Annotated in this window: 94 protein-coding genes, 10 pseudogenes and 1 riboswitch (2 of these 105 only partly in view); of the genes and pseudogenes, 49 read left to right on the forward strand and 55 right to left on the reverse strand. The window is 59.9% G+C overall.

The window, feature by feature from the left end; all coding sequences use genetic code 11:
- The 6 genes from NKH30_RS09375 to NKH30_RS09400 all read right to left on the reverse strand — a co-directional run.
- Positions 1–764, reverse strand: partial view of an ABC transporter substrate-binding protein gene (locus NKH30_RS09375; RefSeq protein WP_352541712.1) — the 5' portion only. Its footprint begins 445 nt before the window's first position; 764 of the gene's 1209 nt are visible here — the first part of the coding sequence; it begins with the start codon at positions 762–764; its stop codon lies beyond the left edge, outside the window.
- Between the two features lie 312 nt (positions 765–1076).
- The gene (locus tag NKH30_RS09380; protein WP_352541713.1) at positions 1077–2069 is read right to left on the reverse strand and encodes an ABC transporter ATP-binding protein; all 993 of its coding nucleotides are present in this window, start codon (positions 2067–2069) and stop codon (positions 1077–1079) included.
- On the reverse strand, positions 2066–3091 hold the full coding sequence (locus tag NKH30_RS09385) for an ABC transporter ATP-binding protein (RefSeq protein WP_352472482.1): 1026 nt from the start codon (positions 3089–3091) through the stop codon (positions 2066–2068). Before NKH30_RS09385 ends, NKH30_RS09380 begins: the two co-directional genes overlap by 4 nt.
- Positions 3081–4055 carry an ABC transporter permease gene (locus NKH30_RS09390; RefSeq protein WP_352541714.1) on the reverse strand — a complete coding sequence of 325 codons (975 nt, stop codon included), beginning with the start codon at positions 4053–4055 and terminating at the stop codon, positions 3081–3083. Before NKH30_RS09390 ends, NKH30_RS09385 begins: the two co-directional genes overlap by 11 nt.
- Positions 4055–5083, reverse strand: coding sequence for an ABC transporter permease (locus NKH30_RS09395; protein ID WP_352449667.1), 1029 nt, complete (start codon positions 5081–5083; stop codon positions 4055–4057). Before NKH30_RS09395 ends, NKH30_RS09390 begins: the two co-directional genes overlap by 1 nt.
- A 107-nt stretch (positions 5084–5190) precedes the next feature.
- Complete coding sequence (locus tag NKH30_RS09400; RefSeq protein ID WP_352541715.1) at positions 5191–6864, reverse strand: ABC transporter substrate-binding protein; 1674 nt, start codon at positions 6862–6864, stop codon at positions 5191–5193.
- Between the two features lie 299 nt (positions 6865–7163).
- Here NKH30_RS09400 and NKH30_RS09405 point away from each other — a divergent pair, with 299 nt between their 5' ends.
- The 8 genes from NKH30_RS09405 (at position 7164) to NKH30_RS09440 (ending at position 17588) form a co-directional block, all read left to right on the forward strand.
- Entirely contained in the window at positions 7164–7889 is a 726-nt protein-coding gene (locus tag NKH30_RS09405; RefSeq protein WP_245274646.1) for a LuxR family transcriptional regulator, read from the forward strand.
- A gap of 173 nt (positions 7890–8062) precedes the next feature.
- On the forward strand, positions 8063–8962 hold the full coding sequence (locus NKH30_RS09410) for a proline iminopeptidase-family hydrolase (protein ID WP_352541716.1): 900 nt from the start codon (positions 8063–8065) through the stop codon (positions 8960–8962).
- A 504-nt stretch (positions 8963–9466) separates the two neighbouring features.
- Entirely contained in the window at positions 9467–9715 is a 249-nt protein-coding gene (locus NKH30_RS09415) for a hypothetical protein (RefSeq protein ID WP_352501378.1), read from the forward strand.
- A 252-nt stretch (positions 9716–9967) separates the two neighbouring features.
- Positions 9968–12706, forward strand: a complete 2739-nt coding sequence (locus NKH30_RS09420; protein WP_502904310.1) for an AMP-binding protein — start codon at positions 9968–9970, stop codon at positions 12704–12706.
- Positions 12703–13686, forward strand: coding sequence for an NAD(+) synthase (gene nadE / locus NKH30_RS09425; protein ID WP_352541734.1), 984 nt, complete (start codon positions 12703–12705; stop codon positions 13684–13686). The genes NKH30_RS09420 and nadE overlap by 4 nt, the downstream gene beginning before the upstream one ends.
- 4 nt (positions 13687–13690) lie before the next feature.
- Positions 13691–15712, forward strand: coding sequence for an asparagine synthase (glutamine-hydrolyzing) (gene asnB, locus NKH30_RS09430; protein ID WP_352541719.1), 2022 nt, complete (start codon positions 13691–13693; stop codon positions 15710–15712).
- Positions 15709–17265: a class I adenylate-forming enzyme family protein gene (locus NKH30_RS09435; protein ID WP_352541720.1), complete on the forward strand. Its 1557-nt coding sequence runs from the start codon at positions 15709–15711 to the stop codon at positions 17263–17265. Before asnB (NKH30_RS09430) ends, NKH30_RS09435 begins: the two co-directional genes overlap by 4 nt.
- Before the next feature lie 56 nt (positions 17266–17321).
- Positions 17322–17588 (forward strand): acyl carrier protein, encoded by a 267-nt coding sequence (locus NKH30_RS09440; RefSeq protein WP_023675628.1) that lies wholly within the window; start codon positions 17322–17324, stop codon positions 17586–17588.
- 99 nt (positions 17589–17687) lie between these two features.
- Here NKH30_RS09440 and NKH30_RS09445 read toward each other — a convergent pair whose 3' ends face one another.
- Entirely contained in the window at positions 17688–18380 is a 693-nt protein-coding gene (locus tag NKH30_RS09445; protein ID WP_352472474.1) for a N5-glutamine methyltransferase family protein, read from the reverse strand.
- Positions 18381–18779: 399 nt separating this feature from the next.
- Between NKH30_RS09445 and NKH30_RS09450 the strand changes: the two genes are divergently transcribed.
- Together NKH30_RS09450 and NKH30_RS09455 are read left to right on the forward strand one after the other, a co-directional pair.
- A complete protein-coding gene (locus tag NKH30_RS09450; protein WP_352472473.1) occupies positions 18780–20531 on the forward strand; it encodes a type I secretion system permease/ATPase in 1752 nt (583 codons plus the stop codon).
- A gap of 239 nt (positions 20532–20770) precedes the next feature.
- Positions 20771–22069 (forward strand): HlyD family type I secretion periplasmic adaptor subunit, encoded by a 1299-nt coding sequence (locus NKH30_RS09455; protein ID WP_352472472.1) that lies wholly within the window; start codon positions 20771–20773, stop codon positions 22067–22069.
- A 58-nt stretch (positions 22070–22127) separates the two neighbouring features.
- On the opposite strand, the gene NKH30_RS09460 is transcribed toward NKH30_RS09455, so the two are convergent.
- The 6 genes from NKH30_RS09460 to NKH30_RS09485 form a co-directional block, all read right to left on the reverse strand.
- Entirely contained in the window at positions 22128–23390 is a 1263-nt protein-coding gene (locus tag NKH30_RS09460; RefSeq protein ID WP_352541721.1) for a polysaccharide biosynthesis/export family protein, read from the reverse strand.
- Positions 23377–24648, reverse strand: a complete 1272-nt coding sequence (locus NKH30_RS09465; protein WP_352472470.1) for a hypothetical protein — start codon at positions 24646–24648, stop codon at positions 23377–23379. Before NKH30_RS09465 ends, NKH30_RS09460 begins: the two co-directional genes overlap by 14 nt.
- Positions 24645–25649: an SDR family NAD(P)-dependent oxidoreductase gene (locus NKH30_RS09470; protein ID WP_352472469.1), complete on the reverse strand. Its 1005-nt coding sequence runs from the start codon at positions 25647–25649 to the stop codon at positions 24645–24647. Before NKH30_RS09470 ends, NKH30_RS09465 begins: the two co-directional genes overlap by 4 nt.
- Before the next feature lie 74 nt (positions 25650–25723).
- Positions 25724–26398, reverse strand: coding sequence for a sugar transferase (locus tag NKH30_RS09475; protein ID WP_352541723.1), 675 nt, complete (start codon positions 26396–26398; stop codon positions 25724–25726).
- Positions 26395–27531, reverse strand: coding sequence for a DegT/DnrJ/EryC1/StrS family aminotransferase (locus tag NKH30_RS09480; protein ID WP_352472522.1), 1137 nt, complete (start codon positions 27529–27531; stop codon positions 26395–26397). Before NKH30_RS09480 ends, NKH30_RS09475 begins: the two co-directional genes overlap by 4 nt.
- 53 nt (positions 27532–27584) lie before the next feature.
- Positions 27585–28307, reverse strand: coding sequence for a nucleotidyltransferase family protein (locus tag NKH30_RS09485; RefSeq protein WP_023675619.1), 723 nt, complete (start codon positions 28305–28307; stop codon positions 27585–27587).
- A 511-nt stretch (positions 28308–28818) separates the two neighbouring features.
- Between NKH30_RS09485 and NKH30_RS09490 the strand changes: the two genes are divergently transcribed.
- On the forward strand, positions 28819–29496 hold the full coding sequence (locus NKH30_RS09490) for a LuxR C-terminal-related transcriptional regulator (RefSeq protein ID WP_023675618.1): 678 nt from the start codon (positions 28819–28821) through the stop codon (positions 29494–29496).
- A 183-nt stretch (positions 29497–29679) separates the two neighbouring features.
- Here NKH30_RS09490 and NKH30_RS09495 read toward each other — a convergent pair whose 3' ends face one another.
- Positions 29680–31419: a PAS domain S-box protein gene (locus NKH30_RS09495; RefSeq protein ID WP_352472467.1), complete on the reverse strand. Its 1740-nt coding sequence runs from the start codon at positions 31417–31419 to the stop codon at positions 29680–29682.
- A gap of 286 nt (positions 31420–31705) precedes the next feature.
- Here NKH30_RS09495 and NKH30_RS09500 point away from each other — a divergent pair, with 286 nt between their 5' ends.
- The 5 genes from NKH30_RS09500 to NKH30_RS09520 all read left to right on the forward strand — a co-directional run bounded on the left by NKH30_RS09500 (position 31706) and on the right by NKH30_RS09520 (position 37705).
- Positions 31706–32416, forward strand: coding sequence for a helix-turn-helix transcriptional regulator (locus NKH30_RS09500; protein WP_352472466.1), 711 nt, complete (start codon positions 31706–31708; stop codon positions 32414–32416).
- 279 nt (positions 32417–32695) lie between these two features.
- Positions 32696–33799, forward strand: a complete 1104-nt coding sequence (locus NKH30_RS09505) for an NAD-dependent epimerase (protein WP_352541735.1) — start codon at positions 32696–32698, stop codon at positions 33797–33799.
- Positions 33800–34259: 460 nt separating this feature from the next.
- Positions 34260–35510, forward strand: coding sequence for an oligosaccharide flippase family protein (locus NKH30_RS09510; RefSeq protein WP_352541724.1), 1251 nt, complete (start codon positions 34260–34262; stop codon positions 35508–35510).
- On the forward strand, positions 35507–36556 hold the full coding sequence (locus tag NKH30_RS09515) for a glycosyltransferase family 2 protein (RefSeq protein WP_352472464.1): 1050 nt from the start codon (positions 35507–35509) through the stop codon (positions 36554–36556). Before NKH30_RS09510 ends, NKH30_RS09515 begins: the two co-directional genes overlap by 4 nt.
- 99 nt (positions 36557–36655) lie before the next feature.
- The gene (locus NKH30_RS09520) at positions 36656–37705 is read left to right on the forward strand and encodes a class I SAM-dependent methyltransferase (RefSeq protein WP_352541725.1); all 1050 of its coding nucleotides are present in this window, start codon (positions 36656–36658) and stop codon (positions 37703–37705) included.
- A gap of 296 nt (positions 37706–38001) precedes the next feature.
- Here the strand turns inward: NKH30_RS09520 and NKH30_RS09525 are convergent, their stop codons facing one another.
- From NKH30_RS09525 to NKH30_RS09540, 4 genes are read right to left on the reverse strand one after another with little or no spacing between them, the layout of a single operon-like run.
- Positions 38002–40218, reverse strand: a complete 2217-nt coding sequence (locus NKH30_RS09525; protein WP_352994967.1) for a GumC family protein — start codon at positions 40216–40218, stop codon at positions 38002–38004.
- A gap of 1 nt (position 40219) precedes the next feature.
- Positions 40220–42214 (reverse strand): asparagine synthase (glutamine-hydrolyzing), encoded by a 1995-nt coding sequence (gene asnB, locus NKH30_RS09530; protein WP_352541727.1) that lies wholly within the window; start codon positions 42212–42214, stop codon positions 40220–40222.
- A 4-nt stretch (positions 42215–42218) separates the two neighbouring features.
- On the reverse strand, positions 42219–43475 hold the full coding sequence (locus tag NKH30_RS09535; protein ID WP_352541728.1) for an O-antigen ligase family protein: 1257 nt from the start codon (positions 43473–43475) through the stop codon (positions 42219–42221).
- Positions 43472–44692 (reverse strand): glycosyltransferase, encoded by a 1221-nt coding sequence (locus tag NKH30_RS09540; protein ID WP_352994970.1) that lies wholly within the window; start codon positions 44690–44692, stop codon positions 43472–43474. The genes NKH30_RS09535 and NKH30_RS09540 overlap by 4 nt, the downstream gene beginning before the upstream one ends.
- Before the next feature lie 941 nt (positions 44693–45633).
- On the opposite strand from NKH30_RS09540, the gene NKH30_RS09545 reads away from it, so the two are divergent.
- Positions 45634–47568 (forward strand): calcium-binding protein, encoded by a 1935-nt coding sequence (locus NKH30_RS09545; RefSeq protein ID WP_352994972.1) that lies wholly within the window; start codon positions 45634–45636, stop codon positions 47566–47568.
- 754 nt (positions 47569–48322) lie between these two features.
- Positions 48323–49936 carry a calcium-binding protein gene (locus tag NKH30_RS09550; RefSeq protein WP_352994975.1) on the forward strand — a complete coding sequence of 538 codons (1614 nt, stop codon included), beginning with the start codon at positions 48323–48325 and terminating at the stop codon, positions 49934–49936.
- A gap of 160 nt (positions 49937–50096) precedes the next feature.
- Here the strand turns inward: NKH30_RS09550 and NKH30_RS09555 are convergent, their stop codons facing one another.
- The gene (locus tag NKH30_RS09555; protein WP_352994977.1) at positions 50097–51080 is read right to left on the reverse strand and encodes an aldo/keto reductase; all 984 of its coding nucleotides are present in this window, start codon (positions 51078–51080) and stop codon (positions 50097–50099) included.
- Positions 51081–51090: 10 nt separating this feature from the next.
- Positions 51091–51246, reverse strand: a complete 156-nt coding sequence (locus tag NKH30_RS09560; RefSeq protein ID WP_156937304.1) for a YjiS-like domain-containing protein — start codon at positions 51244–51246, stop codon at positions 51091–51093.
- 235 nt (positions 51247–51481) lie between these two features.
- On the opposite strand from NKH30_RS09560, the gene NKH30_RS09565 reads away from it, so the two are divergent.
- Positions 51482–52351, forward strand: a complete 870-nt coding sequence (locus NKH30_RS09565) for a LysR family transcriptional regulator (protein ID WP_352542643.1) — start codon at positions 51482–51484, stop codon at positions 52349–52351.
- A 160-nt stretch (positions 52352–52511) separates the two neighbouring features.
- On the opposite strand, the gene NKH30_RS09570 is transcribed toward NKH30_RS09565, so the two are convergent.
- From NKH30_RS09570 to NKH30_RS09600, 7 genes are all read right to left on the reverse strand, one after another.
- Positions 52512–53321: an MBL fold metallo-hydrolase gene (locus NKH30_RS09570; protein WP_352994980.1), complete on the reverse strand. Its 810-nt coding sequence runs from the start codon at positions 53319–53321 to the stop codon at positions 52512–52514.
- Positions 53318–53695, reverse strand: coding sequence for a YdeI/OmpD-associated family protein (locus tag NKH30_RS09575; protein ID WP_352542669.1), 378 nt, complete (start codon positions 53693–53695; stop codon positions 53318–53320). Before NKH30_RS09575 ends, NKH30_RS09570 begins: the two co-directional genes overlap by 4 nt.
- Positions 53696–53765: 70 nt before the next feature.
- Positions 53766–54560: a helix-turn-helix domain-containing protein gene (locus tag NKH30_RS09580; RefSeq protein WP_352474471.1), complete on the reverse strand. Its 795-nt coding sequence runs from the start codon at positions 54558–54560 to the stop codon at positions 53766–53768.
- Positions 54561–54635: 75 nt separating this feature from the next.
- Positions 54636–54980, reverse strand: a complete 345-nt coding sequence (locus NKH30_RS09585; RefSeq protein ID WP_352542645.1) for a hypothetical protein — start codon at positions 54978–54980, stop codon at positions 54636–54638.
- A gap of 146 nt (positions 54981–55126) precedes the next feature.
- Positions 55127–55897, reverse strand: coding sequence for a type 1 glutamine amidotransferase domain-containing protein (locus tag NKH30_RS09590; RefSeq protein ID WP_352542646.1), 771 nt, complete (start codon positions 55895–55897; stop codon positions 55127–55129).
- On the reverse strand, positions 55894–57381 hold the full coding sequence (locus tag NKH30_RS09595; protein ID WP_352994982.1) for an aldehyde dehydrogenase family protein: 1488 nt from the start codon (positions 57379–57381) through the stop codon (positions 55894–55896). Before NKH30_RS09595 ends, NKH30_RS09590 begins: the two co-directional genes overlap by 4 nt.
- Positions 57378–58019 (reverse strand): NADPH-dependent F420 reductase, encoded by a 642-nt coding sequence (locus NKH30_RS09600; protein WP_352474465.1) that lies wholly within the window; start codon positions 58017–58019, stop codon positions 57378–57380. Before NKH30_RS09600 ends, NKH30_RS09595 begins: the two co-directional genes overlap by 4 nt.
- A 383-nt stretch (positions 58020–58402) precedes the next feature.
- Positions 58403–58518, forward strand: a riboswitch (guanidine-I (ykkC/yxkD leader).
- A gap of 102 nt (positions 58519–58620) precedes the next feature.
- Here NKH30_RS09600 and NKH30_RS09605 point away from each other — a divergent pair.
- The 6 genes from NKH30_RS09605 to NKH30_RS09630 are packed head-to-tail and all read left to right on the forward strand — an operon-like array spanning position 58621 to position 63810.
- Complete coding sequence (locus tag NKH30_RS09605) at positions 58621–59685, forward strand: putative urea ABC transporter substrate-binding protein (protein WP_352994985.1); 1065 nt, start codon at positions 58621–58623, stop codon at positions 59683–59685.
- A 38-nt stretch (positions 59686–59723) separates the two neighbouring features.
- On the forward strand, positions 59724–60602 hold the full coding sequence (locus NKH30_RS09610) for an ABC transporter permease (protein ID WP_352474480.1): 879 nt from the start codon (positions 59724–59726) through the stop codon (positions 60600–60602).
- Positions 60599–61408 (forward strand): ATP-binding cassette domain-containing protein, encoded by an 810-nt coding sequence (locus NKH30_RS09615; protein ID WP_352542648.1) that lies wholly within the window; start codon positions 60599–60601, stop codon positions 61406–61408. The genes NKH30_RS09610 and NKH30_RS09615 overlap by 4 nt, the downstream gene beginning before the upstream one ends.
- Before the next feature lie 10 nt (positions 61409–61418).
- Positions 61419–62627, forward strand: a complete 1209-nt coding sequence (locus NKH30_RS09620) for an agmatinase family protein (RefSeq protein WP_352542649.1) — start codon at positions 61419–61421, stop codon at positions 62625–62627.
- A 2-nt stretch (positions 62628–62629) separates the two neighbouring features.
- Positions 62630–63169 carry a hypothetical protein gene (locus NKH30_RS09625; RefSeq protein ID WP_352474461.1) on the forward strand — a complete coding sequence of 180 codons (540 nt, stop codon included), beginning with the start codon at positions 62630–62632 and terminating at the stop codon, positions 63167–63169.
- A gap of 47 nt (positions 63170–63216) precedes the next feature.
- Entirely contained in the window at positions 63217–63810 is a 594-nt protein-coding gene (locus tag NKH30_RS09630) for a HupE/UreJ family protein (protein ID WP_352542650.1), read from the forward strand.
- 1131 nt (positions 63811–64941) lie between these two features.
- Here the strand turns inward: NKH30_RS09630 and NKH30_RS09635 are convergent.
- Entirely contained in the window at positions 64942–65832 is an 891-nt protein-coding gene (locus tag NKH30_RS09635; RefSeq protein ID WP_352994988.1) for a LysR family transcriptional regulator, read from the reverse strand.
- Positions 65833–65985: 153 nt separating this feature from the next.
- Here NKH30_RS09635 and NKH30_RS09640 point away from each other — a divergent pair, with 153 nt between their 5' ends.
- The 3 genes and pseudogenes from NKH30_RS09640 to NKH30_RS09650 all read left to right on the forward strand — a co-directional run.
- Positions 65986–66369 (forward strand): DUF1330 domain-containing protein, encoded by a 384-nt coding sequence (locus NKH30_RS09640; RefSeq protein ID WP_352994990.1) that lies wholly within the window; start codon positions 65986–65988, stop codon positions 66367–66369.
- 102 nt (positions 66370–66471) lie between these two features.
- The gene (locus NKH30_RS09645) at positions 66472–67314 is read left to right on the forward strand and encodes an SDR family oxidoreductase (RefSeq protein WP_352548684.1); all 843 of its coding nucleotides are present in this window, start codon (positions 66472–66474) and stop codon (positions 67312–67314) included.
- Between the two features lie 240 nt (positions 67315–67554).
- Positions 67555–67988: pseudogene (locus tag NKH30_RS09650) on the forward strand (IS5 family transposase); the annotation flags it as partial.
- Here the strand turns inward: NKH30_RS09650 and NKH30_RS09655 are convergent.
- Positions 67962–69321: pseudogene (locus NKH30_RS09655) on the reverse strand (IS701 family transposase). The pseudogenes NKH30_RS09650 and NKH30_RS09655 overlap by 27 nt on opposite strands.
- A 137-nt stretch (positions 69322–69458) precedes the next feature.
- On the opposite strand from NKH30_RS09655, the gene NKH30_RS09660 reads away from it, so the two are divergent.
- Positions 69459–69779: an FAD-dependent oxidoreductase gene (locus NKH30_RS09660; RefSeq protein WP_352995115.1), complete on the forward strand. Its 321-nt coding sequence runs from the start codon at positions 69459–69461 to the stop codon at positions 69777–69779.
- 184 nt (positions 69780–69963) lie between these two features.
- On the opposite strand, the pseudogene NKH30_RS09670 reads toward NKH30_RS09660, so the two are convergent.
- Positions 69964–70195: pseudogene (locus tag NKH30_RS09670) on the reverse strand (manganese catalase family protein); the annotation flags it as partial.
- Between the two features lie 427 nt (positions 70196–70622).
- Between NKH30_RS09670 and NKH30_RS09675 the strand changes: the two are divergent.
- The 4 genes and pseudogenes from NKH30_RS09675 to NKH30_RS09690 all read left to right on the forward strand — a co-directional run bounded on the left by NKH30_RS09675 (position 70623) and on the right by NKH30_RS09690 (position 73133).
- Positions 70623–70778 (forward strand): hypothetical protein, encoded by a 156-nt coding sequence (locus tag NKH30_RS09675; protein WP_352594046.1) that lies wholly within the window; start codon positions 70623–70625, stop codon positions 70776–70778.
- 626 nt (positions 70779–71404) lie between these two features.
- Positions 71405–71540: pseudogene (locus tag NKH30_RS09680) on the forward strand (ABC transporter permease); the annotation flags it as partial.
- Between the two features lie 289 nt (positions 71541–71829).
- The gene (locus NKH30_RS09685; RefSeq protein ID WP_352994997.1) at positions 71830–72012 is read left to right on the forward strand and encodes a DUF982 domain-containing protein; all 183 of its coding nucleotides are present in this window, start codon (positions 71830–71832) and stop codon (positions 72010–72012) included.
- Between the two features lie 194 nt (positions 72013–72206).
- A complete protein-coding gene (locus NKH30_RS09690; RefSeq protein ID WP_352995000.1) occupies positions 72207–73133 on the forward strand; it encodes an ArsR/SmtB family transcription factor in 927 nt (308 codons plus the stop codon).
- Between the two features lie 433 nt (positions 73134–73566).
- Here NKH30_RS09690 and NKH30_RS09695 read toward each other — a convergent pair whose 3' ends face one another.
- On the reverse strand, positions 73567–74490 hold the full coding sequence (locus NKH30_RS09695; protein WP_352527430.1) for a glycoside hydrolase family protein: 924 nt from the start codon (positions 74488–74490) through the stop codon (positions 73567–73569).
- A 420-nt stretch (positions 74491–74910) separates the two neighbouring features.
- Between NKH30_RS09695 and NKH30_RS09700 the strand changes: the two genes are divergently transcribed.
- On the forward strand, positions 74911–76083 hold the full coding sequence (locus NKH30_RS09700; RefSeq protein WP_352995003.1) for a glycosyltransferase: 1173 nt from the start codon (positions 74911–74913) through the stop codon (positions 76081–76083).
- A 2-nt stretch (positions 76084–76085) separates the two neighbouring features.
- On the forward strand, positions 76086–77228 hold the full coding sequence (glf, locus tag NKH30_RS09705; protein WP_352995006.1) for a UDP-galactopyranose mutase: 1143 nt from the start codon (positions 76086–76088) through the stop codon (positions 77226–77228).
- A 209-nt stretch (positions 77229–77437) separates the two neighbouring features.
- Here glf and NKH30_RS09710 read toward each other — a convergent pair whose 3' ends face one another.
- The 7 genes and pseudogenes from NKH30_RS09710 to NKH30_RS09740 all read right to left on the reverse strand — a co-directional run bounded on the left by NKH30_RS09710 (position 77438) and on the right by NKH30_RS09740 (position 83762).
- Positions 77438–78604 (reverse strand): glycoside hydrolase family 1 protein, encoded by a 1167-nt coding sequence (locus NKH30_RS09710; RefSeq protein WP_352995008.1) that lies wholly within the window; start codon positions 78602–78604, stop codon positions 77438–77440.
- Positions 78605–78714: 110 nt separating this feature from the next.
- Positions 78715–78872: pseudogene (locus tag NKH30_RS33125) on the reverse strand (cell division topological specificity factor MinE); the annotation flags it as partial.
- Positions 78869–79042: pseudogene (locus NKH30_RS09720) on the reverse strand (septum site-determining protein MinD); the annotation flags it as partial. The pseudogenes NKH30_RS33125 and NKH30_RS09720, both read right to left, overlap by 4 nt.
- Before the next feature lie 131 nt (positions 79043–79173).
- Complete coding sequence (locus tag NKH30_RS09725; RefSeq protein WP_352995014.1) at positions 79174–79698, reverse strand: YciE/YciF ferroxidase family protein; 525 nt, start codon at positions 79696–79698, stop codon at positions 79174–79176.
- 1086 nt (positions 79699–80784) lie between these two features.
- On the reverse strand, positions 80785–81135 hold the full coding sequence (locus NKH30_RS09730; RefSeq protein ID WP_352995017.1) for a hypothetical protein: 351 nt from the start codon (positions 81133–81135) through the stop codon (positions 80785–80787).
- 571 nt (positions 81136–81706) lie between these two features.
- Complete coding sequence (locus NKH30_RS09735) at positions 81707–82309, reverse strand: DUF4142 domain-containing protein (RefSeq protein WP_352995019.1); 603 nt, start codon at positions 82307–82309, stop codon at positions 81707–81709.
- Between the two features lie 55 nt (positions 82310–82364).
- Positions 82365–83762 (reverse strand): cytochrome B6, encoded by a 1398-nt coding sequence (locus NKH30_RS09740; protein ID WP_352995021.1) that lies wholly within the window; start codon positions 83760–83762, stop codon positions 82365–82367.
- Between the two features lie 1231 nt (positions 83763–84993).
- Here NKH30_RS09740 and NKH30_RS09745 point away from each other — a divergent pair.
- From NKH30_RS09745 to NKH30_RS09760, 4 genes and pseudogenes are all read left to right on the forward strand, one after another.
- Positions 84994–85482, forward strand: a complete 489-nt coding sequence (locus NKH30_RS09745; RefSeq protein WP_352995023.1) for a hypothetical protein — start codon at positions 84994–84996, stop codon at positions 85480–85482.
- Positions 85483–86259: 777 nt separating this feature from the next.
- Positions 86260–86394 (forward strand): annotated as a pseudogene (locus NKH30_RS09750) (transposase); the annotation flags it as partial.
- Positions 86395–86466: 72 nt separating this feature from the next.
- Positions 86467–87636, forward strand: coding sequence for an IS110 family RNA-guided transposase (locus tag NKH30_RS09755; RefSeq protein WP_352995025.1), 1170 nt, complete (start codon positions 86467–86469; stop codon positions 87634–87636).
- Positions 87637–87945: 309 nt separating this feature from the next.
- Positions 87946–88290 (forward strand): annotated as a pseudogene (locus NKH30_RS09760) (transposase); the annotation flags it as partial.
- Between the two features lie 609 nt (positions 88291–88899).
- On the opposite strand, the gene NKH30_RS09765 reads toward NKH30_RS09760, so the two are convergent.
- From NKH30_RS09765 to NKH30_RS09785, 5 genes and pseudogenes are all read right to left on the reverse strand, one after another.
- A complete protein-coding gene (locus NKH30_RS09765) occupies positions 88900–91101 on the reverse strand; it encodes a xanthine dehydrogenase family protein molybdopterin-binding subunit (protein ID WP_352995028.1) in 2202 nt (733 codons plus the stop codon).
- A gap of 3 nt (positions 91102–91104) precedes the next feature.
- A complete protein-coding gene (locus NKH30_RS09770) occupies positions 91105–91563 on the reverse strand; it encodes a (2Fe-2S)-binding protein (RefSeq protein WP_352995030.1) in 459 nt (152 codons plus the stop codon).
- 237 nt (positions 91564–91800) lie between these two features.
- Positions 91801–92127 (reverse strand): annotated as a pseudogene (locus NKH30_RS09775) (DUF4917 family protein); the annotation flags it as partial.
- Positions 92128–92772: 645 nt separating this feature from the next.
- A complete protein-coding gene (locus tag NKH30_RS09780; RefSeq protein WP_352995032.1) occupies positions 92773–94188 on the reverse strand; it encodes a mannose-1-phosphate guanylyltransferase/mannose-6-phosphate isomerase in 1416 nt (471 codons plus the stop codon).
- 243 nt (positions 94189–94431) lie between these two features.
- The gene (locus NKH30_RS09785; protein ID WP_352995034.1) at positions 94432–95421 is read right to left on the reverse strand and encodes a nodulation protein NodZ; all 990 of its coding nucleotides are present in this window, start codon (positions 95419–95421) and stop codon (positions 94432–94434) included.
- A gap of 799 nt (positions 95422–96220) precedes the next feature.
- On the opposite strand from NKH30_RS09785, the gene NKH30_RS09790 reads away from it, so the two are divergent.
- The 3 genes and pseudogenes from NKH30_RS09790 (at position 96221) to gmd (ending at position 98542) form a co-directional block, all read left to right on the forward strand.
- Positions 96221–96595, forward strand: a complete 375-nt coding sequence (locus NKH30_RS09790) for a hypothetical protein (RefSeq protein ID WP_352995037.1) — start codon at positions 96221–96223, stop codon at positions 96593–96595.
- A 462-nt stretch (positions 96596–97057) separates the two neighbouring features.
- Positions 97058–97331 (forward strand): annotated as a pseudogene (locus NKH30_RS09795) (nodulation factor ABC transporter ATP-binding protein NodI); the annotation flags it as partial.
- A gap of 140 nt (positions 97332–97471) precedes the next feature.
- Positions 97472–98542 (forward strand): GDP-mannose 4,6-dehydratase, encoded by a 1071-nt coding sequence (gmd, locus tag NKH30_RS09800; RefSeq protein WP_352805878.1) that lies wholly within the window; start codon positions 97472–97474, stop codon positions 98540–98542.
- A 243-nt stretch (positions 98543–98785) separates the two neighbouring features.
- Here the strand turns inward: gmd and NKH30_RS09805 are convergent, their stop codons facing one another.
- Together NKH30_RS09805 and NKH30_RS09810 are read right to left on the reverse strand one after the other, a co-directional pair.
- Positions 98786–99772: a 5'-nucleotidase gene (locus NKH30_RS09805; RefSeq protein WP_352995040.1), complete on the reverse strand. Its 987-nt coding sequence runs from the start codon at positions 99770–99772 to the stop codon at positions 98786–98788.
- 537 nt (positions 99773–100309) lie between these two features.
- Entirely contained in the window at positions 100310–100672 is a 363-nt protein-coding gene (locus NKH30_RS09810) for a helix-turn-helix domain-containing protein (RefSeq protein ID WP_352995044.1), read from the reverse strand.
- Between the two features lie 81 nt (positions 100673–100753).
- Here NKH30_RS09810 and NKH30_RS09815 point away from each other — a divergent pair, with 81 nt between their 5' ends.
- The 7 genes from NKH30_RS09815 (at position 100754) to NKH30_RS09845 (ending at position 106194) form a co-directional block, all read left to right on the forward strand.
- The gene (locus NKH30_RS09815; protein WP_352995046.1) at positions 100754–101353 is read left to right on the forward strand and encodes an 8-oxoguanine DNA glycosylase; all 600 of its coding nucleotides are present in this window, start codon (positions 100754–100756) and stop codon (positions 101351–101353) included.
- Positions 101354–101406: 53 nt separating this feature from the next.
- The gene (locus NKH30_RS09820) at positions 101407–101799 is read left to right on the forward strand and encodes a hypothetical protein (protein WP_352995048.1); all 393 of its coding nucleotides are present in this window, start codon (positions 101407–101409) and stop codon (positions 101797–101799) included.
- Between the two features lie 161 nt (positions 101800–101960).
- Entirely contained in the window at positions 101961–102977 is a 1017-nt protein-coding gene (locus tag NKH30_RS09825) for a PfkB family carbohydrate kinase (RefSeq protein ID WP_352995051.1), read from the forward strand.
- Entirely contained in the window at positions 102974–103573 is a 600-nt protein-coding gene (locus tag NKH30_RS09830) for a 7-cyano-7-deazaguanine synthase (protein WP_352995054.1), read from the forward strand. Before NKH30_RS09825 ends, NKH30_RS09830 begins: the two co-directional genes overlap by 4 nt.
- A gap of 340 nt (positions 103574–103913) precedes the next feature.
- Entirely contained in the window at positions 103914–105080 is a 1167-nt protein-coding gene (locus NKH30_RS09835) for a hypothetical protein (RefSeq protein WP_352995057.1), read from the forward strand.
- A gap of 119 nt (positions 105081–105199) precedes the next feature.
- Positions 105200–105853 carry an FRG domain-containing protein gene (locus NKH30_RS09840; protein WP_352995060.1) on the forward strand — a complete coding sequence of 218 codons (654 nt, stop codon included), beginning with the start codon at positions 105200–105202 and terminating at the stop codon, positions 105851–105853.
- A gap of 5 nt (positions 105854–105858) precedes the next feature.
- Positions 105859–106194, forward strand: a complete 336-nt coding sequence (locus NKH30_RS09845; RefSeq protein ID WP_352995062.1) for a pPIWI-associating nuclease domain-containing protein — start codon at positions 105859–105861, stop codon at positions 106192–106194.
- A gap of 447 nt (positions 106195–106641) precedes the next feature.
- Here the strand turns inward: NKH30_RS09845 and NKH30_RS09850 are convergent, their stop codons facing one another.
- The 10 genes in view from NKH30_RS09850 to trbB are tightly spaced (at most 36 nt apart) and all read right to left on the reverse strand, a layout consistent with a single transcriptional unit that may run on beyond the window.
- Positions 106642–106914, reverse strand: coding sequence for a DUF2274 domain-containing protein (locus NKH30_RS09850; protein ID WP_023680069.1), 273 nt, complete (start codon positions 106912–106914; stop codon positions 106642–106644).
- 11 nt (positions 106915–106925) lie between these two features.
- On the reverse strand, positions 106926–108143 hold the full coding sequence (locus NKH30_RS09855; RefSeq protein ID WP_352873787.1) for a TraB/TrbI/VirB10 family type IV secretion system protein: 1218 nt from the start codon (positions 108141–108143) through the stop codon (positions 106926–106928).
- Positions 108144–108153: 10 nt separating this feature from the next.
- Positions 108154–109182, reverse strand: a complete 1029-nt coding sequence (gene trbG, locus NKH30_RS09860) for a P-type conjugative transfer protein TrbG (protein WP_352995064.1) — start codon at positions 109180–109182, stop codon at positions 108154–108156.
- Complete coding sequence (trbF, locus tag NKH30_RS09865) at positions 109172–109903, reverse strand: conjugal transfer protein TrbF (protein ID WP_031193931.1); 732 nt, start codon at positions 109901–109903, stop codon at positions 109172–109174. The genes trbG and trbF overlap by 11 nt, the downstream gene beginning before the upstream one ends.
- Complete coding sequence (gene trbL, locus NKH30_RS09870; protein ID WP_023718719.1) at positions 109904–111226, reverse strand: P-type conjugative transfer protein TrbL; 1323 nt, start codon at positions 111224–111226, stop codon at positions 109904–109906.
- A 36-nt stretch (positions 111227–111262) separates the two neighbouring features.
- Entirely contained in the window at positions 111263–111988 is a 726-nt protein-coding gene (trbJ, locus tag NKH30_RS09875; protein ID WP_023718720.1) for a P-type conjugative transfer protein TrbJ, read from the reverse strand.
- Positions 111985–114435, reverse strand: a complete 2451-nt coding sequence (gene trbE / locus NKH30_RS09880) for a conjugal transfer protein TrbE (RefSeq protein ID WP_352995068.1) — start codon at positions 114433–114435, stop codon at positions 111985–111987. The genes trbJ and trbE overlap by 4 nt, the downstream gene beginning before the upstream one ends.
- Positions 114429–114701 (reverse strand): VirB3 family type IV secretion system protein, encoded by a 273-nt coding sequence (locus tag NKH30_RS09885; protein ID WP_023718722.1) that lies wholly within the window; start codon positions 114699–114701, stop codon positions 114429–114431. Before NKH30_RS09885 ends, trbE begins: the two co-directional genes overlap by 7 nt.
- Positions 114701–115009 (reverse strand): TrbC/VirB2 family type IV secretion system protein, encoded by a 309-nt coding sequence (locus NKH30_RS09890; RefSeq protein ID WP_023680310.1) that lies wholly within the window; start codon positions 115007–115009, stop codon positions 114701–114703. The genes NKH30_RS09885 and NKH30_RS09890 overlap by 1 nt, the downstream gene beginning before the upstream one ends.
- 11 nt (positions 115010–115020) lie before the next feature.
- A protein-coding gene (gene trbB / locus NKH30_RS09895; protein ID WP_352449744.1) for a P-type conjugative transfer ATPase TrbB crosses the window boundary here: on the reverse strand, positions 115021–115343 show its end. 646 nt of this gene lie beyond the right edge of the window; 323 of the gene's 969 nt are visible here — the last part of the coding sequence; the start codon falls outside the window, past its right edge; it ends in the stop codon at positions 115021–115023.

Raw genomic sequence — 115343 nt, forward strand, 5'->3', positions numbered from 1 at the left:
AGAAGTGCTGCAAGCCGCTGACCGCCCTGCACGATACCGAATTCGGCCGCTTGCTTGATCGAGTTGGAGGTGTCGAGGCCGGCATTCGCCAGGCCGATAACCTTGGCGCCCGACGATTGCGCCTGCAGCAGGAAGGATGAATAGTCGGTCGAGCCGAGCGGGTAACGCACCTCGCCAACCACCTTGCCGCCATGGCTCTCGACGAACTTTGCGGTCTGCTCCTTCAGCGAATAGCCGAATGCATAATCGACTGTGACGAAGAACCAGCTGTCGCCGCCTTGCTGGACGAGAGCGCCACCAGTCCCCACTGCCTGCGAATGCGTGTCGTAGGCCCAGTGGAAGCCATAGGGCGAGCACTGTTTACCGGTGAGTTCGGTGGTCGCGGCGCCGGTGACGATGTCAATTTTCTTCTTCTCCTTGGAAATTCCCTGGACGGCGAGCGCCACCGAGGAGGTGGTCAGTTCCATGATGGAATCGACCTGTTCGGTGTCATACCACTGCCGCGCAATGTTGGAGGCGATGTCCGGCTTGTTCTGGTGGTCGGCGCTGACGATCTCGATCGGCGAGCCTTGTACCTTGCCGCCGAAATCCTCGACCGCCATCTTGGCGGCCTCAACCGACCACTTGCCGCCGAAATCGGCATAGACGCCCGACTGGTCGTTGAGAATGCCGATCTTGATCTTGCCGTCGGAAATCTCGGCGGCTGCGGCAGGCATCGCGGTCGCTGCAAGAAGCGCGGCTGAGACCAGGTACGATATCTTCATTGGTGACTTCCTCCCTTATGGTCGACAACCGAGCAACATGTCGGCGGCAGCCTGCTGCAGCACGAAGAGTGGCCTCCCACATTCCGTCCTCGCCGGCGCAAAATCACGCAGCGCTGTACGGCCGCCGTCCTTCAAATCGTAGCATCGCTCGGCAACGCGAGAACAGTTACTTTAGTATTAGGCATCTGCGATGCCCGGCCGCCGAAGCGCAACATAGCGCCGGATCGTGCGGCGTCCAGATCGGCCTCTATTCTCGCCGAAGCAATGATTACGGCTGACGGTCCGGATATCGTTGAACGAGAATTCCCCTAGTCAACCGTCGGCTGGATGATGGCACGCGACCAGGCGGCCCTCGCCAATGCTTTGGAGAAGCGGGCGCTCGCTGCGGCAGATCGGGGTGGCAGCTGGGCAACGGGTGTGGAACCGGCACCCCGAGGGTGGGTTCATCGGGCTGGGCAGATCACCCTTGAGCACCAGCCGGCCGCGCCGCGCCCGGTCAATGCTGGGTATCGGCACGGCGGAACGCAGCGCCGCGGTGTAATGGTGTCTGGGCGCCGCAAAGACCTCGTCGGTCGGCCCGCTCTCCACGATCGACCCCAGATACATCACCGCCACACGGCTCGAGATTTGACGCACCACGGAAAGATCGTGGGCGATGAACACATAGGTCAGGTTGAACTCCTCGCGCAGGTCGGCGAGCAGATTGACGATCTGCGCCTGGATCGACACGTCGAGCGCCGAGACCGGCTCATCGGCCACGATCAGCCGTGGCCGCAGCGCCAGCGCGCGGGCGATGCCGATACGCTGGCGCTGGCCGCCGGAGAATTCGTGCGGGTAGCGCGATGCGTGCTGGGGCGACAAGTCGACCCGGCGCAGGAGCTCGGCCACGCGGTCCGCCATTTCCGATGCCGAGAGGCGTTCATGGATGCGGAACGGATCGGCCAGCAGATCGCCGACCCGCCGGCGCGGATTGAGCGAAGCGCTGGGATCCTGAAAGACCATCTGCATCTGCCGCCGCAACGGACGAAGCTGGCGCTGGGAGGCGTCGCTGATGTCGCGGCCCTCGAATTCCAGCGACCCCGAGCTGATTTCGGTCAGACGCACCAGACACCGGCCAAGCGTGGATTTGCCGCAACCGGACTCGCCGACGATGCCGAGGGTCTCCCCGGGCCAGATGTCGAGCGACACCCTATCAACCGCATGCACGGTCCGGCGCTGCGCCGGGAAGATCGAGCGGCCGACGCTATAGCGCTTCGACAGGTCGCCGGCACGAAGCAGCGGACGTTCGAGTGGCCTGGCATTCATCGTTGCATCTCCACCACGCCGCCAGGCCTCTGGGCAGCGAATTGTCTGCGCGTAGGCTCCGGCAACAGGCACGCGGCGCGATGGCTCTCGCCTTGCATGATCGGCAGTTGAACCAGACAGGCGTCGTGGCGAAAGGCGCAGCGGGGGCTGAAGGCGCAGCCTTTCGGCAGGTTGGAGAGCGACGGCGGAATTCCCGGAATGGCAGCGAGCCGGGCTGGACGTGGTCCCTCCATCGGCGGGATCGAGCCGAACAAGCCCCATGTGTAGGGATGCAGCGGCGCCCGGAACACGCTGCTCTTGCCGCCCTCCTCGACAAAGCGTCCGCCATACATAACCAGTACCCGGTCCGCGACTTCGGCGACGACGCCAAGATCATGCGTGACCAGGATCACAGCGGAACCGAACTGGTCGCGCAATCGTCCGATCAGTTCGAGGATCTGCGCCTGCACGGTAACATCGAGGGCTGTAGTCGGTTCATCCGCGACGAGCAGCGCCGGGTTGCACGAGAGCGCCATGGCAATCACCGCGCGCTGGCGCATACCGCCGGAAAGCTGGTGCGGGTAGCTGTCGATGACCCGATCCGGATTTGCGATGCCGACCGCATCCAGCAATTGCACGGCCCTCGCCCGTGCCGCTTTCGCCGACACCTTTTCATGCGCGCGGACCTGCTCGCCGATCTGGTTGCCGATCGTATGCACCGGGGTGAGCGCAGACATCGGATCCTGGAAGATCATCGCGATTTGGCGGCCGCGGATGGCATCGAGCGCACGCCGCTTGAGCCCGATCAGCTCCTGTCCCATGAAACGGATGGAACCGGAGACGATAGCGTTGGGGCTGTCGATCAACCCCATAATGGCGAGCAAGGTCTGGCTTTTGCCCGAACCGGATTCGCCGACCACACCGACGATCTCGCGCTGCTCGACGGAGAACGAAACACCTCCCACCGCCCGCACCAGGCCTTCGTCGCTGCGGAAGGAGACAGTGAGGTCCTTGACCACCAGAAGGGGAGCATCAGCCGACATTGCGCGCCCTCGGGTCGATTATGACGAAGACGACGTCGACGACGAAGTTTGCCATCACCACGAAGAAGGCGGCGTAAATCACCGTGGCCAGGATCATCGGCAGATCGAGGGTCTGCAGCGCCTCATACGTCAGTTTTCCGACACCCTGCAATCCGAAGACCACTTCGGTCAACAGCGCGCCGCCGCCGACCAAGGCACCGAAATCGAGGCCGAACATGGTGACGAATGCGACCAAAGAGGTCCTGAGGCCATGATGCAGCAGCACCCGGCGTTCGCCGATCCCCTTGGCCCGGGCGGTGCGGATGAAATCCTCCTGCATCATTTCGATCAGGCTTGCCCGCAGCACCCGGCCGTAGAGGCCGACATAAAGGGTTGCCAGCGTGAACCACGGAATGACGAGCGCCTTGAACCAGCCCCAGGGATTCTCGGTCAGGGGGATGTAGCCGAGCGGAGGAACCCAGGAAAACAGCCAGTTGTCGTGCCAGCGGCTTTGCGTCAGCAGGTTGGCGACCTCGCCCAGCCAGAAGACCGGGATCGACACACCTACCAGGCTCAGGATCATCAGCGCGCGATCAATGAATGTACCGCGCGTTGCGCCTGCGATCACACCGACGATCAATCCGCCGAGCACCCACAGCACTGCCGCGCCGCCGACCAGCGACAGCGTCACGGGAATGGCGCTTATCACGGTCGGAATGACGCGCTGCCCGCGATTGACGAAGGAGGTGAGATCGCGGCTGACGAAAAGCCGGTTCATCATCAGCCCATATTGCACCGGCAATGGCCGGTCGAGACCGAAATCGTGGCGCACCTGGATCAGCGTCTCTTGCGAAGCATTGCGGCCAGCAATGCGCGCCGATGGATCAGCGCCAGGCGTCGCAAAGAAGATCAGGAAAGCGACGACGCTGATACCGAACATAACCAGCACCATCTGGCCAAGCCGGAAGCCGAGCGCGGCAACCACTAGACGCCCCTCGGCGAGGATTTCGGATCGAGCGCGTCGCGCACGCCGTCGCCCAGAATGTTTAGAGCCAGCACCGTGATCACAATGGCTAGCCCCGGCGCCAGTGCCACGACCGGCCGCGAATAGAGCAGGCCCTGGCCGTCCTGGATGATCGTGCCCCAGCTGGCATCCGGCGGCTGCACGCCGATCGACAGGAACGACAGCGAGGATTCCGTCATCATGTTGAGCGCCAGGATCAACGGCACGAAAACGATGATGCGGGTCACCACATTGGGCATGATGTCGCGCAAAAGGATGCGCCAGGGCGATGCGCCAAGGCCGATCGCAGCGGTGACGAATTCGGCATGCATTAAGGTCAGGACATGGCCGCGGATCGGCCGCGCCACATAGGGCACATAGACGATGCCGATGATGAAGACCGGTAGCCACAGGCTGCCGGAGCGGATTTCGAACGGACCGATCTGGATACTCTGCGCAATCAGCACGATCGACAATGAAATTGCCAACAGGAAAATCGGAAAAGCCCAGAGCACGTCGAGAATGCGCGACAGGCCGATGTCGACGATGCCGCCGAAGAAGCCGGAAACGACCCCAAGGAATGTCGCGAGGACAAGGCACAGCACGGCTGCAGCACCCGAGATCAACAGCGAATCCCGTCCGCCGTAAAGCAGCCGCGCCGCGACGTCACGGCCCTGGTTGTCGGCACCCAGCATATAGGGTCCGATGCGCCAGGTCGGCCCGACCGGCGTCATGCCGAGGCCAAGGCCTTCGGTGGAGGGCTGCAGCACCGGCTGGGTCACCCCATCGACGACGATCTCGCCATTGAGATTGGTCACAAATGGATCGGTGCCGGAGACGTACCGCGCATAAAGCGGCGCCGCGAGCGAGGCGATCACGATGACGACGAGCACGGCGAAGGCAGATATTGCCGAACGATCGCCTTTCAGCTTGCGCCATGCGGTGCGCCACGGGCCATCGGTGGCCCGGCGAACCGGGATGGCAGGCTGGTCCGCAATGACATTGACCATGAACAGGATTGCCTGGGAAAAATCGCGGCCTGGAAGATGCGCTGATCCGCCGGAAAAGGAAATGCGACGGAGAGCCAGCGGCACTCCGTCGCATTGGCTCCGGTCGGCTATTCCACCCAGGACTGGCTGACAATCCAGTAGAATTGCGGGCTGAAGGTGAAGTTCTTCAGCCTGGAAGAGATCACATCGACGCGCTTTGGCGTGAACAGGACAGCGACCGGAGCCTTGTCCGTCACAGCCTTGTCGATGGCGGTCCAGAGTGTCGCGCCCTTGGCCGGATCGGCGATGGTGGCTGCCTCTGCCTCGTCCATCGATGCGTCGATCGACTTGTCGCAGAACCCCGAAATATTGACCGAGGCGTCGGAGCCCGGCGTAAACGAGGCACAGCTGAACAAGACCTGCAGGAAATTCGATGGCGCCGGGTAATCCTGGAACCATTGCGAGATCGAAATCTGCACCTTGTTATTGGTGTTCTGGATGTAGGTGAACTGTATGTTCTGCGAGATCGGCTTGACCGACGTCTTGTAGCCAAGCTGGTTGAGCACATCCTGCAGGTAGACGCCGATCGCTTTGGAGACCGTGGTGTCCTCGGTGATGATCGTCACCTCCTGACCTGCGGTTCCCGATTCAGCGACCAATTGCTTGGCCTTGTCCATATCCGGTGCTGACCACTTCTCGCCCGGATTGGCGGTGAACGGGCAATAGGCCACAAATGACGGGAAGCCCGGTGGCAGGATCTGGCAGGCCGGTTGCGCCAGATTGCTGCCGCCGAACAGCTTGACCATCGCGGCGCGGTCGATCGCGAAGTTCACTGCCTGGCGAACGCGGATGTCGTTGAACGGCGCCAGATTGGTGTTCATCGGCGCGTACCACATCGCTGTCAGCGGATGAACCGTGACCTGCTTGGCATATTTGGTGCCGAGTTCGGCGAGACGGTCGGACGGCGGCGGGTCGAACATCCAGTCCGCCTGGCCGTTCTCGACAGCGGTCACCGCCGCCTCGTCGGTTAGGCCGAATTCGTAGTCGATCTCGTCCGGATATCCGGCCGGCTGCGCTTCCTTGCTCCATTCCTTGAAATGAGGGTTGCGCACAATCTTCATCAGCTTGTTGGGATCGTAGCTGGCGATCATGTAGGGTCCGGTGCCCGGGATCGGATCGGTGCCGGCGTCCTTCAGCGGCGCGCTCGCCGGCAGGATCGACGCGTGCGGAACAGCCAGCTTCTGCAGGAACTCGGCATCCGGCTGGACCAGATTGAAGGTAATGTTTCCGGCGGCGTCGTCGACTGACAGGCCACCTTCGAGGGTACACGTCGCAGGCGTCTTCAAGCACGCATCCGCGCCGACGATGCCTTTGTAGAAGGTCCCGGCCGTCGGCCCGCTGATCTTGAAGATGCGTTGGAACGAAGCCACCACGTCCTTCGTGGTGACATCCGAGCCATCCGCGAATTTGATGCCCTTGCGCAGCTTGAAGACGTAGGTCTTGCCGCCGTTCTCGACCTGCGGGAGGCTTTCCGCCAGGTCCGCGACGACTTCGAAGCCGGTCTTGTCCCCGGCCTTCTTGTAGGTCACCAAGCCATCGTAGAGGACATAATTGATCTGGAAATACTGCAGCGTGTAGTTGATGTGCGGATCGGCGGTGCCTGCCGCGGCATTGGCCAGCAGTCGGAGTGTGCCGCCTGGCTTGCCCTCGGTGGCCAGGGCACTGTTTGCCGGCGACATCATGGACACGCCGAGCAGAGCCAGGCAGGGCATCAACGCTGCAAATGCTTTTTGGGGTCGCATATTTGTTCCCTCATGGAGGCGTCTCGGCTTTTGCCGCGCTGAGCCCGGTCGATCGACCATTGCGCGGCTGAAACAGTCTGGGTTTGCGAACGGTGTCCGCTACTTGGCCCAATCGCAAAAGACTACGGCGAGCGAAGCCGGACGGGATAGCTATTAAGATAGATAGGGTCGGACAGGCTTATCCCCGCCTATTTGTTGAGCAGCCGGCCGACATGGCTATTTGACAAGCAATCATCAGCGGGTAAGCTTGCCCGATGCAAAGCCTTCCAGGCGATCTAGAGAGCCGGTTCCAAACCGGAATGAGCATCGACGCTGCCATGGCGGTGGCAACGGAGGTGCTGGAGCCTATCGGTTTCACCGCATTCATCTACGACTATACGCCCGTGCCGGTCAGTCACAAGGGCGAGCTTATCACGCCCTCGTTGATGGCTCTGCGCAACGTGCCGCGCGACATGCAGGATCTCTGGTGCAAGGGCGGATATTATCAGCTTGACCCGGTGCAGGAGGCCGCGCTCACCGTATCGAGACCGTTTCTCTGGTCGCACAGCGGCGTTCAGAGCACCGTCATGCAGCGCGTGCTCCAGTCCAAGCACGATCCTGTGGTCAGCTATTTGCTTGACACCAGGATGACCTGCGGCGTCACCGTACCCATTCGCCTTGCCGGCGGCGATCTCGCCACCTTCACTGCGATCCGTGCCGATCCGGAGGCCGGGTTCGAGCTCGAAGCCAGACCCTTGATCGCCGAGATCGGAGATCTGGGTCATCTGCTGCATGACTCCGCCTACGCCGGTTTCGACGCCGGAATCCGCACCTGCCAACATGTCCATCTGACGTCGCGCGAACGTCAGTGCCTGCGCCTGGCCGCTGCCGGACTGACGGCCAAGCAGGTTGCGCGTGAGATTGGCCGCGCGGTGCCTACCGCAACGCTGCACCTCAACGCGGCGACGCGAAAGCTTGGCGCGCGCAACCGCTTCCATGCCATCGCGCTCGCCGCCCATTACCGGCTGCTCGAACCGGAGCATTGAGGCTCGCGACCTGCGGGCGATCGGCCTTGCCTCGGGCGAACCCATAACCGGCGAACCTATAAATAGTGCTAGCTGTAAATGCGCTGGGCCGCTTAGTACCGTCGGCCGCAAACAAGGCTTGGGAGGGGTGCACCAAAGTGGCTCCTGCCGCGCCATGATGCGGAGCTTGGACTGTGACGGCACATGCGATCACCGAAGGATTTAGCGACTACAAGGGCTATCGCACCTGGTACCGTGTGACCGGGGACATCGGGTCGGGCAAGCTGCCCCTGGTCGTCGCTCATGGTGGACCGGGCTGCACCCACGACTATGTGGACTCATTCAAGGAGCTTGCCGGAACCGGGCGAGCCGTCATCCACTACGATCAGATCGGCAACGGCAAATCGACCCATCTGCCGGACAAGGGCGGCGACTTCTGGACCGTCGATTTCTTCCTGGGCGAACTCGATGCGTTGCTCGCCCATCTCAGCATTGCCGGCCATTATGCACTGCTCGGCCAGTCCTGGGGCGGCATACTCTCGGCCGAGCACGCCGTGCGCCGCCCTGAGGGGCTCAAGGCATTGATCCTGGCCAATTCGCTGGCCTCGATGGCGCTGTGGGTGGAAGGAGCCCGGCAATTGCGCGCCGAGTTGCCAGCCGATGTGCAAAGTGCGCTCGACCGGCACGAAGCGGCGGGAACCACCGATCACCCCGGATATGTTGCGGCGACGAAGGCTTTCTACGACCGTCATGTCTGTCGCGTCGTTCCGATGCCGCCAGAGGTCGCCCGGACATTTGCGGCAATCGAGGAAGATCCGACCGTCTATCACACCATGAACGGTCCCAATGAGTTCCACGTCATCGGCACGATGCGGAACTGGACCATCGTCGACCGCCTGCATCGGATCGAGGCGCCGACCCTGGTTTTCCGCGGCTTCTACGACGAAGCGACCGAGGCCTGCGTCCAGCCCTTTCTGGATCTTATCCCGTACGTTGAAGGCCTGGTCTTCCCGAATTCCAGCCACATGCCGCATGTGGAGGAAAAGCACGACTGCCTCAGCGCCGTCGGGCGCTTCCTGGCCAAATACGATTGACGTTCCAGCACCAGGCCTTCTGTTCCAACGGATCGTCGACACGACGCAGTCGTCGTGAGGCACATTCAGAAAACCTCGAACCGTCGTCCCATTTCTCCGCCGACGCATATTGTTATGCCTCGGTGATGGCGACGCCACGCTATGTGGATGTCCCGCAAAGGCCTGCAGGGTCGTCCGATGAGGCCAAATCACGGGCAGAATGCCAGATCACGGACAGCATACACGGACAGCATAAAGGAGCCCATTCGAGCGCCTTTTCCATTGCCCGCGGAGGCGGAGGCCTAAACGTTGCGGCGCAGATTGGCATGTCGCCGGCATGGCCGCAATCAGCCTGCCTTCCCCTGAACTGGCATCCCGTCGCTGAAAAACCTGACGGATACGGAGGACCAAGTTGCCGGTGGGTACGGAAAGTATCGGACCCAAAGTTTCGCCAAGCAGTTGCAACCGAATTCATTAGCCGGCGTTAAAGTGCGGGTGATCTAGCGGGGGCATGGGGAGGCTTTCATGCAGACGTATCTCGTCGAGCGTATGGACGGCGATGATGTTATCTCGGTGCGCGTTGTCAACGCGCCGAGTCCGTTCAGAGCCGCAGCCATGATGACGGACGGGCGTATTACCTTCCGAACGTGGGAAAAGGATTGGATCCGCGTGACCGACGAAAATCGGGGACAGATCTATGCATATTGTTTCGTCCCCGGCAGCTATTCCGATACCGAAGCATCGCCGGTATCGCGCGGGAGAACCACCGAATAGGCAATATGCCTGAATAGCGGCAATTCCATCTTCGACCCCACCGTGGTCTTCGAGCCCGCCTTGGCATGTGTCCGTGTCATGCGCACCACAACAGCCAGCGAGCCCGGCATGATTGGTTCGGCCGGTGGCTTGCGAAACAGGCGAAGTGACTAACCAAGCGTCCTTGAGGAAGATCGGGGCATCATCAGAATGATCGATGAAAAGATTGGGGCGGGGGGCGATAAGTGACCCTAATCTTAGCGTAGGCAACTCATGTCTTCGGCATATTTGGGATCAGAAGTCGCGGATCAGGATCTAGCGGTGGATTGTCAGACAACGACCTCCGATAATTGGTCAAGTGTCCCACAATACGCACTGGATCAGGGTGGTCCCGTACTGCGTCCATTTCAAAGATTGGGCGTCGATTTTACCAACATTGCGGCCTTCGATCACCTGAGAAATGTCGTCCGCCAGTACCCCGACAAGCTTGCAATCAGCGACGGCGCCAATCGTCTGACCTATTCCCAGCTCCTCCGGTCAGTCGAGACGCTGTCCCACCAGATCGCGGCGGCCGTCCCAGACGGACAGGCGATAGGGATTCTTCAGGCCAACTCGGCCTGGTATCCCATTGCCATGCTGGCAAGCATGACGGCTGGGCGGCCTTCGGTGCCACTCAACGCGCGAGATCCTAGCTCGCGTATCCTTGAAATCGTGGCCGGGGCGCGGCTCTCAGCTGTCCTGGGCGAGGGCAATGTCCGACCCGATGGTTTGCCTCACCTGGTCAGTTGGATCGATGTGTCGACCAGTGCGGCCTCGCAGGCTGGGCAAGTGCCTCGTTCTTATTCCGTCTCGGTCGATGCGCCCGCCATCGTGCTTTATACGTCAGGGAGTACGGGCCGGCCCAAAGGCATCGTTAACAGCCAGCGCAGCTTGCTGTGCCGGGTCCAGCAATATGTCGATGCGTGCCACATCAACTCGGATGATGTTTTCCTGCCATTGACAGGACCGGCCACAATCGCCGGGTGCCGGGAGATTCTTGCTGCTCTTCTCACCGGCGCCACCTTGCATCTGGTCGAAGTCGAAGCGGTCGGCTTGCGCGCCGTTCAACGCCTGGTGCGATCCGAAGACGTGACAATCACCTATCTGGTGCCGGCACTGCTTCGCGCGCTTATGGCAGACGGACCTGCAGAAGCGTTCCATTCACTCAGAGTCGCCCGGATCGGTGGCGAGAAGGTGCCCTGGACCGACATCGCCCTGCTGCGCAAGGCCGTCTCCGATACGTGCCTTATCCAGATCGGTTATTCGTCAACCGAGACCACCGGCTCGCAATGGTTCCTGCCGCGAGACTGGCCAGAGCATGGAGATTCGGTTCCAGTTGGCTGGCTGCTGCCTGGAATCACCTTCGCAATTGTCGACGAAGCGGGCCGCCGTGTTCAACCGGGCCGCAGCGGAGAGCTTCTGATCAGGAGCCCGTATGTCCTGCTTGGCCATTGGGAGGACGGGGCGGTTGTGCCGGCAACATCAGACCCGCACGATCCAGGCCTTCGGATTTTCGCGACAGGTGACCTCGTTCGACTTGATGATCAAGGCCTACTGCACATCGTCGGTCGCAAGGGGCGCCAGGTAAAAATCAACGGTCGACGCGTCGAGCCTGCCGAACTCGAACGGGTGCTGCGTTGTGCACCCTCTGTCGCGGATGCCGTGGCAATCGTGACGGCCGCGAATGAGCTTGTCGCCTTTGCTGTTCCTCGGCGCTCGGCCGAAGCGACCTTTTCGGACGAGCTTCGCCAGCTTGTCAGGACCAATCTGCCGCCGCCGCTGCGTCCCTTGCGGTTGCACACGATCGCCGAGATTCCGCGTCTGCCGAGCGGCAAAGTCGACATCACGACACTTGCAGAGATGGATCTTTCAGCCAGAGAGACAGCGGCGACCGCGCGTCCGCTCGAGCCGCGAGGCAAGCTGACTGCGCAGCAGGTCGTTCAGCGGGCATGGACCAGCATTCTCAATACGCGCGTAGCGGCAGGACGCTGGGATGACGCCGGAGGAGATTCGCTAAAGCTGCTGCACTGCGTCATGGAAATCGAAAGCGCCATCGGGCAGGAACTCGGCCTTGAGGCCTTCACCGTCGGGATGAGCCTGGAGCAAATGGTCAAGGCGGTCGTGTCCGCCCAGGCAGGCGATCAAAGCGCGCGCGCCCAGAAGCACGACCCTCCCGTTCTTTTTCTGTTCCCGGGGTCCGTCGGCTATGGCCCGAGCCTTGCTGCCTTTGCAGCAGCGATGGGCAAGGTGACCCGTGTTGCCCCGATCAGGTATCCGGCCCTGGCTATGATACTGCGCGGACAAGACAGCCTCGCCGATATGGCCGACGCCGCCGTCGACCAGATCCGCCGCGCCCAACCCTCGGGCCATGTACGACTTCTCGGCCATTCGCTCGGCGGCGCTGTTGCCTTCGAAGTTGCGGCGCGGCTGCTGGCAGCGGGGCGAACCGTAAAGTTCCTCGGCATCCTCGACACCAGCCTCGTCGGGGAGCGAAGCGCCCGCTGGGAGACGTTTACGCGCACAGTCAATCGAATCCGAACCAACCGCGTGTCCGCTTACCGGATGGCTTGCCGCGCCCTCGCGAAAGTTGCCGTGGCAATGAAGCGTGAGGCACAACTGGTCCAGTTTCTCGACCGCTTCGCTCAAGGACAGTTCAACGCGACGAGCTTTAGAACCAAACTGGAACTGCAAGAGGTTTTGCGGGCGCGAGCTTTCTTCCAGTGGGTGGCAGAGCCAAAGCCGGCTCTGCCGATCACAGGCACCCTGTTCCGCTGTGCTCGACCCGGAATGCCTCTGGCAATCGGCTGGGATAACGTCTTCGCCCATCTGGACGTGATTCCGATCGTCGGCAGCCACATCGATCTGGTTGTAGAGCCTCACCTTACCACCAATCGTCCCCTTATCGAGAAAGCGGTGGCGAAAACCTATTCGCCAATCGAGTCTCGCAAACTGGAGTACAAGCCATCGACCTGATCTCATCATTCGGCAAAGACGCCCTGGTGCTCGACGCTGGCGCGGAAGTCGATCGCATCGTCCAGATCTTGCGCCAGCAGGTCCTTGGCACGCTGCGACGTCGAGGCGTGGTGGTCGGCCTCTCAGGCGGCATCGACAGCTCCGTCGTTGCGGCGTTGTGTGTTCGCGCCTTTGGGAAAGGCAAGGTCCTCGGGATATTCATGCCGGAGCGCCATTCCTCCGGCGACTCACTGAGGCTCGGCCGCATTGTCGCCGCACACCTTGGTATCGAAACGATCCTGGAGGATATGACGCCGGCCCTGGAAGCGATCGGCGCCTACAGACGACAGACCGAAGCAATCCAGACCGTCGTTCCCGAATATGGGGACGGCTGGAAATGCAAGCTGGTGCTCGCCTCGGTTCTCGAGAGCAACGGTCTCAACATCACGCGCCTCACGGTTCAGGACCCCGAGGGCAGGACCGACACAGTGCGCCTGCCGTCGGCAGCCTATCTGCAGATCGTCGCTGCAACCAACTACAAGCAGCGCCTGCGCAAGATGACCGAATATTACCATGCCGACCGCCTCAACTACGCGGTAGCGGGCACGCCGAACCGCCTGGAGTACGACCAGGGCTTCTTCGTCAAGCAGGGCGACGGAATTGCCGACCTGATGCCAATCGTCCACCTCTACAAGACCCAGGTCTACCAATTGGCCGAATATCTTGGGGTGGACGAAGAGGTCCGGCGCAGACCGCCCACCACGGACACCTTCTCGATGGCGCAGAGTCAGGAGGAGTTCTACTTCGCGCTTCCTTATTATCTGATGGATCTGTGCCTCTACGGCTTGAACCATGGGATCGCCGACGAAGACGTCGCTGAGGCAACCAGCCTCACGGTGATGCAGGTCCAGAAGGTTTTCAAGGATATCGACAGCAAGCGGCGCGTCGCACGTTATCTTCACGCGCGGCCGTTGGTGTCCTCTTCAATGGGCGAGGGCTAGGGCGATGTGCGGCATCGCCGGAATTGTGTCGCTGAGCGCCGCAGCGGCGCCCCCTTCCCGGGATGCGCTGATACGTATGGCGGGCGCGCTGGCGCATCGCGGCCCGGACGAGCGCGGCCTTTACCGGGACAGACGTGCGGGATTGGCGCATGCCCGCCTGTCCGTCATCGATCTCGCAAGCGGCCAGCAGCCACTCGCCGGCGCGGGCGACACGATGTGGATCGTCTTCAACGGCGAAATCTTCAATTACGTCGAGCTGCGACAAGATCTGGTCGCGCTCGGTTATCGCTTCCGCACACGCAGCGACACCGAGGTCATCGTCCATGCCTATCATGCCTGGGGCGAGGCCGCCTTCGAGCGAATGAATGGGCAGTGGGCAGTCGCCATCTGGGACTCCGTGGCAGGTCGTCTCGTCTTGTCTCGGGATCGGTTCGGCATCTGCCCGCTGCACTTTTGCGAGCATGGCGGGCGGCTTTACTTCGCCAGCGAGGTGAAGGCCATTTTCGCGGCCGATGCGGATATACCCCGCGCCTTCGATCCAGCCGGCATCGATCAGACTTTCACACTCTGGACTGTCGCGCCGCCACAAGGCGTGTTTGGAGGAGTAAGCGAACTCACGCCGGGGCATGTCCGCATTTATGACAGCGGCGTCGTCCGGGAGCGGGCTTTTTGGAAGCCTGACTATCCAGAGGTTGACGGACCCGGCGATGATGAATTCACCGGCTCGCTTGATGACGCGGTGGAGGAAGTGCGCAGCGCCCTGGAAGCCGCGACGGCGCTCAGGATAGTACGCGCCGACGTGCCGGTCGGCTGCTATTTGTCCGGCGGGCTCGACAGCTCGCTGGTCGCCACGCTGGGGAGACGCTTCGCGGGCGAGCGCTTCCAGACTTTCTCGCTACGTTTTGCCGACGCCGAGTATGATGAGACGCATTTCCAGCGCTTGGTTGCCGGCGTGGCCGGCAGTGACCATCATGAGGTGGTTGTTTCGCGCAGCGATATCGCTGGCATCTTCCCTGAGGTGATCTACCACACCGAGCGGCCAATCCTCAGGACCGCGCCGGCGCCGCTATTCCTGCTCTCGAGACTGGTGCGCCAGCACGGCATCAAGGTCGTGCTTACCGGCGAAGGGGCCGACGAAATGTTCGCCGGCTACGATTTGTTCCGCGAGGGCAAGGTCCGCCGCTTCTGGGGACGCCAGCCCGCCTCGACGCGACGCTCGCGGCTGCTGGAGCGCCTCTATCCCTATCTCAGCCGCTCGCCGGTGCAGCAGCAGGCAATGGCACGCCAGTTCTTCGGGCGCGACATTCACGCCTGTGACGCCCCTGGTTTTGCGCATGGCACGCGCTGGCGTACCACAAGCGCCATCAAGCGGCTGTTTTCGGCAGACATGCGCGCCCAAACGGAGCGCCGCAACGCCGTGTCCGAGCTGCTTGCCCGCCTGCCGCCGGAGTTTTCGCGATGGGGCTCTCTTGCGCAGGACCAGTACATAGAGATTCAGACGCTGATGTCGGGATACCTGCTTTCCTCACAAGGGGACAGAATGCTGATGGCTCATTCCGTCGAGGGGCGCTTCCCGTTCCTCGATCATGAACTCGTGAGACTCGCGAATTCGCTTCCGGCCGCCTACAAGCTGCGCGTGCTCGATGAAAAGCATGTGCTGAAGCGCGTAGCGCAACCGATCGTGCCGTCGGAAATCGTCACCCGCAAGAAGCAGCCTTACCGGGCTCCCAACGCGCTTTGCTTTGTCGCAGATGGCGCTCCGGCCTACATTCGCGAAGCACTTTCGGAGGCGGCGCTGCGCGAAACGAACGTCTTCGATCCCAAGTCGGTTACCCGGCTCCTGAGCAAGTGCCAGGCCAGCGCCGGCGGCGGCGACCTGTCCAACTCCGACAATATGGCGCTGGTCGGAGTGCTGTCGACGCAGCTTCTCCATCGGCAATTTATCGCGAGCCGTCCAAGTGGGGCCCGCACGCTCAAGCTCAGCATCGATATCGACCGCGAACACCGCGAAGAGGTGCTCGCATGATGCATGGCGCCGTACCGCTCCTGCACGACTATCTCACCCACTCTGCCAGCCGGCTCGGCGAGAAGGTGGCCCTGGTGTGCGGCAATCAACGCGTCACTTATGGCGATCTCGATATGCGTTCGAACGCCATAGCGCACCATTTGACCGATGCCGGAATTGCGCGTGGCGATCGCGTGGTGGTCTTCGCCGACAACACTGTCGAGGCCGTCGTTGCGTTCTGGGCGGTGCTAAAGGCCAACGCCGTGGTGTGCATCGTCAATCCGCTCACCAAAAGCGACAAGCTTGATTATCTGCTCAACGATTGCCGCCCGACGGCACTGATCACCGACAAACACCTGCACTCGATTTTCAGGGAGCCGGCGCGGAATTGCCCATCGTTGCGCCGCATGATCGTCTCCGGGCCGATCGAACACAGCGACCTGCAAGAATTGCCGCATGCTGTGCGCTGGGACGCCGCGGTCGCGGCAGCCCGCAGCACGCCGCCCTGGCGCCGCTGCATCGACATCGATCTCGCTGCGATCATTTATACGTCCGGCTCGACGGGCGAGCCCAAGGGCGTGATGCTGACGCATCGAAACATGATCGCCGCGTGCGCCTCGATTTCCTCATACCTGGCGCTTGCCGAAGACGAGGTGATCCTCAATGTCCTGCCGCTCGCCTTCGACTACGGTCTTTACCAGATGATCATGGCATTCGGCGCGGGCGCCCGGCTGGTGCTTGAGCGCTCATTCGCCTTCCCGGCGCAGATCCTTGGGCTGATCAAGCAAGAAAGGGTGACGGGTTTTCCCGGCGTACCGACCATCTTCGCCGCACTCGGGGAGCTCAGGTCTCTCAGGGATCAGGATTTTTCGAGTATTCGCTACGTCACGAACACTGCGGCCGCCCTGCCGCTCAAGCACATTCTCCTGCTGCAGGAACTGTTTTCTGGCGCCCGCATCTATTCGATGTACGGCCTTACCGAATGCAAGCGCTGCACCTACCTGCCGCCGGAGGATCTGGAGCGAAAGCCGTCGAGCGTCGGGATCGCCATCCCCAATACGGAAATGTGGATTGTCGACGAGCATGACAGCCGGGTCGGCCCCGGCATCGTTGGTCAGCTCGTCATCCGCGGAGCGACGGTGATGAAGGGCTATTGGGGCAAACCGGAGGCGACAGCCAGGAAGCTCAAGCCCGGCCCGCTGCCGGGTGAGCAGGTCCTATACACCGGCGACTACTGCCGGATGGACGCCGAGGGCTACCTCTACTTCGTCGGTCGCGGCGACGAGATCATAAAATCGCGCGGAGAGAAGATAGCGCCGAAGGAGGTGGAAAACGTGTTGATGAACATTGCGGGCGTACGGGAAGCCGCGGTCATCGGCGTTCCGGACGAACTGCTCGGGCAAGCAGTGAAGGCATTTGTCGTGATGGAGCAGGGAAGCATGATCGGTGAAAAGCAGTTGCAGAAAGAGTGCCAGAGACGGCTGGAAAACTTCATGGTTCCGAAGTCCATCGTCATCGTACCCAGTCTGCCGATGACCGACACGGGTAAGCTCAAAAAAACGGCCCTGTCATGAGTCGGTACCAGGGCGAAGTTGATCAGCATTCATCTTTTGTACCGGAGGCGAAATAAATGTTATCTACCAAGGATAGAACCGATACCTGCAGCGAACAAATTCGCGCTTTCCTGGCCTCGAATTTCTATATAGCCGATCCCGAGAGCCTGGAGAGCGACACCTCGCTCCTCGACCAGGGCATCGTGGACTCGACGGGTGTGCTCGAGGTTATCGGCTTCATCGAGGAGACCTTCGGCATCACGGTCGAAGACAGCGAGCTGCTGCCGGAGAATCTCGATTCCATCGAGGGAATTGCGCAATACGTCATGCGCAAGAGAAACTGACGCAAGAGAAACTGATTTCCGAAATCTCGCGCAACTCTGTTTCAACTTCCCGGCCGTTTCTAGCCGCGACAGCGCGTCTACCTGCCGCGGCTGCGATGCTTACGCCTGCGCCCTCGTATGTCCCACAACCACCCTGACCTCACCGGCCTGGTTGGTGACTGCCCGGATACTCTCATAGGCCTTGGAACGCTCGAGCAAACTCATGACCTGCCGATCCTGGCCAAGCCCCACTTCGAAAAGCAGGATGCCTCCGCGCCGCAAATAGCGCGGCGCCTCCTTGAGCACCCGCATGTGGATGCTCAGGCCGTAGGGGCCGGCTGCGAATGCTTCACGCGGCTCGAGCTCGACCAGATGCGAACGGTCGCCCTCGAGCCGTTTTTCCGAAATGTAGGGCGGGTTGCAAACGATCACGTCGATCGTGCCGTCGAGCTCCAAGCCTGAGAAGGCGCTGAACAAGTCGCCCTGAAGCACCGTTACCCGGTCCTCGATTTTAAGATGGGTGACGTTGCGGCGCGCGACCTCCACGCATCCGTCGGTAAGATCGCTTGCCCACACGCGCGCGGTGGGAGCGTGGTGCGCGATGGCGCACGCCAGATTGCCCGCCCCACAGCACATGTCGACAACGCGAGGCACCGGCAGGTTCAGTTGGCTCAGGACATCGAGAGCGGCCTTGCCGAGCAGTTCCGTTTCCGGCCGAGGAACAAGCGCACCGGGCGAGACCAGCAACTGCAATCCCATGAAGGTGCTGCGCCCCCTGCCGTAGGCATCGGCAACATTGATCTCTTCGCTCACGACACTCGCCTCCCCGATTTAGCCGGCGTTGGTGGCCGACGTACCGATGAAGTGTATCTCAAAACCGTTTAACTCTCGATCGACAAAATCAAAACCCATCCGTCGCCAGACGCTTTGAAGCCTTGATGCTACAAAGATGATCATAAGCTTCTGCCGGGTGTCATGATTAGGAATATCTCCTTACCTGACCCGGTTATCCCCAGCCTGGCGAGCCAGTTGCCGAATTCTCAGCCTGGCGTCACGATTTTGCTACATTTTAATCAAAGAAGGCACGTATGTAAGCAATTCGTAATGTTCAGCAGCGGGGCGGGGCTGCTGCTTCCCGGAAGGTTAAAGTTTGTCCCTCATCGAAAGAATCGACGAGATTGCGCGGCAATTTCGCGTCAACGAGCGCACATCATGAAGTCGACCAAAGGGCGCTCGCTCGATCTCCGCTCCGCAATGTTCGGCTGTGTGCACGGCCTCGTCGGCGTAGGCGTTTTCTCGGCATTGATAAATATCCTCGCCTTGACCGGCTCCGTCTACATGCTCCAGGTCTATGACCGCGTGCTGCCTTCGCAGAGCGTGCCGACTCTTATCGGATTTACAGTCGGGATGCTGGGACTTTACGCGGCCTATGGGCTCCTCGATTTCGTGAGGCTTCGCCTGTTGGTCCGCATCGGCAGCCGCCTGCATAGAAATCTGCAGCAAAAAGCGTTCGCAGCCTCGCTTTCCCTGCCCCTCGTCGCCGGGCCGGATGCGAACCGGGTACATCCGCTTCGTGATCTGGACCAGCTACGTGGCTTTCTTTCCGGGCTCGGGCCGACAGTCTTGTTCGACGCTCCCTGGATACCATTTTATATGGTGGTCATCTATCTGCTGCACCCCGCGCTTGGCGTGCTGGCAACGCTCGGCGCATGTGCCGTTGTGTTTTTGACGGTGGTTGCCGAGATCATCGGCCGCAAACCAGCGGCTCGTGCATCTGAGACACTCGTAGCGCAGCGGCTTCTGGCCGACTCCGGCCGCCGCAACGCAGAGGTTGTTCAGGCGATGGGCCTTTCCGCCCCGCTTAGCCGGCGCTGGAACGAGGTCAGTCATCTTTATCTGAAGAACCAGGAACGGCTCTCCGACGTCGTCGGCGCAGCAAGCTCACTGTCGAAGACGCTCCGAATGGCCCTGCAATCATGTGTGCTGGGGCTTGGTGCCTACCTTGTGATCGGCGGCGAGGCCTCGCCCGGCGTGATCATTGCATCGTCCATATTGCTGGGCCGCTCGCTGGCACCGGTCGATGTGGCGATCGCAAACTGGAGAGGGTTTCTGGCAACCCGCAAAAGCTATTCCGAGCTGGCGGCAGCCCTGGATGCTTTTGATAGCCAGCAAGAGCCAATGGAACTGCCCGGCCCGAAGGCTGAGCTTGCGGTCGAGGAATTGACCGTCGCGCCACCAAGCCTGCAGAAGCCCACCATCTTCAATGTAAGCTTCCGCTTGGCGAGAGGCGCAGGGTTGGCGGTCGTCGGCCCGAGCGGCTCCGGCAAGACCACGCTCGTGCGCGCTTTGGTCGGCGCATGGAAGCCGCTTCGTGGCACGGTAAGATTGGACGGCGCCTCGCTCGATCAGTGGAACTCAGAACTGCTCGGCATTCATATTGGCTACCTGCCGCAGGACGTTGAGCTGTTCGACGGGACGATCGCCGACAACATTTCGAGGTTCGGCGGTAAAAGCGACGCAAAAGGCGTGCTGGCAGCTGCCAAGGCTGCGGGCGTGGACAAGATGATCATGCGTCTTCCGCAGGGTTTTCAAACACGCATCGGAGAAGGCGGCGCGGCCCTTTCGGCTGGGCAGAGGCAGCTCGTCGGGCTTGCCAGGGCACTTTACGGCGATCCATTCCTCGTCGTTCTTGACGAACCAAATTCCAATCTGGATGCAGACGGTGATGCTGCTTTGGCCGGCGCAATCCTGGCAGTGCGTCGGCGCGGCGGTATCGTGATCGTCGTTGCGCATCGCCCCTCCGCTCTCGTCAACATCGATCAGGTACTCGTCCTGTCGAACGGGATGCTCCATTCGTTCGGCTCGCGCGAAGACGTTCTGGCAAATGTGGTCCGGCCCTTCCCGCGCCCGGACAAGCCAAACATTGTCGTTCCGCTGCAGCACGGTGCAAGCGGGCATGCGTGAGGTATTGCTTAGTGTCTAACGTGACCATGTCGTCATATGCTGCGGTTGGCGGCGAAGGCCCGCCGACCGGGCAGAAGCCGCAGCCGGATGGGATTCGAGCCAATCTACCCTGGGGTACTCTGGTCCGGAGCCTAGCAGCACATTGTCGTTCCGCCGCACAAGGGTGCAGCCGGGCATATGCGAGGTATCGCTCTGCTGTTGCCGTGTCATACGTCGCAGCCGGTGGCGAAGGCCGTTCGTTGGAGACGAAGCCAGAGCCGGATGGCATCCGGGCCAATCTGCTCTTGGGCCTGGCAACCAGCTTGCTGTTGATCTTTGGCGGCGGGCTCTGGTTGGGATTGACCAAGATTGCCGGCGCGGTGATTGCGCCCGCAACCGTGGTGGTCGAAAGCAACATTAAAAAAGTCCAGCATCAAACCGGCGGCACCATCGGCGGAATCTTCGCTCAGGACGGCGATCATGTGAAGGCCGGCGATGTGTTGGTCAGGCTGGACAACACATTGACCCGAGCAAACCTGCAGATAGTCACCGAGGACCTCAATCGCGCCACCATTCGTCTGGCCCGACTGGAGGCCGAGCGCCAGGGTCTGCCGGAAATGCAGACCCCGCCCGACCTTCGCGCTCAAATGGGCGACCCGCAAGTGGCGGCACTTGTCAGTGGCGAGCGTGCCTTGTTTGAAAGCCGTGCTGCGGCGCTGGCTGGCCAGAAGGCACAATTACAAAGCCGCGCGAAGCAGCTGGAACGTCAGATCGATGGCCTCAAATCGCAGCAGTCTGCAACGGACGAGTCTCTGGATCTGCTGACCAAGAACCTTGCGGATGTCGAATCTCTCTACGCAAAGAAGTTGGTGTCCAAGGAGAGGTTGAGCAATGTCAGCCTGGACAAGACCCGGGCTCGCGGCGAATCGGGACGCCTTGTCGCAGCGATAGCAGAGGTCCAAGCTCACATCAGTGAAACGGACCTGCAGGTGCTTCAGCTCGACGAACAAATGCGGAGCGACGTGACCAACGAACTTCGCGAAACGGAAGCCAAGCAGACCGAGCTCAGTGAGCGCAAGGTGGTGGCCGAAGACGAACTCAGCAGGACAGACATTCGTGCCCCGCAATCGGGCACAGTACAAGAATCCTCGGTCCATACCGTAGGAGGCGTGATTGGCGCGGGAGAGGTGCTCATGATGATTGTGCCCGATTCCGACAACCTTGTCGTCGACGCTTCCATTCCTCCGTCGCGTATCGACGAGATTCATCCCGGACAGCAGGTGTCGATCCGCTTTCCAGCGTTCGACGCCGGCACCACACCTGCTTGCGAAGGCTCGGTCAAGCGCGTCTCAGCGGATCTGATCAAGGATCAGCAACGCCAGCTTTCCTTTTTTTCGGCGCGTATCGACGTCGAGAATGAAGCGACGTGCCTGACAGGAGAGAAAATCCTCAAACCGGGCATGCCCGCCGAAGTCCACATAAGAACCGACGAGCGCAGTGTCTGGTCCTACTTGATGAAGCCCCTCACCGACCAGTTTTCCAGAGCTTTCAGGCAGTAAAGCGGTTGCCACACTCAACCGACAGCGCGGCGGCCGATTGGATCGGGGCGCAGCCGATCTATCGGGTCGCCGCATTTTCGAGAGCGCTGCTGAATCTGACCTCGATCGTGTCTCCCGGCATGACCTCGGTGTCTTCTTGGGCAAGCTGTTTTCGCCATTCTTCGCCGACCTTGCGAATGATCGTGACCTCGGCCTGGATCGTTTCGCCGGCAACCGGCAACGGCAGAGCGGCCGCTCCCGTGGGCTGCAACTTCTGGCTGGCGGCGCGAAGTCTTGCGCCAACGTCGGCAAGACGCACGTTGGTATCCTTCAACTCAGTCAGCAGACCCATTCTTCTTTGGTTGACATTGCGTTCGTGCTGTCTGGTAAAATCGTCCTGCTGACGTCGTGCTCTCATAAGCTCAACCGACGTTTCGAGTGCCCGGCTGGAAGAAAGAACCAAAGCGCGCCGGACATCGGCAAGCCGGGTATTGGTTAGATTTCCGGACTCAAACGCTTTCCTTACGCGCGCCAGCTCGTCTTCGTCCGCCTTCACTCCATCCGCTTCGGCCTGCTCGCGCTTGAGCAGGGTCTCGGTTTGTGCAGCAGCATCCTTGCCACTTTTTTCGAGAAAGCCCTGCTCTTGCCGGAAGTTGTCCAACGAGAGCTTCAGCCCTTCCGCTTCAGCCTGCGCGATCGCCGACGCAAAACTTGCCGGCAAGGGAGATCCTTGTGGTGGCTGCATGTCGAAAGTCGGTTTGTCCTGAAGTTCGGCGCGGATGCGGGCGCTATGAAAATAATCTCTCGTATATTCCCCCCAAAGCGACTCGTAATCGCGCCGCAGATCCACCGGATCCGGGCCAACCTGGTTTGCCCGGGACCGCAAAAGGCTGAAACCGCCTGACACGGCAATCGCCTGCCGCACGGTCATCAGCGGGCGGTAGGCCTGCTGTCCGGGAGTGAGCACGTCGCCGGTCACATAGATCGGCCTGTACTCCGCAACCACGGCGGTCACGTCTGTCGGCTTGATGACGATCATTTGCTCCCGCCCATCAGGCAGACGCTGGTGGAATATCTTGGTCGGCAAGATCGTCTGCATGCGCGTTTGCAGTTCAGCCGGAGTTAAGCCCCCCACCGAAACCATCCCGACTTCGGGAAGCGCGATCGTGCCGTCCATCTGGACCACCGCACGTTGCGTTCGCTCCGGGATGGAGGCAATTCCAATCTCGACGGTGTCGCCGGCAGAAAGTCGATAGGCGACCCGCGGTTCCGCTGCAGCAGCCGTATTCATGGCAGCCAGCATACCGAACACGACAAGAAGCATTCGATCAACGAGGACCATTGGCGGCAATCTCCTTCTGGTTCGACCGCGGCTCTTCCGGCCAATCGAGACGGGTGACGAATTCGTAGACCGGCCCGCCAGGCACGCCCCAGTTGCTCGACCAGATTACCTGTGAGCCGTCGGGGGATGGCGAGGCATGGGTCTCGCTCCAGTAATCGGACGGGACGTTGTGAGTTTGCGTGACGCGTCGAACCTCCCCGCTGCCGTCGAGGCGAAGCGCGATCACCTCTCGCGCATATGGCGCCCAGTCGGGATTGGCAGATATCTCTTCCGGCTTGCCGCCATAGCTTACGAACACCCAACCGCGCCTGTCCAATGCCCGCAGGGATGCATGCTCGGCTTCGCCAAACTTCATAAGTGAGGTGACCTTTCCGTCGGCCAGCCTCCTTTTGATGACGTGATATTTGTCAGGGTCGGACTTGCTGATGCCCACGAAAACTTCGCTGCCATCTTTATCCACCGTCATATCGCCATGGCCGGGGCGATGATGGTCAGTCCACCTCTGCCGCAACGTCCCGTCGACGGAGAAAATAGCCCGCTGCTCTGTGTCCTCGTTCACATTCTGAAAGCACAGGATGTTCGCACCGAGCGGGGAGATCGAGCAGGCGCTGACGGTTCCGGCAAGCTGAGCAAGATCGATGTCCGGAAATTTCCGGCGCTGCTTGAGATCATAGGCAAATACAACCATCGCGCCATCCCCACGGATTGCGCGCACTGCTATGCGATCGCCGTCACGGCTGGGATTGCCTTTGGACGGCCCGAACTGAAGATCACGATAATTCGGTGAAACGAACAGGACGTCTTCGCGATTGGTCCGCGGCGCCCAGGTCGAAATTTTCCGGTCCTGAACGCAGATCATCAGATCGGCATTTTGCGGATGCCATTCGCATTCAGCCGATCGAGCACGACGGAAGAGCGGGACATAGGTCTGCCCGTCGAAAAAGCACATGCCATTGCAGCCGTTGGTGATGACGAGGAGAGTCTGGTCCGAATTCCAGGCCTGGGCGCTGGAATAACGGTGGCTGCAGAATTTTTTCTCGCATACGACTCCATTCCCAAGGGCCCCAGGCTTGGTAATGCGCATGAAAATTGTCCCGAAGGCTGGGTCGGTCGCGGGTTGGAGATAATCGGGCAAGTCCATCGTCACTGGCGCAACAAATTGTCTCGACGCGCTGCTTTGCCGACTGCCTGCCACGGTCAAATCCAACGACAAGGCAGCCGCAATCAACAGAGCCAATCCTCCCGGGCGAAAGCTCATGTCATGTAGCCCATCTCGTGTCGCACCCGGCCTTCGCTGAGGCGCCCTTGCCACCATCCGATGGTCCGCTCCAGGCCTTCGCGCAGGCTGGTCTGGGCACGCCATCCAGTCTTGCTTTCGAGGAGCGAAGAATCGGCCAGCAAGGCACGCACCTCGGAATTCTGCGGCCGCAGGCGGCGCTCGTCTCGGTGGATTGGTTTCTTGCAGCCACTCAACTCGATCACCAGATCCAATATGTCCGAGATCGTCACGGCGCGCTGGCTTCCGGCATTGTAGGCATGGCCAAATTCGAGCTCGGCGGAACCTGCGGTCAAAAACGCCGCCGCGGTGTCTTCCACGAAAGTAAGATCGCGGATCGGGCTTGTGTCTCCCACCATGATCGCCGGGCATTTCTTGTCGAGAGCCTGGCGTATAATGGTCGGTACTATGGCCCGCTCACTCTGGCGCGGGCCGTACGTATTGAAGGGCCGCATGATAACCACAGGGATGTCGAACGATCTGGCGTAGGACTCCGCCATCATGTCCGCGCCGATCTTGGATGCCGAATATGGTGACTGTCCCTGCAACGGGTGCGATTCGCTGATAGGCATTGTCAGCGCGGTGCCATAAACCTCGCTTGTCGAGGTGTGCACCACACGCTCCGTATCCCATTGGCGCGCCGCTTCGAGGACGTTGACCGTGCCCAGGATGTTCGTTTCTACATAGGACTGGGCCGCGGCGTACGAATATGGGATAGCTATCAGTGCGGCGAGATGAAACACGACCGCCTGGCCACGCACGATCCGGTTAAGGAAGGCGCTGTCACGAACATCGCCGCGGATGAGGTTCAACTGGCTTCGAATGGTGTCCGGCAAATCGTCCAGCCAGCCGTGGCTGTCGAAGGAATTGTAGAGAGCCAGCGCAGTGACGTCCGCGCCGCTACGGACGAGTGCTTCGGTGAGATGCGACCCGATGAATCCGTCGGCACCGGTAACCAGAACTTTCCTGCCCTTGTATGCCATGACCCAAGCGTTCCCCCTATGACGTGAGGCACTGACTTTGCAAATCCACGAGAGTGCGGGTGTTCCACCTGCTCTCAAGTTCCGATCGGCGACGGCGAAACCACCCCAAGCACCGCCAGCAAGCCGCGCACCATCCACACAACATCGGACCCGATCGTGCGCTGCGGATAATAGGAAAGGTCGAGCCTGGCTTTGGCAGGAAACAGAACCTGGCGATAGAACAGTAGCGGGTCCATCGATCGCGGATAGAAACGGGCTTCATGCCGGAAGAGAACCTGGGCTGGACCCAGCAAGCCTGGCTTGTATTGTAAAATGTCTTCGAAGCCCCCGCGAAAACAGTCGGCGAAGGCAAGGCTCTCCGGGCGTGGCCCGATGATTGCCATCTCGCCTCTGAAGACGTTCCAAAGCTGTGGCAGTTCGTCGAACTTGGTGACCGCGAGGAACCGTCCTATCGGCGTCATGCGGCTGTCATCGGCCATGGTCAGAGCCAAGCCACCGGGGTCACATTGCACGCTGAACTTGCGAAACTTGTACATGCGGAATGGGCGAGCACCGGCCCCGACGCGGGTCTGTGCGAAGAAGATGGGCCGACCGCCTTCCAGCAGCAGCGCCACGGCAATCAGCAGCATCAGCGGGGCGAAGACGATCGCAGCGGCTGCAGCAATGACGAGATCGATTGCTCGTCTCGCAGACCCATGGGCGGCGCTCGAGCCGTTAGGCCTGTGAATGGCTAGGTCCAGGGCATTCATGCGGCTGTTCCTGTCTGAGCGCAGTTATTGACCGCTGCGGCAAGAGCGACCACCACCGTTTCGACCAAAGGTGCGGTGATCTGCGGATGCAGCGGTACAGTCAGTTCGCGCTGGGCGAAATCTTCAGTGCGCGGTAAGTGAGTACCGGGAATGAGCTCACGATAGAGCGTCATCTGGTGCACCGGCGGGTAGTGGATAGTGGTTTGTATCCCTTGCCCGCGCAGTGCGTCGATGACGTCTTGCCTGTCGGCGTAACGTGGCAAAAGGATAGGCATGATGTGGTAGGCCGACGTCCGCGGCTCGTGGAACGGGATGGTCACGGCTGGGCAATGCTTCGCTATGAGACGACGATACAGCATGACCAGGATACGCCTGATCTCATTCCACTCCTGCAGATTTTGCAGCTGGACCAGTCCGATCGCAGCCCGCAATTCGTCCATGCGATAGTTGAATCCGAGCATGGTGACATCATACTGAGGGGTGCGGCTGTTCAGCCTTTGACGTGTCCCGGTGGTCATCCCATGTCCACGCGCCTGGCGGATTGTCTCGAGCAGACCGGCATCCCTGGCGATCACAGCCCCGCCTTCCGCCGTGGTCATGTTCTTGTTGCCGTAGAAGCTGAAGGCGGCCGCGGCACCAAATGTCCCCACCTCCTTCAAGCCCGGCGCATGCGCGGCGTCCTCGACGATGTGTAGCCCCCGGGCACGGGCGAACCTCTGCCATTGTTCCCGATCGGCGAGGTAGCCGGCGAAATGAACGAGAATGATTGCCTTGGTGCGGGCCGTGCATTTCGCTTCGGCTTCCACGATCGACATCAGCGGCACGTCGGCTGACTCGATGTCGACGAAAACCGGCGTCGCACCGACATAGAGGACCGCATTTGCGGTCGCCACGAACGTCAAGGATGGCACCAGCACCTCGTCGCCCGGTCCGATGCCAAGTGCGTGCAAAATGAGATGAAGCGCTGCGGTGCAAGAACTGACCGCGACGCAATCCTCCGCATCATGAACGTCGGCAAAAGCTTGTTCGAAGGCTCGTACCTGCTCCCCCATGGTCAGCCAGCCGCTGTCGATGACCCTGGTCAAAGCAGTCTTCTCCGGCACACCCAAGATCGGGGCACTGACCAAGAGCATCACAACCTCCTAGACTGATAACTGTGGGAACCGGGCTCGTGACTTCATCATCATCATGCAGCCGTCGCAGTGACCTCGATCGAGGCCGACTGGTCTTCCCAGGAAATGGTCTGTGCGTTCTGAAAATCGTCGACGCGCCCGATATCGAGCCAGAGACCCTCATGCTTGTACACGTGCACGGTTGTGCCGTTCTGCATCATCTGCAGCATCAGGTCGTCGAACCCAAAGGGTATGCCGGATGGGATAAACTGCAGAACATCCGGGTTCATGCAGTAAATTCCCATGCTGACCAGATGCGAAAGCGTCGGCTTCTCGCGAAAGACCTGCACGGTATTGTCGACTTCGTCGATGACGCCGAAATCCATCTTGATCAGGCGACAGGCTGTTGCGATTGTCACTGGATCGGTGTGCTTACGGTGCGCTGCTACAAATCGACTGAGGCTTAGATCCGTGAGGACATCGCCATTGAGAACGATGAATGGCTCCGTCAGTTCATCCCTGATCAAAGACAGTGGCCCGATGGTGCCAAGCGGCTCCATCTCCTGCGTATATCGAATTTTCAGGTTCCACTGCGAGCCATCTCCACACACGGTGCGGATCAAGTGGCCGAGATACCCGGTTGTAATATAAACTTCCTGAATGCCGTTGCGTCGCAACCATTTCAGAAGCATCTCGAGAACCGGCCGTGCGCCGATCGGCATGAGCGGCTTCGGCAAGACCGAAGTGAAGGGGCGGAGGCGTGTTCCCATTCCTCCACATTGAATAACCGCTTTCATCCTGGTCCTCCCTTGTTCATTCGGCCTGAACGCCATCGTCACGGGCCGGCTATCCTGCCCTGGTCAGCACCCGGGAAACGCGTTCTTGTCCCCTCAGAAGAACCGGTGAGATTTCCCGTAGAAGACCGGTGAGATTACTCCACTGTCCCCTGATCCGGACATTGCATCTGGATGGTATGTGGCCGTCAGGGTGGATGTCGTCGTGCATTCGAATGGTAACAATTCAGCCGTTTTGCTGTTCTATATCTTTAGGCCTATAGCACTGCTGAACGACCGGCCGGTCTGTCAGCTGTCCAAAAGGTCAGAACGTATGTTCGACGACGTTCGGCGGGTTTCGCTCACAAGGGGCAAAAAAAGAGGAGCGTTTCCCGTCATTTAAGATTATATTAGAAATCTGGCGTTTGCGGTGTTGGGGGTGCCGCAGCGTCGGCTGGATGAATCGACGAGTGGATGGCCACGATTTTCAGGCCATTACCGTTCAATCCATTCAGATAGGCGTTGGGGTAGTTCAATGTATCGAATCGTCATCGCCGACGATCACGGCTTGTATCGTCGCGGCTTGCGATTGGCACTGACCGCAGGCATTCCAGGTGTGGAGATCTTTGAAGCGTCCTGTTTCGACGCGGTGCTCAGTTTGCTGGCAGAGCAGTCGTTCGTGGATCTTGCGATCCTGGATCTGAATATGCCGGGCCTGTTCAATCAAGAAGTGCTCGGCGGGATCCTGTCTGCCTATCCGGACACGCGATTTGCGATCGTTTCCGGAAACGATTCACGCTCGGAAATACTCACAGCTCTGTCGATCGGGCTTCACGGCTACATCGTAAAATCGCAGACGGACGAAGAGGTTGTTTTGGCCGTCAATGAAATCCTCTCCGGCCGCATCTATGTTCCTGCACTTCTGTCACGCCCGGGAGCGACGCAAACAACCCACGCGCATACCCATTCCGACGACAAAGGCCCACAGAGGCGTACCGCTGGCGTCAACCTTGGCAGGCTGACTTCGAGGCAAAAGGAAGTCCTCAAGCTGATGGCGGAAGGCTATTCAAACAAGGAAATTGCGCGCGATCTGGAAATCGCGGAGGCGACCACGAAAATCCACGCTGCTGCGGTTCTGCGTGAATTGGGGGTACGCAATCGGACCGAGGCTGCCGTTATGCTGAAGACTTGGCTTTCGAGACATGCCAGCTAGAGCGCCGCGCGTCCTTTTGGACGTGCAAACGGCGTCGCAAGACTCCTCATGCATTTTACTGCATATCCCAAAGCCGCGGCGCAGCTTTGGGCCGACGACATTCTTGGAAGGAACCCTGCGCATCTCAAAGGCCGCTCAGCGCGACCCGCCTTTAGATATCTGCTTTCCGATTGGAGCACTGCACTACAATCCGATTTCCTTGCGTGACAGCCGCAGCGAATACCGCAACCCTTGGTCCGATATTTCCAGCCTGGGAGAGTGACCGACAAGCGGCGCTCCATCCACTCCGATTATCATGGAACCGAAGCCATGACGGACTACGCTCGAGGTCCGCCGCCGCCCCGATTCCACCCACTCGAACCCGATCTCGCTGCCTGTGTCTTCAGGTGCGAACGTCCAGCTTACGTCGATCCGGCCTTTTGGATCGCCAAGCGCTCCATACTTCATGGAATTGGTGGCAAGCTCGTGAACGATCATCGCAAAACTCTCGGCGGCGCCTCCCGACATCGTCACGGAAGGACCGCCGACCGATATGGCGCGTGTTCCCATATATGGTTGCAATTCTTGAGCAACGAGATCGTTTAGCGTCCCCGATACGCTGCCGTTGCGTGAAAGAAGCAGATGGGTTGCCTCAAGCGCGCGTATCCGGTCGATCAGCATTTCCTTGTATTTGGCAACATTGTTTCCAGGAGCATCGACCATTTTCACGAGCGCAGTGATCACCGCGAAAACGTTGCCGAACCTGTGGCGTTGTTCGAGCATAATGCGTTCCCGCTTCTTTGCCGCGGCGCGCAGCAGCGTGGTTTGTCGTCTCTCGCTCAGGTCGGCGGCCACTCCAAGCCGCTGTCCACCATCATCATGTCTTTCCTCCCTTCCGCGCAGCGCAACCCAGCGGATATGTCCGTCCGGTCGGCGGACGCGTATCTCGACATCGTAATTCGTGACCGATGGTGCGGCCTTTCTCGATGCCGCCAGCTTCGGCCAGTCCGCCGGATGAACGACAGCTGACAGCTCCTCCAAACTGCGGCTATTGGCCTGGGCCAGGCCGAGAATGTCCCAGAACGTGTCCGAGCCCGTGACTATCCCGTCTTTAAGGTCTATGCGCCACGTGGCCAAGCGTCCAGCAGACAGAGCGAGGTCCAGCCATTCCTTCTGGGCCCGAAGCGCTTCGTGAACAGCGCGTCGTTCCGAAATATCGTCGACCACCACGAAGATGCTCTCCGAGAGGCCACCCTCGGGCACGGACGAAGAAAGCGTTAGCCTGGCCCAGAATGCCGTACCGTCCTTTCGTGACAGACGCACCTCCGAAACGAACGAAGAAATGTCATTGCCCAGCCTCGCCAGCAATTGCGCCAAGGTATCCCGGTCGTTCGGATGGGCGAGCGTATCAAGCTGTAATTGGGCAAGCTCCTCCTCCCTGTACCCGGTCATCTCACAAAGGCGTCTGTTGGACTGCAGCAACTCACCTTTCTTGTTGGTGTTCGCGAATCCCATGGCAGCACGTTCGAAGGCCCAACGATAGCGGCTTTCGGTCGCCTCGACGGCAGCGAGCCTGGCCTCCGCGACTTCCAGCAACTCACGCAAGTCCTGCCGCAGACGATGGAAGGTCATGGCAATCACGCCACCCGAAACCAGAAGCAGGATTGCGCGTGCCCAGTCTCCACTTGAAATCTGATCGTGTCCTCGTGCCCACAGCCCGACAGCAACCATCAGAATGGTCGCAGCGAGCGCAGGTACGCGGTCTTCGAGATAAGCGATAATAATAATAGCCGGAATAAATTCCAGAAAACTTGCGCCTTGCCCAATATAGGCTGACGATTTTATTTCAAATATCAGTGTGGCAGCTAACACCGATGCAGACGCAATATGAGTTAGCAATCTGCCCGACGGGTTCGAATTCGACCTGCGCGACTGCGAGCTCATGGACACAGACTACAACCTTCTGACTAGCCCGTCGAGACTAGAGCAAAAAACGTACAGCTTAGTACCACTGCCGGATTGCCATACCGCTATCATAGCGCGCATTTTATCGGACGCAGCGGGGCCTAAGAGCTGCCTTAGAACTGTCGGATCATATTAAGTTTTCAAGGTGATGATGAACGTATTATCCGTCAGCGCATAGAAGACTATAATCCAGCTACACATAGAAGACTACATGAATCCCGAATACTTATTTCGGGCGTGTGAAACTTTGGGTTAGGGGTAGAAAATGAATCTGATCGATAGACAGGTCGATGCTTCTTCGAACAATCGGTATATTGTTACGAGGACCAAGTATGATTTTGAAGCGCGGAATACGCGGCCCTCTTCTGGTCACCTTCCCGATCGCGCATCGGATCCATTGGGCGCAAGGTTCGGCGAACCAAAAGGCCGCAGTCTGGAATCCATAACCGGCGTGCTTGATCGCATTGGCTGTGGCTATCTCGTGTTGAATCGCGAAAGAAAAGTAGTCGAGTGGAACGCAGCCGCCCAAACCACGCTTGAGCGCCAGGGCGAAGCGGCCGACACGGCGAGCGGACTTACGGCCGCCCTAAGGCGGCTGATCGCGAATGTTCCGGGCCAATTCCTGCCGGGCTCATTGTCTTGGGTGGTGATCCGCAGCAGGGGCGACCGACCGGTGATACTGAACGAGAACGGCGTTATCGCTCCCGACGGAACAAGCATTGTGGCGCTGCTGGATCGCGACAACAGGTCGGGGCCAAATCCTCGGACGCTGCAAAGAATGTTTGGCTTGACGAGCGCAGAAACGCACCTCGCCTTGCGCTTGGCCCAGGGCGACGCACCTTTGGAGATCGCTCGCAGCTGGCGTCTCAGCCGCACCACGATCCGTTCCCAGCTTGCCTCGCTGTTCGCCAAGACCGAAACAAAACGCCAGGCGGAACTGGTGGCCCTTCTTGGGCGTATTTCGGTCCTGCCGTAAGGGCCGCGCAGTTGTTGGGGTCTAGTTGGCGGCATCCACATGCGACGGGGCTTGGTCGACCGGTGCTGGAGGCCGTTCCAACCTAGCTTGGCAGGTCACGTTGCGCAGCGCGTGGCCGGCGCCTGCTCACCTGTGCCGACGCCGACGCCCCGGCACATAACATCCCGGCACAATTGGCCGGGATCTCGGAATAGGCAATTCGACACTGTCGAGTGACGTCGAAGGGGCAAAAAATTGGATCATGATTTAAACGGTGGTTCCGTTCTTTCTGCGGAAAATATGGAAACCGCCCGATCCCGGTCAGACCGCGCCGTGAAGGAACTCGTCCCGATAGGACCGATCGTCGTCACCGGTGCTGCAGGCTTCATTGGTTTTCACGTCGCCTTGCGGCTTTTGCGTCTGGGTGTCGAAGTCATCGGCGTCGACAATTTCACCCCCTACTACGATCCACGACTCAAGGAAGCGCGGTTTGCACGTCTCTGTGCCGAGCCGGGCTTCACTTCGATGCGAATTGATCTGGCGGATGCCGCCCGCGTTCAGTTGCTGTTCTCAGAATTTCGCCCCTCACACTTTGTCCATCTCGCGGCTCAGGCCGGCGTGCGTCATTCACTTGCTGACCCGCATTGCTATGTGCAATCGAACATAGTGGCGTTTCTCAACGTCCTTGAGGGCTGCCGGCACTTCGGCGTTAGTCATCTCGTCTACGCTTCGTCGAGCTCCGTCTACGGCTCAAATCGAACCACACCGTTTTCTGAGCATCACGGCGCAGACCATCCTGTCAGTCTGTACGCCGCAACCAAGCGTTCAAACGAATTCATGGCGCATTCATACAGTCATTTATTCTGCTTGCCCGTGACCGGACTACGCTTCTTCACCGTTTATGGCCCCTGGGGCAGGCCCGACATGGCAGTCTACATGTTCACGCGTTTGATTATCGAGGGGAAACCAATCGAAGTAGCCAATGCCGGCCGCGTGTGGCGAGACTTCACCTATATCGACGACGTCGCTGAGGGGGTGGTTCGAGCACTCGCTGCACCGCCGCGACCCGACCCGGGTTGGGATTTTCTTACCGCAGATCCCGCCACAAGTTCTGCACCGTACCGCGTCTATAATATTGGCAACGACCGGCCGGAGGAGATTAACCGGCTGATTTCGCTCATCGAGACCGCCCTTGGCTGCCGGGCGATTCGCGTGGAAGTGCCTCTACCACCGGGCGACGTTCTGGAGACTCGCGCCGACGTGAGTGATCTTCGTAACGCTGTCGGCTTCGCCCCGGCGACAACGCTCGAGGACGGAGTGCAACGCTTTGTCGAATGGTACCGGGACTTTCATGGAACGAACATCGCAGCCAGCACACAGCAACAAACGTTAATGCATGTGTAAGCCCACCGTGTAATCCGCGCCTTGTCGGAGCGACGAATCCGCGCGTCGGCCATCCTTGTCGCGGCTGCTGGTCTGGTCAAAAGATCCAGTTGGTACCGCATAACGTGACGACGACATTCCCGAGCATCGATGCCCGCGCGATCCCCGCAGAAATCAGTTCATCGCGGGCAAGTCCAACGAGCGGTCTCAATTTCAGAGCTGCAGTTGTGCCCCGCCCGGAGCACAAAGAATTCGCTACATCGCCGCTCCGCCGAACGATGTCATTCAGATGGATGATGGTGACGTTCAGGCCCCATCGTAAGCTCCGGTCAACCGCATTTTGCCTCCTCGGAATCGCGAGCTCATGTCCCAAAGCTACTTTCTGAGATCCAGGACGGTTCCTACGGTCGAGAAAATAATCACCCGTGTTCCTCCAAGCCCGATCGGCAGTATTCTGCGCGCGGCAGGAGGCGTTTCGGCCATGGCGATTGCCGGTCAGTTGACTCTCGTCGCCGCTATTCCCGTTTTGGCCCGGCTCTATTCCCCGGCAGATTTCGGGATCTTCACGATTTATCTTTCGATCGTAAACATCCTCGGCGCGATCGCAGCACTGCGTTTCGAGGCCTCTCTCTATGGTGTCAAGGACAATGCGCGGGCGTATGTGACTGTTAAGCTCATTCTCCTGGCTGTGTCGGTGACGAGTGTCCTCGCCTTTGCGGCAGGACTGCTGTGGGCGAGCATCGCTCCAGCGCGGGTCGGCCACCTCGCCTGGCTCGTTCCACTTGGGATGGCGGGCGCAGGTCTCGTCGAAGCCATGAACTGCTGGAGCCTGCGCGCAGGCCTGCTACGAGACTTCGCCCTCGGCCGCCTGATCTTGCCGGCGACCATGGCCCTGCTGCAATTGATTTTTGGGCTCGCCCATTTCGGAGGTGAGTCGATGGTGCATGCCCATATCCTGAGCCAATTTATTTTTATCGGACTCCTCGGCTCTCGGATTCTGAGCTGGAAGGACTTACACGGCGTCGCCCGAGCGCCGTGGCGTACCGTCTTTGCCGTCGCCAGGCGAGAATACAAGTTTCCGTTATTTGACATTCCCTCAGCTCTCGCGAGTTTCGCCATTATCAATCTTCCCGCAATACTCGTTGGTTCGCTGTTTGGCGCCGCTTTTGCGGGTTACCTGGGAGTGGCAGCGCGGCTGGTGACTGCGCCGGTCACGCTGATCGCCACCCCGCTCAGCAATGTTTTTGTCTCCGAGGCGAACAAAAACAGTGATCGCAGACATCTGCTCGGCACCGCACGCGGCCTCTTGATGCTTTCAGCCGGCCTCACTGCATTGCCAATATTGGCGCTTGGCCTGGCCGCGCCATATATTGTCGTCCCCCTGCTGGGCCCGCCCTGGGTTCCCGCCGCAGACATTATGACCGCGCTGGCGTTCATGGGGGCTGCGCAGGCGTTGGCGACGCCGCTTCAAGATGTCCCAGCTCTCCTGCGCCGGCAGGAGCTACGGCTTCTCGTCGATGGCGCGCGGACGGCGCTGGTGTTTGGTCCGCTTCTTGCCGGTGCTGAGGCAGGTTGGGAACCACTCAAGGTCATTTATCTGATGGCGGCCGGCGGCGGCGTCGGGTTTGCACTGAAAACGGCGGCCTCTCTGTATATTTTGAGCCATGCCATTAAACCAGCGGGAGCTGCCATACCAAAACAAGGTCATCATCTCGAGGGAAAAGCACCATGAAACAATCGCAGCTTGATCAGCTCCAAACGACCGCTGTGGTTGACCAACATCATCGCGCTGATGCTTCGCGACTGCGCCCTTTCATTTCAGTTGCAATCCCAACCTTTCGCCGACCGGACACGATCCGCCGGGCAATGGATAGCATTCTGAGTCAGAATTTTTCCAGTTGGGAGTTGGTCGTCAGCGACGACGAGGGCCGGGACGGACCGACCTGGGCAATCGTGGCCGAGTATGCGCGGACCGAGCCTCGCATCCGAATTGTCGAAAACTGCCGGGGCCGCGGTCAGGTAGAGAATACCAACAATGCCATGCTCGCTTGCGCCGGAAAATGGATCAAGCTGCTCCATGACGATGACTGGCTCGCTCCGGGCGCACTCAAGACCTTTGCCGAGGTTTCCACCAAGCATCCCTCAGCTGCATTCATGACCTGTGCAGCCAATATAATTGAGGACGATCGGATGAAATTCCGATTGCCACCGCAGGGGCGGCAACGAATTTCCGTCTACTCAAGCCAGCAATGCCTGACGGACCTCTATCTGGTCCGCACGACGCGGAGCCTTGGGATCATCCCATCGACGCTTTTGATCAACCGCGACGTCATTCACGCGGGTTGCCTGATGCGCGCCCATAATTCAATCCCAGCTGGAGTCGACCAGCTGTTCTTTGTCGATCTGGCCTGCCACGGAGACATGGTCGCGATAAACGATGGCTTGATCTTCTACGACGCGACGAACCACCCGAGCATCACTACAACCAAGAGTTTCGATGAGGTCGATCAGGTAACGCTTGCCGTCAAAGAGCTTAACTGGAACCTCATCGAGGATCGTAAACATCTTCCCTGCCCTGAGACTCTGTTACGGGCGCTGCGGGTTGCTCGTCTTCCCAGCAGATTCCACCAGCAACCCTGGCGGGCGACGATCCGAGATGCGATGCAAATTCTTCGCCCGTCAGTTATGAAAATAGCGAGCCAGCACATTCTTACTTACGTGTTCGCGATCCGCCCGAGACTGGGTCGATTGCGTAGCCTGAGACGATTTAGCTTCTGAGCATGGCGGCATCGTCGAGCGCGACGGCGGGCGGGCTGGGGCGCATCATATACCGTCGAAGGCGGCTTTCCTTCGGTCTGGCCTTTAGGGGTAAGCGAGATGACCATTTGTCCGGCGTGTGCCAGTGTATCAACCGCGAAATTGTTCGAAGTGACAGCAGATGAGGCCTCTCGACATTTCATCAATCCGCGTCAGGACCCCGATCGCTCTCGAAAATTAACAAGCCACCTGTCGGATCTCTGGGGCAGCAACACATGCGATATCCGCAAATGCGCAGATTGCGGATTCGGTTTTGCAGATCCCTTCGTCGCTGGCGGCGTTGAATTTTATAACTTAGCCTGGGCGTACCCTTCCTATCCGACCATGAAATGGGAATATTCAAGGACTCTCGAAGAGCTCGCGGGCCTGAAGACTGGCGGAAAAACTGCCCTCGAAGTGGGGTCTGGGTTCGGATATTTTCTCGATCGCATCAAGAATAAATTCTTCCATGTTTCCGACATCTCTGCGGTCGACTACAACGAAACGGCGAGGTCTGTACTGGCGTCGAAAGGCTTTAAGACCTATTCAGGCGATTTTCGGATGGACAGCTTCGATTCTATGAAAGAGTCCTTCGACTTTATTTTCATGTTTCAAGTCTTCGAGCATATGGACCAAGTGGACGACGTTTTTGCTCGATTGAAATATCTTCTGAAGGCGCAAGGATCTGCCTTTATCGCCGTGCCAAATGAAAACAGAACTTACTACATGGAGTCCCATGGCTCGCTCATAGACATGCCACCAAACCACATCGGCCGATGGACGAAAGAAGCCTTCGATGCCATATGTCAGCGGCACGGCTTGCAATTGAGCAAGTGCGAACGGGAGCCGTTCAATCTCGCCAAATTCCTGAAACAAGACATCGTCCACAGCTTTTTCCGAAAGGGAGAGAAACCAGGTAGCGTGAGTGAGTTCGTGCGCGCCCTGCCGCGAAGCAAAGCGCAACGGATTGCGCAAGGTTTGACTGCCCTTGCGATTTCACCATCGCGGTTGCCGGCATGGGCATACGCGATCAGGAATGCATCGACGATGGGGGGGAGCGCACTCTGGGCAAAGATCGACAAAGTCTCGTCACCTGCGCTACGGATTCATCGCCAAGCCAAGCAGCGATGAGCGGGTCCGCGTGAAGGGTGATTTCGACACCACTAGGCGCGCGGTGAATGCCAAGCAGACGAAGGACGGCGTCAGGCGCGTTGCCTCAGATGGGGGTCCGGAATTCATGAATGCCCGTCCGGCGGCTCCTGGCCGTAGGTTCCGTTGTGACACTTCGGACCCACGCTCCGGATGGATCTCTCCGCGACAACCCCAGCTACTGCCGGATGGCCCGCGCCCAGCAGCCGATCGGCGCAGCGCCTAGCGCGGTGATTTTCAACCAAGCGGGAAGTGCGCAACAACAAGAGCCGCGCTCGTCATGTCCTCTCCAGCAAGAGGTCAGCGCTGTCCCCGAACCGGTAACCAGCGTGCTTCCTGAGATTAACCTTCGTGAGAACGCTTGCGACGGGGACCGAAGCTGGTGCATCGCCCGCAAGCAGGTCCAGAACGCCTCGCGCGATGCTGCGTCGCGTTTTCGCCCAGCGAACGGCGAAAAGAACCACGTCACCCCAGCCTGTCAGGAGCCTGGCCTCTGGTCCCTCAAGCCCCAGCGGTCCATTTATGATGACGACCCGATAGATCGAGTGCAGTTCATCTTTGAAAGGGGAGCCGTCGACACTGGACAGCAAGGGCAGCAGATCCTCCGACGGTGCGAGCGCCATGAAGTCGATCCCGATCGCCGACATTCCTGCTATCGCATCGTGCAGTGCACAACGGTCACTCACATAGTCTCCGAAAAAATTGTGCGGCTTACGTGCGCTGAATTCCTTCACAAACTCGCCCGTAAGGCGGTGGTCCGTGCGGTCCAGATCAATGAAGAGTACTCGCCCTCCAAGTCTGGTGGCCGCCAAGGCCATGCTCCATGCGAGCTCGGTCTTGCCATCATCCTCACCGCAGGATGTTATCAAGATTATGTTCGAGTAATCCCTTGCCTGTTGGGGCGCCGCGGCGACAAGCAGGGACGTCACGGCGCGGCTGTATCTGCACCCCTGCTGGCCTGAAACCAGCTGCTGCAGTCGCTTCGCGTGCATTGTGGGAGCCTGGGGTATTAGCCCGAGGCACGGAACCTTGAGCGCTGCTTCAGCTTCGGCCTCTCCGCGCAATGTGCGATCGAAGCGTTGGCGGACAAGTATGAAAATCCCTCCAATCAGGCCAAACACGACCATGCCAGGCGGAATAAGAAAAATTGGCGAAAGAGTCGTTGGATTGGTAGGGGGCCACGCCGCTGAGAGAAGCCTGACTCCGGGGGATGGACTTGCAATACGCCGCATCAAGTCCTGTTGCCGGGTCAAAAGGTCGTTGTAGCGCTGCGTCAGGATGCTGACCTGCGGCTCGAGTGCACGCAGTCCGGAAAGCCGGCCGGCTGTATCGGCCACAACCGCATCTAGGACATCCTTACGCTTTTGCAGCGCCGCAATCTGGGAGCGATAGATGTTTGCCTCAGCAGCGACGCGGGCGATTTCTTGTTCGATCTCACGATCGATCGCATTTGTGACATTCTCATCTGCCGTGCCGTTGGCCTGGCCTGCCAAGAGATCGGCCAGCAAGGGTGATCCGATGGCTTCGGCTACCGAGGCAACGGGCGCGCCCCCCTTTCGCAAGTCCTGAATGTGTTGGAGTCGAGATTCCGTTGCGGAGAGGTCCGCTTTCGACAAGGAAATTTGCTGAGTGAGTTCGGCTGTCTCCTTGGCAGCATTGTCCGCCGCACCTTGATCGACCGCGCCATGGCTCAACCGATATCTCTCCAGACGATCGGTCGCTTCTGCCAGACTGCTTTGTATAGTCGGCAGCCCGGAGACTATCGAGTCGAGTTCCAGCCTGTCCGACGCTTGGCTTTTCCTTGCCAGATCGCCAATATACACTTCGACGAACGTGTTGGCGATCAGAGCGGCTCGCGCCGGATCGTGATCGGTGAAGCCGACACTGATAACTCTCGATCGCAGCTCCTGGCCGATCCTCATACCTTCACGCAGCACCTTGAGTTCAGCCGCATCTGGCTCCGCCGGCGTGCTTCGCGGCCAAATTTTGGCCAGCAAATCGGCTGGAACCGAGCGCAAATTCAGCGGCTCGACGCCAACAGGCTTCGGAGGATGGTTTCCGGTTCGAGCACCAGCCTGTTTAGCACCATTGGCAGCATCCGTTTTGCGCAGCGCTGCCACTACGCTTCGCAGGTGGCTTTGCGATGAGAGCATGGTGATATGGTCGTCAATGCTGGAATCCAGCTGATCCTGAGCAGAGATCAAGCCGCCGGCAGGGGCTGCTCTACTAGGTGCGTCGACGATTACCTGCGTGGTGGCCTCGTATAGGGCAGGCCGTGCAAGCCCTCCAAGCGCGGCCAAGACACCGCCTGCGACGACCATGGCCAGGAGGAACCACTTTTTTCTTGAGAGGGTAACGAGGAGCTGATGGAGCGGGGTTTGCGTGTCCATATGCTCACGCAACGGCCGTTTCATGCGCGGAGTGATTTCGCGCGCAGGCAAGTGCATTTCGGTAACGTGCGGAAGGTGGATGCGGCTAACTATGGACCCTTCCATCTTAATCTCCTGTAAGTTCGGGCACGCGAGAACCCGTTGCTGGCGGCGATGGCCGCCTTGCCTCGTTGTGCCAGGCCTGGAACATCAAAGCCGGCCACAATTCGCGAGAATGGTCGTGCCTGCCATCGACGTGACCGCGCCAGCACGCATCCACCTTCGCAAGGTCGAAAATTCCGTCTCCGGAGACGCGCATATCGGCGACAAGATCGTTTGCCCAACTGAGCAGCGGGCCCCTCAGCCAGACTGCTATAGGAACATCGAAACCTTGCTTTGGCCGCTCGATCAGTCGCTGCGGAACGTACCGGCGCAACAACTGACGAAGGATCCACTTACCTTTGCCATTACGAACCTTGGTATTCGTCGGCAGGCGCCAGGCGAATTCGACAACCCGATGATCGAGTAGCGGGCACCGCCCCTCGAGGCTGTTGGCCATGCTGGCGCGGTCCAGCTTCACCAATATATCGCCGGGCAGGTAGCCGTCCATATCGTCATACAAAAGACGGGACAGCAGCCCATCAAGCCGGTGCTCGACGTGGATTGATGAGGGGGGCTGGTGCAGGCTGAGGTTCTCGGTCGACGATCTCGTCAGTCGCCGAAACAACTCGTCCTCATCGGCTGCAGCGAGCAGCTGAGCGAGGCGATCCAGCCGGTCGCCCCGCAGCGCATGCCGTGCACCCTCCGAAAGCGGCAGCTTCCCGACGAGATCGTGACGGGCTGCACGGGCCAGTAACCCAGTGCCTGCCGCGAGCGCCCGACGCAGTGCCGACGGCAGAGTATGCTGTCGTCGCAGGCGGGCAGCCATGAAGTGGCGGGCGTAGCCGGCGAAGCATTCATCGCCACCGTCACCCGACAGAGCCACCGTAACGTGCCGGCGGGCGAGCCGCGCCACCAGCAGAGTTGGTATCTGCGATTCGTCAGCGAAAGGCTCGTCCCAGATCTGCGGCAATTCTGGAATGACTTCGCGCGCTACGGCAGCCGAAAGGTTGAGTTCGGTATGGTCGGTGCCCAGATGCCGCGCGACTTCCGCCGCGTGGGGAGCCTCATCGAACCCGCCCTCTCCGAAAGCGATCGTGAACGTGCGCACCGGCTTGTCCGATTGAGCCTGCATCAGGGCTACAACCGTCGAGCTGTCTATTCCGCCCGACAGGAAGGCCCCGAGCGGAACGTCAGCGATCATGCGCTCCCGAACGGCAAGTCGAAGCAGGCCATCCAGTTCAGTGGTAAGTTCTTCGTCACTGCCGACGACCTGCTCCGCCCGCCCTTTGGTGGCGGTTTCGGCTAGCGACCACCAGTATCGAATACGATGCGCTAGCGAGGCGGCACTTCGCGACGCGGCGAAGTCAGCGGCCGTCACCGACAGGACCGAACCCGGCGGTAATTTGAACACGCCTCGCCAGATGCAGCTGTCATCCGGTACCCATCCGTTCGAAAGCATCGCCGCGGCCGCATTGATATCGAGCTCCTGACAAAAACCTGGAAAACGGGTGATCGCCTTCAACTCAGAGGCAAAAACAAGCGCATCACGTGTTGAGGCGACATAAAGCGGCTTTTTGCCCATTCGGTCGCGGGCGAGATGGAGCGTCCTCGTCTTCAGATCCCACAGTCCTAGCGCGAACATGCCGGCGAAGCGTGTGAGTGCTTTTTCGAGGCCCCAATTCTCAATAGCGGCAAGCATGACCTCGGTATCGCTGGTGCCCCTGAAATGACGACCTGTACTTTCCAGTTCGCAGCGCAGATCGCGGAAATTGTATATTTCGCCGTTAAACGTAATGACGTATCTGCCGCTTTCGGAATGCATTGGCTGGCGGCCGGCCTCCGACAGATCAACAATGGCCAAACGCCTGTGACCGAAGGCAAGCCCGGCTTCGCTATGTATCCAGAATGCCTCGCCATCCGGTCCGCGGTGACGAAGCGCGGCCGTCATTTGCTCTATTGCCTTGAGCGGCTTCGTGTCGGCTGAATCGGGGGCAAGAAGAATTCCGGCAATACCACACATGCCATTAACCCGGATTGTTGGAGATTGCAGAAACTGCTTTCGGAGCACCGGCGACAAGGCAGATGGTCAGCGCAAACCACACGATCGGGTGACGGATGATCAGGTGCGGCATTCCGAAAATAGCGATTGACACCACGAGCGCTAACAGCGCGTCGAGCTTCGCACGCCATACCGACACGATGGCGGCGCTGACGATCCAGACCAGCGCCAGAACCGCAATAAGTCCACCTTGAGTGTACAGGTCGAGGATCGTGTTGTGAGCCTCGAAGGGTCGTTCCAGAAATTGCGATTCGAACACTGATGGGCGCTCGAGATGCGGACCTGGACCAAGGCCCAACGACCCGGATTCCGCGCCCTTCTCTATTGCTTCGTCCCAGAGATGCACGCGGAGTGCGGCGGTTTCGGCAGTGGCCTCGCCGCCCTTGTCCTTGGTCAGGCCCTTGGCGAAGTTTTCGAGGACGCTCGCCTCCGTCACGGCGTAGGGGGTTATCGCGATCGCCAACGGAAGGATACCGACGAGCAACAGGAGGACGGCTTGCCGTGAAAAGCTGCCCCTGTTGCCACCGGTCTTGAGCCATGTCCTGATCCGCAGCCCGAGGAACGTCAGGCAGGTCAGGATGCTGGTATACAAATAGGTATCGCTCTTTGTCAGCCTCCCGACATAGAAGGTTAGGAACAAGCTGGCGATCCCAAGAAACCTGCCCCATCGATTGCTGGTGGTGGTCGCAAGATGCAAGGCTAGCGGGCCAAAGATTGCGCAGTAGAGTGCGAGCTGGTTTGGATTGTGCGACCAGCCGCGAAAGCGGTCCCAGTACCAGGGATCGACGCCAGCTCGGGGGATCCAGCCCCAGCCCTGTCCCAGCTGAATGGCAAGGGCCATATTCGCGATACCCACGACCCACCAGCCAGTACGACGGAGATGGCGGTCGGCGTCGGGTTCTGCAACGGCAAGGCAGGTGACGCTGACCAACAGCAGGTAGGCCATCGTATCGTGCATCAGGCCCGTCAGGTATAGAACTGTGGTCAGATAGCCGACAACGGTGCCGACCCCCAGAGCCAGCGCCATGATCGTCCAGTAACTTGCAAGGAGTGTCAGCGCCGGCCTGGTCTCCAGGCGACCGCCGGCAAGGACGCGCGCGATCGACAGCATGATCCAAAGCACGAGGAACAGTTCGCCAATCCCCAAGGGCGACCCGGGAATGTCGAGTTGCTCCGCATAGGTCGTTGCGAGCCCGCAGGCCAGGATCGCGTCCCGGATCATCGGCGCACATCCAATCTACCGCTGACAGCATCGTCTCTAATTAAGATCGGATACGCCGGTCGGGCGAGGCCACCGTGGGATTTGGCGCGAAGGATATTTTCGTACAGATCGCAATACTGAGCGACCACCCGCGGCAGCGCGAACTGCTCACGGACGAGTTCGACAGAACGACCGCCCATGATTTTTCCGTGACTGCGGTCGGACAGGATGTCGACTATTCGAGATGCAAGGCCATCGGCGTCGTAGGGTTGGACTAGGTAGCCGTTCCATCCATCCTCGACCACCTCATTGCAGCCGGGCATCTTTGAGGCGACCATGGGCAATCCCGCCAGCCCTGCCTCGAGCAGGACGCGCGGGATTCCTTCTCGATATTGTGTGGGGAAGGCGAACACGTCGGCCATGCCAAGAAGGGCTGGAACATCGCGTCGTGGGCCTAGCGCGATGATATGAGGAGCGTGTCTATCGATTTCCGACTTGTCGACTGCAAATGGACCTTCGGACTCCCAAGGGCCGACAAGCACGAAACGCGCATTAGGCCTTTTAGAAAGGACGCGGGGGACTGCTTGGAGCAGCGTCGGGATGCCCTTCTGGCGGGTTAGCCGGCCCACAAAAATTACGATCTCTGCTGACTGGAGCCCGAGTTCCTGGCGCATTTTCGCCGCCGGCGGAGCAAGCTGCCTGGCCATAGCGAACGCATCGACATCGATGCCAGAACTGCGGATCACTCTTCCGCTGCCAGGTTCAATCAATCGAAAGCGCTTGAAGAAAGCCTCATCGTCCCGATTCTGAAATACCGTCGCTGCCGTCCAGAAGGAGGCAAGCCATTGTAGTCCGCAAAAAATTGGACGTAAGGCCAGAGCCCGCGGTTCCAACGATGAGAATGTCCAGCCCAGGCCGTTGATCGTGCGCACGACCGGGACCGTTCCGCGCACCGAAATGGGTGTCAGCAGGTTAGGCTTGGTATCGAAGCTTTGGACGATGTCAGGCCGGAGTTCCGCAAGCAATTTCCGAATCACTCTTACAGCGGTCCACTCGCCAGTGCCGCTGGCAAATCGGTCGAAACCGTAGCGGCGATGCGGAATGCCATGCCGCAAAAACGCAGCCTCATCGCCGGTTGAAACTGCCGTGACCCGGAAGCCGCTTTCGCGCAGCGACATTAGGAACGGAATTCTCAGGGCGTGATCTTCGCCTCCCACACAAACGAGATGCGGATTCATCCCGAAGCTCCCGTCCGTGCGCCGTGTTCCGGTCGCGTGAAGTAACTGCCTTTCGCATCTGCTTTCATGGTTTTGCTTCGTTACTTCTGTGCGCGTGAAAGGATACGGTAGGAGGAGGCTTGCATACTGTCCTCGTCTGTTTGAATGAGGCAAACTGCATGGGGATCACGGCCTTACGGGTATCGCGAACCGCCTCGACGGCATCTGGTGGTGCATAGGAACGGGTACGGTGATGAATTGCGCCTCGAACTCTAGGGGTTCGGCCAAGCCGGACTTGCAACTGATAAGGCAACCGAAGAAAGCGCTTCCGACAGTCGTGCGTTGTACGGCTGCTCTACGCTGGGCGCGTCGGATTCCTAAGCTCCCGGTCCGGGTTCGCGCCTCAGCTTGTCCCGCTTGTGCTACCAGGCATGATAGTCGACCCCTCAGCCACAACTCCTGGCGCAACCTGCCTCCTTGCGACCAGCGGATAAGCCGATTCGGACCGTTCCGACGCCGGCGACCTGATCTGCCGACCGATTTCACGCGACGAACGCGCGGACACCTACGAATTATCCACAACTAATTGGTTGCGGGATTGAGACTGTGGAGGGGTCTGGCTCTTAGGTGAACGTCTGTCTGATCTCTCAATGCGCGGGTGAACAGTTAGATAGAAACATAATTTACAAGTTTATTTCAGCGATCTGCAAGATACGCTCTAGATATTTAACTATCTGTCTTTCAATCTAACCAGATGGGCTGGATAAAACACGGCCCTTTGATGGGATCATATTCTTGTTACTTATTTATTATGTCCATGGAAGTTACTCCTTCCGTGCAGCATTCCTATTGGCGATCAACCATTCTATCAGAGCCTGCAGGTATGTGATTTGGCGCTAATATACACCCTCTAGTAGGCAGACATCCGCGGGGCGCTATCGAATCAAAATGAGGGATTATGGATGGCAACTCTGCACTATGCATCGGGTGGTTCTGCCACCGAAATCGCAACCGCCGGCTTCAATCTAGCTGACGTTCAGTATGTTTCGCTGGTCGACGCATTGCCGGATGGCATGAAAGGCCTGGTCTATCTCAATGAGCATGAGGGCGTAACTTCATCCTTCATCGAGAAAATGACCCCCTTCCTCGGCAATCCGAATGTGTTTGGGTTCTATCTTGTTGACGAGCCCGATCCCACGGGCAGGTGGGGCACCTATGCAACCGCCGAGAACCTGAAGGCGGAATCCGACTGGATCCATGAGCATTTTCCAGGCGCCAAGACCTTCGTCACCATGATGAACATGGGATCCCCGACCAATCCGGATTTTACCAACACCTACAATCCCGCCAACACGCATATCGACTATTTTGGAATAGACCCCTATCCGGTGCGCACGGGAACGGACACGGTCGACTACGACATGATCGACCGAGCCGTGGCTGCAGCGGTGAAGTCGGGCATCCCGATCAGCAACATCGTTCCGGTCTATCAGGCCTTCGGCGGCGGTAACTGGGAGACTTCCGACGGCGGCAGACAGGTCATGCCCACCGCCGAACAGATGCAAATCATGATCGATCATTGGGCCAAGCTGGTTCCGTCACCCGCCTTCGACTATACCTACAAATGGGGAACGCAGAACGGCGACACCGCATTAGAGAGTTCTCCGGAATTACAAGCCGTTTTCCGGGAGCACAACCTCGCAACGACTGGGACCGAACCGCCTCCAGTCGACACAAGCGACACCTTGTATGGCACCAGCGGCGACGATGTGTTTCACGGCGCCGGCGGCCACACGATGATCGGCTATGGTGGCAATGACACCTATTATGTCGAAGATGTCCGCGACAAGGAGATTGAGGCAGCAGGCGGCGGTACCGACAAAGTGCTCGCGTCAGCAAGTCATGCGCTTGCGGCCGGATCGGAGATCGAGCTTCTCGCCACCAGCAATCCGTCCGGCACGATGGCAATCCACCTCGCGGGCAACGAATTCGGCCAAATCATCCAGGGCAATGCCGGATTCAATATCATCAATGGCGGCGGTGGCGCCGACACGATGGCTGGCTATGGCGGCCCCGATACCTACTATGTCGACAATGCAGGCGACAGGGTGATTGAGGCGGTGGGTGGCGGCGCCGACAGGGTGGTCACTTCGGTGAGCCATACGCTTTCAGCAGGCTCGGAGATTGAGATTCTTGCCACCAACAACCCGTCCGGGACGACGGCAATCAACGTCACCGGCAACGAATTCGGCCAGACCATTCAGGGCAACGCCGGCGCCAACATCATCAATGGCGGCGGCGGCGCCGACAAGATGGTCGGCTATGGCGGCAATGACACCTACTATGTCGACAACGCCGGCGACAAAGTCTACGAGGCAGTGGGCGGCGGCAGCGACAAAGTGCTCGCCTCGGTGAGCCATGCCCTTTTGGCCGGCTCGCAGATCGAGCTCCTCGCCACCACCAATCCGTCCAGTACGTCTGCAATCAACCTGACCGGCAACGCCTTTGCCCAGACCATCCAGGGCAATGCCGGCGCCAATGTCATCAATGGTGGCGGCGGTGCTGACATCTTGACCGGTAACGGAGGCAATGATGCCTTCGTGTTCAACAGCGCTCTTGGAGCCGGCAATATCGACAAGGTCACCGACTTCAACAAGCTCCAGGACAAGATCCAGCTCGACGACGCCGTTTTTGCCGGGCTTAAATTGGGCGGCCTTTCATCCGACGCTTTCTTTGCTGGCACGGCTGCGCATGATAGCTCCGACCATATCATCTACAACAGTTCAACAGGAGCGCTCTCTTTCGACAGCGACGGGATCGGTGGCGCAGCTCAAATACAGTTCGCCACTCTCTCTCCAGGTCTGTCGCTTACGGCAGGTTCGTTCCTTGTGATCTGAACGACCCGGAACGGCGGACCTTCAATTCGAGACGGTCCGCCGCTTTATCTTTGTTCAAGCACCGGATTTTTCCAAAGCGGGATGCCCATTTCTGGCTGATGCTCAACCTTCGTCACCCAGCGGGTTCGAGTTGTGTGCGTCAAGTTCAGCAAAATGGCGTGGCATTGCGGTGACGTCGGCGTGTCCGCCGCGCAGCCCCCGTGTTTAGCGGAGCGGCGGACACATGACGGTGCTCAGGCGGCCAAGGCCCTCAGGCTCTCCAGCTGGGAACCAGCCCTACTCTCACCTTTTGGGAGGTTTCCTAAATTGATTTGATTTCGATCACGGAGATCTGCCGACCGATACCAGGTGACGAGCGCGCAGATGCCTACGAATTGTCCACAGCTAATTGGTTGGGCAGTGAAACTGTGGAGGGGCCCGGAGTCAGAGGTTAACGTCATTTTGAATTTCCGTACGAAAGTTGACGTCTAACGCATTAAAATCTATAAATGTATAGCCATTATAAAAATATCGAGGAACTTCAAAAACTACAGCGCCTTCAAAATAAAGTCGCAATTCTGGCATCATTCTGACATCAGAAGACAATAAGCATCTTGTCCTAAGTCGCTGCTGTCAAAATAAGTCACAATCCGTGCAGCATTCCTACAAACGGTCAATGATTCTATCGACGGGTGTCTGTATGTGATTTGGCGCTAATATACGCCGTCTGTAGGTAGACGCCGGGCGCTATCGAAATCAGAAAAAGGAATATTGGATGGCAACTCTGCATTATACGTCGGGTGGATCCGCCACCGAAATCGCAACTGCCGGCTTCAATCTGGCTGACGTTCAGTACGCTTCGCAAGTCGACGCGTTGCCGGACGGCATGAAGGGTCTGGTGTACCTCAACGAGCACGAGGGCGTAACTTCATCCTTCATCGAGAAAATGACCCCCTTCCTCGGCAATCCGAATGTGTTCGGATTCTATCTGGTTGACGAGCCCGATCCCACGGGCAGGTGGGGCACCTATGCAACCGCCGAGAACCTGAAGGCGGAATCCGACTGGATCCATGAGCATTTTCCAGGCGCCAAGACCTTCGTCACCATGATGAATATGGGATCCCCTACCAATCCGGATTTTACCAACACCTACAATCCGGCCAACACGCATATCGACTATTTTGGAATAGACCCCTATCCGGTGCGCACGGGAACGGACACGGTCGACTACGACATGATCGACCGAGCCGTGGCTGCAGCGGTGAAGTCGGGCATCCCGATCAGCAACATCGTTCCGGTCTTCCAGGCCTTTGGCGGCGGCAATTGGGAGACTTCCGATGGCGGCAGACAGGTCATGCCCACCACCGAACAGATGCAAACCATGATGGATCATTGGGCCAAGCTGGTTCCGTCACCCGCCTTCGACTATACCTACAAGTGGGGAACGCAGAACGGCGATACCGCGCTTGAAAGCTCCTCGGAACTGCAAGCCGTTTTCCGGGAACACAACACCACTACCGCTGCGGCCTCAGACATCACCAGCAGTGACAGCAGTGCTGCTGCGCCCGCGTCCGACGCCGCCACCAGCGATAGCAGCTCGACTGTGACTGCGCCTTCCCATGCCGCAACCGGCGATAGCAGCTCGACTGCGACCGCGCCTTCCCATGCCGCCACCGGCGATAGCACCAGCGATGGCAGTTCGACTGCGACCGCCGCCGGCGCCACCAGGAGCGATGGCAGCTCGACTGCGACCGCCCCTTCCACCGGCGATAGCACCAGCGATGGCAGCTCGACCGCGACGGCGCCTTCGCACCCCATCGCAAGCGATGGCAGTTCGACTGTGACCGCCGCTTCCCCCTCCGACCGCGGCGGTTTTCACGCTCTGACCGATCTGTTCGGCAGCAACGACACCAGCCATGATACTGCCGGCGACAAGGGAGGCAGCAGCGTTGACCGGGTGCTGGCCGCGTTGAGCCCCGCGCTTTCGTCCGGCTCGGAGCTTGCCGCGACCAGCAGCCCATCCGAGAAAACGGCAACCAGCCTGACCGGCCACGGGTTCGCCCAACTGCTCCAGGGCAACGAAAATGCCGGCGCCGGTGTCCACAAGAGCGCCGTCGCCGACCTGACATCCGGTCACGGCAACGATGCCTTCGACTTCAGCAAGCTTCAGGACAAAGTCCAGCTCGACCACTCCGCGCTTGCCGACCTCAAGTCGGGAGGGCTTTCATTGCATACGTCCCCTGCTGTTACGGCCACGGATGATGGTTCCCACCACATCATCTTTGACAGCTCAACCGGGTCGCTCTCTCTCGACAGCGACGCGGTCGGCGGCGCAGCTCAAGCGCAGCTCGCTACCCATCTCCCGTTGCAGCATCACTCTTTGATCTGAAAACCGGAGCGGCGGACCTTCAACTCGAGCGTGTCCGCCGCTCCGTCCGTGTTCAATTGCGCCACGGAAGCTTGACTAAGAAAAATGCGATATCGGCAGACATCAGAGAGATCGAAGTTGGTCGCATTATCGCCAATGCGAATTCCGGATTCACCACACCCTACGCAGTCTCGGCAATATTCAGCACTGCGTCGATCTCGGCCATCACCGTTTCCGGCAGCGGCCCTTTTTCCAGCGCACCGAGATTGTCCTCGACCTGCTCGGGCCGCGTGAAGCCGGGAACCGGCAAGGCGATTGCCGACTTGGCGAGTATCCAGCCGAGCGCGCCTTGCGCAAGCGTGCGTCCGCCCGAGGTGAGCAGGTCGCGGATTGCCGAGAGCCTTGACAGATAGTCCGGGTTGGCGGCGCCATCCCTGAAAAACACCATCCATTCGGCATTCCCGCCGCGCACATCGTTGGTGGGCAGCCGCATGGCCGGCGTGTATTTGCCGGTGAGCAGCCCCATTGCCAGCGGCAGCCGGCTGAACGAGACGAGGTTCTCGCGCGCCGCAACGGCCATCAGCTCGTTCGCCGGGATAAACACATTGAAGTCGTTCTCTACGGCGACGAACCCCTCGCGCGGCGCGTAGGCGGCAAGCCGTTCGCGGTGATCGGTGCTCCAGCCGAAGCCGCCGATCTTGCCCTCCTGGCGCAACAGGCCGAGCGTATCGAACACCTCGCCGGCGCGCTCGATCGGATACTCGTTGATATGTAGCAGCACGACGTCGATACAATCCCGCTGCAGGCGCTGCCGCGAATTGTCGATCGATGTCCGGATTGCCGCGGCAGAGGCATCCTCGGGTGCGATCTTACGCGTTTCGGGATCGCCGAAATAGCCGACCTTGGTGACGATGACGGCTTCGTCCTTACCCCTCAACGCCCGCCCGAGGATCAGTTCGGCATTGCCGGCGCCGTAGGCGGCAGCCGTGTCGAACACCCGCGCGCCGATCTCATAAGCCATCGCCAGCGCGGCTTGCGACCTGATATCATCGACCTCGCCATAGATTGTCGCCGTGTCACGCCAGCGCGCGGGGCCACCCGCCGCCCAGGTGCCGATGCCGATGCGCGGTACCGAGCGGCCATCCCAAAGCATCATCATCTGCATGCCCGGCTCCTCAACGACGCAAGCTGGCGTGGCGGGCACGCTCGCGGATCTCTTCGCGAGAAATGCCGGCATCCGCCAGTGTGCTGTCCCGGGCCTGCCTCAAGCTCGCAAGCGTCTGGCGATAGGCAATCCAGCGGGCGAAACGGTATCGAAGTTCATCCAACATGATCGTCTCCTTTGGTACGCAGAATGCCTGCGCGCCTGGGTTGGTCGGAAGCGCAAAACCTCTGCGCCAATCGCATGCGCGATCGAAAGGGTTCAGTTTGCTTCTTGGCCAGCCGAGGCGCTTGTCCCTGTCCCGCCAGGCAGGATTGTCCAACGCCTCCAATGCCTGCATACTTGCGCACGATGCCTGCTTTGCGCTACAGCCACGGTCGCAAGGAGTTTTTCATTTCTGCAAAATGGATATCGGCTGGGACGATCTGAGGTTGTTTCTCGACGTTGCGCGGCTGGGTGGCTTGAGCGCAGCGACGGGAACCACGCGCCTCAGCGCAGCCACCCTTGGACGACGCGTCACCGCGCTCGAAAAGCAGATCGGCGAACCTCTGTTCGTGCGCCAGCAGACCGGCTACCGGCTGACCCCGGTCGGCGAGGAACTGCTGCGGCGCGCCGAAGACGTCGAGGCGGCAATGCAGTCGCTGACCCGCTGGCGCGAGGGAAACCTGCCCGACCGCATTGTCCGCGTCTCGGCCGGGCCATGGACCTCGGCCTTCGTTTCCGCCCATATCGGCGAGATCTGGACGGTCGATGACGGCATAAGGGTAGAGCTCGTCACCACCATCGACCGGGTCGACATCGGCCGCCGTGCCGCCGACATCGGCATCCGCAGCGAGCGCCCGACCGAGCAGTGGCTGGCCGGCCGTCAGAGCGGCAAGGTCGCCCACGCCATTTATTCCGGACGTCACCTGATCAACGGCATCGCCGCCGGATTGTTCGTCGGCGTCACCGGCGAAGGCGCAAACATTGCCTCGGCGCGCTGGCTGCAAGCCCATCACGGCGACCGCATCGCCGTACGCGGCAACAACACCCACTCGGTGCGCGAACTGGTGGCCGCCGGCGCCGGCCTTTCGGTCTTTCCGTGCTTCGTCGGTGACGGCGATCCGCGGCTGGTTCGCGTTGCTCAGCCTATCCCCGAACTCGAAACCGACCAATGGATCGTCACCCATCACGAGGAACGTCACTCCCCGCCGGTACGGAAAGTCGCCGACCGGATTGCCGCCTTGATGCGGGCGCACCAGCCGCTGTTTCGCGGCGAGACGCCGATCCGGTAAGCCTCAGGCAGATCGGCCGCCAGTGGATCAAGAATCAGATATTTTGGTGGGCCGGACGATGGTACCGCCGCCGTTGAGGACGCCGGAGTGCGGCGCGCTGCTCGTCGAGATCCTTGCCTTGGGCGAAGAGAGCGGTATAAACCGACCAGCACGGGGCCGCCTATCCGGTCACTCGTCCTCCTGCCGGCTCATAGCCGTATGCTTCGCCCTTACGCACCACGCGACCGATGCCCGGCCAGCCAAGGTGCGCGCCGGCGATCCACGTCCCCGCCTCGGCCGCGTCACTGAAAACCTTTAGGCGGGTTGCGCGCGCGGTCAGCTGATCGTCGTCATAGCCCCAACTGAACGCGGGATTGCCGAACTGCAAGGCCGGCACATGAACGATGTCCCCGAAGAATAGGAAACGATCCTCGTCCGTGTCGAACGTGTAGCCGGTATGACCGGCAGCATGACCGGGCAAGGCGACCGCCCTCAATCGCTCACCCACCTGGTCGCCATTCTGGACAGGCTTCAGCAGGGGCCGGAACTGCGCAAGGTGCGCGTAAGCGAAAAAGCTCTGCACAGCCGCCTCGGGAATTACGATCGCCTTCAAGTTTGGAAAGAGCACTCGGCCGTCGGGGGTCAAAAGTCCGTGCACATGATCCTGATGGGCGTGGGTGAGCGCCAAGACCGTGATCGAAGCCGGGTCGATCTTGGCTTCCGCCATGGCCTGCTCAAGACGCCCCACTGTCAGGGCCCAGCCCCCTCCTCCGCTGTCGATCAGAACGCCGTCAACGCCTGGACCTGCAAGGGCGAAGCAATTGACAGACAGGCGAAGCGCCACTGCCTTCGCAGCTTGCGGCACCAGATTATCCTGCGGATCCCGCAGAAGGTCCGCCGGCATCTCGATGTAACCGTCCGAGAGCGACCAGACGCGCCACCTTCCCGACGTGCTGCCGAGCACGTTATTGGTTTGCGATGTCACGATCATATGGCCACCTGCCGCAAACGAAAATGGAGGATAGGTTCGATTGTCACTATTTGGCTCTCTGCATCCTCTGCGCAAAACGTGGGAAACCGATGAAGATCAATGCGGAAAGCACCCGATCTCGATAGGCCATGGATCGGAAGATGATCGTTGACGGATCTGCTAGCTTCGCGGCGATGCCAGCTCTTATTGCATTCCCATGTAGATTCTCCCTTCGTAAGCTCGTCAATCATCTGATTTATGCGCTTTCGGCGTGTTTCCGGGTGACGGGCGCGCTCGATCCAATGCAAGTAATCATTGCGCTGATAGGGAGGCCGTTGCTCGAAAGCAGTCATCAGATTTGCGGCCTCGAGCTCTGCACGCAAACTGTCGGGCATCTTAGCCAACGGACGTTTCAGCAACTCACATCTCCGCCATTCGAATCCTGATGCTGGAATAGATCACAAGTCAGCCGTCGCGCCTGCGAGACCGCAGCCGGCCTGGCGACAGCCCTTTCAATCGGGTCACGACGCGATTCATATGGGCCTGGTGAGTGAAACCCGCGTGCTGAGCAATCTCGGCCAGCGGCAGATCGCTATTTTCCAAAAGCTCGACCGCGCGATCAACGCGGCGGCGTAAAATGAATTGATGTACCGGCAATTGCGTCGCCTCGCGAAAGGCGGCGGTGAAGGCGCGTCGTGGTATTCCCGCGATTCCAGCAAGATGGTCGATCGACACCCCCTTTTCCAGATCGCCGTCAATCGCAGCGAGGACCCGGTCGAACCGCTGCGAGGTTAGGACCGGAGACTTCTGCTGCCGCTGGCGTGCATGCCCGAGACGAAGCAGGTTCGCGAAAACCAGGCCCAGCGTCCATTCGCGGACGATCGGGTTGGCGGGCGGGTCGCCTTCGAGGCGTCGACACAACTCGGCCACCAGCGAATCGCGTATCGGTCGATCGGTCAGGATTACCAGGTCCTCGGGGGTCCCGCCTGCGGATACCAGGAGCCTTGACGCCAGCGCGGAGTCAACGGTGATCATCGTCAGCTCTCGCGGCTCCTCGATCTTGAACCGCGTGGCACGCTCGGGAAGACTGAGCAGCAGGTCGCCGGGGCGGGTGAAGACGCGCCGCAGCCCGCGGCCAAGATCGATCTCTGCATAGGATGAACCGCTGCGAATCACACGCAGCTGAACGACTCCGGCCGGCGCATGGCGATAGTCGCCGGCAGGAAAGAACAACCTCTTTGCACTTGCCGCGATCACCATCGTTGTACCGGGCGTCCGGACGCAAGTTCCTCCAGGACTTCGATGATCGATCGCCGCATCCTCGATCCTTGATGCCTACACTTTTGCCCGTTTGTCGGGTCCACCAGGCGCATCATTTGCCAGGGCAGTCAGTTCACCAATCCGGGGCACAAAGATATTGTGCAGTGTCTGGGTCATAATGGTCATTTCACGCTGAACTTGCAGTTCCTGTGCGGCGGGAAACAATGTGTCCTGCAAGAAGAGCTCCAGGCCTGCCTTGTCGTCCCATATCTCGATGATGCGATAACCATCGTCTGTGGCATGCGCGATGTGCTGGTAGATGCCGCCAGCGGGCCGTTTCTCCACGCCGATCCGATCGAGGATGCGGCTATAATCTTCGGCCGTCAGGCCGGCAATATCAAGTGTCGTCACTACGGCCATGGTTCATCCTCGCTGCTGATAGTGGTTGTTTGAGGTGGAGTTCTTGGACGGACCCCGGATCCTATTGGGCCGATGTCGTTTGGCATCGCCCGCCCTGACGGCGAGTTTGTCTCCCGAACTTCACCGACAGGAGCGGTCTTTGGTCCTCAGCCACCGAGCGCCTCGATGACAAGACGGGCGGTCGCCGCTCCGGAGAAGTTCTGCTGGCCGGTGATCAAATTGCCGTCGCGCACGGCAAAATCGCGCCACAGCCCGGCCTGAATATAGTTCGCGCCGAGCGCACGCATCTCATCCTCGATCCGCCATGGCATCAGATGCGTACCGTGCGGCAGCGCGCCCATCTCCCAGACGGCATTGTCGGCGAAGTCCTCCTCGACATTGGCGAACCCCGTAACAGTGCGCCCTTTGGCCAGCAGCTCGCCGGTTGAGAGGCGCGCGTAACGCAGCAGCGCGACGCCATGACACAAGGCAGCCGCGACCTTGCCGGCCGCGAAGAAGTTGACGAACAGCCGCTGCAACTCAGTTGCGTCTTCGAAGGTGAACATCGGCGCCTGGCCGCCAGCGACGACGATCGCGTCGAACGCGTCGACCGACAGCTCTGCGATGGGCCGGGTCGTCTCCACCAGCGCCGCCAGTTTCGGCGTCGACAGGAAACCGAGCGAGATCAGATCCGTATCCGAATAGCCGGACGGATCGCGCGGGTCGCTCAACGCATCCGCCTCGCATTTGCCGCCCTCAGGCGAGAAGATCGCGACTTTATATCCGCGCGCGGTGAAGGCGAGCCAGGGATGAGTTAACTCGCTCCACCAAAACCCGACCGGCCAGCCTGTGGTGGTTGACACAGCCGGGTTTGAAAGGACCATCGCGACGCGTTTAGGATGCCGCGGGTCGAGTGGGTTGGAATCGCGCACGCTCATCGCGCCATCTCGACCGGTTCGCCAAGATTCGCCCAAATCGTCTTGTATTGGGTGTAGCTTTCCCACGCCTCGCGGCCCTGCTCGCGGCCATAGCCGCTCATCTTGAAACCTCCGAACGGCGCATTAGGATGGTACTTGTGCCAGCAGTTCAGCCAGACCGAGCCTGCCTTGATCCGGTCAGCGAGCCGCAAGGCGCGGCCGAGATCGCTGGTCTGGATGCCCGAGGCGAGCCCGTAGTTCGTATCGTTGGCGATCCGGATCGCGTCCTCCTCGCTGTCGAATGGAATCACCGGCAGGACAGGGCCGAAAATCTCTTCGCGCGATATCCTTAGGTCGTTGGTCGCATCGGCGAAGATGGTCGGCTCGATGAAGAGGCCCTTGCCGTTGACCTGGCGGGTGCCGCCGCCCGCGGCCAGTCGCGCGGTGCGCTTGCCCTCTTCGACATAGCTCAAGACCTTGTCATACTCGCCCCGCGATGCGATCGGCCCGATCATCGTCGCAGGGTCCAGCGGATCGCCGAGCGTCGCCGACTTCGCCATGGCGCTCAGCTTCTCGACGACCTCGTCATAACAGGCGCGTTCGACCAGCAGGCGCGATCCGGCGACGCAGACTTCGCCCTTGTTCCAGAAGATGCCCCAGAAGGCTGCCTGTATCGCGGCATCGATATCGGCATCGGCGAAAACGATATTGGGACTCTTGCCGCCGAGCTCCATGGTCAGGTGTTTCATCGTCCCGGCACCGTTGCGCATGATGCCCTGGCCGACGGCGGTCGACCCGGTAAAGGCGATCTTGTCGACGCGGACATCGTTGACCAGCGCGTCGCCTATGGTGCCGCCCGGGCCGGTGACGAGATTGTAGACGCCCGGCGGCACGCCCGCGTCGAGGATGACTTGCGCCAAGGCGAGGGCCGTCAGGGGCGTGTCGGTCGCAGGCTTGTGAACGACCGTGTTACCCGCCGCGATCTTCGAACAGGACAGCGCGAGGGGAAAATTGAACGGGGTGATCGCAGCGACCACGCCGAGCGGCTCGCGCCGCGTCAGGATCCTGATATTTGGTTCGTAGCTTGTACGATAGGCGCCGTCCATCGCGCTCATGGCGAGCCCGCCATGAAAGCGGAACAGTCCTGAGCAGTGCGGCATGATGATATCGCGGAAATCGCGATAGGGCATACCCATATCCATCGCCTCGCGCACCGCGAAATCCTCGGCCCGCTCGTCCATCAGATCGGCGATGCGAAACAGGATCTTGGCGCGCTCCTCATGATGCATCCGCGCCCAGGGTCCTTGCTCGAAAGCCCGCTGCGCGGCCGCGACGGCATCGCTCGTGTCGGTGACGTCCGCCTTCGCAATATCGGTGATAGCCGCCTCCGTGGTCGGATCAAAAGTCGTCGAAGTCTCGCCACTGACGGCATCGCGCCATTGGCCATCGATCAGCAGACGTCCTACTGGAATCGCGTTGCGCCGCGCGGGTAGATAATCAGTCATGAACCGGTTCCGTCCTGTCGAATGAGATTGAAGGAAATTGTCGGCCCCATCCCCCGCCGATAGGCGAGTTGGACCAATAGCAGCATCATCGGCTCGATCAGGCGCGAGGCCGTGAGATCGCCGACATCGACCGGCATTGTCGGTAGATCGGCGAGAAGCCGGCAAACCGCCGCCTTGGCATTAGCGTCATTGCCGGCGACATAGCTCGTCACCGGATCGCCGTTGAGACGCGGATCATCCCTGTCAAGCAATTCGGCAAACGTCGGAATGCACTTGACGACAAGCGCGCCCGGCGCGTGCCTCTGAACCTCCTCGCCTACAGAAGTCGCAGTGCCTAGCAGCATCGTGGAAAGGTCAGGCGCGACTGCATTGGTATTGTCCCAGACGACCTTGCCCGACAAATCGCCAAGCGCGTCCATCGCCAACTCGAGAGCCGGCCATGGCGTCGCCAGGGCAATTACGTCGGCCCATCTCGCTACTTCGTCAGGGGCACCGAAGCCAACACGGAGGGTTGCCGCGATTGCGCGCAACTTGCCTTCGTCACGACTGAAGCTGAGGCGAATTTCGTGCCCGGCGAGGCCAAGACGTTTCGCCAAGGCCTTCCCGAGCGAGCCTGGTCCGATGATCGCAACTTTCACAACTGCCTCCCGACACGCGATCGGGCTTCCCTAGCATCATTGCAGTCGCGCTTATTTCACGAATTGCCCTTGCACGATCGGGCGCACTTGTCACATGGGTCGGCGCCAATTGGCATCCGGATCGGCGTTCACGCCCTCCCCTGAATGTGTCCCTACTGGGGACATATGTGCGGGGCGACTATAGAGCAGGGTACCATTTTCTCAGCGCAGTTCCCCAGGGCACAAGGCTGCTCATATTGGTTGACGCTAGATTTTCTTTGCCTAATCCGTCGGCGTTGCGATGACTTTTGTGGCATCAGCATAACGCGATTGCCTGCAAATCCGGGGAAAGGCCGCCTCAGGACGGCTTTCCGGACTGGCACGCCCCTTGCTTCGTTGTTCACGTGCAGAGCGTCTAGGGTTCCGGCCGTGTCGATCACGGTGCTGGTCCAAGAGACGCGACCGCTTGAGATGCATTGAGGCATCCGGCGGAACACGGCGGGCCAAAATCCCGGGAGAACCCTGCACGGGTTTGCTGGCGCGAACCTCTCCCGGATGCGCGCTCCGTGAACCCCCCAAACAGACGTTCGGACGCAATCCGGATCGCAAACAGGGGTATGCAATGCTTCGCAAACTGGCCGCAATCATCCTAGCCGCATCACTCAGCCTCCCCTTCATCTCAGCCGCGCAAGCGGCGCCCAAGAAAGACTTCAAGATTTGCTGGTCGATCTATGTCGGCTGGATGCCGTGGGGCTATCTTTCCGACAGCGGCATCATGAAGAAGTGGGCCGACAAATACGGCATCAATGTCGAGATCACCCGCATCAACGACTATGTCGAGAGCATCAACCAGTACACCGCCGGCGGCTTTGACGGCTGTTCGATGACCAACATGGATGCGCTTTCGATCCCGGCCGGCGGCGGTGTCGACACGACGGCCCTGATCGTCGGCGATTTCTCCAACGGCAACGACGCGGTCATCCTCAAGAACAAGGCCGCGCTCAAGGATATTGCCGGCCAGAAGGTCAATCTCGTCGAGCTTTCCGTCTCACATTACCTACTTGCGCGCGCACTGGAGACGGTGGGGTTGGCCGAAAAGGACATTACGGTGGTGAACACCTCCGATGCCGACATGGTCGCTGCCTACGGCACCAGCGATGTCACCTCCGTCGTCACCTGGAATCCGCTGGTCTCGGAAATCGCCGCCATGCCGGGCGCCCACAAGGTATTCGATTCGACTGAGATTCCCGGCGAGATCATCGACATGATGGTCGTCAACACCGCGACGCTGAAGGACAATCCGTCCTTGGGCAAGGCGCTTGTCGGTGCATGGTATGAAGCCATGGCGCTGATGACGTCGGGCACGCCCGATGGCAAGGCGGCCAAGGAAGAGATGGCCAAGGCGTCGGGGACGGATCTTGCCGGTTTCGACGCTCAGCTTGCATCAACGGCGATGTTCTTCGAGCCGGCCAAGGCGGTCGCATTCACCAACGGCGCCGAACTGCCGAAGACCATGGATCTGGTGCGCAACTTCCTGTTCAGCCACGGCATTCTTGGTACCAACGCGCCGACCGTCGACGTGATCGGCATGAGCTTCCCCGATGGCTCGACGCTGGGCGATGTCAACAACGTCGAGCTGCGCTTCGATCCGGCCTTTATGGCAGAGGCGGCGGGCGGAACGCTCTGACGCGGGAGCGCGACATGCTAGTCAGAGGTACCGGCATCATGCAGGCCGCGGCAGGCCCCGAAGTCGCCCGCCTGCAACCTAGCAGGCCGAAAGCGCGGCTTCGCCTCATCAACGCGACGGTCTCGCGCGGCGGAGCGTTGCTGCTTGGGACGCTGCCGTTTGCCGCCGTGGCGATTGCCTATCTCTTCGCTTCGTCGCAAAGGCTGGCGGTCAATCCCAGCGACAAGCTGCTGCCCTCCCCTGCACAGATGTGGTCGGCCTTTTCAGACCTGGCGACAGTGCCGGACAAGCGCTCCGGCGACCTGATCCTGTGGGCCGACACCTATGCCAGCCTGATCAGGCTGTTCGCCGGAGTCGGCATGGCCACGCTGGTGGCGCTCAGCCTCGGCGTCGCCATAGGTTTCATCCCGCGCGTCAGGGCCTTTCTGCTGCCCTTGGTCACAGTTGTCTGCGTCATCCCGCCACTGGCGCTGCTGCCGATCCTGTTCATTGCGCTCGGCCTCGGCGAAACGGCCAAGATCACCTTGATCGCTCTCGGCGTCGCACCGGTCATGGTGCGCGACATCGCCAACCGGGTGATGGAATTGCCGCCGGAGCTCGTCGCCAAGGCACAGACGCTCGGCGGCAACAGCTGGACCATGGTGCTCAGGCTGGTGCTGCCACAGGTCATGCCGCGCCTCATCACTTGCGTACGGCTGGCGCTTGGGCCGGCCTGGCTGTTCCTGATCGCGGCAGAAGCCATCGCCTCCACCGAGGGGCTCGGCTACCGCATCTTCCTCGTTCGTCGCTACCTGTCGATGGACGTCATCCTGCCTTACGTCGCCTGGATCACGCTGCTTGCGGTGATGACCGACTGGCTGCTCGTGCGGCTCTCTCACGTCATCTCGCCCTGGGCTCATCCGGTGCGGCGCAGATGAGCCGGATCCTCGTCCATGGACTGGAGAAGAGCTACGGCGACGCCCGCGTGCTGGAACGGGTCAACGTCTCCGCCGAAGCGGGTGAATTCCTGTCGCTGGTTGGCGCCAGCGGTTGTGGAAAATCGACGTTCCTGCGCATCCTGCTTGGCCAGGAACAGCAAAGTGGCGGCGTGGTCGTCGTCGGCGACCAGCCGATCGTGCCGGAGCCGACGCCGCAGCGCGGCATCGTCTTCCAGCGCTATTCCGTGTTTCCGCATCTGACCGCGTTGCAGAACTTGCTGCTGGTCGAGGACTTCCGTTCGGGCGGACCGTTCGGCCGCGTCTTCGGCGCCAGGCGCACAAGCGCCAGGCAAGAAGCCGAAACCATGCTGGAACGGGTCGGGCTTGGCCATGCGCGCGACCTCTATCCGGCCATGCTTTCTGGCGGCATGCAGCAGCGGCTGGCGATCGCGCAGACCTTGCTCGGCCGGCCGCAGATCCTGCTTCTCGACGAGCCCTTCGGCGCACTCGATCCCGGTATTCGCATCGAGATGCATGAGCTGCTCACCGAGCTCTGGACCGAGCACGGCATGACCGTGGTCATGGTCACCCACGATATCGGCGAGGCATTCAAGCTCGGCACCCGCGTGCTGGTCTTCGACAAGGTGCGCCACGACCCCCAGTTCCCGTCCGCCTATGGCGCGACGATCACCTACGATCTGAAGCTCGACCGCAAGCACCGGGCTTCCGCACGAGACGTGGCCGAAGTGGCCGCGATGGTCGGGACGACCCGACTGGATAACGCAATCGCGACGACGGCGTCGTGAAGGAGGTTTCATGCACAGAGATAGTCCAGAACGCCGGCATCGTCGCGCCGGGCTCACCGACCACCAGCCACGCCAACGCTTCCACCATCCGAACTTCGAGATCCGCGACATGCAGGGCTGGAAGTCTATCGAGGCGGAAGGAAAGCTGCCCGAGGACGGCTGGCGCAAGGAACAGAAATGGGCACTCGACATGGGCCTGCCCGGATCGGATTCGATCATCGACAAGTCGATCCCGACATTCGCGCGAGGCGAGTTGCCGCACTTCGCCGGCATCAACACCTTCCTCAAGGCGCCCTATGTCGAGAACGTCCGCGATGTCGGCAGATATGACGCTGCCGTCATGGGCATTCCTTTCGACAGCGGCACCACTTACCGGCCCGGAACCCGCTTCGGGCCGCAAGGCATGCGCCGCATCTCGGCGCTTTACACGCCTTACAATTACGAGCTCGGTGTCGACCTGCGCGAGCAGATGACGCTTTGCGACGCCGGCGACGTCTTCACCATCCCCGCCAATCTCGAAAAGAGCTTCGACCAGATCACCAAGGGCGTCAGCCATGTCGCCTCGTCCGGCGCGCTGCCGATCATGCTCGGCGGCGACCATTCGATCGGGTTTCCGTGCGTGCGCGGCATCGCCGACGTGACCTCCAAGCGAATCGGCATTATCCATTTCGACCGCCACATCGACATCCAGGAAAAGGATCTCGACGAACGTATGCACACGACGCCCTGGTATTGGGCGACCAACCTGCCGAACGTCTCGGCCACCAATCTGGTGCAGCTCGGTATCGGCGGCTGGCAGGTGCCCCGCTACGGCGTGGCCGAGGCGAGAAAGCGCGGAACCAACGTGCTGACGATCTCCGATATCGAACAGATGGGGCTGGAGAAGGCGGCCGAGATCGCGCTCGAGATCGCATGGAAGGACACCGACGCCGTATACATCTCCTTCGATGTCGACAGCATCGATTGCGGTTTCGTGCCGGGTACGGGCTGGCCGGAGCCCGGTGGCTTCCTGCCGCGCGAGGCACTGAAGCTGCTCGGGCTAGTGTCGGCGCCCGGCATCTGCGGACTGGAAGTGGTCGAGGTGTCGCCGCCCTACGACACGTCAGACATCACGGCGCTGTTTGGCGTGCGGGTTGTCGTCGAGGCGCTCGGCTCGATGGTCGCGCACGGCAATCTCGGCAAACACAAATCCATCATCGACAAGCCGACGAGCTTTTGACCATGCACGATGATCATCACCACCACAGCCATGATCATGGCGACGGTCACCATCACGGGCCGAACGGTCATCATCACCATCCCCACCCCGTCGGCCACAACGGGCCGGCCGGCAAGCCGTTGCAATGGCAGACACCGCATCTACCGCACGACCATGCGCCCGAACCCGCCGACGCGCGGGCGACCGATCTCGATCTCGTCGAGATCGCGTTTCTCGAAGGGTTTTCGCGGGCGCCCGACCCGTCCAGTTTCCTGCGCCTCGCCGGGATTCCGTTCGTCGGCGAGACCGCCGACGGCGTGCGGCTGCATCTTCTGCGCGTCGAGACGCAGGACATGGTCGATGTCGGCGCCGTCATGCCGCTGATTGGCGGCGCCGGCGTCACCTATCACCCGCTGCCCGCGAAACTGACGTCGCGCCGGCGCCGCCTGGCCTTCGTCTACCATAACGGCAAGGCACAAACGCCCCTTGACTTCGGCGAGGCCCGACTTCTGGCCGACAGGTCCGGCGCCGCACAATTCACCATGCCAGGGGCCGGACAATGAGCACCGGCCTTGAACCGATCGCACCCCTATCAAACAGGTCCAGAACCATGAACAGAACGCTTTCATTCTTCGGTAGACTCGCCCTGGCAGCCGCCACAACCCTCATCCCCTCATTGGCCTTCGCCCATAGCGGCGGTTTTCATGCCCACGGGTTTGTAGACGGCCTTCAGCACCCGCTGACCGGTATGGACCACCTGCTTGCCATGATGGCTGTAGGCATCATTGCCGCTCGCGCCGGCGGCAAGGGGATCATCATCGTGCCGTCGTGCTTTGTCTCGGCGATGCTCGCTGGCGCCCTGCTCGGTATCGCCGGCATCGGCCTGCCCTCACTGGAAACCGGCATAACGCTGTCGCTGGTGGTCTTCGGCGCGATAATGGCGCTTGCCAAGCCGCTTCCGCTCGCTGTGGCCGCCTCGCTGACTGCTCTCTTCGCCCTCTTCCACGGCAATGCCCATGGCCTCGAAATTCCCGAGACGGCCAGCGGCATCGCTTATGCAATCGGCTTAGTGGTCGCTACTTCGGCTCTTCACGCGACCGGCGCGTTAGCCGCCCTGACACTTCGGCGCTGGCCGCGAGCCATCCGCACGGCAGGCGTCGGCACGTCGTTGGTCGGCGTGGCGCTGGCGGCACAGATCATCTGAACCGCAGCCCATTCATCTGCGATGAACAGGAGGCGAAGGCGTGATCAACCGGCTAACCGTTTGGCAGCGCATTCGAAACGTGCTGTACCAGATCCTGAATACCCGGTCTGAGCGACCCTGATCTCATCCGGAGATTGAGGCTAGCAGCTTGCCGTAAGCCGCGCGCGCGTACGGAGCGGTCCGCCGTGGGTCGCGACTAACTTCCTAGCTGCAGCCGGACCGTCTTGCCTGACGTAGCCGGCCTGTTCCCAGCTACGCCAAATGATCGCCGTCGTGAACTCCGTGCCGGCGAGCGTGACTTGGTCGTCGCCGCTGCTGGCGGCCTCCCGGGCGAGGTCATGAAGAACTGGCGTGTCAAAGCGCCGAACACATTCGATCGCGAATTCGGCTTCTCACGCATGGGCTACGAGATCGCCTGGGGTGCGGCGATGGCCGATGTAGCATCCAGACAGTAATTCGAGGTCGATTGCGTAGGGGACTATGCGCGGCTTTCTATTCCGAACACCGTGCCGGCGTCGTTCAAGCACTTGATAAACGATCCTGACACTCCACCGGCGGTTGGCAACACATCTGCGGCCTCCACAGGCCCACCATAAGTCAATAAAATCAAACGCTATGGACGGCGGTTCGCCAGCCTTGACTTGGCTAACCAAGTGCAACAATGCCTCTAAATCATTGAAAGATAACGATAATGGTGGGCCCGGAGGGTGCTTGGAAAGTCAGAAATATCAAAGGGTTATTCGACAGTGGGACTGTGTTGCGTTACTATGCTTTCCGATGTTTTTCGGTTAATTTGTCCCACCTTCTGATGCCGAATGCGGTCATTCGCCGAGTCAGGTTCACGGGCATTTGCAGGCTTGGGCAGCGCACCGGTGCCGACGGCCTTGCCTCGAAAACCGCGGCCGGCCGAGCAACTTGCGCCACCGCGAGCATTCTCATAACAGCGCAGTTCTCGTGCATGTTGACGAGCAGTTGCTCCGATGAAAAAGGGCTGAGTTTTCTAGGCCGTGAACTCATGAATTGGGGAAGACCGGGATCGGTGGGAAACGGACGCTCCGGACTTCCTGTACCTGAGTGGCTTGGATAGGTGCCATGGTCGCCGAGGTCTGACGATCCTTATTTCAACCGCACTCAGTCGCGGTAGCGCAGCGTTTCCAGCACGAGTGCGAAAGCCGGCGAGAGTTGACGCCGGCTTGGATAATACAGGTGATATCCCGGCCGAAGGGGGCACCAGTCCTCAAGAACACGCACCAGGCGACCCTGTTCGAGTGGGTAGGTCACCAGATCCTCGGGCAGATAGGCGAGCCCGAATCCTTCAAGGCTGGCCTGACAGATCATCGCGAGGGTGTTGAACGCGGCGTGTCCTTGAACGCGCACCTTCAACTCCCGCCCCTCCTTGCGAAACTCCCACGGTGCACAGCCGCCTGTGGGCAGTCGCAGGGGTATGCACGCATGATCGGCAAGGTCTTCAGGCGTGACCGGACGGGAGCGGCTTGCGAAGTATGAAGGCGCTACCACAACCGCCATGCGGAAGTCTGGCCCAACGCGCGCCGAGATCATGTCCTTGTCCACCTGTTCGCCAAGCCGTACACCCGCATCGAAGCGATCGGCCGCAATGTCTGCCAAGCCGTAGTCGTGGATAATCTCGACCCTGATGTCGGGATAGTCGCGCATGAGCCCGACCATGGCGGGCCAGATGATGGTCTCGCCGGCATGCTCCACGGTGGTGATCCGGACTGTGCCGGCCGGCTTGTCGCGCAGGGCGCTGAGGGCGGCAATCTCGCTTGCGATCTCATCTAACTTGGGAGCGATGCTTCGAAACAGGCGATCCCCCGCTTCGGTTAGCGAGACGCTGCGGGTCGTGCGGGTCAGCAGCCTAACGCCGAGGCGCTCTTCCATCGTCCGGATCGAATAGCTCAGAGCCGACTGCGACACGCCGAGCATGGCGGCCGCCTTGGTGAAGCTGCGCTCGCGGGCGACGGCGATGAAGGTCAGGAAGTCATCCAGGCTGTCGCGACGCATTCATCAATCCCCCTTCTAAGCTCATGCAAATTATACCATCTAATTGCATGCCGCTAAAGGAGCTAACTTCCTGACATCAAGGCCAGACGGTCCACCGGAGCAATTCTCCGCGCAATACCTACCCGTCCAACTGGCCCACTGAAGGAGAACAAAATGAAGAAGGTAATCGTGGGCGCGCTCGCCGCCCTCACCATGATCGTGAGCCCGGCCGCCTTTGCTCAGGAAGCGACTGGCTCCGTCCCCCGCGCCTACATGATCGGCAGCTATGACATTAAGGACCAGGCGGTGTTTCAGCAGTACATCGAAGCCGCCTCGCCGCTCGTCACCCAGTATGGCGGCCGCGTGATCGTCTACAATCCCAATGTCACTGCCATCGAAGGAAGCTCGAGATCGGTGATCGCCATCGCCGAGTTCCCGAGCCTTGCTGACGCCAAGCGCTACTACAACTCGCCCGAATACACGGCGGCCCGGCAGTTTTTTACCAAGTCGACCGAAGGATTTCGCATCATTACCGAAGGCGCCGGCCTTCCGCAGTGACGCAGTCCGCTAGCGGTGGATACCGATATGGGGACGTTAGCCCCCGCTGTCCATCGCGTCCGAATTCGGGGCCGATCTGCGCCTAGAGAACAGGAGCCCAATATGAGTGTTTGGTTCATCACCGGCGCAGGCCGGGGCCTCGGTCTGGATATCGCCAAGGCCGCATTGGCGGCGGGCCACAAGGTGGTGGCAACCGGCCGCAACACGGAAAAGGTCGCAAGGGCCGTCGGAAAGTCCGAGAACCTCCTTATCGTCAAGCTGGACGTGACGAGCGCGGCCGACGCCGAAGCCGCTGCCCAGGCAACGCTTGACCGGTTTGGCCGCATCGACGTGCTGGTCAACAATGCGGCGAGTTTCTTTGCCGGGTACTTCGAAGAGTTGACCGCCGAACAGATGCAACTGCAGCTCAGCACCAGCCTCGTCGGTCCCATGAAGGTGACGCGGGCCTTTCTGCCAGCGATGCGCAACCAGCGGTCCGGCAGGGTCATTTCGATCTCCTCGACGGCCGGGCTGATGGGTTTCGAGTTCTGCTCGGCCTATTCAGCCTCGAAGTTCGGCCTCGACGGCTGGATGGAGGCGCTGCAGACCGAAGTCGTGCCGTTCGGCATCGAGACGATGATCGTGAACCCCGGCTTCTTCCGCACCGAGCTTCTCACGGAAGAGTCGACCAACTATGCCGCGCCTTCCGTCGAGGACTACCATGAGCGGCGGACGGCGCAGATCGCTTTCTGGCGTTCTCAAAACGGCAAGCAAGGGGGTGACCCCGCCAAGCTTGCGCGCGCCCTGATCACGCTCGCGGCTGGGGACGTGCTGCCCCACCGTTTCCTTGCCGGTGCCGATGCCATTGCCACGGCAGAGCAGAAGATTGCCATTCTGCAGCAGCAGATCGATACCTATCGCGAGCTGTCGAGTTCCCTCGCCATCGACGACAACGGCCGCAACTAACGACCCCTGCGGAACGTCCGGACTTGCCGTGCTGGTGGCTGAACACCATTGGCACTGCAATTCCGAGGTCAAGACTTCGTGGCTGCGGCACTCCCAAGATCACCTGTGAATTGATCAAATACGTCCGCTAAGAGGTCGATTGTCGACTGGCGGCTTTCCTATTGCAGGGGAATCTGATTCCAGACTCTGCATGAGCCGATATGACCTGACCGACTTCGAATGGCACGTGATCGGGATCGAGATCATTGTCTCGGTCGTTCCCGAGGCGGGCTGACAATCAAAATCCCTGCTCTTGTCGACGCCAAAGGCATGCCGATCAAACTGATGCTCACGGCAGGTCAGATGAGTGATATTGCCTCGGCAGCGGACCTGATCACGGATTTGCCGGAGGGTGCCATGCTGCTCGCCGACAAGGGCTATGATGCCAACGCCTTGCGTAATGCGGTCAGCGAAAGGCATGGGCCAACATCCCGCCCAAGGCCAACCGCAAGGACCCGATCTGCTTCAGCCCCTTCTTCTGTATGAGGCCCGCAACTTGGTTGAGCGCTTCTTCAACAAAGCCAAGCAGTTCCGCCGCATCGCAACCCGCTACGACAAGTTGGCTGAGAACTATCTTACCGCGCTCAACCGTCGCAATCCGCATCTGGCTACCCGGCAATGAGTCTACGTCCTAGCACTACTTTGGCAGAATTGATTTTGGGGTCATTCGGAACCGGATACGGCAGTGTGGACATCGTTGTGGCGGATGGTGGTTTGAGAGTGCTGCTATGACGGCGCGTCGGATGGCTGGCAGTGTCGGTTTAGGCGGGCCGCGTCTCGTCCTTTTTTTCCCGCTTTGCCCTGATGTTGCAGGAAGGCATAAGCGATCATTGTCATCAGTGCATGTCGGTGGAGGCCTTGCCACGATCGGCCTTCGAAGTGATCGAGACCGAGCTCTTCCTTCATCTGCTGATGGGCCTGCTCGCAGACCCATCGGGCTTTGATGGCCGCCGCCAGCTGCTTTAATGTCGCCTCGGCTGGAAGATTGGACAGGTAGTACTTGCGTTCATCGTTTGAGCGCCACTCGCCAACCAACCAGGCTTCCTCGCCTGGCATATGCTGTTGTCCCTTGTCGAGAATACGCTGCGGACTGCCATCAGCAATTCGAATGCGCAGGGCAGCAAAGCGCGCGGTCAATCGGCCTTTGGTGCCACGCCGCCAGCTGAGTTTCCTCCACGTCGAGGCCGCGAGGATCGTTTCGGCTGCTGTCGATAGCGTATCGGGGATGGAATGCTTACGTGGCCGTCCATGGCCGGCGACAGGAAAGATCAATGCGACATCATGGGGATAAACCTTCTGATGCTTGGGAATGCCGACAGCCCAGGTGAGACCCCGCGCACTCAAACCCTGGCGAAATGCAGCGGATAGACCAAAACCTGCATCCGCGAGCACAGTACCAAACCGGACACCTGCCGCAATCAGCCGATCGATCTCGCCGAGCGCGATCTCGGGCTTGGTGCGGGATACGCGCGATAGCTCGGGAACGCCCGCTTTTGCCATTCTGTCCTGATCGCTGGTCCAACTCTCGGGCAGGAACAGCCGCAAACCCACCGGGACAGGGACTTCGTCGCGTGCCAGCGTCAATGACACCAGCGTCTGGCAGTTGGCGCGCTTGCCCAGCATCGATGCATATTGTGGTGCGACCCCAACAGAATGGTCGCCCTTCTTCGGAAGAGCTGTATCATCGATCACCAGAAAAGCATCCGAAGCCCCGACTATTCTGTCAGCCTGCACCGCCAATTCCGCCTCAAGCGGACCGGCGTCCCAAATGCCATCCGAGATGAAATGATGCAGGCGGTCGTAGCGATCAGGCGCAAGGCGTTCCGCCATCGGCTCGATACTCTTGCGATCGCCCGGCCCGATGAGACCAGAAATATAAACCGGGCACATCTGCCGCCGCTTCTTGTGGCCAAGCTTCTCAACGAACGGCTTCAGCCATTCCGTCAGGGCAACATCCTGCTCTGCCATCCTTCGCACCCCTGTTGGAGCGCCAAAGATGGCCGATCATCGTTAACCGAGGATTAATCTGCCAAAGTAGTGCTAGCACTACTTTGGCACTTTAGGCCAAAGTAGTGCTAGCCTAGGCTAGGGTTGAGACGGCTGGAATCAAACTCGGCTCATGCGCGCCAAATGCAATTCACACCGCGGGCAATGAGGTAGTTGTCGAGCTCGCCGACGGTGGGACGCTTTCGTTCGACACCATCTACCCTGCAATGGGCTCTGCCATCCGCCCGAGGCTGGCGATCGATCTCGGTGCAGAATGTGACCAAACCGGTAACCTCATCCCGGATTCGCACCAGCGGACCGCCGTTCCAGGACTCTACGCGGCCGGGGATGTCGTCAAGGAGATCAATCAGCTTGCGGTGGCGTTTCGGCCACGCAGCCGTCGCTGCAAGCGAGGTGCACAATTATCTTGCGGATCGTGACGGCGAGTACTGAGTGCATGTATCTCTTCCAGATCCTGCGGGGCACGGGTCAAGGCTCGGTGATTTCGCCGCTTCTGGCCAATATTTACCTGCACTATGTCTTCGACCTGTGGGTCAACCGCACCTCGCGCGGCATCATCGCCAACCGGACTGCGAAATGTGTGAGTCCGGACACGTATCGAGGCGGCGCACCTTCGAGGTTCAAGGCGACCACCGTGGCGAGCATCTCTGTGTGGCCGATTTCCTCGGTCGCCGCGTTCAAGAGCAGATCGCGGTATTAGACCAGGCGCGACACCCCAAGCCTGGAAGAAGTATTGTGGCGCAACGCGTATCTCGCCTTCGACGCCGCTTATGGCCTGCTGCAGCGCGCGGGCAAGGATCGGATTCGGCCGTCTCCACCCTGCCCGGGAACGCAGTTTCTTGTCGGTCTAATACTTGTGACTGCGGCCGAACTTAAGTCGGACGCATTGTTCCGGCCGCCGTTAAGGAATGTGGATGAGCCAGGCGAATTGTGGTCGGACCGAACCGACGGCGCCGGCGCGATATGCAGGTCCATAGCTCCTGACTGGCCCGCGTGGGCCGCCGCTCGACGCCGCTACCGGGCTCTCACGTTCAGCTTTCGCATCTACCGGTTTTTCTTGGAGGCGGAGGAACACAATGCCGCAATGGTGGTTCGGTGCCGGCAGCGGTCCTCCCTCACTACTGGCAGATGGGAGGGCCCGATCGGCCCGCGTTCTCGAGAGGCGCGGGCCATCGAGGTAAGCAAAAGCGGCAGGGCAAAGCGTGGGCACCCGACGGATCGACAAGGAAAGATATGAGCGCACCACAATCGCAGCTCGCACATTGACCGACTCCGAGCGTCTTGCACGCCAGGCGAAAACTGCGCGATTGCGCGAGCAGCGACTGAGTGCTGAAACATCGCCGTCGAAGCCGATTGCTGCGGACGCGGAAACCAAGCTGCCCCCGAAGAAGAAGGGCAAACCAATTCAGGCCGGCTAGCGACGAGCGCGTCCGGCGCTCATCGGGTGTGGTGCGTCCTCACGGCCGGTCTGCCCACCCGCTCCCAGCCCACCCGCTGCCGTCTTGTCGGGACATTGAAATCGACGCTTATACTTGGCCAATCCTGAAGGGTGTTGGTGCGAATTGTACCTCGGCAGGTGAGATTGAATTATACCAATTGTCGGGAAGGCTAAGAGCGCAGGCAATTTCAGCCCCTTAGAGCTGACGTTGCTTAGCCGCGTATTCGAACAGTTGAAGGTCGATGGTGAGCCGGAAGACCGACGGGAAGCGAGAGCCTCGCGTATCATAGCCAACTACATGGCCGGCATCATCGATGAAGCAGAGCTCGTTTCTTTGTCTAGGCAGCCGCTGGGCCGGTAATTCACGGCTGCTGTGCTTCTCCCGGGAGAATGAGCGCTCCCTGGTTCGGCTTTGAAAATGCAAAGCCGACTTTTTTTGACAGCGGCGATCACGAGCATCTTCTCTAGGGCTGGATTACGACGGGATTGACGGGGCGCGCCAAGCCGCTGTCCAGGGGTTGATAGGCCTTGGAAAGGAGGCACTGGAAGGTCTAGACCGGACAAATATTCATGGAAGTTCGGGACGAGAGCAGCCGACAGGTTCTGACGTTAGCCGGGGTGCTGCTGCTCGGCATCCTGTTCATTGTGCTGAACTTCGAGAACGGCCTGGGCTGGATTTCCCTCTCAGCCTATTGGCAGAGCGTCATCCGCGGTTTTTCTGCTGGCCGTTGTGCTCCTATAGGCGCGACTTGCCGGCCGACGCGTCTCCGCCTGACCTGCGTTTTGCATCGAAAGGGGCGCACCGCGCGTGTCGTGATCTGCGCCACAAGAGCTGTCCCCGCGAAGACCCGCGGCTTCCCGAGGGGGGCGAGGGTCGATCGGAGCGCACCGATCTGCAGGCATACATGGGAGGGAAACATTGCTGCGGCCGCCGAACCTTGATTGTGACCTCGTGTTCCAGAACCTAAAGGAAACGGACGGAACAGCAATGCGATCAGTTCGCCAGGCCCGCAGCTCTAGGGACCGCTTTCGTGGTATCCGACGCGGCCGAAGTTTTGCTGAAGGATTGGCCGAAGCCCCGGTGCGACTCGCGGCTTGCTACAATCGAGACGTGCCTTGCCGACCTGCGCGGCGAAAAGCCACCAAGAATAGCGCGTAAGGCGTCAATCACCGCAGCCAAGGACGCCAAGATATTGCGCGGCGAACAATTTTAGACCTGTAGCCAAACATCCTTGTTGCGGTGTGGCTTCAAATGCGTACCGAAGGTGTAGCCGCTTCCATGTAACCAAATTGCCGGCTCGGCGTTTCGTTCAACGCCGTTGCAACGGTCCCGCCCACCAACGCAAGCTTACAGAACACGAATTTAGCGAGGCGATAACTTCTTCCACGAGCATAGACTGGCAAATTCATGAGTCGCAATTTTCTGGTGATTGAGCCTGAGGAAGGCATTGCCGTGCTCAAGGGGCTTGCCTCCTCGGCGCGGATCTCGATGCTGAAACTGCTGCATGAGAAGGGGCCGATGAATGTCAACGAAATCGCCGCCGTGCTGTCGCTGCCGCAATCGACCGTCTCGACAAACATCCAGGTGCTGGAGGATGCGGGGCTGATCCGCACCGAGAACCGGAAGGCGAAGAAAGGCAATCAGAAAATCTGTTATCCGACCGCCGAAGAAGTGCTCGTCGTGTTCAAGGGCGAATATCGTGCGGTCAAAAACGACGCAATGGAAGTGTCGATGCCGATCGGGCTCTACACCGGTTTCGAGGTTACCGCGCCCTGCGGCCTTTGTTCGCCGGACGGCATCATCGGCCTGCTCGATGTGCCGAACACTTTCCTCGATCCGGCCCGCATGAAAGCCGGGCTGCTGTGGTTCACGCGCGGCTTTGTCGAATACCAGTTCCCCAACAATGCCAAGCTCGCCAATGCCGAGATCACCGAACTCGAAGTGGCGATTGAGCTGTCCTCGGAGGTTCCGGGCACCAGCGCCGACTGGCCCTCGGACATCACCCTGACGATCAATGGCGTCGATGTCGGCACCTGGACGTCACCGGGAGATTTCGGCGACAAGCGCGGCGTCTTCACGCCTTCTTGGTGGAAGCTCAAGGGCTCGCAATACGGCAAGCTGAAGAACTGGCGAATTGCCACTGACGGCACCTATGTCGACGGCGTCAGGATTTCCGAAACCGGCCTCGCCGCGCTCGATCTGAAGAGCCATCATTCAATCCGTCTCCGTATCGGCGTCAAGGACGACGCCAAGCGTCCCGGCGGGATCAACATTTTCGGCAAGGGCTTTGGAAATTACGATCAGGATATCCTGCTCAGGATCAAAACCGGTTGATATCATCAACCCCGGATTGAAAAATAGTGAACCACTTTCAGCTGCTTCCTTTCATTTTAGCCAAATCGGCATCCAATTGTCAGACTTGCGGCTATCTTGTCACCGACGCTGAGAAACCGATTGGCACGACTGGTCTCACCAAGGAGTTCGAAGAGAATTTAAATACTTATCTGAGGCGACCCAGCTTACCTTGATGTATTTCATACTCCCAACCTGCCTCGTCGCAGGCTTCGCCGACTGGCTATGTCATCAGCCTAGGACATCTAGCCATCGGTTATCACTTGACGACCATCGATCAGAAACGGCGACTGGCAACACCATTGTGATGAGCGAGCTTAATCTGTGCCGTTCTTGGGTTTTTGTCGGCGTCCGTCGGGCAATGCGACCTGGACGAGGTGGGTAGCCCAGCGGCTACGCTCCTGGATCACGTTCTCTAGGCAACTCTGGAAAGTATGTGCCGATCCAAGTCGCATTTGGCCAGACCATATCGCCAGCGGTGGTTCGTCGTCTCGCGTCTGCTCTGGTAGAATAAAGTCAATTGCCGGCCTTCGATCATTACGGTCGAATGGCCATTCTCTCCTGGCTCGCCAGGATCAAGGACGGGGCCGACCGAGACATAAGGACCCTCTACCCTATCGGCGATAGCAAAGAAAACGCGTTGACGGCTTCCACGGGGGCCGTCGGGGAGGAAGCAGGTAGCGTTGAGAAGCACGCGGCCATCCGGCAATTCAACCAGTTGCGCCCCTTCTATCCCCCACTCGTAATCGGGGTGCTCGCGCGCATTGTGATGCGGCACGTCGAGATGATCGAGTATCTTGCCGAGACGTTTCCATGGCCCGAACCAAGAATCGGATTGGCTGCGCGCCAGATAGACATCAGGCTGAGGCACCCTGGTGAATTTGGGCATGCCTGAATAGACGATATAGCGCTTGCCTCCGATGATTGCGGGGTGGGGATCGTAGATGCCGTCCTCATCGGTGTCGGGCAGCGACAATATCGCCGGATTGAGCACCACCCAATGAAAGCCGTCATTGGAGACCGCGTGCTCGCAACGTCCGCCGGACTTCATGAATTCGGTCTGGATAAACATGTGGAAGACGCCGCACTCATGAATGACGCCGGGCGCCGCAATGCCCGATCCGGTTACCGGCAAAACGATCGCCTCGTGCTCTGTCCAGGGTCCATAAAGATCCGGCGCTGTGGCGTGGAGGATTTTCCAGCTCTCGGTTGTGACGGTGCCGCTGGAGCCGAAGACGTGCCAGAGCGTGCCGTCAAACACCGGACAAGGGTCCTTCAGATCATCCACGGCCTGCGGGTGAAACAACGGGAAGACGTTGGTTTCAAAGTCGATCTTCATTCCCAAGCATTCCCGCGATTGTTTCTCGGGCCCTTTCATTTGGACCGTCTGCGTGACTCAGCCGAATCGATTCGCAGGCCTTATTTATAACTCCGCCCATGAACGGTTGTTGAACGATTGAACGATTTCAACCGTTCTGTGGCAATGCGCCACATTTTGGGTGAGATCACGCACGGCGCGGGGCTTCAGCTTCTGGAGCGGCCATCATGTCAGCTGGATGCAGCGTCGTCCGGCTTGCCCTTCTCTGTTGAGCCATCGCCGGAGTGGAGCGGACCGCTGGCCTCGTCCGAGACAGTTTGGCGCTATGGAACAACTTATCGGGATGGAAGTTATATAGATGGCTGCGAATTTCATTCGAAGCTGCCTTGATTAGCGTATGTTAATCAAGGCAAATTTGTAACTGCAACCAAGGATTTCTACATGGAAATGGCGGTGGGCACCCCCCTAACACCAAATACCCCCGTACAGTCGTCAATTTTACTTTGCTTTTCCCACCTCCGATGGAATTTCGTATTCCAAAGACCGCAACACATTCTGACGCTCGCCTCAAAACAGCAGCAGCTAATTTATTTCGAAGAGCCGATCTTCGACGAAAGGCGCCACGCTTCGATGCGGGTGAACGATGTTTCACCTACGATCAGAATTGCGACGCCGGTTATTCCAGTCGGCACGTCCGCGACCAAGGCGGATGCGCTCCAGCGCAGATTCGTCGACCAGATCGTCGCCTCGACGCCGCATGAACGGTTGACCGCGTGGTATTACACGCCCATGGCGCTGCGTTTCAGCGACCACCTCGCCTATGACCTCTGCGTCTACGACTGCATGGATGAACTCTCCGCGTTCAAGAACGCACCCGCAGAGTTGAATCAGCTGGAAAAGGCGCTGTTCCAACATGCCGATATCGTCTTCACGGGCGGGCAGAGCCTTTACGAGGCCAAGCGAAGCCTGCATCGTTCGATCTTTCCGTTCCCAAGCAGCATCGACGTTGCACATTTCCATCAGGCGAGAGAGCCGGGTGAGGACCCACTCGACCAGGCCAACATACCTCACCCGAGAGTGGGGTATTTCGGGGTCATTGACGAGCGGCTCGACGTCGAATTGGTAGCGCAGGCGGCTGCGGCAATGCCGGACGTGCATTTCGTCATGCTCGGCCCTGTGGTCAAGATCGATCCGGCGAGGCTGCCCACGGCAAGCAACCTGCATTGGCTGGGCGGCAAGTCCTATGCCGACCTGCCACGCTATCTCCGGCATTGGAGTGCCGGCTGGATGCCTTTCAAGCTCAATGAGGCGACACGCTACATCAGTCCGACAAAGACTCCTGAATTCCTGGCGGCAGGACTGCCGGTGGTTTCCACGGCGATCGTCGACGTCGTACGCACCTATGGCGCCGAAGGCCTAGTCGACATTGTCGACGCCGAGGATGTCGAAGCCAAGCTTCGATCCATCCTGGCGCGTCCCCGCGATTTTCTGGTGGAGAAAGTCGACGCCTACCTCGCCGACATGTCCTGGGAGAAGACCTGGAATGCGATGGCGGCCCACATCCAGCGCGCCTACGCGATGAAGAGCGTCGTGCCGTTGCTGAGGGGAGCGTGAGCATGTTCGACTGGCTGATCGTCGGCGCCGGCTTCGCCGGCAGCGTGCTGGCGGAACGCATCGCATCGCAACGACAAGAAAGCGTCCTGATCGTCGATAGACGAAATCACGTCGGCGGCAATGCGTATGACTGTTATAATGAGGCGGGGATCCTGATCCACCGCTATGGGCCGCACATATTCCACACCAACGCCCAATCGATCATCGACTACTTGTCGCAGTTCACCCAATGGCGGTCTTACGAACACCGCGTGCTGTCGCTGGTCGACGGAAAGCTACTGCCGATACCGATCAATCTCGACACCATAAACCGCCTTTACGGCCTTAAGCTGACATCCGAGCAGCTGCAGGAGTTCTTCGCTTCCCGGCGAGAGACGGTGGAGGAAGTCCGCACAGCCGAAGACGTCGTCGTGAGCACCGTGGGCAGGGAGCTCTACGAGAAATTCTTCCGCGGCTACACCAGGAAGCAGTGGGGTGTTGACCCTTCCCAGTTGAGCAAATCAGTCACAGCGCGGGTGCCAACGCGGACCGATCGGGATGATCGCTATTTTGGCGACACTTTCCAGAAAATGCCGGCAGGCGGGTATACGCGCATGTTCCAGCGCATGCTGGATAATCCCAAGATCAAGATCATGCTGCAGACCGACTATCGTGAGATTCGCGACAAGATTCCGTTCCAGCGGATGATCTACACCGGGCCAATCGACGAATTTTTCGATTGGAAGCTGGGTCGCTTGCCCTACCGCTCGCTGCGCTTCGAGCACGTGACCCTTGATTGCGAGGAGTTTCAGCCGGTCGCCGTCGTCAACTATCCGCAGACGGAAAACTACACCCGCATCACCGAGTACAAGCATCTGACCGGACAGAAGAGTCCGAAGACCAGCCTGACCTACGAATATCCCTCGGACATCGGAGATCCTTATTACCCGGTGCCGCGGCCCGAAAACGAGGCGTTGTACAAAAGCTACGAAGCTTTGGCAGCGGCGTGCCCACAGGTCTGGTTTGTCGGACGTCTGGCGACATATCGCTATTACAATATGGATCAGGTCGTCGGGCAGGCTTTGGCGACGTTCGCACGCATTCAAAAGAGCATGCCGGCAAACGGCATCGGGCAGATGCCGACGCAGCGCGAGGCGGCGGAGTGAACGATGCGCCGGGATTAAGCTGCGTTCGCGGCGACCGACCCGCAACAATCGAGGCGTGCCTTGCCCTCATCCGCGGCGAAAAGTCGCCAAGGGTTCGCACGCCAGGCGTTCCATCGCCGCGGCCAAGGACGCCAGGATCTTTCTCGGCGGACAGATTTAGGCTTACCGGGTTGCCGATGCAGTTAAAGCGCGGCGCACTATCGGCGGGGCTATACCGCGCCTGCTGGCTCGTTTTCGAAGGCGTCGAACAATCCGCGCTGGCGCTCCAACTCGTCGGCAAGGGGCTTGAGAAGGGTGCGCGAGCCGTCCGCATGAATGGTGGAGAACAAGCCGACTTGGGCGTGGCGCGAATTGTCCCAACCGGGGTAGGCCGTCACCGGGTACAGGCATATGCCCTGAATAGGTGCGCCGAGGCTCATCGCATCGCGCACTTCGTCGCAAACATAATGGAGCCAAGCCGGCCGTCCTGACCCCTCGGCGCCGGTCTCGGCAATAAACATCGGCTTCTTGTAGCGCTCGTCGACCTCGACCAGCATTTCCGAAAGCGCCCGGTATTCGTGGTGCCCCATCGGTATCGTTGGCCCATTCAAGTACCACTGGTTGTGCGGGTAGAAGTTGAGGCCTATGACGTCGACAAGGTCCTCGCTGCCACCCAACTGCGGCTCCGCGCGCCCGACCAGCATGTCGTAAGCCTCGAACTGGCCCTGACGAGCATTTTCGGCGCGCCGCCGCTCGGCGCGAGTGCGGTCACGAGGAGCAATATGGATGAGCGGTTCAGCCCAGATGAACCTGCAACTGGGTTCGGCCTCTCGCATTGCTCTGACCCCGGCGATCGCTGCCCTGACAAGGTGGCGTTTGAACCATCCGCGCTTGTTCTGCCCGACGTGCGGGAAATAGCCGACCTCCACCGCCCACGCAAAGAACGAAATTTCGTTGATCGGACATACCAGGGGAGCCACTCCGGTGGCTAAGCGATGAACCCGAACAGCTTCCGTGGCGAAACGGACATAGGCCTCGACAAAGCCCGGGCCGCCTTGGTCGACGTGGTCTGGCGAACCATAGTGGAAGATGTCCCAGATGACCTGCACCCCGGCCGCTTGGGCTGCTTCGATCACCGACATCCAGCTCGACCAGTCAAAGACTCCCGGCGCTGTTTCGATCAAGTGCCAGCGCAAGCCGTCGCGGATCGTGCGGAGCCCAAGCTCGGCACAGCGGCGATAGTCGCCGCATGCATGGGTGTCATGTGAGGTCGCACGGATCAGATCAAGGCGCACCCCGTCGGCACGACGATGCGAGGAACACTCGAAACCAGCCATGAAAAAGCTGTCGATGCCAGAAGGATCTGCCGCGGGCCGGCGAGCCGGTTCCTCGTTCATACCGGCATCCTGACGGCCAGGGATGGCGCAAGCACTTGCGTTCGGCGATCGCCCATTGCCAGGTTCGGTCGCCTCGTCGATTTCGATTCGGCTGCCATCACGTCGACGTGTTGGCGTTGCCTGGCGATCACGGCCATGATCTCCTCGCGCAAGACGGAGACGAGATCGGGCTGGTTGCGGCTTCGACGCTCGTAAGCCAACAGCAATTGCAAGCGCTCGCGCGCCACGGGCGCGCTGCCGCGGCGCTTGAGATATCGAGCAGGTTCATGCTGCCCTCCTTCCCAACAGCCGGTCGAGGAGGCCCCTCCGCTCGAAAGGCAGAATGACCGGGAGGTCCTCGCGCTCAAGTCTTCTTGCCGCGTCGATATAGGCGCGTGCAGCGGGGTTCGTGTTTTCGCTGAGCGTAACCGGCGCGCCCACATTGGATGCGCGCAGCAGTACAATGCGGTTAGTGCCAAAACACGTGTGCTCGACAGGCAAGCGACAGAGGAAATGGCCAATCCGAATTCGCTCATTGCGCTGCTCAAGAAGATGCAAATTTCGGATTGCCACCCCAGCAATAGGCGACCTCACGCGGCCTGCTGCATTGCCCGTTCGTTGACGCCAGTTTCGCCGAGTTGGGTGAGCGCCTCATCGGTGGCTTTTTCTTCTTCGAGAGTCTGTTCCAGAAGTGGGACTGCGTCTCTTAGGCCGAGCAAGCCCGCCCACGTCACAAGAGTGCCGTAGCGCGCGATTTCATAATGCTCGACGGCCTGGGCTGCAGCCACGAGCCCTGCGTCCAATGCTGGAGCGTCTCCGAATTCCTCCAAAATCTCCTCCCCCTCCTCGATCATGCCATCGATCGCTGGGCACGTCTTGCCCTGGGCCCTCTTGCCAAACGCGTCGAAAACCTGCTGCAGGCGCTCGATTTGACCTTCTGTCTCGGCTCGATGCTTTTCGAACGCGGCCTTCAGCTCTTCGGACTCTGCACCCTTTGCCATTTTCTTTAAGGCGGTCAGAATCTTCCGTTCGGCGTAGTAGATGTCCTTCAGACCATCGTAGAAAAGGTCTTCCAAGCCCCTGGAACTGCCCTGTGATCTTCTCGTCGTCGCCATTCTCATCTCCTGTTGAAGCTATCGATGGATGTACGGCTCTAACAAGGCTACTGCCTTGTTGTTCCTTCACCACGGCCCGCAAATCGCTTGTCCTGCGAATGCTGGAACGAACTGCTCAATCTTAAGTCGAGGCGCGTCTATTTTGGTCCGGTTAACCGATGTGAATGCGCATCTGGGAAACTTCCGCAATTAATTTGGGGTGAAGTGGCTTGGAGGTGTGTCGTGCGACGGCGTGAAGATCTTATCGAGCAATATGTCGGTACGCGCAGTCGCCGCCACCGCCTGATATCGACAGAGCTCGCCTTCAGAGCGCTGAGGCAAATCGTTCCGACGCCCTCGATTTCAGACCGTGAGTTCGAAAACATGGTCGCTGGCCATGCGGTCAGTTGTGGTCTCGCCGTAGACTTCGATCATACCCGCTAATGTCGGATGCGACCTCGCCCAGGGCGGCTACACTAATTGACAATGGTTGTGCTTTGAAGCGGCAACCTGGTTCAGCGATAGTTCGACTTTTGAGCATACCGACCGATGAATGGAACCGAATATGGGTCGTAGAACCTCGATCTGCGCCATGCCTGATTCGATGGATGGTCTACAGATTAAGCGGCCTCCCCGACGTTCGAACCCGCCCCACTTTATGACGTTCTGCCATTCTGAGTCCAAAGGCGTTACGCGGAATGCGATCCCAATCGCCTCGGTCCGACGTCGACCTGGCTCAGGCCCAGTTCCGCCGACTCTATCCGCAATCCGGCAACCGCCAGCAAGGCGCGCGTTCTCGTGGCCACTTCGAGTTTGGCGGACGTTGTGCTGTTCCAGTCTGCACCGATCTCTGTCACCCCACGCGGGTTGCTCAGCTCGCGCGCAATGGATCAGGGATTGCTGCCCACCGTTGCAGCCGGCTGCCCATCGCGCAGGTGATCGCCTCTGGCTGGTTGACCGGCACCAACCCTGTCCTCCTTCTCTGCCGTCGCCGCTGCCCGAAATGGCCGTGGGTCAACAGGATGGCAGCCGGTCGGGCGCCACTGCCAAAAGGTCTCTCGGCGACATCGACGATAGTCTTCCCGACATTTGGCACCCCGGTATCGATCAACGCCAATTGTGATCGCCGCAACCAGGCACACCGAAGTAGACGACATTGACGATCGCAAGCCGCAGATAGGCGAGTTCAGGCGTAATGCTGTGTGCTCCGTCGCCACGATCCTGCATCGCAGCGCCGATTAGCCGCCAGTTTGATCTGGATGGCCACGCGTTTTCTTTGCAGCAGGTGACGGTTTCTCCTTCAGCAGCCGAATGATCGCGTCGACAGGCGACGCAAGGTCCGGCGGCGACTTCCTTTTCGATCGCCACAACCGGCCGAAGATTGTTCTCAGTATTCGCATTGCCGTTACCTCCGAGACCACCAAACTTGGTTTGGGCAACATTGTTCCTGATCTTCATGAGTTTGGAAGGCCAGCAAGTCGGCGTGGAATAAGCCGCCCGCAGGCCGCGGCTGCGCCGGCGTCCTGCCTAGCAAGGAAGCGGTTTTGTTGCTCTACGGCCCCGAGCCAGTCCATGAAGGCGAGGCCCTCGCCAAGGCCATCATTGAGACAGTCGAATGGCTGACTCGGTGAGCCCTGAGCAGCGAGGCGATCGCTCTGCCTAACCCCTGTAGAGCACTCTAAATGGCATCCAGCCGGAGCGACACCAGCTTGATAGAGCGCTTGTATATGTTGCTGGCTACTGGACTAGGCGGAATCCCGTCCGGCTGCCATGGCGAATCACTTCCTCTTCACCGGGAAGGGTGCCGACATTCTCCTGTAGCCAGTTTTCAAAAAACTTTTTGGTTGCGCTCATGCGATAGCTCCTTCGCCAAACTAGCGCGGCGGCGATCCGCAGTTGCGCTATCGCCGTCACTTTTCCAATCAGCAGGGGGATTTATCTTTCCGCGACCCGATGCGCTTCTCGGCCCCTCGAGGTCCGGGCGACGGCAGCCACGAACTTTCAGGGGCTGCGTTGGGAATGGGCGGCGTTATTTATTCTTTTGCGACTCCGGTCCAAGCGAAGCTTTCCCTGCCAGATCCGCGTGCAACGTGCGAGCCGTGTCGAGATGTTCCAGCACCGTCGGCAGCTTGTCGGAGGCGAAGTGCTGAAGCTCTGCATCCTCGCCGGAGCCAATCTCCCAGGCCAGAAGCTGCGCCGCCTTCTGGTGGTCGACGATCTGCGCGGCCAGATAAGCCAGCTCAAAGGCGGCGCCGTCCAGTTTTTCGAGATCGGCGCGGATTTTCTTATGATCAGGATCGAGCTCTTCTGGAAGCGGAATCTCGCTCTTGTCCGCGACGGATTTCAGCTGTTTATTTGCCTTGTCGTGATCTTCGACCATTCGATTTGCAAATTCCCTCACCCCATCATGGCTTGTCTTTCCGGCCGCGAGCCGACCCAGCTCCACCTCGGCCCTGCCGCCAGCCGTGACCAGCTGGGCGAAAAGCCGATCCTGATAATTCGTCTGGTTCGGCGCTGGAACTCCAGGCTTCTCCATCCTCGTGTCGGGAGCAAGGCCGGCCGGATTGCCGATCTGCGCCAACGCACAACAAGGCCACAGCGCCAGGGCGAAGGTGATTGCGGCAGCACGCACGATGTCCTCCATTCCGCGCCGAAAGCGGGCCCCCGGCAGCGGCTTTTTCCCTCGTTCAGAGAGTGAGCAGGTAAGCCACGAGTGAATCCTTTTCCGGCTGGTCAAGCTTCGTTCCGAGCACCAAGTTGAAGAACTCAACCGTATCGCCAAGCGTCATCAGGCGGCCGTCATGCAGATAGGGCGGAGAATCCTTGATCCCGCGCAGTGTGAAGGTCTTGATCGGTCCATCCGGGATGGCGACCTGGTCGTTGAAGGTCTTACCGATCTTGTAGAACCGCTCGAGCTTCAGGTCGTGCATGTTGTTGTCCATGAATGACAACCCTGGAACATGACACTCGGCGCAGCGGCCCTTGCCCATGAACACCTGCTCGCCCTTGAGCTCCTGCGCACTTGCGGTGGCCGGGTCAAGCCGCCCGAACGGGTCGAGCTTGGGCGCCGGCGGAAAATCGATGATGTTCTGCATCTGCGCCATCATCGCCACCTGGTTCGTGCGGTCCGGTAGATTCACCCCTTTGCGGGTGGCGCTCACGTGATCGCCGTTGAAGTAGGCGGTGCGCTGCTCGAATTCCGTGAAGTCCTCGACTGAGCGCAGCGAGCGCTTGGAGCCATGAATCTGCTGATTGAACAGGCCGCGCAGGCTGGTTGTGTCGAGCCGAAAGCGCTCGGCTTGTGGCCGGACGTCCGGCGTCAGGTGAAAGGCTGCGTTGGTATGGAAATTCGCGTGGCAGTCCAGGCATGCCACACCTATGCTTTGCGTCGCGACCTTTCTGTCCTCGGTCTGATTGAACTCCTCCTGCGGGAAGGGCGTCAGCAGCAGACGCAGTCCTTCCATCTGTACGGGTGTGATGATGCCGTTCATATATTCGTAGAAGTTGCGGATCGTCAGCAGATCACCGCGCGAAACATCCCCCAGTTCGGGGTGCGTGGTGAGGAATATCGCAGGTGGGAATTCCGGCGTAAGATAATCGGGCAGGTCGAAATCGACGTCGAAGCGCCGCAGATCGCGCCCTTCATCGGCGCCGATCTCTCTGATCTGGTTTTCCGGAAAGACCTGGCCTCCGGTCGCCTGCTTGACGTGCGGCAGCGGCAAGAAGCCGTTCGGCAACAAACCGCGGTCGCGGATTTCTTGGGGAGTCTTGGCGGCCAGGCTGTCCCAGGTCTCGCCTGCCGGGAGTTTGACCCTGACGCCCTCCTGCACCACTTTCCGGCCGCCCGACATCATGACGCCCCGCATCGGCCGGTCCGCCAGGTTGTAACGGCTCTCGAGCAACTTGCGCTGCCGTTCGATCACGGCCGGTTTTTGCGCTTCGTCATTCTGCTTCACCGCAGAAAGGGGCAGGCTTGGCAATGGACGATAGGTCAGATCCGGCGGCAGCGGGTCCGAAGCAACGTTAAGCGTGAACGCCGCAGCACCGAGAAAGACCGGTAAACCGAAGTTGAAGACACGTGACATGTCCCCTCCCGACAAGAAAGTCTCAGCGCCTATGCTGTGGACTTGGTCCAACTCCCGGGCGCAATCTTTGTTCCCAGGCTTCGAAAAAGCCGGATCGGCGCCAAGCGTCTGGTGCGTCTGGCTACGTCTCCATACTGGCGCCCGCCCACTTCGATGGTCACGCATGCCAATCCTGCCGCGCCGGCCCTCGCTCTTAAGAGGAATACCAGCGCGATGCGGGAGCAGAAATAGGAGCGTAGCCGTCCATGCGGTCAAAACGCGAACGCTTCATCCGTGGCGCTTTGCGCGGACCAACGGTCGAAAAAGAGCGTTGGTACGCTCTGCGGCTGCTACCCGTTGGGCAGGACGTACTCTCCGGCCGTGTTCCTCGGAACGGAATTACCCAGTGAGCATTGCTCCGGGTAGCAGGAAGTGCCGATGCCCAGATTTCCCTTCGAGAATACTGAACTCGGACGGACGAACGCCTCGAGATCGGACTCGCCAGCGTCGAAGCAGCCAACCAAAAAGCCATTGAAAGAGTGCGAACTGCGCTGGTCGCGGGCCTTCCGGCCGCCGTCGATCAATCCGGGTCCACGACTAAGGTTTACGATGAAGCTGGCTATCTGATCGCGACGGTCAATTTCGCTGACGTAATGAGGGACTATCCGGAACTTCAGCCGAGACGAGATGAACCGCCTCCCGAGGAGCCTGGTGTCATACGGTCCGGTTGATATCGCCCATCAGTGAACTCCCTGGATGTCTTAGAAGCACTCGAGACAAAGAAGTCCGCCACCTTGAGGTGGGAGTGAGCCAGAGGCTTGGAGGGCGTCATGGGTAGCGGGGGCGACTCGTTGGGACGACGATACTCTGGCTTTCCGGCTCAAGCAAAAGCCGGCCGGCGTGAGCCTGCGGGCGAGTTTGTCCGGGTTGTCAGCAACCAATAAAGATGGACGAGGATAGAGCGTCCAACTGCCCGTCGTTGGAGGTACCCCATCAAGCCGGCAGCACGCAGCGCATGCTCGATGACCCTGGTGATCCCAGCGGCTACAGTGGCGCTGCGGTGGATCAAGGCGTGCCGCGCGCCTTTTTTGGCATCCTATCGGTTTGCAAGGTGTTGCCGGAGAGGTTACACCGCCAAGTTCGAATAGCGCTCCACGGAACAATCGACCCGCCGCCCTGTTGGGCAAGATTGCCTCAGGAGGCTGTTGTGCGGCGGATGATTTTGGGAGCTCTGGCCGGGCTAGTGGCAACGATGGCGATGACCGGCGCCATGCGACAACTCCAGACGTTGCTGAACGAGACGAGCCGCTACCCGTTGCCGCCTCGCGAAATTGTCGATCACCTGGACATGCACGGCGATGAAAGGCAGGCGCGAACGAATACTCTGTTGGCACACTTTGGATTCGGCGCCATCACAGGTGCTATTTTCGCACTTTTGCCCCGGCGTCGCGGCAGCGGGACGCTTTATGGCCTCGGAGTGTGGGCCGCGAGCTATCTGGGCTGGATTCCTGCAGCGCGAATTCTTGCTCCCGCATGGCATCATCCTGCACAGCGAAATCTGCTTATGATCGCCGTGCACATGGTGTGGGGTGCCGCACTCGCAAAATCTCTCAACGAGTTGGAAGCCGCCGAATCCGAAGCGTTCGGCAGACCTTCGGATGCCAAAGTGTCAGCCTTGGAAAGGCGCGAGAGAGGCCGGGCCGATGAAGCCAATCCCATTTTGGCTCGATCGAGAGCGTGAGGTTTCATTTCGTGCCTTGGATGGCAATCATGACTTCGAAGTCGATCGTCGGCGCACCATTGCGGGACTGCAGGCGGCCTTTCTGCTGCGTAGCTCGGGTCTGAGGCGCGGTTCTTGAGGCGCGCCAGATCGGCCACCGGCCGCTCTACCGCCAAGGTCACATCGCAGCATGGCTTCAAGTACGCTTCCCTCATTCGCAATTTCTGCCAGGAAGGCGCGAAGCTTTACGCGGCCGCGAATGAAAAGGCGAAAGAGGAATCGCAGCGCTTTGGGTCATGGCGGATAAGGCCAAGCTGGAAGCGAAACCTGCCTTTGTCGTCCTTGGGGCCGTCGATCGGGATAGGGGGACGCCTCGCGACGCCGCCCCTCCCACACCACCGGGCATACGGGTCCGTACCACGGCGGTCCCTGTTCCGGCGTACTTCGCTTGTGGACCCGAGCGGGATCTCACAGGTTCCCTGGCGATCCATCCCATGCCTTTGCCCTGCTCCAAGACCCCGGCCGAGCCGCCAGAACCTCGCCCTGGCGGTTCCGACGATGCTGCCCCCGGGCTACCCACGCCGAAGGCCTCCGCATGCACATAATCTCGAGGCTGACACATGGCTTCAGCATCCGCTGTCTACGCTTCACGAGCGACGTTGCCGTCGCCCATGCAAGACTCGCTTCCGGCTGGCGGGCTGCGCCTTTGCCGGGAGGGGGTCGAACCCTCTGGATCGCTTCGAAAGGTTTCAGGATCTACATTCCATTCTCCTTTCCAGGGCTTAGCCTGTCGCAAGGGTGGTCTATGCCAAGGCGCCGTTCGCGGGACCGGAGGCGGTGCTCGCCTACCTGTCGCGCTACACCCACCGGGTCGCGATCTCGAACAGCCGCCTGATCGCCTTCGACAAGAACAGCGTCACCTTCCGCTACAAGATCCCATGAGGGTGTGAATAGCAGCCGGGGCTGTAAAAGAGCGCGGTTGTTTGAACTCTCTGGAGACCGCCCATGTCTATCTCAACTGATCAACCTGCAGCGCCTGCTGCTATCCGTGTCGAGCTTGACGCGATTTTTGTCTCTTTGGAACTGAGCAAATCAACCTGGCTGGTCACCTCACTGTTGCCGGGTGCTGCCGATAAGATGTCCCGGCATACGGTCGTCGGTGGCGACATTGCCGGACTGTTTGTACGTATCAGCGAACTTCGTTCCAAGGCGCTGGCCAGGACTGGCAGGCTCTATCGAGTGGTATCAATCCACGAAGCCGGGCTTGATGGATTCTGGCTTCACCGCTTACTCGGACGCGAAGATTGGATAGAAAGCCATGTCGTGGACGCCGCCTCGATTGCCGTCTCGCGTAAGCGCCGGCGGGCGAAGACAGACCGGATCGACGGCGAGACGCTGATCCGGACGTTGTTGGCCTACAAGCGAGGGGAGCCCCGCGTCTGCTCTATGGTGCGGGTTCCAACCCCGCAGGACGAGGACCGTCGCAGGATCGGTCGCGAGCGCAAAGTTCTCGTCGACGAACGAACGCTCCATATCAACCGCATCAAGGGTTTGCTCTTTAGCCAGGGCATTCGGGGGTATGAGCCTGGGCGCCGCGATCGCCGCGAGCGCCTTGAGGAGCTCCGCACGGGTGATGACCGCGACCTGCCCCGGCACATCAAGGCCCAGCTTCTTCGCGAACTCGTCCGCCTCGAATTACTGATCGAACAGATCAAGGCGGTGGAAGCCGAACGTGACGCGGTTCTGGCGCAGGAGAAGGCGGCCATGACCGAACCCGCAACGATGTTGCTCGGCATCAAGGGGATCGGCCCAGAATTCGCCAATGTCATCTCCAGCGAATGCCTGTCCCGGCACTTCGACAATCGAAGACAGGTCGCATCCTATGCGGGACTTGCCGCAAGCCCCTGGCAAAGCGGTTCGATCAATCGTGAGCAGGGTGTCTCGAAGGCAGGCAACCCACGTCTTCGAACAGCGATGGTCCAACTTGCATGGCTATGGTTGCGTCACCAACCGAATTCGACACTGAGCCGCTGGTTCCAGGAACGGGTGAAGCACAATGCCGGAAAGCGCAAGGCGACGACAATCGTTGCCCTGGCCCGCAAACTGCTGGTCGCGTTCTGGAAATATGTGACGCTCGGCGTTCTCATCGAGGGAGCCGCCATCAAAGTCGCCTGATGCGACAACAGCCGTGAAGCTATTCCAATCCCCAGGGCCTGATCAGCCCTGACGGATCCAGGGGACGAACCGTGGTAGTCCTTGGCTTAAGGCAAGCCGCCTACAAGAATGGTCTCGTCCTTCTGAGCCCTTGCCCGCCGAAAGCGGGATAGTGGTGCAGCCGCTACGGGCGGCGACCGGATGTGAGGTTGATCAGGCCCGGATACCGGGCCGCGTCATGCAACCGGGCTCAGACCGTGGATGCCGTCTCCGAATTAGGAACGCAAAATGTCGCCATGACGCCCCGACTTGACGTGATGACCCTCATGTGAGGACTACCGCCGTGACGGCGCCGACCGTCAGCAGGTCATGACACTCGCGACCGACGAGTTCATCCGCCGCTTCCTGCTCCACGTGTTGCCAAAGGGTTTCCACCGCATCCGGCACTACGGCCTGCTTGCCGGCTCTGCTCGCAAGGCCAGCCTTGCGCGCGCCCGTGAACTGCTGAGCGTCGCCGCGCCATCCAATGACGACACCACGGACGAACCGACTGACTTCCGCCCGACATGCCCGTGCTGCGGCGGACGCATGATCGTCATCGAGGTGTTCGAACGCTGGAGGCAGCCACGCGGACCGCCGGACGCAACCGCGACGAACCGGGAGACCGCTCCATGACCCGGCATGGAATGGTTCAGCCTTCAGCTGCAGGCACTCAGCCTCCGGCAACGGATCGACGCACGTCTATGGTGATTATCGACGCCGACAGAGCCGCGCCCAGCCGCCCACCGTCCCGACAACACCGCGCGGCGGCGCAACGAAGCGGTCTGTCCGCATTCACCCCAGAGCTTCCCGACGGCGGTGCGCCATCGCCGACATCTGCCGAAATCCGAAATCCCCATAGCCATCGCCTGTGGCCCGCGGGTTCCTTCCTCGGGACTTTCGTACGCCTGCCGGCGCCCGAAACTCATCACGTCAGAGGACCGGCCGCTTCTCGCGCCCAGAAAGCGATAGCAGACATGCAACTAGGTGGTACAAAGTCTCTAGCGTGACCCTTTCGAGACATTTGCGTGCGGCATTTGCGTCTCGAAAGCGGTTCTTTAGTGCTACCAGCACCAACGACCGTCTGCGGTCGTTCAGAACACGGGTTACAGTCTCTAAACCGGATATTGGACCGGGCAGCCGCCGGAAATTGATCGAATGGAGGTGATCGCCTGTCAGGAGGCGTTCAAAAACGACCTACGACCGCGATCTTCATCGCGGCCGTTTTCATGGTGTCATTCCCGGCTATGCTGACAAGTTCTTTATGATCGGCAGCTTGCGGATCGTCTTGCCCGTCGCCGCCCGTAGCGCGTTGGCTACGGCCGGGCCGATCGGCGGCACACCCGGCTCGCCAACGCCCGTGGGCGGCTCGTCGGACGGCACAATGTGCACCTCGACGCGCGGCATCTGCTCGATCCTGAGCGGCATATAGGTGTCGTAGTTCTCTTGGTCTACGACACCGCCCGTCAGGGTCAGCTCCTCCTGGAGGATCGCGCCTAGGCCGAAGCCGATACCGCCCTCCATCTGAGCGCGGATCTGGTCAGGATTTATCGCGGTGCCGCAATCTACCGCGCAGACGACGCGGTCGACTTTGAAATCATTTCCATCGTTGAAGGTGATCTCGACTACCTCGGCGACATAAGTCGAGAGGCTTTCATGCAGCGCCACGCCGCGGAAACGGCCTTCCGGCAGAGGCTTGTCCCAGCCTGCCTTCTCAGCAGCCAATTTCAGCACGCCGGCATGCCGTGGATGGTGACCGAGCATCGACAAGCGGAAGTCGACCGGATCACGGTTCGCAGCGGCGGCGAGCTCATCGATCAGGGTTTCCATTGCGTAAGCGGTGTGGGTGGAGCCTACCGAACGCCACCACAGCACTGGGATGTTCACGTCCGTGGTGGTCAGCTCGACCTTCAGGTTCGGGATCGCATAGGGCAGGTTGGTGGCGCCCTCTACGGAGGTCGGATCGATGCCGTTCTCGATCATCGCCGCAAAGGGCGAACCGCCCGCGATCGATTGGCCCACGATGTGGTCATGGAGAGCGACGACATTGCCTTCCTTGTCGAGCCCCGCCTCGACTGCGTGCACATAGGCCGGCCGGTACCGCCCACCCCGCATGTCGTTCTCGCGGGTCCACTGCACCTTCACTGGCTTGCCGGGTCCCAGTGCACGCGCTGTGGAAACAGCTTCGATAATGAGATCTGCGTCCGAGACCGCTCGGCGGCCGAAGCTGCCGCCGGTCTTCATCACGTGCAGCCTCACCTTGTCCGGCGTGGTGCCGCCTACTTGAGCGGCAGCCGCCTGATAAAGGTCGGGCATCTGGTGTCCGCCCCAGACGTCGATGGTGCCGTCTTCGTTGATTCGGGCGGCCGCGTTGAGTGGCTCGATCGAAGCATGGACAAGATAGGGGAATTCGTAGTGCCCTTGGATGACTTTCTCAGCACTGGCCAACGCTGCGGGAGTGTTACCGTCGTCGCGCGCGGTGGCTGCGCCCGGATCGTCTGCTGCCTTAGTGTATTCGGCCATGATCTCGGCCGTGCCGCGCCTTTCGGCCTTCTCTTCGTTCCAGGTCACCTCCACGAGATCGCGGCCCTTGAGCGCCGTCCACATGTCCCTGCCGACCACGGCAATGCCGCGCGGCGTCTGGACGACATCGACAATGCCGTCGAGTGCCTTGGCCTTGGAGGCGTCGAAGCTCTCGATCTCAGCGCCGAACTTCGGCGGATGGATCATAACGGCCGTATTGAGTCCATCTATCTTGAGGTCGATCGTGTAGGTCTGCGCGCCATTGGTCTTGCCGGCGGAATCGTAGCGCTTGAGGCTGTCCGATCCGATCTGGGCCCACTTGTCGCGCGGCTTTAGCGGCACGTCGTCGGGAACCGGCATTCCCGCTGCGGCTTTAGCCAGGTCACCGAAGCGCGCCTGCATCCCTGAGGCGTGCGACACGACCCCGGAAGCGACTGTGATCTCGCCGGCTGGCACGTCCCACCGCTGCGCCGCGGCCGCCACCAGCATGGCCCGTGCGGCAGCACCCGCCTTGCGATAGCGCTCCCACGACGAGCTCATCGACGTGGAGCCACCGGTTCCCTGCGCGGCCCCGCCCCAGGCGAGATTGCCGTAGAGCGCGGTATTGCCATATCCGCCGACCACGTGGACCTGCGCCCAGGCGCCGTCGAGCTCTTCCATAACCAGGGTGGCGATGCCGAAATAGGAGCCTTGTCCCATCTCGAACTGCGACGAGTAGATGACGATTCGGTTCTCCGGTGTGATCTCGACATAGGTCTGGAAGGGGTTCGCCTGGACCGCTGCAGGCGTCGTTTGTGCGTTGGCGGGCGCGGCCATCATTAGCCGGTAGCCCACGGCGAGGCCCGCGGTGCTGACGGCCGTGCCGAGGAGGAACTGGCGGCGCGTGGGCCCCACGGCATTATGCTTCGGGAGAAACTGCAACATGCCTCAAGTCTCCAGCCGGTTGGCGGTCTCGTGGATGGCCGCGCGGATGCGATGATAGGTGGCGCAGCGGCAGAGATTGCCGCTCATCGCCGAATCAATATCATCGTCCGTCGGCTTCGGCGTCTCTGTCAGGAGGGCCACGGCCGACATGATCTGGCCAGACTGGCAACAGCCGCATTGAGGTACGTCGAACTCGGCCCACACGGCCTGAACCGTTTCGCCGATCTTGCCCGACACGCCCTCAATGGTGGTGATCGAGGCTCCTTCGATGTCGCCGACTGCGGTCTGGCACGAGCGCGTCGGCATGCCGTTAACGTGAACCGTGCAAGCGCCGCACTGGGCAAGGCCGCAACCGAATTTCGTTCCTGTGAGTCCGATGCCGTCACGGATCGCCCAGAGCAGCGGCATCTCTGGATCGACGTCGAGTGTTCGCGCCTCGCCATTGAGGGTAAAAGCGACCATGGCTTGCTCTCCTTGTCCTAAGCTGGCTATCTCGTTGCGCCTCCGCCCGGCTAGGAACCGGACTCTTCTTGCTGAGGCATAGCGACCACAGACTAGGATCGCGCAGCTCGAGCAACAAGCCGCTAGCTGGCAATCGCGAGATCGTGAAGTGGCTCGTGTCGAAAGGCTGGAGGCAACTGAATGTCATTTTTGGGCCGACCGGCCGGTCGGTTTCCGGCTCGATGACCTGGTTGGCAGTCATTCCGCTTCTAAGCCTAAACCCCAGACATGAACTGTAGCAGCATCATAAAAGACGACATCAAGCGGCGATTTTTCGTTGCGCTGCACCGCTAGCTCGTTCGCGTGGTTCATGATCCGCTGGTTATCCGCGGATGCTGGTTCACCATAGATGCCAACACAGAGCTTGCGAAACTTGCCACGCGCTATGCGGTTAAGGATGTGGTCGTCATTCGTAGCGAGCGAATGGCCGAAAATGAAGAAGCAATGGCTGGCGGTCTTCACATTCGCGGTGAACTGCTTGAAGCCTTGGTACAGGTAGGCATTGTGACGGATCTTCGCCTTCTTCTGGGCGCTGGTGGGCTGATGAAGGGCGGCTTAGGGTCATGATTTCCGGTTCATCGCGCTGCAATGACCGATGAGTCACAGACGCTGCATTTCGCGCTAGACCGCAGCTGCGGTATTCTCGATCACACGCTCAGCCATCCTATTCGCACCTCGTTGCCGCCGTTCGCCGCACCTATCGATCGGAGGCTTCCAGCCTCGCGATAGCCGCGCTATGTGGCTGCACACAACCTGACGACGAACAGGAGCAAGATTGGACATACAAGCCAGCACAAGATCGCCCTCCCCCTGTCCTTGCTCGTTTTCATGCGAAAATAATCAACTGAGTGCTGCGGGGATAGCGAGGCCGATTTGGCCCACTTCAGAGCGAAGTCGGCCATAAGCCATTGATATAATTTTGGCGGGCCCTGAGGGTGCTTGGAAAGTCAGAAATATCAAAGGCTATTCGACAGTGGGACTGTGTTGCGTTACTATGCTCTCCGGTCTTTTCCGGTTGATTTGTCCCACCCTGATGCCGATTGCGGTCATTCGCCGCTACCTTGGTCAATTCCCGATTCCACAAGCATCCGGTCCTGAGTGGGCAGACGGCCTTCCTAGTGGTAATTAGTCAGCAACACGTTGACCGTTCTCGTCATGCGCGGGTGAAATCTACGTTCGACCATATACGTCGTCAAAGCGAACGATATCATCCTCGCCGAGATAATCGCCGCTCTGCACTTCAATGATCACCAGGTCAATTCTGCCTGGGTTCTCCAGCCGATGCTTATGGCCGCAGGGGATGTAGGCTGATTCGTTTGTCGCCAGGAACAACTCCTGCTCGCCATTGACGATTTTCGCGGAGCCGCTGACCACGACCCAGTGCTCCGAACGATGATAGTGCATCTGCAGGCTCAGCCGCCGACCGGGCTTCACCTCGATGCGTTTGATCTTGAAGCGCTCGCCTTCCTCAAGAACCGTGTAGGTACCCCACGGCCGGTGTACCGTGCTATGGACCAGGTGAGCTTCATGTCCTGAAGCCTTGAGGCCCTCGAACAGCTTCTTGACGTCCTGAACGCGGTCGCGGGATGCGACAAGCAAAGCGTCCGGGGAATCGACGATCACCAGATCGCTGACACCGACCGTGCCGATGACGCGCTTGTCGGAGCTCACATAGCTGCCGGTCGTGTCGACCATATGCACATCGCCGCGTATCCTGTTCCCGCTTTCGTCGGGGGCGATCATATCGGCCATTGCGTTCCAGGATCCGATGTCGTTCCAATCCATGTCGCAAGCAACCACGGCAAGTTTGTTCGTCTTCTCCATGACAGCGTGGTCGAGCGAGATTCGCGGGGCGGAGCCGAAATGCTCAGGCGCGAGTTCGATTTTGGCAAAGCCTTCGCCTTGACTGAAGCGGCCGTTCTCGTAGCTGTCGGAGACGGCCTGGATCACCGCGGGGCAATGCGATGCCATCTCGTCGAGCATGGTTTGTGCGCTAAAGCAGAAAATGCCGGCGTTCCAGAAGAAGCGCTTGGACGCGACATAGGCTTTGGCTGTGTCTAGATCCGGTTTTTCAACGAAACGGACGACTTTCTCACCATCCGCTTCGATATAGCCGAATGCCGTGTCCGGTCTGGTTGGGGTGATGCCCAATGTGGCGATCCGCCCGAGCTTCGCATGTTCGATGGCCCGGCACATGACGCCTAAAAATGCAGGCAGGTTGCCAACCATGTGATCGGCTGGGAAGACGCATAGAATCGCGTCAGGGCCTTGCGTTGCCTTGGCATGGATGGCGGCTGCCGCAACGGCTGCGGCCGTATCCCGGCCTTCAGGCTCGAGCAGAAAGGTGCGTGGCAGGACCACGGAATCTAGTCCGTCGAACTCGTCCTTGGTAAGGAAGAGGTGTTCCCCAGATGTCACGGCGACGAGTTCCACTACGCCCTTTATCGAACCGACGCGCAACACAGTGTGCTGCATCAGTGAATGCCCGTCTGCCACTTTGAGGAAAGGTTTAGGGTGCGATTGCCTTGAGGCGGGCCATAGCCGCGATCCGGCTCCGCCGCTGATGATGACGGGAACCACTTTCATATAACAACCTCGATTTCGTCTCTGGAGTGATTGCCCGCGCCCTTTCGAGCGTTAGCGTCACGATCGCCGTCGCTCTGGCTTGGTCTGCGGCTTCCGAGTAACAGCGAAGTTCTGGCGCGTTGCCGAACGGCCTCAGATGACGACGCTATCGGTATGGTACGACGCTTCCGTGGCCTCGATGAGAAATGGACATTCAACTATGCCTGTTGGTTGCATCCGCCGAATTGTGCAGGGGGGCGGGTCTTAACTGAGACCAGAGATTCTTTGGCTGTCTTCTATCAAAATCAAACGACTTGGCTCCTTCAGATCGAACTCAATTACGCGTGGTACGAAAAGGCGTGCATATCGTGTAAAGGCGCTCGTCGGAGGAAACCGAATTACAGTATCGCAGCGCCCGAGAAGATACATCTCAACGAGGGCGGAAATTGCGCCGTCCATCCCAAGTGCTGCAGTGTGTAAGGGGCCGTCTTGATCGGATCGGAAATGCTTGGGGACGGTGAGAAGATCGGGAAACCTGGCCGACAGGTGATCCAGGATTTGCGCGCTGTCCGTGCACAAGAACAGCCGCACAGGCTTGGGGTGCGGTAACGCTTTAGCCTTATCAACCGCAGTGCACACTTGTCGAACGGCGAACTCCGGATCGGCCCAGTAGGGCGCATGGTCCATGATGTCTTCACCGTTACCATGTCGAACATGAACCCCGATGATGCTGTGCCCCTCAAAACATTCTTGGTAAATGGCATCTATGCGTGTTTGAATTTCAGACCGAGGCTTGACACTCTGGAAGACCTGCCGCTCGGCATCCTCATCGCAGCGCCACATCAAACAAGCGTCACACACTACTGTGTTCGCTTCGACATCGTGTTCGGCCTGAAAGAGCTCGCCCAACTCGTCGCGCTCTTGGAAAATCTGCTCATCTGGGCGGTAAAGGCAGTCGATCGCTGGCCTATTCCACCACTCCGGGAAGAATGGACCCGGGAAGGAAAAGTCGTTGATCCGGTCGTCGCAAATAGCCGGTACGCCAGCGATGTCATTGATCGGTTGGAAGAACACCGGAAAGGCATTTGTGAAGGGTTGGTCGAGATAGCAGGACCCGCGCCAGTCGATGGCTAGCGTTCGCCCCGACCGCTGAGCGTAGCGCCAAGCGGCCGCCAGCGACCACAGACAATCACCGAACCCCGTACGCCTCTGAGAGACGACGAATCTGCGCTTTACCAATCCACTGACCTGCATTTTCGGAAATCTCGTTCAGAGACGAGGTTGCATCTGGCTTGGTATCTCTTAATCGATACTAGCCGACCGTTACGCCGGGCGATTTGGTAGAGGCTGCGCGTGGGGCAGAAGAGCTCCCTCAGCACTGCCTATCCTTATCTCTGTGACGCTCGCAAATCTTGACGCCGGGTACACTCGCTTCCGGTTTAAATTCAGCGTTCTCTAATGCGCCCGGCGACATGTGTAAAATTGATTGCGTGAATGTGGCCCATCCATGTGATGGATACTAAGGCGTTCCTTGACCACGAGCCTCTGCTGACGTGGGGGCCGCGCTTTGCTAAGCGAAACAGCCGGTCGAGGCAGTCCACAAAGTCCCTTTTTCAAGTCCAATTCTTAACTGCCTCAACGTAACATGTCATTTGCGGGCGTTTCCTGAAGGACCGATGTGCAGGACCCGCCAGCCGTCGAATGTCAGGCGCAGGCCATCCGCGTCATTTATGGCCATCACGCTTTCGGTCCCAGCGAAAGATGCGACGGCGCCCTCTGACGCTTTCAAGTGCGCCAACATGGCGCAACTCGTGTCGAGCGGATAGCTTTCGATCCGGCCGGACTGAGCGACTGGCACGCGATCCCTGTGCGACGACGGCCGAGAGAGGAATTTTGGCGTCTACAGCCATGTGGAGGATCGTTCCGACGGTTCTGCGGGTTCTCGGTGTCGGAGCCGACACCTGTGCGAACCCGCTTTCGTCCGTTTTCGAAAGGTCCTTGAGATTCATGACCCTGTTGTTCGCCGAGATCTCCCGCCAGCTCAGCGATCCAGGTGAAGGCCGGCACGGTTGTCGATGCGGCGATCATTGCCTCGGCCAGCGAAGACGATGAAGAGGGCCATTGGGTCAAGCACAAGGGCCGACCAGCGTTTCATTGCTTCAAAGCCCATGTCGGTGCCTACGCCGATACGGCCCTTGTCGAGGAGATCGCCGTCACGGCGCCCACACCGAGGACGGCAAGGCCGTTCCTGATGCTCTGCCCGACAATCCCGGCGAAGTGTTTGCCGACAGCGCCTACCGAGGCAATCATCTCTGCGACGCGGTGCGCTCCAAGGGTGGAAGGCCGGTGCATCGTCGCAACCGCTATGTGGGGGCGCGACGAGGCCGAATGCTCGACGCCTGGAACCACCGATCCACAGAATTTGTAGTCGGATCGAGAAGATCTTCGGTACCTGGAAACGAAGCTACGACCTTCGCCGGATGCGATGGCGAGGGCTGGCAAAGGCAGCCGTTCAAATGCGCCGCACTGCGAATCGCCTACAGTATGAAACACAGTTTGATGGCCGCTTCGTCCCCCATCGTTGAAGCCCAGCCACCGCTTTCCGGCTCGCCGCCCGAAATTCATGGAGGTCAATACGTAATGCCCTTCCCGCGCTTTTTCGCCGCCGTCTCAGATGTGCGGTTCGCCCGAAGCCGCCCACTGACACGAACTTTGTCTTCGCGCGGAGCGAACCTCGCACCCACGAGCTTTGTGCCGCCGATGGGGCCGCGCTGCCCAAACAATCCATTTTGTGGATGCACCTCATCCAAACAATCGATTTCACTGATCAAAACAATTGCTATTAGAAGACGCTGAAGCAGGGCAATGATTAAGATTACTTGGTTAGCGCATCTGGGAACGGCTACGTGCCCTGTTGGCGCAGGGCAAGACGATTCTACTGGCCACCCACTTCGTGGAAGAAGCGGAGCGGCTATGCAACCGACGTGCGTGCTTGAGAACGGACGTGCGTCCTCACTCGCTGATGATGAGCAAATCGGGTGCGACGTGATTGAAATCTATGTCGCTCACCCCGTGAGCTGAGTTCGGCACTCAGACCGCATGTGCGACTTAGGCAGGTTAGCGGCGAGACTCTGTTTTGCTATGCCTCGAAGCAGGAGCAGGTGTGCTCGCTGGCTTACACTGTCAATGACGAGCTCCGCGCCGCATCTGTCGAAATCCTACCACAGGGTATGAGGCGGCCGCAGTTTGCTGGCGGTGTGGCGAGCCAGATTCGAAACTTCAACTACCATAGAGCAGGAAGAAAATGGGCGAGAACAGGAAAGTTGCTCTGGTTACGGGCATAACGGGACAGGATGGTGCCTATCTCACCCGTCTTCTGCTGGAAAAAGGCTACATCGTTCATGGGATTAAGCGACGTTCCTCTTCCTTCAACACGGGTCGCATCGAAGACATCTACCAAGACCCGCACGATCCCGATCCGCGCCTAATTTTGCATTACGGTGACCTCACTGATGCGACTAATCTCATCCGAGTAGTTCAGGAATCCCAGCCAGACGAGATTTACAACTTGGCCGCTCAGAGCCATGTCCAGGTGTCGTTCGAAACGCCGGAATACACAGCAAACGCCGACGGTATCGGAACATTGCGACTTCTTGAGGCGATCCGCCTCCTCGGTCTGAAGGACAAGACCCGCTTCTATCAGGCCTCGACTTCAGAGCTCTACGGCCTCGTGCAATCCGTACCGCAGAACGAAACAACGCCCTTTTATCCGCGCAGCCCTTACGCCGCCGCCAAGCTCTACGCCTACTGGATCGTGGTCAACTATCGCGAGGCCTATGGTATCCATGCTTCCAACGGCATTCTCTTCAATCATGAAAGCCCACTGCGCGGCGAAACTTTTGTGACGCGCAAGATCACCCGCGCCGCCGCTGCTATCTACCTCGGCAAGCAGGACAAGCTTTATCTCGGCAATCTCGATGCTCAACGCGATTGGGGCCATGCGCGTGAGTACGTGCGTGGTATGTGGATGATGATGCAGCAGGATCAACCGGATGATTACGTGCTGGCGACGGGCAAGACGACCCCTGTCCGCCAATTCGTCGAATGGGTTTTCGAAGATGTCGGCGTCGAGCTCGAATGGCGTGGTGAGGGAGTCGACGAAAAGGGCTATGATGTCGAGACCGGCAGATGCCTAGTCCAGGTAGACCCACGCTACTTCCGCCCCACGGAAGTCGATCTTCTCCTGGGCGACGCCACCAAGGCGAAGGAGAAGCTCGGCTGGGTGCATGAGACATCCGTGCGCGAGCTCGCCGCGGAAATGGTGCGGGAAGACCTCAAGGTCATGCAGACTTCGGTAATAATGAAGGAAGCATAATGTACAGCTGAAGGGAACGCCGTGTGAGTCGCGGGCCACAATGGTAGGTGGGCAGCGCTGTTGTACGCCGCCTCGCGTCTGAAGACTGCAAAGTTGTGGCCGCCCTGACTGAGCCTCCGCTTTGGGAAACAGTACCACTGGCTCGACGACTACCATGAGCCATTCGGCCTCCCACCATGCTCAAATCGCTTCCCGTCAGGGTCGTTCGCTCAGTAAAAGCGAGCGAGATCTAATCCCGCAGAGTCAGCCGGCCGGGATTACCGGCGCAGCGGGATCGTGCGGTCCGGGAACATGGCCGGCAGGAACCACTGCCGCCGCGCCGAGGACGTGCTTCTCCTGATCGTCAAAGAAAATGTGAGCACCGAGTGCCTTCAGGATGGGTGCTTTCTCACGGCTGCCGACGAAGTGCGCCTCATCAGCCGGGGTCCCCCATGCCCTCAGCGTGCGAATAACGCGCTCGTGGGCAGGGGCGTTTCGAGCTGTAACAAGTGCGATGCGAACCTTACTCACGTTACCCTCATTGAGGAAAACTCGGCGCAATGCGGATAGCTTATGAAGAAAATTGCCAAACGGGCCGCGCGCCATTGGATTGCTCGCGTTAGCGGTTTCATGGGCAAGGAAGGCCTCCAGGCCCTTTTCTTTGTAGATTGCGTCGGACTCGGGGCCAAACACAACAGCATCGCCGTCGAACGCGACACGTACCTCGCCCTGGGGCGTTTCGGCACGATCCTTGGGTGCCAGGCCGAGCCTTGCAGCCGCTGCTCCACCGTCCACCGCTCCTTTTACGTCCGTGTCCGCGTTTGAGAGGAACAAGTCGATGCCCCACGCCGGGACAAAAGGCGCAAGCGATCGCCCGCTAGTAAAACTGCCCGTCTTGACGACAAGCTCATAGTGATCGATCGACTTGAAAGCTCGGAGTGAGAGGTCGGGCGAGTTCTGCGACAGGAGGATCACTTCAACATACGGAGCAGCGCCAGGATCGTTCAGCGCGAGTAACCGCTCGACTACCTCAAAGCCGGCACCCCTGCGGAGGATCATGTCCTCGCGTTGGAGTTGCATGGCCGCATACGCCTTGACGCCGTACTTCTCGAATACGTGATGCTCGTCCTCCAGGTCAAAAAGAGCGCGCGTAGAGATTCCGATGCGAAGAGGGCTGGCCCTTAGCGCAACCCCTGGATCGCCACTCCCCTTTTCGTCCTCGGTTATAAGCGAGGCTTTCACGATTTCCATGTGCCCTTCCTCTCTTATTGGGCTCGCGTTGACGGCGTCCTTTTTCATATTTGCGCTATTTCGAAAGAATTGGAGACTTGGGGTTCATGCCTATCACTGCCATGTCATTGCGATTTCCCGACTTTCAAAACGCGAGATGGTCTTGGGAGCATTGTACACGTCGTAGCGAAGATCCGCTGGTTGTCCAAGCCTAACCAAAAGAAGCCAATTTGGTCCCCAATGATGAGGCGATCATTGAGCGGGATGCGCTGCAGGAGCAGCCGGTAGAGAACATTGAGATTGACTTGGTTTGGGGGAATTCAGCTATGGGCGTCGCTAGGCGGGAATGGGAGGAAAGGCGAGACAGAAGACATTCTTCTATCGACCGACTGCGGTCCCTCAGGAACGACTAAATCCTCTGTCCAGAACGAGCTCGTCGAGAAGGTTCCACCTGACTGCGAGAGTAATGCAAGTCCCAGATCTGACCTCCGTTGCGCAATAGTGCGGACCTCAAGGTTCGCCGAGCGTCAACATCGATGGTTTCTAAAAATGCATACTTTAGCTGCTATTCTTATGCATTTTCAAGGCAGCCCTCATCAGGTTCGAGAAGCTCTCGGATGACCGAACTGCTGCTAAGATGTCATCTTCAAGCTCTCGATCTTGCTGCTCCGGCGTAAGGGGTGAATCGAGGAAAGCTTGAATTTTTGGCAGCATTTTCGCGGAAATAGGTACCTTGCCGCGAAGAACCTTGGAAATGTGGCCTTGCTCGACGGACAACCGCACGCCGAGCTGTGCCTGCGTCATGCCGAGCTCGCGCCGACGATTCTCCACATGTTTTAGAAGTTTAGTATTCTTGCCTCGCATATTCATTGCATATATATCACGCCTGTCATGGTTTCCAGAGCCGCGCAATTCAAGCATTTCTCTCCGGATGATGAGATCATGCCTGGCGTTCGGTACGGGCTGAGCGGGTGGGTGCCGACACCAGCATTCTGGGTGGCGATGGCCGATCTCGAAGGCGACGACGCTGAGGACTACGTAAGTCCGAAAGGCACGCCCCTGGCTGAGGATCTCGCCTTCTGCCTGCTTGGCGGATACGGCGTGAAGATGGAACTCAATCAGGCCGCGTGGGACCACCTTTTTGAGGCTGGGGTCTTTGCAGCTGATCCGGTGCCATCTCGTGATGAAATAGAACGCTTGTTGAGCATGCCGCTGTCCGTCAACGGACGTCTGCAGAGATATCGCTACCCGCGGCAACGAGCTGACCGGCTCAATGTCGCCCTCAATTCAATTCGCCAACGACCGCCCCGGACAGACGACCCGCTGATCTTCCGGAGGGAACTGATGGAGTTGCCTGGGATAGGCCCAAAGACCGCATCCTGGATCGTGCGGAATTGGCTCGGCAGCGATGAGGTCGCTATTCTCGACGTCCATGTTCTGCGTGCAGGCACAACTATCGGATTGTTCCCGCAAAAGTACCGACTGCCTCAGGACTACGAAGCACTGGAACGGCGCTTTCTGGATTTCGCTCGAATCTTGAAAATCCGCGCATCACTGCTCGATGCAATTATGTGGCGGGAAATGCGAATACTTCACAGCTAGGCATTCCTCAGGCCTCGATCTACCGCGTATTGTTCCAATGGGAGGCTGATTCGATGGCAGGTAAGAGTCCTAAACCTCAGGTGCAACACGGCTCGATTCCCAAAGTTAAAAGGCCTGGGTTCAGCAACGGCGGTGGTGGTGGTGATACGCCTGAAGAAGGCAGCGATCCTTGCGACATCGTGATTGAGGCAGACCTTGAAAGCGTCAGAGCCGACGTTCTCGCTACCGTACGGGTTGGTGAGGCTCTTCGCGTGGAAATTTTCGAACAGGGTGGCATCCCGAGCGCCGTCTGCCGGACCGCCGATGGTTCACCTGTTGGCTCGCTGTCCGCCCTTGAGGGACTTACCCAACTTATGCGCTGTCTCCGCAACGGCGTAATTTATATGGTTACGATTACAGAGTTGGAAGCAGGTCGTTGCCATGTTCGCGGCACTCGCGTTCCATGATCGTAGCCGGAGGCGTTTATCGCGAGGAGTGCATTTGGCCGTATTGGTCTCGCATCTACGGATCTGCTGGACGTGCCGCTGCGGCCCTCTCCGTCCTTTCGCCTGACACCCGTCTTGTCGCCTATGCATGCCGCCGCTGGGCTGAGGACGTAAGACAGTCGATGCAGCAGTTCGGCGTGACACCGGACTTGACCGAAATCCACGAAGATATCGGATTCCACTATTTCCATCCTCTGTCGGCGGCAGAACTCGTTGGTGCCTCAGAAAGACGGAATCCAGCGCTCCAAGCCGATGGAGACGTTGTGCTTCGCTTTGGCATGGTCGAGGGCGATGCCATCGTGAACGCCAAGCGTGCGATTTATGACCCCCAGAACCCCTACGATGTGCTGCGTTTCCGAGAGAATGGTTCAACAGCTGACAGCTTAGCTATCGTATTGAACGAAGCCGAGTTGGAGGTAAGCGTCGGTCTTCAGGGAAAGGACGGCGCACGTGCTTTGATGTCAATGACGGGCGCAAGCGCCGTGGTCGTGAAGATGGGACCCGCCGGCGCGCTGGCGGTCGATGATCGGACCAGTACCAGCATCCCGGCTTATGCTTCGGAGGCTGTGTTTAAGATTGGGTCAGGGGACATCTTCAGCGCCGTCTTTGCCCACGTCTGGGGAGAATTGGACTGGGACGCAGCTGCTGCAGCAAGAGCAGCTTCTCAGGCGGTCGCGAGATACGTTGCTTCGCGAAGCGTCCAGGTCTCGCTGGACGGTCTTGAGCAACTCGCCCCCATCGCTCGCTCGAACCCTGTGGGGCGCATTTACATCGCAGCACCTTTCTTCACTCTTGCTCAGCGTTGGCTGGTCGAAGAGATCCGTCGATGCCTTCATATGCTCGGCGCCAGGAGCTTCTCACCAATTCATGATGTCGGATCCCACGGCACCCCGGCCTTCATCGCGAGCGAAGATCTGAGAGGTCTGAAGGACTGCACGGCAGTGCTGGCTGTTGTCGACGGCGAAGATGCCGGAACGATCTTTGAGGTCGGGTACGCTCGCCGGCTTGGAATTCCTGTCATTGCGTTGGCGGAATCTCCGAGGCCGGAAAGCTTGACGATGCTGGAAGGAACCGGGTGCCGTGTGACGGCCGACTTCACCACCGCTGTCTATGAAGCGGTATGGCAGGCGGCGCGATGAAAGCTTTGCTATTTTCTGGCGGGCTCGATTCATCGGCAATAGCCTGGTGGCTGAAGCCTGATCTCTGCGTAACCATTGACTATGGCCAGCACTCCGCCGGCGGTGAAATGGCCGCGTCGACCGCGCTTTGTGAAATCATCGGCCTCAAGCATCGTGCCATAAAGGTCGACCTGTCAGCGTTGGGCTCTGGGTCGATGGCGGGCAAGGCTGTTGCTGCCGGCGCCTCGGCGGCGGAATTCTGGCCGTATCGGAACCAGATGCTGGTCACCATCGCCGCCATGAAGTTGATGCCGGAGGGTGTGAACGAAATCATGCTCGGCGCCGTATCGACGGACAGGCATGCTGACGGGAAGTCTCCTTTCCTGCGATCTCTCGATCGGACGATGTCAGTTCAGGAGGGAGGAATGCGAGTGACTGCGCCGGCTCGAAAGATGTCGACCGTGACACTGCTAAAGAACTCGGCCTTTCCGTATAGTCTCATCGGCCTGACCTTCTCATGCCACGTTCACGAATTTGCCTGCGGTCAATGCAGTGGCTGCACCAAACATCGTGAATGCGTCGAGCATGCATATGGCCGTCCTGGCGGGAGGGCCTGATGGCAGGTTTTTCGCCAAGGCATATTCAAAGAGCGCCCGGCGGCGCCGCGCCAACACGGATCGGAGACGGTTGCGACCTGTCATTTCGTCTGGACCTTGTCGGAATCCGCACAGAAGTGACGTCCCGGCTCACTGCTGGTGAGATCCTGGTGGTTCGGCTTGTGCAACACGGATCGGCGCGAAGCGTCGTCTGCACGAACCGAACCGGTGATGCTGCGGGAACATTGGCTGCGTTCCGAGGCCTTGCGCAACTGATCGGGTGCATAGACACGAGCGCCACCTATGTCGCGATAGTCGAGCACGCCTCAGCCACTCGTTGTTCGGTTCAGGTGATACGCCAATGATCATAGCCGGTGGCACTTACGGAGAACGATGCCTCTATCCGAACTGGGACCGTATCTTTGGTTCCGGTCTGAGAGCTGCCGTTGCAGCCAGTGGTCTTTCGCATAGCGTAACGCTGCACACCTATGTCCCCGACGAGTGGCGTGAAGATGTCGCGGCGACGCTATTGGCGTTCGGCATCAATGCAGAGATCAAGCCGAGCTCCACCCCCATTACATTCAAGTACCTCGACAGTCTGGAAAAGTCGCTCATCCCGACACCGCCGGACATACCTGAAGAGGCGCTCGACGTCGAGGGAGATGTCGTTCTCCGTTTCGGGATGATGGAGGGCGAGGCCAGGGTCAAAGGTGACCGTGTCGTCTACGATCCTCAATCTTCGGGTGCCCTGTTCAGCGGCAATGGTTCTTCCGCGCGGAAGCTTGCAATGGTAGTCACCCAGGCCGAATTGCTCGAACTCGTGGCACGGCTGCGGGGCCAACCTCCTGCGACAGCTGCGGAGATCTCGCTACGAGAGGCGGTAATCGCGGTGCGTGACCTTCCAGCGCCTCCACAAATCATCGTGGTGAAGGACGCGCTCGGCGGTTTGACGGTGTTCTTGGGGGACGAGCCAAACATCGTGCCGAGCTACGCTGCAGAAAGCTATTTTCGGATCGGTGCCGGCGACGTCATTGCAACGGCGTTTGCTCATGCCTGGGGCGAACTTGCAATGGAGTCGATCGCTGCGGCCGACTATGCTGCGCGTTCGCTCGCCTACTTCGTCGAAGGAGCGCGACTACCAGTTCTCCCACCATCGAGCCTGGGCGTGCGAACGCGCTCCCACGAGCACGCGCAGAACCTGCGGATTTTGGGAATCGGCGATTATGAGGTTCGCTCTCTGGTCTTGCGCACCCAGAACTGGGTCTGGGAACTGAACGGTTCTGTTGAGCAGGTCGTGCTGCATCCAGACGATCTAGCATCGAGCCACCGTCCAATCGACCTCGTGATCATCGGTTCTCAGTCGACACCGAGGAACGTCGAGGAAATTGCGAGATTGTCCGGAACGCCGGCAGTCGTCTTTTGGCCCGGCGGACCACGAGAGCAAATCCAGCATCTGTTCCCAGGATCGATTGTGTCCAGCGACTACGCATCCGCCCTGTATCACGCAATGAGAAGAGCCGCCCCGTGAAGTCGCCGTCAGTCCGAAATCTTGGTCCGCGCCAGACATATCGCCCCTCTTCTGAGGGTATCGATCGACAGAAGCTCGAGAACCTGGTTCGCGAAGCGCAGCGGCACTGGATGCGGTTCATGGAGTTCATTGATCAGAAGACCCACACGCGCTGGGTGTTTCGCGGCTGTGGGTCGGACAAACACAAGTTTGTCCCGTCAGTCGGCCGACCTCCCGCAACCTATAACGCCTTGAATGAGGAACGGGTCTTTCGCGCGTTCCAGCGAGCGGCAGTGCCATTCTTGACCACGCCTCTTGTAGGCGATTGGGACTGGCTCGCCGTCGCGCAACACCACGGCCTCCCCACGCGTCTCCTCGATTGGTCGTCTAACCCGCTTGTGGCCTGCTTCTTCGCGGTTTCAAGCGGTGACCAGAAGGATGATGCCGTGGTGCACGGCTACAGCATCTCCGAAGGCGAAATTGTCGATCCGTTGAAAGACACAAATCCTTTCGAGATCGATCGAGTTCTCTTCCTGATCCCCAGTCGGTCAGCTTCGCGGATCGTCAACCAGCGGGGGCTCTTCTCTGTTCACCATGAACCCGACAAGCCTTGGATGGCGAAGGGAGTAGAGAGCTTCATCATCCCGGCCAACATGCGCGCCAGGTTCAGACGCCGGCTGTTCAAGCTCGGTATGGACCATAGTCATATCTATCCCGACCTTCCGGGCCTGTGCGATACGCTAAAGTGGCGCTACGAGGCGGGCATAGGCATTGGCACGCCGATGATTGGATAACGCGAATGGACAACAAGGAACGTCAATTGAAGCAGCAGCGGATTGCTCTCGCCGTGCAGGATGTGGAGCCGACCGAAACTGAGGCGTGGACCGACCTAGCTCTTTTGTCGTCGAACACCCGCGTGGACACTGTCGAGACATTCGAAAGGGAGGTCCGAATCGATGGTGAGCAGTTCTCGGGTCCGATCACCTGGTACGTCGTGCTTGAGTACGGCCCGCGCGATGGCGACGATGCCCTGACGACATCTGAAAGCTTTCCCGGCACTTTCGAGGGGCATTTTGAAGGGGAAACGCCGATTGTGGATCGGATGACTGTCGATACGTCTTCGTTCTACGCGTGACCATGAGGGATAGACCTGGCGCTCACTCGTCAAAGGCGCATCGAAAGCGGCGTTGGTCTCTCTGGGCGCAATTATCGCCTGCGTGCCGCTATCGAACTCGTTGATAGCAAACGTCGGCACAACATACGTACCCTCAGGCCCTTGCCCGTTACCAGCGCTCTCTTGGCGGGCGTGCCGTTTGTGCTGCGCGACTTCCTTCAGGAAGGGAGGGGCATCATCGGAACATTTCGGTGATTGCAGGTCATGGTATTATCTCGGGCTCATGTCAGCTTTTGGCAAATCGCCGCATTACCTCAAAACGTCCGACTTCGGGCGCAGAGCCGGCATTGGTTCGGGGCAGATCAGCTCGTCTATTATGCCCGATGTTTCGGCTTGCCGCCGGCAAATTGCTTCAATGCATTTGCCCGCCTAGAAAGGTGCCCCCTCGGACTCACTGATCGCTGTCACTTATTCGGACCCTGAAATTGCCTGCCGCCGCGATTTCTCTGACTTGTCGACGACAGGGAGCCCTTCCTTTCTGGCCTTGGCAAACGCTCGATCGCTCTCCAGGAACTCCGCCAGCATGAACGGGATCAGTTCCGCTACCGATTCGGACTCGCCATAGGTCTGACGATAAAGCGCCGCATAGTCCTTCAGTGCTTGGTTCAGGTCTGCACTTACGCTTATGGTGATCTTCGAAGGTGTCCGATCCGGAAGTTTGCCGAGTTTCAGATTGGTCATGATGACTCCAGTCAATTCGGGTACGGTCGCAGCACAAGATCCTTGTGCACGATGACGCGCAGTGGCCAACCAGGGCGGACGGTGATCGTGGGCTGAATATTGAGGTTCTTCTCGGTGATGCGCTGGCCAGCTTGACTGACGTTCTGCTGAGCGGATTCGCGGATTGCTTTGACCAGGTCGCTTTCGTCTTGCCCGAGGCTCAGCTCGGTGCCGACCCCCAGCAACGTGGCCAGCGCAACGCCTTTCATCAGCTGCCAGGTGTGGAAATCCACCTTGTCCTCAAGCCCGGCATAGCCGGCGGTGTCCGTCGCCGGCAGATTGTCGATTTCGATCGAAGAGCCGTCGGGCAGCAGTATCCGTTGCCAGACCAGCAGCGCGCGCCTTTGTCCAAAGGCAACAACGCTGTCATAGGTGCCAATCAGGCGAGAGCCTTGCGGAATGAGCAAGGTGCTGCCGGTGACTGTGTCGTGCACATTCTCGGTGACCTGTGCGACGACGAGGCCGGGCAAGTCGGAATTGATGCCAGTGATCAGGCTCGCTGCGATGACGCTGCCGGCCATCAGCTGATAGGGCGAAGCCGGCGTCTGCAGTGCATGCAGATTGTAGATTCCACTTGTGTTCCGCTGGCTGACAAAATCGAGCTTGCGCTGTTGATTGTTTTGGTCGCCCTCGGCCGGTGCAACGGAAGCTGAATCGCGTGCGGCATCGGATTGTGGAGCCGTTGCCTCAAAGGGTGGACGCCCGCCCTGCCCGTTGCCGGCGGCATCTGCTTGCCGGGGTCGATTTTCGATCCGGAAGAAGACTTGCGATTCGCGCGCCTCGATCGCCTGCTGTGCAAGGCGCTGCTCCTCCGCCGAAACCTCCTGGCCCGGCGCGATGCCCAGCTGGCGTTGGTGCTCAAGGATGGGGCGGCCGAGGTCGCCGGGCAGCGGTGGTCCAAGCACCGGAGGCTTGGGCTTGATCGCGGAATAGTCCTTAGGCAGCCTTTCAATTGCCTCCGCGGTTGGCTTCCGCTCAGTATTGTAAAGCTCTTCAGCCTGCTCTTTGATGCGCAGCGCCGGTCCCTGCAGCGCCATCATGGTGACGCCTAGAACGGTCCCGGAACCAACAGCAGCAATGGCGACAATAATGCCGCGCTTGAAGCGCACAGCGCGGCGAGGCGAGGCCCGCAGCTGCAGCTGTTCTGGATCGAGTTTCGGTGAAGCATCGGAGCGGGAAGTATCCGTCATGGGCCGTCCCTCACCTGCTGGAACGCGAAAAGAGCAATTTCCGCAGCGGCGCTTGCCTGCCGTCGGTCCTCGTGATGCGCACCACCTGTTGCTGCTTGGCGCCGAGGCGCAGTTCGGCCGCGGCGAAGAGGCGATCGACAATGTAATAGTTGCCGCGTATGCGGTAGTTGACGAGCTGGTTGTCCCCGTCAGCACCGACGATGAAGAGCGGCGGGGCCTCACCCTGATCGATGCGGCGCGGAAACTCGATGTAGACCTTGCTGCCATCATCGAACGCGCGCGTCGGCCTCCAGGGCGGCATGTCGCCGGTAATCGAATAGCGGAAGCGAATATTTTCGAGAGCCACATTCGACGCCACTGGCATAGCGGCGTCGGCCTGCGCATCGCGCCGGCGTAGCGCGATAATCTGGTCCTCGCTGTAAGTCCAGGAGATTGCCGCCATGGCGGTCTTATCCGTGCTTTGAAGCTGCAGGTGATAGCTTCGCCGGTCCGTGGTGATCACCAGATTGGTGGCAAGTCCTGGCGCGAAGGGCTTCACCAGCACATGGGTGCGCTGGTCATCGCCGGAGCCACTGACGGTGTCGCCAATTACCCAGCGCACTGTATCGCCGGCCGACACGGATTGGAGTTTCTCGCCTGACTGCAGAGCGATATCGCTGACGCGCTCCGGTGCGGCATAGAGCTGGTAGAGCGCGCCTTCGGCAAAGGGGTAAACCTGCACCGCATTCACATAGCCATATTTGGTGGGTTGCTGCGTCGCCGCCTTGTTGGCATCGGCGACACGTTCTTCAGGCGAGCGCCTGTCTTCAGCAGCCTTGCCCGGCTCGGGCTGCAACTGGCCGGGCAGCGGTAGCGGTTTCGGCACTTCCACGACCTTGACGGGCTTCTCCGGCGCCTTCTCAATCGCGGCCGGCTTGAAGTCAGCATGGTCATAGGAAATCTGCGGCGGCGGCACCGGCTTCGAGGCACAGGCCGAAAGTACCGCGGTCGACGCCAACAGGATCAGGACGGTGCGGAGCGATGGGGCTCTATTTGTCATTGGCGGGCTCCTTCGGGGAAACGATTGTCGGCGCGGCGCTGTCCAGCTCGCGCGACCAGTCGATGGCATTGATGAAGACGCCGAGCGGGTTTTTGCGCAGCTGATCGGTATTGTTCGGCGGCCGGATCACAATGGTGAGGATCCCGGTCCAACGCGTTGTGCTGGCGAGGCTGCCGCGCTCAAAGACCTGCTCGGTCCATTTGACTTGAAAGGAGTTGTCGGACGCTCGAACCACGCTCGTCACCTGCACCGAGACGCTGCGCGTGCCGATCTTGCCGAACGGGTCATTGGCCTTAGCGTACTCATTGAGAAAGAGGGCTGCACGGTCGGTGGCGAAGTCGTAGGCCGAGAGCCAATTCTGCCGCACCAGCACCGCATCGGTGGAGACGGAGCGGATATTCTGGATGAAATGGCCGAGATGCCAGGCAATCTGGGCATCGTCGGGCTCGTAGGTTTGGATTGCCGGCGCGACAGCCCGTGTTTCACCGAAGCGGTCGACCTCGACAACATAAGGCACGACGCGGCCCTGCATCGACTGCCACAAGAGTCCACCAGAGAGCCCGATGGCCAGAGCGAGGCAGCCAAAGGCCATCAGGCGCCAGTTCCTTGCCTGCACGCGCGCAGCGCCGATGCGCTCGTCCCAAAGTTGGGCGGCCTTCTGGTATGGTGTGACGGGGTGGGGCGTCTTCCCGTAACGCTGAACAGGTCGCTTGAAGAGCATCTAGTCTTCCTTATCGTTGAGAGAGGGGTTGGCCCCGCTTCCACCCCGATCGCCATCGCGGACGGCCTGCGTGGCGGCGTGGCGATGGGCGCGCGCGGTCTGTTGGGAACGCAAGCGCCTCGCCCACGCCGGCGCGGCATTGGCACCTGACGCGGCAGGGTTTCCGGTCATTGATGCGGTCGGCGTGCCGCCCGTCGCGGTCCAAGCGGCATCGCGGCCGGCATCGGCGCTGCGCCGGAATGGTTCTGTTGCAGATCGCATTCCCCGCATCGCGGCGCCGCCAGCTGCGCCGGCAACGCCCTGCAGTCCAGCAGCTACGCCGGCGAGGCCGGACTCGGGCGATGTTGCACGCCCCATCTGCCAAGCTGTGGAAGCAGCCGATCCCATGGCCGTGCCGGCTCGAACGGCGGCGAGACCGCCGCCGGTTGCCATGCGCGCGCCGGCAAGCGCCGCACCTCCGGCAACGAGCGTTGATCCGCCAGCCGCCGCGGTGGTTCCGAGTGCGGCTCCCGCGCCAAGCTGCGGCGCGCCCGAGACAAGACCCGAGGCAATTCCCGGCCCGAAAATGCCGAGCCCAAGCAGCGCCAGCGCACCCAGCACCTGAGACATGGCCGCGGCCAAGTCCGGCTCCTTGCCTTGCAGCGCGGAAGCGAACTCGCCGAAGAGCGTAGAGCCGATGCCTACGATGACAGCAAGCACCATGACCTTAATGCCGGACGAAATCACATTGCCGAGCACGCGCTCGGCCAGAAACGCCGAGCGGTTCCAGAGCGCGAAGGGCACCAGAACAAAACCGGCCAATGTGGTGAGTTTGAACTCCAGGATGGTGATGAAGAGCTGAATTGAAAGAATGAAGAAGGCGATGAGGACCAGAAACCAGGCGAGAAGCAGCACGAAGATGGTCAGCGCGTTGCCAAAGATCTCGGGGAAGCCGACTAGCTGGCTCGCTTGATTGAGCAGCGGCCAGGCGCCCTCGAAGCCGGCCGCGGCAATGCGGCCTGGCCGCAGGAGACTGTCGGCGGACAGATTGCCGGCCGATGCGTTGATGCCGAGCCCGGCAAAGGAATGGTAGATGATGTCGGCGAGGTTCTTAAAATTGTTCAGGATGAAGGCGAAGGCGCCGACATAGAGCACTTTTCGGACAAGCCGGCCAAGAACATTGGGCTCGCCGCCGAACGCCCAGACCAGGCCTGCCAGCGTGATGTCGATGCCGATCAGGATGGTGGTGAGAAAGGCGACGTCGCCCGAAAGCAGACCGAACCCGCTATCAATATAGCGGGTAAAAGTCTCCATGAAGCGATCAATGACGCCGAGGTCATTCATGTCGCCGCCTTCCTCGTTGTCTTGAAGAACTGCTGATCAGTTGCCGGGATAGGCCGTACCGGTGCCCAGGAAACGCTTCGTCGTCTCGCGGGCGGCTTCCTCGGACTGCGCCTTGCGGGCAGCATCTTCGGCTTCAGCCCGGAACTGGGTCGCGAGCAGCGTCTGAATCTGGATCTGCTGCTTGGTCGAAAGCGCGATCAGCTGATTGGTGGCCTGGCTTGCCTCAAGGGCACCTGCCGCGCCCTGACTGCGGTTGACGAGATCGGTAAGCAGGTCGCCGTCGGCCCGCACGTTCTCCACGATCTGCGACTGCGCGCTCATGGTTTGGCGGAACGCCTGCATGGCGTTTTGCCAGCGCTCGCGCGCGGCGCTCGCCACATCGCTGACCTTGATTGTGGCGTCGTAGCTTTCCGGATATTGCACACGCCACTGGTTCTGAAGCTTGTCGAGATCGAAGCTCAGGCCGCTGGCCTGGGTCATCAGGCCGTCGATCCGTTGGAGCGAGCCTGTGAGCTGGCCGACGGAAGAAAAATCCAAGCGCTGAAGATTCCGCGCCATGTTCTGCAGCATCGTCGCCTGGTTCTGAAGCGACTGGATCTGGTTGTTTATCTGCTCCAGGGAACGTGCCGCTGTCAGCACGTTCTGCGCATAATTCGACGGATCGAACACGATTAGGGCGTGGGCCGGCTGGACGTAGTCGGCCATCGGTTTTGCGATTAGGGAAACGGTGATCAGGCTGGTGAGAAGGCGGCGCCGCATCATGACGATTGCTCCTTGTCTGGTTGAGGGAATTGCTGGAGAAGCTCGGCAGCCCAATCGAGGCCGCGCGCACTCAGGAACCGGGAAGCAAAGCTGTCCGGCCCGTGCTCTGACAGGACGCTGTCGATCAAAGCTTGCGTGGCCGGATCAGAGGCGCCACAGAGCGCAAGAGCGATCGGGCCGAGCCCGAGCTCGAAGAGGCGGTTGCCGCGGCGCGACTGCAGATAATACTGGCGCTTCGGTGTGGCACGGGCGACCAATTCGATCTGCCGCTCGTTCAGGCCGAAGTGCTCATAGGCTGCCCGCGCCTGCGGTTCCACGGCACGGTCATTGGGGAGAAAAATGCGCTGTGGGCAGCTCTCGATGATCGCCGGCGCGATGGAAGAGCCAGCGATGTCTGCAAGTGACTGCGTGGCGAAAATGACGGAGACGTTCTTCTTTCGCAGCACCTTCAGCCATTCACGGATGCGGGCGGCAAAGAGAGGGTTGTCGAGATAGACCCACGCCTCGTCGAGCATCAGCAGCGTCGGCCGTCCGTCGAACCGCTCCTCGAGACGATGGAACAGATAGGTGAGCACCGGGAGCACAGCGCCTTGGCTGTGCATCAGCTCTTCGGTCTCGAAACACTGCACATCCGACAAAGCCAGCCGATCTTCATCGGCATCGAGCAGCCGGCCGAAGGGACCGTCGAGCGTGTAGGGCATCAACGCGGCCTTGAGCCCATTGGACTGAAGCAGAACCGACAAGCCCGTCAGCGTGCGTTCCTGCACCGGCGCAGTGGCAAGGCTGATGAGGGCCGACCAGATCGCCTCCTTTACCTCCGGCGTAACGGTGACATTCTCATGGGCAACGAGGCCGGCGATCCATTCCGCCGCCCAGCTGCGAGTAGCCTGGTCGCCGATATTGCTCAGTGGCTGGAAGGCAAGCGCACCATCCGCGCCCAGAGCGTGGTGTTCTCCGCCCATGGCCAGTGTTGCCGCACGAGCCGAATTGCCCTTGTCGAAGACATAGACCTGCGCCCCGGCATAGCGTCGAAACTGCAGAGCGACTAGCGCAAGCAGAACCGACTTGCCGGCACCGGTCGGACCAACGACCAGCATGTGGCCGACATCGCCGACGTGGGTGGAAAGCCGAAACGGTGTCGACCCGTTGGTCTCTGCGAAGAGAAGCGGCGGGGATTTGGTCCCAGTCACGTTGGTGAGATGCTCGTTATCCACCGGACCGGCCCACGCCGACGACAGCGGCATGACATGGGCAAGATTCAGCGTGTGAACGAGCGGCTGGCGAACGTTAGCGTAGACATGACCGGGCAACGAGCCGAGCCACGCCTCGACCGCATTGATGCTTTCACGGATCGTGGTGAAGCCGAGCCCATTGACTATGCGCTCAACCGCTCGGAGCTTTTCCGCGGCGGTCTGCCGGTCCTGGTCCCATACCGTCACCGTTGTGGTGAGATAGCCGAAGCCGACGTGATCGCCGCCCAATGCCTGAAGGGCGGCATCCGCATCGAGCGCCTTGTTGTCGGCGTCACTATCGACGAGGGGGACGGGTTCGTTGGTCACGACCTCGCGCAGGATGGCTGCGATCGATTTGCGCTTGGCAAACCACTGACGGCGCAACCGGGTCAGTGTCTTTGTGGCTTCCGTCTTGTCGAGCGGGATGAAGCGCGTCATCCAGCGGTAGGCGAAATCCTGATGGTTGAGCGCGTCGAGGATCCCTGGCCGGGTGACGTTCGGGAAACCAAGGATGGTGAGGGTGCACAGATGCTGCTCACCCAGCATCGGCTCCAGGCCGCCGGTAAGCGGCGCGTCAACCAGAACACCGTCGAGATACATTGGCGTTTCCGGCATGGCGACCGGATGGCGGTAGGTCGAGATTGTGCCGTGCAGATAGGTTAGCGTCTCGGCATCATCGAGGGCGCGCACTTCCGGCATGAAGCCGGACAGCAAATCCAGGACGCGGTCGGTCTCGTCGCGAAACCACGCCAGCTCCTGGCGCCAGTCTCTAGCCCCTCCCGAGTGATGCGAGTCGACCAGTGCGCTTTCCGCCCGCGCCTGGCCATCTGGCGCCGGCATGAAGACCAAGGTCAGATGATAGCGACTCTCGAAGTGCGCCACCTTGCCCTCGAAGGCCGCCCGCCGTTCCTCATCGACCAGCCATGAGGCAGCATCGGGAAAAGCCGAGCTCGGATAGCCCAGCGCTTCAATGCGCTCGGCCTCGAAAAACAACCCCCATCCGGAGCCCAACCTTCGTAGCGCATTGTTGGCTCGCGCGCAGATGCCGACCAACTCGGCTTCGGTCGCGCTTTCAAGGTCGGGGCCACGGAACCGGAAGGTTCGCTGGAAGCTACTGTCTTTATTGAGCACGATGCCGGGCGCGACCAAAGCGGCCCAGGGCAGATGGTCGGCAAGCCGATCGGCTTTGCCGCGATACTCCGAAAGGTTCAGCATGCAAGCCACCCCTTCAGGCGAAGATGACGGACAAGCACGCTGGCGAAGTCCGGATCGCGGCGAGCGGCAAAGACCGCGAGGGTGTGGCCGGTGATCCAGAGCGCCAGTCCGGCGATCCACTGCTGCAGGCCAAGGCCTATTGCCGCGGCCACCGTGCCGTTGAGGATCGCCACCGCTCGCGGCGCGCCGCCCAGCAGGATCGTCTCAGTCAATGCCCTGTGAACGGGGACTTCGAAACCCTCGATATGCTGCTCTCCGGTGGCCATCAGACGAGTGCCCCGCCGCCGAAGGAGAAGAAGGAGAGAAAGAAGCTCGATGCCGCGAAGGCGATCGACAGGCCGAAGACAATCTGGATCAGCCGGCGAAAACCGCCTGCCGTGTCACCGAAAGCAAGGGTCAGGCCGGTGGTGATGATGATGATCACCGCGACGATCTTGGCGACCGGTCCCTGCACCGACTCAAGGATCTGCTGCAGCGGCTGTTCCCAAGGCATGCCGGAGCCCGCTGCGTGGGCCGGGACGGTGAGAAGAAACGCGAGCGCGGTGGACGAAAGGAAGCGAAGCTTCTTGAGCATGAGGTGACCTTTCAAAACTGCTGGAGTTGCGGAAGCGTGAGCGGGGTGACGGCGTAATCACCGCTGCTGTCGAGACCGGTGACCTCAGCGATCGCGTCAATGCGGCGCGAGGATCCGCGCCCAGCGATGAAGACGATCAGATCTACCGCATCAGCGATGAGGCGGCGGGGAACGGTGACGACGGCTTCCTGGGCGAGCTGCTCGATACGGTAGAGAGCGGAACGCGCCGAATTGGCGTGAACCGTCGCGATGCCGCCGGGATGCCCGGTGTTCCATGCCTTCAGCATGTCCAGGGCTTCCGCGCCCCTGACTTCGCCCACGATGATGCGGTCGG

This window comes from Mesorhizobium sp. M1273 (assembly GCF_040318195.1).
Classification (GTDB): Bacteria; Pseudomonadota; Alphaproteobacteria; order Rhizobiales; family Rhizobiaceae; genus Mesorhizobium.

Coding starts and splice junctions, on each gene's coding strand:
- NKH30_RS09380 (WP_352541713.1), bottom strand. CDS start 2,069: ATGAATGCCAGGCCACTCGAACGTCCGCTGCTTCGTGCCGGCGACCTG.
- NKH30_RS09385 (WP_352472482.1), bottom strand. CDS start 3,091: ATGTCGGCTGATGCTCCCCTTCTGGTGGTCAAGGACCTCACTGTCTCC.
- NKH30_RS09395 (WP_352449667.1), bottom strand. CDS start 5,083: ATGGTCAATGTCATTGCGGACCAGCCTGCCATCCCGGTTCGCCGGGCC.
- NKH30_RS09400 (WP_352541715.1), bottom strand. CDS start 6,864: ATGCGACCCCAAAAAGCATTTGCAGCGTTGATGCCCTGCCTGGCTCTG.
- NKH30_RS09405 (WP_245274646.1), top strand. CDS start 7,164: ATGAGCATCGACGCTGCCATGGCGGTGGCAACGGAGGTGCTGGAGCCT.
- NKH30_RS09415 (WP_352501378.1), top strand. CDS start 9,467: ATGCAGACGTATCTCGTCGAGCGTATGGACGGCGATGATGTTATCTCG.
- NKH30_RS09420 (WP_502904310.1), top strand. CDS start 9,968: ATGTCTTCGGCATATTTGGGATCAGAAGTCGCGGATCAGGATCTAGCG.
- asnB (WP_352541719.1), top strand. CDS start 13,691: ATGTGCGGCATCGCCGGAATTGTGTCGCTGAGCGCCGCAGCGGCGCCC.
- NKH30_RS09435 (WP_352541720.1), top strand. CDS start 15,709: ATGATGCATGGCGCCGTACCGCTCCTGCACGACTATCTCACCCACTCT.
- NKH30_RS09440 (WP_023675628.1), top strand. CDS start 17,322: ATGTTATCTACCAAGGATAGAACCGATACCTGCAGCGAACAAATTCGC.
- NKH30_RS09450 (WP_352472473.1), top strand. CDS start 18,780: ATGAAGTCGACCAAAGGGCGCTCGCTCGATCTCCGCTCCGCAATGTTC.
- NKH30_RS09460 (WP_352541721.1), bottom strand. CDS start 23,390: ATGGTCCTCGTTGATCGAATGCTTCTTGTCGTGTTCGGTATGCTGGCT.
- NKH30_RS09465 (WP_352472470.1), bottom strand. CDS start 24,648: ATGAGCTTTCGCCCGGGAGGATTGGCTCTGTTGATTGCGGCTGCCTTG.
- NKH30_RS09470 (WP_352472469.1), bottom strand. CDS start 25,649: ATGGCATACAAGGGCAGGAAAGTTCTGGTTACCGGTGCCGACGGATTC.
- NKH30_RS09475 (WP_352541723.1), bottom strand. CDS start 26,398: ATGAATGCCCTGGACCTAGCCATTCACAGGCCTAACGGCTCGAGCGCC.
- NKH30_RS09480 (WP_352472522.1), bottom strand. CDS start 27,531: ATGCTCTTGGTCAGTGCCCCGATCTTGGGTGTGCCGGAGAAGACTGCT.
- NKH30_RS09485 (WP_023675619.1), bottom strand. CDS start 28,307: ATGAAAGCGGTTATTCAATGTGGAGGAATGGGAACACGCCTCCGCCCC.
- NKH30_RS09490 (WP_023675618.1), top strand. CDS start 28,819: ATGTATCGAATCGTCATCGCCGACGATCACGGCTTGTATCGTCGCGGC.
- NKH30_RS09495 (WP_352472467.1), bottom strand. CDS start 31,419: ATGAGCTCGCAGTCGCGCAGGTCGAATTCGAACCCGTCGGGCAGATTG.
- NKH30_RS09500 (WP_352472466.1), top strand. CDS start 31,706: ATGAATCTGATCGATAGACAGGTCGATGCTTCTTCGAACAATCGGTAT.
- NKH30_RS09505 (WP_352541735.1), top strand. CDS start 32,696: ATGGAAACCGCCCGATCCCGGTCAGACCGCGCCGTGAAGGAACTCGTC.
- NKH30_RS09510 (WP_352541724.1), top strand. CDS start 34,260: ATGGCGATTGCCGGTCAGTTGACTCTCGTCGCCGCTATTCCCGTTTTG.
- NKH30_RS09515 (WP_352472464.1), top strand. CDS start 35,507: ATGAAACAATCGCAGCTTGATCAGCTCCAAACGACCGCTGTGGTTGAC.
- NKH30_RS09520 (WP_352541725.1), top strand. CDS start 36,656: ATGACCATTTGTCCGGCGTGTGCCAGTGTATCAACCGCGAAATTGTTC.
- NKH30_RS09525 (WP_352994967.1), bottom strand. CDS start 40,218: ATGGAAGGGTCCATAGTTAGCCGCATCCACCTTCCGCACGTTACCGAA.
- asnB (WP_352541727.1), bottom strand. CDS start 42,214: ATGTGTGGTATTGCCGGAATTCTTCTTGCCCCCGATTCAGCCGACACG.
- NKH30_RS09535 (WP_352541728.1), bottom strand. CDS start 43,475: ATGATCCGGGACGCGATCCTGGCCTGCGGGCTCGCAACGACCTATGCG.
- NKH30_RS09540 (WP_352994970.1), bottom strand. CDS start 44,692: ATGAATCCGCATCTCGTTTGTGTGGGAGGCGAAGATCACGCCCTGAGA.
- NKH30_RS09545 (WP_352994972.1), top strand. CDS start 45,634: ATGGCAACTCTGCACTATGCATCGGGTGGTTCTGCCACCGAAATCGCA.
- NKH30_RS09550 (WP_352994975.1), top strand. CDS start 48,323: ATGGCAACTCTGCATTATACGTCGGGTGGATCCGCCACCGAAATCGCA.
- NKH30_RS09555 (WP_352994977.1), bottom strand. CDS start 51,080: ATGCAGATGATGATGCTTTGGGATGGCCGCTCGGTACCGCGCATCGGC.
- NKH30_RS09560 (WP_156937304.1), bottom strand. CDS start 51,246: ATGTTGGATGAACTTCGATACCGTTTCGCCCGCTGGATTGCCTATCGC.
- NKH30_RS09565 (WP_352542643.1), top strand. CDS start 51,482: ATGGATATCGGCTGGGACGATCTGAGGTTGTTTCTCGACGTTGCGCGG.
- NKH30_RS09570 (WP_352994980.1), bottom strand. CDS start 53,321: ATGATCGTGACATCGCAAACCAATAACGTGCTCGGCAGCACGTCGGGA.
- NKH30_RS09575 (WP_352542669.1), bottom strand. CDS start 53,695: ATGCCCGACAGTTTGCGTGCAGAGCTCGAGGCCGCAAATCTGATGACT.
- NKH30_RS09580 (WP_352474471.1), bottom strand. CDS start 54,560: ATGGTGATCGCGGCAAGTGCAAAGAGGTTGTTCTTTCCTGCCGGCGAC.
- NKH30_RS09585 (WP_352542645.1), bottom strand. CDS start 54,980: ATGGCCGTAGTGACGACACTTGATATTGCCGGCCTGACGGCCGAAGAT.
- NKH30_RS09590 (WP_352542646.1), bottom strand. CDS start 55,897: ATGAGCGTGCGCGATTCCAACCCACTCGACCCGCGGCATCCTAAACGC.
- NKH30_RS09595 (WP_352994982.1), bottom strand. CDS start 57,381: ATGACTGATTATCTACCCGCGCGGCGCAACGCGATTCCAGTAGGACGT.
- NKH30_RS09605 (WP_352994985.1), top strand. CDS start 58,621: ATGCTTCGCAAACTGGCCGCAATCATCCTAGCCGCATCACTCAGCCTC.
- NKH30_RS09610 (WP_352474480.1), top strand. CDS start 59,724: ATGCAGGCCGCGGCAGGCCCCGAAGTCGCCCGCCTGCAACCTAGCAGG.
- NKH30_RS09615 (WP_352542648.1), top strand. CDS start 60,599: ATGAGCCGGATCCTCGTCCATGGACTGGAGAAGAGCTACGGCGACGCC.
- NKH30_RS09620 (WP_352542649.1), top strand. CDS start 61,419: ATGCACAGAGATAGTCCAGAACGCCGGCATCGTCGCGCCGGGCTCACC.
- NKH30_RS09625 (WP_352474461.1), top strand. CDS start 62,630: ATGCACGATGATCATCACCACCACAGCCATGATCATGGCGACGGTCAC.
- NKH30_RS09630 (WP_352542650.1), top strand. CDS start 63,217: ATGAACAGAACGCTTTCATTCTTCGGTAGACTCGCCCTGGCAGCCGCC.
- NKH30_RS09635 (WP_352994988.1), bottom strand. CDS start 65,832: ATGCGTCGCGACAGCCTGGATGACTTCCTGACCTTCATCGCCGTCGCC.
- NKH30_RS09640 (WP_352994990.1), top strand. CDS start 65,986: ATGAAGAAGGTAATCGTGGGCGCGCTCGCCGCCCTCACCATGATCGTG.
- NKH30_RS09645 (WP_352548684.1), top strand. CDS start 66,472: ATGAGTGTTTGGTTCATCACCGGCGCAGGCCGGGGCCTCGGTCTGGAT.
- NKH30_RS09690 (WP_352995000.1), top strand. CDS start 72,207: ATGAGTCGCAATTTTCTGGTGATTGAGCCTGAGGAAGGCATTGCCGTG.
- NKH30_RS09695 (WP_352527430.1), bottom strand. CDS start 74,490: ATGAAGATCGACTTTGAAACCAACGTCTTCCCGTTGTTTCACCCGCAG.
- NKH30_RS09700 (WP_352995003.1), top strand. CDS start 74,911: ATGGAAATGGCGGTGGGCACCCCCCTAACACCAAATACCCCCGTACAG.
- glf (WP_352995006.1), top strand. CDS start 76,086: ATGTTCGACTGGCTGATCGTCGGCGCCGGCTTCGCCGGCAGCGTGCTG.
- NKH30_RS09710 (WP_352995008.1), bottom strand. CDS start 78,604: ATGAACGAGGAACCGGCTCGCCGGCCCGCGGCAGATCCTTCTGGCATC.
- NKH30_RS09725 (WP_352995014.1), bottom strand. CDS start 79,698: ATGGCGACGACGAGAAGATCACAGGGCAGTTCCAGGGGCTTGGAAGAC.
- NKH30_RS09730 (WP_352995017.1), bottom strand. CDS start 81,135: ATGAAGATCAGGAACAATGTTGCCCAAACCAAGTTTGGTGGTCTCGGA.
- NKH30_RS09740 (WP_352995021.1), bottom strand. CDS start 83,762: ATGTCACGTGTCTTCAACTTCGGTTTACCGGTCTTTCTCGGTGCTGCG.
- NKH30_RS09745 (WP_352995023.1), top strand. CDS start 84,994: ATGGCGATGACCGGCGCCATGCGACAACTCCAGACGTTGCTGAACGAG.
- NKH30_RS09755 (WP_352995025.1), top strand. CDS start 86,467: ATGTCTATCTCAACTGATCAACCTGCAGCGCCTGCTGCTATCCGTGTC.
- NKH30_RS09765 (WP_352995028.1), bottom strand. CDS start 91,101: ATGTTGCAGTTTCTCCCGAAGCATAATGCCGTGGGGCCCACGCGCCGC.
- NKH30_RS09770 (WP_352995030.1), bottom strand. CDS start 91,563: ATGGTCGCTTTTACCCTCAATGGCGAGGCGCGAACACTCGACGTCGAT.
- NKH30_RS09780 (WP_352995032.1), bottom strand. CDS start 94,188: ATGAAAGTGGTTCCCGTCATCATCAGCGGCGGAGCCGGATCGCGGCTA.
- NKH30_RS09785 (WP_352995034.1), bottom strand. CDS start 95,421: ATGCAGGTCAGTGGATTGGTAAAGCGCAGATTCGTCGTCTCTCAGAGG.
- gmd (WP_352805878.1), top strand. CDS start 97,472: ATGGGCGAGAACAGGAAAGTTGCTCTGGTTACGGGCATAACGGGACAG.
- NKH30_RS09805 (WP_352995040.1), bottom strand. CDS start 99,772: ATGGAAATCGTGAAAGCCTCGCTTATAACCGAGGACGAAAAGGGGAGT.
- NKH30_RS09810 (WP_352995044.1), bottom strand. CDS start 100,672: ATGCTTGAATTGCGCGGCTCTGGAAACCATGACAGGCGTGATATATAT.
- NKH30_RS09815 (WP_352995046.1), top strand. CDS start 100,754: ATGGCCGATCTCGAAGGCGACGACGCTGAGGACTACGTAAGTCCGAAA.
- NKH30_RS09820 (WP_352995048.1), top strand. CDS start 101,407: ATGGCAGGTAAGAGTCCTAAACCTCAGGTGCAACACGGCTCGATTCCC.
- NKH30_RS09825 (WP_352995051.1), top strand. CDS start 101,961: ATGCAGCAGTTCGGCGTGACACCGGACTTGACCGAAATCCACGAAGAT.
- NKH30_RS09830 (WP_352995054.1), top strand. CDS start 102,974: ATGAAAGCTTTGCTATTTTCTGGCGGGCTCGATTCATCGGCAATAGCC.
- NKH30_RS09835 (WP_352995057.1), top strand. CDS start 103,914: ATGATCATAGCCGGTGGCACTTACGGAGAACGATGCCTCTATCCGAAC.
- NKH30_RS09840 (WP_352995060.1), top strand. CDS start 105,200: ATGGAGTTCATTGATCAGAAGACCCACACGCGCTGGGTGTTTCGCGGC.
- NKH30_RS09845 (WP_352995062.1), top strand. CDS start 105,859: ATGGACAACAAGGAACGTCAATTGAAGCAGCAGCGGATTGCTCTCGCC.
- NKH30_RS09850 (WP_023680069.1), bottom strand. CDS start 106,914: ATGACCAATCTGAAACTCGGCAAACTTCCGGATCGGACACCTTCGAAG.
- NKH30_RS09855 (WP_352873787.1), bottom strand. CDS start 108,143: ATGACGGATACTTCCCGCTCCGATGCTTCACCGAAACTCGATCCAGAA.
- trbG (WP_352995064.1), bottom strand. CDS start 109,182: ATGACAAATAGAGCCCCATCGCTCCGCACCGTCCTGATCCTGTTGGCG.
- trbF (WP_031193931.1), bottom strand. CDS start 109,903: ATGCTCTTCAAGCGACCTGTTCAGCGTTACGGGAAGACGCCCCACCCC.
- trbL (WP_023718719.1), bottom strand. CDS start 111,226: ATGAATGACCTCGGCGTCATTGATCGCTTCATGGAGACTTTTACCCGC.
- trbJ (WP_023718720.1), bottom strand. CDS start 111,988: ATGATGCGGCGCCGCCTTCTCACCAGCCTGATCACCGTTTCCCTAATC.
- trbE (WP_352995068.1), bottom strand. CDS start 114,435: ATGCTGAACCTTTCGGAGTATCGCGGCAAAGCCGATCGGCTTGCCGAC.
- NKH30_RS09885 (WP_023718722.1), bottom strand. CDS start 114,701: ATGGCCACCGGAGAGCAGCATATCGAGGGTTTCGAAGTCCCCGTTCAC.
- NKH30_RS09890 (WP_023680310.1), bottom strand. CDS start 115,009: ATGCTCAAGAAGCTTCGCTTCCTTTCGTCCACCGCGCTCGCGTTTCTT.